A 114932-nucleotide genomic window follows, 5' to 3' on the forward strand; every position below is an offset into this window, starting at 1 on the left:
ACGCGTTAAAGCTGGCCTCTGAACTGCGTAATGAGTTCTGCATTCAGGTCACGGGCACCGTACGTGCGCGTGACGAAAAAAATATTAACCGCGATATGGCGACCGGCGAAATCGAAGTGCTGGCGTCCTCGCTGACTATTATCAACCGCGCAGATGTTCTGCCGCTTGACTCTAACCACGTCAACACCGAAGAAGCGCGTCTGAAATACCGCTACCTCGACCTGCGTCGCCCGGAAATGGCTCAGCGCCTGAAAACCCGCGCTAAAATCACCAGTCTGGTGCGTCGTTTTATGGACGACCACGGGTTCCTTGACATCGAAACTCCGATGCTGACCAAAGCCACGCCGGAAGGCGCGCGTGACTACCTGGTGCCTTCTCGTGTGCACAAAGGTAAATTCTACGCGCTGCCGCAATCCCCGCAGCTGTTCAAACAGTTGCTGATGATGTCCGGTTTTGACCGTTACTATCAGATCGTTAAATGCTTCCGTGACGAAGACCTGCGCGCTGATCGTCAGCCTGAATTTACCCAGATCGATGTGGAAACCTCTTTCATGACCGCGCCGCAAGTGCGTGAAGTGATGGAAGCGCTGGTGCGTCATCTGTGGCTGGAAGTGAAGGGCGTGGATCTGGGCGATTTCCCGGTAATGACCTTTGCAGAAGCAGAACGGCGTTATGGTTCTGATAAACCGGATCTGCGTAACCCGATGGAACTGACCGACGTTGCCGATCTGCTGAAATCCGTTGAATTTGCAGTATTTGCAGGTCCGGCGAACGATCCGAAAGGTCGCGTAGCGGCTCTGCGCGTTCCGGGCGGCGCATCGCTGACCCGTAAACAGATCGACGAATACGGTAACTTCGTTAAAATCTACGGCGCGAAAGGTCTGGCGTACATCAAAGTTAACGAACGCGCGAAAGGTCTGGAAGGTATCAACAGCCCGGTAGCGAAGTTCCTTAATGCAGAAATCATCGAAGCCATCCTGGATCGTACTGCCGCGCAAGATGGCGATATGATTTTCTTCGGTGCCGACAACAAGAAAATTGTTGCCGACGCGATGGGTGCACTGCGCCTGAAAGTGGGTAAAGACCTTGGTCTGACCGACGAAAGCAAATGGGCACCGCTGTGGGTTATCGACTTCCCGATGTTTGAAGACGACGGTGAAGGCGGCCTGACGGCAATGCACCATCCGTTCACCTCACCGAAAGACATGACTGCGGCAGAGCTGAAAGCTGCACCGGAAAATGCGGTGGCGAACGCTTACGATATGGTCATCAATGGTTACGAAGTGGGCGGTGGTTCTGTGCGTATCCATAATGGTGATATGCAGCAGACGGTGTTTGGTATTCTGGGTATCAACGAAGAGGAACAGCGCGAGAAATTCGGCTTCCTGCTCGACGCCCTGAAATACGGTACTCCGCCGCACGCAGGTCTGGCATTTGGTCTTGACCGTTTGACCATGCTGCTGACCGGCACCGACAATATCCGTGACGTTATCGCCTTCCCGAAAACCACGGCGGCAGCGTGTCTGATGACTGAAGCACCGAGCTTTGCTAACCCGACTGCACTGGCTGAGCTGAGCATTCAGGTTGTGAAGAAGGCTGAGAATAACTGATATGGCTTATAAGCGTCCCGTTTCGATCTTAGTGGTCATCTATGCACAAGATACGAAACGGGTGCTGATGTTGCAGCGGCGTGACGATCCCGATTTCTGGCAGTCGGTAACCGGCAGCGTGGAAGAGGGTGAAACCGCGCCGCAAGCTGCCATGCGCGAAGTAAAGGAAGAGGTCACCATCGATGTTGTCGCTGAACAACTGACCTTAATTGACTGTCAGCGCACGGTAGAATTTGAAATTTTTTCACATTTACGTCATCGCTATGCGCCGGGCGTGACGCGTAATACGGAATCATGGTTCTGTCTTGCGCTTCCGCACGAACGCCAGGTCGTCTTCACTGAACATCTGGCCTACAAGTGGCTTGATGCGCATGCTGCGGCGGCGCTCACTAAGTCCTGGAGCAACCGGCAGGCGATTGAACAGTTTGTAATTAACGCTGCCTGAACAGGCAGGGCTATCTGGAGATATTTTTATGGCAGGTCATAGTAAATGGGCCAACACCAGACATCGTAAAGCTGCGCAGGATGCTAAGCGCGGTAAAATCTTCACTAAAATCATTCGTGAGCTGGTAACCGCGGCTAAGCTGGGCGGTGGTGATCCGGACGCTAACCCGCGTTTGCGTGCAGCAATTGATAAAGCACTGTCTAACAACATGACCCGTGACACTCTGAACCGCGCAATTGCACGAGGTGTGGGTGGTGATGATGATGCAAACATGGAAACCATCATCTACGAAGGTTACGGTCCTGGCGGCACGGCAATCATGATTGAATGTCTGTCTGACAACCGCAACCGTACCGTTGCTGAAGTGCGTCATGCATTCAGCAAATGTGGCGGTAACCTCGGTACTGATGGTTCCGTAGCTTATCTGTTCAGCAAAAAAGGCGTGATCTCCTTCGAGAAAGGCGATGAAGACACCATCATGGAAGCAGCCCTGGAAGCCGGTGCTGAAGACGTTGTGACCTATGATGACGGCGCGATTGATGTCTACACTGCATGGGAAGAAATGGGCAAAGTACGCGACGCTCTGGAAGCGGCAGGTCTGAAAGCAGACAGCGCGGAAGTTTCCATGATCCCGTCCACCAAAGCTGATATGGATGCAGAAACCGCACCGAAACTGATGCGTCTGATCGATATGCTGGAAGATTGCGACGACGTGCAGGAAGTTTACCATAACGGTGAAATCTCTGATGAGGTTGCAGCGACTCTCTGATGAGGCCTGCTAAACAGCAAAACGGAGACGCGTGATGGCTATTATTCTCGGCATTGACCCGGGTTCGCGCGTGACCGGCTATGGCGTCATCCGCCAGGTAGGCAGGCAACTGTCCTACCTGGGTAGCGGATGCATACGCACCAAAGTGGATGATTTACCGTCTCGTCTGAAGCTCATCTATGCGGGCGTGACGGAAATCATCACCCAGTTCCAGCCTGATTATTTCGCCATTGAACAGGTCTTTATGGCGAAGAACGCTGACTCAGCCCTGAAACTGGGGCAGGCGCGCGGCGTGGCGATTGTGGCGGCGGTGAATCAGGAATTGCCGGTATTTGAATATGCGGCACGTCAGGTAAAGCAAACGGTGGTAGGTATTGGTAGTGCCGAAAAAAGCCAGGTGCAGCATATGGTCCGCACCTTGCTGAAACTGCCTGCTAATCCACAGGCGGATGCCGCCGATGCGCTGGCGATTGCCATCACCCACTGCCACGTTAGTCAGAATGCGATGCAAATGAGCGAATCGCGGCTGAACCTGGCGAGAGGGCGACTGCGTTAAGTTATACCGCCTCGGTCAGTTCAGGCTGAGGCGTTTCCACTCCCTCCGCATGAATCAACACTAAACCCGGATGATGCCACAAACTGGCTGGCGTGACGGTTTTACGCTCCCACGGAATAGAACCCAGGAACCAGAATTTCCAGAAAGTGAGTTTTGCATTCGGATTGCTGTTTAACAGTTCTCCAAACGTCTCTATTTCACCCACCGGAATACATAGCGCCTCTTTATAAATATCAAAAACAAATTTTGAACAGAACTGGCGCGAAGATTCGTATTTAAAACCGGTGTGGTAAAGTTTGCGTAGCCGGGAGGGAACCTGTTCAACAATTCGTTGTTTTTGTTGTTCTGTCAGCCCGGCGTCTAATCGCTTTATAGCATAGCGTTGATTAGAAGAACGTTTAATAAAACGAGATAGCGTGGTGATAGTTGAAAGGGGAACCCGGCTTTCTGCAACCAGGAAGTCTTCACCGTTATGACCGATAATGATACCGACGTGATTACTCCAGCAATTTGATGCAGCTGATATTTGGCCAAATAAGGCAGTACCTATACATGTAAAGACGATATCACCAATTTCATATTCAGCAGGGTAATTAATATTCATGTTGTCATTCCATTGAAATAGATATGAATATACGTAATAGCATAAAAAATTTATTTTTTCAGGAGGCGCAATGTATATTTTTATTACGCATTTCTTCACTGAATATGTAATATTTAAATATTTGCTTCCAATATAACCTGTAGAAAAAATTATACTGCGTCATTTTTCAGAACATCGGGACGCCTCGCAAGTTTTCTTCATCCTTCGCTGGATATCTATCCAGCATTTTTTTATCATACAGCATTATCTTTGATTCATTACGCAGGAGCGTCATGTGATAGGCAGACTCAGAGGCATCATCATTGAAAAACAACCCCCGCTGGTGTTAATTGAAGTGGGCGGCGTAGGCTATGAAGTGCATATGCCGATGACCTGTTTTTATGAACTCCCTGAAGCGGGTCAGGAAGCGATCGTTTTCACCCACTTTGTGGTGCGTGAAGACGCGCAACTGCTGTACGGTTTTAACAATAAACAAGAGCGCACGTTGTTCAAAGAGTTGATCAAAACCAACGGCGTCGGCCCGAAGTTGGCGCTGGCGATCCTCTCTGGAATGTCAGCGCAGCAGTTCGTTAATGCCGTTGAGCGTGAAGAAGTGGGGGCGCTGGTGAAACTGCCGGGTATTGGCAAAAAAACCGCCGAACGCTTGATTGTTGAAATGAAAGACCGATTTAAAGGTTTGCATGGCGATCTCTTTACGCCAGCTGCCGACCTGGTACTCACGTCACCTGCCAGCCCGGCGACCGACGATGCTGAACAGGAAGCTGTTGCCGCGCTGGTGGCGCTGGGCTATAAACCACAAGAAGCAAGCCGCATGGTGAGCAAAATCGCTCGCCCTGACGCCAGCAGTGAAACATTAATTCGCGAAGCCCTACGCGCCGCGTTATGAGGTAAAGGATGATTGAAGCAGACCGTCTGATTTCTGCCGGTACCACTTTGCCGGAAGATGTGGCAGATCGCGCCATTCGCCCTAAATTACTGGAAGAGTATGTTGGTCAACCGCAGGTTCGTTCACAGATGGAGATTTTCATCAAAGCAGCGAAACTGCGCGGCGATGCCCTCGATCATCTGTTGATTTTTGGTCCTCCGGGGTTGGGTAAAACTACGCTTGCTAACATTGTCGCCAATGAAATGGGCGTTAATTTACGCACGACTTCTGGTCCGGTGCTGGAAAAGGCGGGGGATCTGGCAGCGATGCTCACTAACCTTGAACCGCATGACGTGCTGTTTATTGATGAGATCCACCGTCTATCGCCAGTTGTTGAAGAAGTGCTGTACCCGGCAATGGAAGACTACCAACTGGATATTATGATTGGTGAAGGTCCGGCGGCACGCTCCATTAAAATTGATTTGCCGCCGTTTACCCTGATTGGTGCAACCACGCGCGCAGGTTCGCTGACATCACCGTTGCGCGATCGTTTTGGTATTGTGCAGCGTCTGGAGTTTTATCAGGTGCCGGATCTGCAATATATCGTCAGTCGCAGCGCACGCTTTATGGGGCTTGAGATGAGTGATGACGGCGCGCTGGAAGTTGCTCGTCGCGCTCGCGGTACGCCGCGCATTGCTAACCGTCTGCTGCGTCGAGTGCGTGATTTCGCCGAAGTGAAGCACGATGGCACCATCTCGGCTGATATCGCTGCTCAGGCGCTGGATATGCTGAATGTCGATGCCGAAGGTTTCGATTATATGGACCGCAAATTGTTGCTGGCGGTAATCGATAAGTTCTTTGGTGGGCCGGTAGGTCTGGATAACCTGGCGGCTGCCATTGGTGAAGAACGTGAAACCATTGAGGATGTGCTGGAACCTTATTTGATTCAGCAAGGCTTTTTGCAGCGTACACCGCGCGGGCGTATGGCGACAGTGCGGGCGTGGAACCACTTCGGCATCACGCCACCAGAAATGCCGTAAGTCGGATTGGTCGCTCGAGCAGCATCCGACACTGGCAGTGTGCCTGATGCGACGCTGTTCGCGTCTTATCAGGCCTACCAGAGATAGCGAACCGTAGGTGGGATAAGGCGCTCGCGCCGCATCCGACAAATGTGTTCAGCGACAGATTAGCTGGCCTGCTTTTTCATCATACTGATAATAAATAACAGTGCCGCACATAGCACTACCGACGGACCCGCCGGCGTATCGTAAAATGCGGAAAAGGTTAAACCGCCAGTTACTGCCACCATTCCCACCAAAACAGCGACACCGGCCATCTGTTCCGGCGTGCGGGCAAAGCGACGCGCTGTAGCAGCAGGAATAATCAGCAACGAAGTAATAATCAACGCGCCGACAAATTTCATCGCTACACCAATCGTCAATGCCGTCACCAGCATCAACAACAATTTCACGCGCTGTAATTTCACACCATCAACAAACGCCAGATCCGGGCTAATCGTCATTGACAGCAAATTGCGCCATTGCCAGAACAGAATCGCCACCACGATGACCACGCCAATCGCAATAGAGATGAGATCTTCTGGCGTCACTGCCAGCAAATCACCGAACAGGTAAGCCATCAAATCAACACGAATGTTAGACATCAGACTAACGACCACCAGGCCCAGCGACAGGGCACTGTGCGCCATAATCCCTAATAACGTGTCGATCGCCAGCTGTGGACGCTTCTCCAGCCATACCAGACCGCCCGCCAGCAGCAGCGTAACGGCAATCACCGCATAGAATGGATTCACGTCCAGCAACAAACCAAACGCGACGCCAAGTAATGAGGCATGAGCCAGCGTATCACCGAAATAAGACATACGACGCCAGACTACAAACGAACCCAGCGGACCCGCGGCACAGGCGAGCATGATCCCGGCTAACCAACCAGGAAATAATAATTCAATCATGAGCGATCATTTCCCCGACGCAAGACAATTCGTCCCTGTAAATCGTGACGATGATTATGATGATGGCGATAGATACCCAGTTGTTCAGCACCACGAGGACCAAACATAGAAATAAACTCCGGATGCAGGGAAACAACTTCCGGTGTGCCGGAACAACAAATGTGGTGATTCAGGCAAAGCACTTCATCGGTTTTTGCCATTACCAGATGCAGATCGTGAGATACCATTAAAACGCCACAATCCAGTTCGCGACGCAGTTGGTCAATAAGGTCATATAACGCCACCTGACCATTCACATCCACGCCCTGAGTGGGTTCATCCAGCACTAATAATTGCGGTCGATTTAACAATGCTCGCGCTAACAGTACACGCTGCGTTTCGCCACCCGAGAGCTTTTGCATCGGTGCGTTAATCAGGTGTCCGGCCTGGACACGTTTCAGTGCAGGCAAAATATCTTCTTTATGTGTGCCAGGTCGTAAGCGTAAAAAACGGTTTACGGTCAGTGGCAACGTGGTGTCGAGATACAGCTTCTGCGGTACATAGCCGATGCGTAGTTTTCCGTTGCGCTTGATAACCCCTTCATCGGGTGTTACCAGCCCGAGCACTACCCGTACCAGTGTCGACTTACCTGCGCCATTTGGCCCAAGTAAAGTCAAAATTTTTCCAGGTTTAAGTTCCAGCGACACATCAGAGAGGACGCGGCGTTGGCCAAAAGAAACCGAGACATTTTCCAGGGAAACCAGACTTGTCATGTTAATTTTAGTCTTGCAGTAGTCATGAAATGTTATAATATCACACTTCTCATATTCATTACGATGATTGGTCGCATTATGTTACATAAAAAAACGCTTCTTTTCGCAGCATTATCTGCCGCTCTCTGGGGCGGTGCAACACAGGCCGCAGATGCTGCCGTTGTCGCTTCGCTTAAACCCGTTGGGTTCATCGCTTCTGCCATTGCTGATGGGGTAACAGAAACGGAGGTGTTACTACCTGACGGCGCTTCAGAACATGATTATTCACTGCGTCCATCAGATGTAAAACGCTTACAGAACGCGGACTTAGTCGTTTGGGTTGGCCCGGAGATGGAAGCGTTCATGCAAAAACCGGTAAGTAAATTACCAGAAGCGAAACAGGTAACGATTGCGCAGCTAGAGAATGTGAAACCGCTGCTGATGAAAAGTATTCACGGCGATGATGATGATCACGACCACGCGGAAAAAAGTGACGAAGATCACCATCACGGCGATTTCAACATGCATCTTTGGCTTTCCCCAGAGATAGCGCGGGCTACAGCGGTTGCAATCCATGGAAAATTAGTGGAACTTATGCCGCAAAGTCGAGCCAAACTTGACGCCAACCTGAAGGATTTTGAGGCACAATTAGCCTCAACCGAAAAGCAGGTTGGTAACGAGCTCGCGCCGCTCAAGGGAAAAGGTTATTTCGTTTTTCACGATGCTTACGGCTATTTCGAAAAACAGTTCGGACTGACACCGCTTGGTCATTTTACCGTTAACCCTGAGATTCAACCTGGCGCGCAGCGTTTACATGAAATAAGAACACAGTTGGTTGAGCAAAAAGCAACCTGCGTTTTTGCTGAGCCACAGTTCAGGCCAGCGGTCGTTGAGAGCGTCGCACGAGGGACATCCGTTCGTATGGGAACGTTGGATCCCCTGGGGACGAATATCAAACTGGGTAAAACAAGCTATTCAGAATTCCTGAATCAATTAGCCAACCAGTATGCGAGCTGCCTGAAAGGAGATTAATGAGGAAGTGATTACGTGCAACAGATAGCCCGCTCTGTCGCCCTGGCGTTTAATAATTTACCGCGACCACACCGCGTTATGTTGGGGTCGCTCACCGTTCTTACTCTGGCCGTCGCTGTCTGGCGGCCCTATGTTTATCACCGCGATGCCACGCCAATTGTCAAAACCATTGAGCTGGAACAGAACGAAATTCGTTCGCTCTTACCTGAAGCCAGTGAGCCGATTGATCAAGCTGCACAAGAAGATGAAGCCATTCCCCAGGATGAACTGGATGACAAAATCGCCGGTGAAGCGGGCGTGCATGAATATGTTGTTTCCACTGGCGATACGCTAAGCAGCATTCTCAATCAGTATGGTATTGATATGGGTGATATCACCCAATTGGCTGCTGCCGACAAAGAATTGCGTAACCTGAAAATCGGTCAACAACTCTCCTGGACATTAACCGCGGACGGCGAACTGCAGCGCCTCACCTGGGAAGTGTCTCGTCGTGAAACCCGAACCTATGACCGTACTGCCGCTAACGGTTTTAAAATGACCAGCGAAATGCAGCAAGGAGAGTGGGTCAACAATCTGCTGAAAGGTACCGTCGGGGGAAGCTTTGTTGCCAGCGCCAGAAACGCCGGTTTAACCAGCGCCGAAGTGAGCGCAGTGATTAAAGCCATGCAGTGGCAAATGGATTTCCGCAAACTGAAAAAAGGCGATGAATTTGCGGTGTTAATGTCACGAGAAATGCTTGATGGTAAACGTGAGCAAAGCCAGCTGCTGGGCGTACGTTTGCGTTCAGAAGGTAAAGATTATTACGCAATCCGCGCTGAAGATGGCAAATTCTACGATCGTAACGGTACTGGTCTGGCGAAAGGATTCTTGCGATTCCCGACGGCGAAACAGTTCCGTATCTCGTCTAACTTTAACCCGCGTCGTACTAATCCGGTGACTGGTCGTGTTGCGCCACACAGAGGTGTTGATTTCGCCATGCCACAGGGTACGCCGGTGCTTTCAGTGGGTGACGGTGAAGTGGTGGTTGCCAAACGCAGTGGCGCAGCAGGTTATTATGTGGCTATTCGTCATGGTCGCAGCTACACCACGCGTTATATGCACTTGCGCAAGATTCTGGTGAAACCGGGACAGAAGGTGAAACGTGGCGACCGTATCGCGCTTTCCGGTAATACCGGACGTTCAACCGGGCCGCATCTGCACTATGAAGTATGGATAAACCAGCAGGCCGTAAACCCGCTGACGGCAAAACTGCCGCGTACCGAAGGGCTGACCGGCTCCGATCGTCGCGAATTCCTGGCACAGGCCAAAGAGATTGTGCCGCAGCTACGGTTTGATTAATTAACATCCATTCGCAGCCGGTACGCAGTCAGTACCGGCTTTTTTTATTTGGTGCGGGGCAAGTTGCGCCGCTACACTATCACCAGATTGATTTTTGCCTTATCCGAAACTGGAAAAGCATGGAAACGAAAAAAAATAATAGCGAATACATTCCTGAGTTTGATAAATCCTTTCGCCACCCGCGCTACTGGGGAGCATGGCTGGGCGTAGCGGCGATGGCGGGTATCGCTTTAACGCCGCCAAAGTTCCGTGATCCCATTCTGGCACGGCTGGGACGTTTTGCCGGACGACTGGGAAAAAGCTCACGCCGTCGAGCGTTAATCAATCTGTCGCTCTGCTTTCCAGAACGTAGTGAAGCTGAACGCGAAGCGATTGTTGATGAGATGTTTGCCACTGCGCCGCAAGCGATGGCAATGATGGCTGAGTTGGCAATACGCGGGCCGGAGAAAATTCAGCCGCGCGTTGACTGGCAAGGGCTGGAGATCATCGAAGAGATGCGGCGTAATAACGAGAAAGTGATCTTTCTGGTGCCGCACGGTTGGGCCGTCGATATTCCTGCCATGCTGATGGCCTCGCAAGGGCAGAAAATGGCAGCGATGTTCCATAATCAGGGCAACCCGGTTTTTGATTATGTCTGGAACACGGTGCGTCGTCGTTTTGGCGGTCGTCTGCATGCGAGAAATGATGGTATTAAACCATTCATCCAGTCGGTACGTCAGGGGTACTGGGGATATTATTTACCCGATCAGGATCATGGCCCAGAGCACAGCGAATTTGTTGATTTCTTTGCCACCTATAAAGCGACGTTGCCCGCGATTGGTCGTTTGATGAAAGTGTGCCGTGCGCGCGTTGTACCGCTGTTTCCGATTTATGATGGCAAAACGCATCGTTTGACGATTCAGGTGCGCCCACCGATGGATGATCTGTTAGAGGCGGATGATCAAACGATTGCGCGGCGGATGAATGAAGAAGTCGAGATTTTTGTTGGTCCGCGACCAGAACAATACACTTGGATATTAAAATTGCTGAAAACTCGCAAACCGGGCGAAATCCAACCGTATAAGCGCAAAGATCTTTATCCCATCAAATAAAAAAAGCCTCTCGCGAGGAGAGGCTTCCGCCGTGTGATAAGTTCAAGTTTGCTTCAGAAGATTCGAAATCTGTTGAACTATCATTGAACTGTAGGCCGGATGAGGCGTTTTCGCCGCATCCGGCAACGTACTTACTCTACCGTTAAAATACGCGTGGTATTAGTAGAACCCACGGTACTCATCACGTCGCCCTGGGTGACAATCACCAGGTCACCAGACATCAAGTAACCTTTATCGCGCAGCAGATTAACCGCTTCGCTGGCAGCTGCTACGCCGTCATTAGCGCTATCAAAGTGCACCGGCGTAACGCCGCGATAGAGAGCAGTCAGGTTCAGCGTACGTTCATGGCGTGACATGGCGAAAATTGGCAGACCAGAGCTGATACGGGAGGTCATCAGCGCCGTACGACCCGATTCGGTCATGGTGATGATCGCCGTAACGCCTTTCAGGTGGTTAGCCGCGTACATTGCTGACATGGCAATAGCTTCTTCCACATTGTCGAACTGCACGTCCAGACGGTGTTTAGAAACGTTGATGCTCGGGATTTTTTCCGCACCCAGGCAAACGCGCGCCATGGCTGCAACAGTTTCTGACGGGTATTGACCAGCAGCAGTTTCTGCCGACAGCATCACAGCGTCAGTACCATCCAGAACGGCGTTTGCTACGTCCATGACTTCTGCACGCGTCGGCATCGGGTTAGTAATCATTGACTCCATCATCTGGGTCGCCGTGATTACTGCGCGGTTAAGCTGACGCGCACGACGGATCAACGCCTTCTGAATGCCGACCAGTTCCGGATCGCCAATTTCCACACCGAGGTCGCCGCGAGCAACCATTACCACGTCAGAGGCGAGGATGATGTCATCCATTGCCTCCTGGCTGCAAACGGCTTCCGCACGTTCAACCTTGGCAACAATTTTCGCATCACATCCTGCATCACGTGCCAGGCGACGGGCATAGTTCAGATCTTCGCCGCAGCGTGGGAAGGAGACAGCAAGGTAATCTACGCCAATCAACGCCGCAGTCTTAATGTCTGCTTTGTCTTTTTCGGTCAGCGCTTCAGCTGACAAACCGCCGCCAAGTTTGTTGATACCTTTATTGTTGGAGAGGGGACCACCGACGGTCACTTCGGTGAACACTTTCATGCCCTGGACTTCCAGTACTTTTAACTGGACGCGACCATCGTCCAGCAGCAGGATGTCACCAGGCACAACGTCAGCAGGCAGGCCTTTGTAGTCGATACCGACTTTTTCTTTGTCGCCTTCACCTTTACCCAGGTTGGCGTCGAGCAGGAATTTATCCCCAATATTGAGGAAAACTTTGCCTTCTTTAAAGGTGGATACACGGATTTTGGGCCCCTGGAGGTCACCCAGAATAGCCACATGACGCCCCAGTTTTGCGGCAATCTCACGAACTTTATCCGCGCGCATTTTGTGATCTTCAGGCGAGCCGTGAGAAAAATTCATACGTACAACGTTGGCACCCGCCGCGATAACTTTTTCAAGGTTATTATCGCGATCTGTTGCCGGGCCTAACGTGGTAACGATTTTAGTTCTGCGAAGCCTTCTGGACATGTAATACTCCGTTGACTGAAACAACCAGGTGTTGCTTGAACATGAAATCCGAATGAAATAACGCCGCGATGGCGATAAATTAATCTCATTCGGATGTCGTATAAGATTAGGACAGTGACAGTCGTTTTTAGCGATCGTCACTTAAATTAAGTAACTGCTTATCAAAACGCGATTCCTTCAGCGCTTCCTTGACCCGCTTCAAGTTATCTCTGAATTTTGCACCGCGCCGCAAAGTAAATCCTGTCGCCAGCACATCTATCACGGTCAGCTGTGCAAGTCGAGAAACCATGGGCATATAAATGTCAGTATCTTCCGGTACGTCGAGGGTAATAGCCAGCGTTGCTTCCCGGGCGAGCGGGGTACCCGCAGAGGTGAGGGCAATTACCATAGCGTCGTTTTCGCGTGCCAGTTGCGCCAGCTCGACCAGATTTTTTGTTCTTCCAGTATGAGAAATCAGCACCACCACGTCTCCGTCGCTACAATTCATACAACTCATGCGTTGCAGCACAATATCATCGGAGTACACAACTGGAACATTAAAACGAAAGAACTTATTCATCGCATCGTGGGCAACGGCGGCTGAAGAGCCTAATCCGAAAAAGGCGATTTTTTTTGCCTGAGTGAGCAAGTCGACGGCGCGGTTGATGGCAGATTTATCCAGTGAATGACGGACATGATCGAGCGTTGCCATTGCGGACTCAAATATTTTCCCCGTGTATGATTCAACGCTGTCATCTTCATTGACGTTGCGATTAACATAGGGAGTGCCATTCGCCAGACTTTGTGCCAGATGAAGTTTAAAATCAGGAAAACCGCGCGTGTCCATGCTGCGACAGAAACGATTCACCGTCGGTTCGCTAACATTGGCTTCCAGCGCCAGAGCAGCAATACTCGAATGGATCGCGTTATCGGGCGAAGCCAGAATGACCTCGGCAACTTTGCGCTCTGATTTGCTCAAATGTTCCAGCTGAGACTGGATTTTTTCCAGCATATTCATGATGTAAAGAGACTCACGGGTAATGACGATTTCCGCACTGAAAGAAATCGAAATGCAGTTTTGCCAGATATTACGCCTGTGTGCTGTGTTAATGACAAAAGCAGATAAAAAAGTTGTTATTTTTTTTCATAACATGATCAGTGTCAGATTTTTACCCAATGGAAAACGATGATTTTTTTATCAGTTTTGCCGCACTTTGCGCGCTTTTACCGTAATCGCACGGGTGGATAAGCGTTTACAGTTTTCGCAAGCTCGTAAAAGCAGTACAGTGCACCGTAAGAAAATTACAAGTATACCCTGGCTTAAGTACCGGGATAGTTAACTTAAGGAGAATGACATGGCGGTAACGCAAACAGCCCAGGCCTGTGACCTGGTCATTTTCGGCGCGAAAGGCGACCTTGCGCGTCGTAAATTGCTGCCTTCCCTGTATCAACTGGAAAAAGCCGGTCAGCTCAACCCGGACACCCGGATTATCGGCGTAGGGCGTGCTGACTGGGATAAAGCGGCTTATACCAAAGTTGTCCGCGAGGCGCTCGAAACTTTCATGAAAGAAACCATTGATGAAGGTTTATGGGACACCCTGAGTGCACGTCTGGATTTTTGTAATCTCGATGTCAATGACACTGCTGCATTCAGCCGTCTCGGCGCGATGCTGGATCAAAAAAATCGTATCACCATTAACTATTTTGCCATGCCGCCCAGCACTTTTGGCGCAATTTGCAAAGGGCTTGGTGAGGCAAAACTGAATGCTAAACCGGCACGCGTAGTCATGGAGAAACCGCTGGGGACGTCGCTGGCGACCTCGCAGGAAATCAACGATCAGGTTGGCGAATACTTCGAGGAGTGCCAGGTTTACCGTATCGACCACTATCTTGGTAAAGAAACGGTGCTGAACCTGTTGGCGCTGCGTTTTGCTAACTCTCTGTTTGTGAACAACTGGGACAATCGCACCATTGATCATGTTGAGATTACCGTGGCAGAAGAAGTGGGGATCGAAGGGCGCTGGGGCTATTTTGATAAAGCCGGTCAGATGCGCGATATGATCCAAAACCACCTGCTGCAAATTCTTTGCATGATTGCGATGTCTCCGCCGTCTGACCTGAGTGCAGACAGCATCCGCGATGAAAAAGTCAAAGTACTGAAGTCTCTGCGCCGCATTGACCGCTCCAACGTGCGCGAAAAAACCGTACGCGGGCAATATACTGCGGGCTTCGCCCAGGGCAAAAAAGTGCCGGGATATCTGGAAGAAGAGGGCGCGAACAAGAGCAGCAATACAGAAACCTTCGTGGCGATCCGCGTCGACATTGATAACTGGCGCTGGGCCGGTGTGCCATTCTACCTGCGTACTGGTAAACGTCTGCCGACCAAATGTTCTGAAGTCGTGGTCTATTTCAAAACACCTGAACTGAATCTGTTTAAAGAGTCGTGGCAGGATCTGCCGCAGAATAAACTGACTATCCGTCTGCAACCTGATGAAGGCGTGGATATCCAGGTACTGAATAAAGTTCCTGGCCTTGACCACAAACATAACCTGCAAATCACCAAGCTGGATCTGAGCTATTCAGAAACCTTTAATCAAACGCATCTGGCAGATGCCTATGAACGTCTGCTGCTGGAAACCATGCGTGGTATTCAGGCACTGTTTGTACGTCGTGATGAAGTGGAAGAAGCCTGGAAATGGGTAGACTCCATTACTGAGGCGTGGGCGATGGACAATGATGCGCCGAAACCGTATCAGGCCGGAACCTGGGGACCCGTTGCCTCAGTGGCGATGATTACCCGGGATGGTCGTTCCTGGAATGAGTTTGAGTAATATCTGCGCTCATCCTTTATGGTTATTTTACCGGTAACATGATCTTGCACAGATTGTAGAACAATTTTTACACTTTCAGGCCTCGTGCGGATTCACCCACGAGGCTTTTTTTATTACACTGACTGAAACGTTTTTGCCCTATGAGCTCCGGTTACAGGCGTTTCAATCATAATTTCCATGTATGAAACGCGTTGTGAATCATCCTGCTCTGACAACTCAATTTCAGGAGCCTTTATGAATCCACAATTGTTACGCGTAACAAATCGAATCATTGAACGTTCGCGCGAGACTCGCTCTGCTTACCTCGCCCGGATAGAACAAGCGAAAACTTCGACCGTTCATCGTTCGCAGTTGGCATGCGGTAACCTGGCACACGGTTTCGCTGCCTGCCAGCCAGAAGACAAAGCCTCATTGAAAAGCATGTTGCGTAACAATATCGCCATCATCACCTCCTATAACGACATGCTCTCCGCGCACCAGCCTTATGAACACTATCCGGAAATCATTCGTAAAGCTCTGCATGAAGCGAATGCGGTTGGTCAGGTTGCGGGCGGTGTTCCGGCGATGTGTGATGGTGTCACCCAGGGGCAGGATGGAATGGAATTGTCGCTGTTAAGCCGCGAAGTGATTGCGATGTCTGCGGCGGTGGGGCTGTCCCATAACATGTTTGATGGTGCGCTGTTCCTCGGTGTGTGCGACAAGATTGTCCCGGGTCTGACGATGGCAGCCCTGTCGTTTGGGCATTTGCCTGCGGTGTTTGTGCCGTCTGGACCGATGGCAAGCGGTTTGCCAAATAAAGAAAAAGTGCGTATTCGCCAGCTTTATGCCGAAGGTAAAGTGGACCGCATGGCATTACTGGAGTCAGAAGCCGCGTCTTATCATGCGCCGGGAACATGTACTTTCTACGGTACTGCCAACACCAACCAGATGGTGGTGGAGTTTATGGGGATGCAGTTGCCAGGCTCTTCTTTTGTTCATCCGGATTCTCCGCTGCGCGATGCTTTGACCGCAGCCGCTGCGCGCCAGGTTACACGCATGACCGGTAATGGTAATGAATGGATGCCGATCGGTAAGATGATAGATGAGAAAGTGGTGGTGAACGGTATCGTTGCACTGCTGGCGACCGGTGGTTCCACTAACCACACCATGCACCTGGTGGCGATGGCACGCGCGGCCGGTATTCAGATTAACTGGGATGACTTCTCTGACCTTTCTGATGTTGTACCGCTGATGGCACGTCTCTACCCGAACGGTCCGGCTGATATTAACCACTTCCAGGCGGCAGGTGGCGTACCGGTTCTGGTGCGTGAACTGCTCAAAGCAGGCCTGCTGCATGAAGATGTCAATACGGTGGCTGGCTTTGGTCTGTCTCGTTATACCCTTGAACCATGGCTGAATAATGGTGAACTGGACTGGCGGGAAGGGGCGGAAAAATCACTCGACAGCAATGTGATCGCTTCCTTCGAACAACCTTTCTCTCATCATGGTGGGACAAAAGTGTTAAGCGGTAACCTGGGCCGTGCGGTTATGAAAACCTCTGCCGTGCCGGTAGAGAACCAGGTGATTGAAGCACCAGCGGTTGTTTTTGAAAGCCAGCATGACGTTATGCCGGCCTTTGAAGCGGGTTTGCTGGACCGCGATTGTGTCGTTGTTGTCCGTCATCAGGGGCCAAAAGCGAACGGAATGCCAGAATTACATAAACTCATGCCGCCACTTGGTGTATTATTGGACCGGTGTTTCAAAATTGCGTTAGTTACCGATGGACGACTCTCCGGCGCTTCAGGTAAAGTGCCGTCAGCTATCCACGTAACACCAGAAGCCTACGATGGCGGGCTGCTGGCAAAAGTGCGCGACGGGGACATCATTCGTGTGAATGGACAGACAGGCGAACTGACGCTGCTGGTAGACGAAGCGGAACTGGCTGCTCGTGAACCGCACATTCCTGACCTGAGCGCGTCACGCGTGGGAACAGGACGTGAATTATTCAGCGCCTTGCGTGAAAAACTGTCCGGTGCCGAACAGGGCGCAACCTGTATCACTTTTTAAGACGACAAATTTGTAATCAGGCGAGAGAAAACTCTGATGAAAAACTGGAAAACAAGTGCAGAATCAATCCTGACCACCGGCCCGGTAGTACCGGTTATCGTGGTAAAAAAACTGGAACACGCGGTGCCGATGGCAAAAGCGTTGGTTGCTGGTGGGGTGCGCGTTCTGGAAGTGACTCTGCGTACCGAGTGCGCAGTTGACGCTATCCGTGCTATCGCCAAAGAAGTGCCTGAAGCGATTGTGGGTGCCGGTACGGTGCTGAATCCACAGCAGCTGGCAGAAGTCACTGAAGCGGGTGCACAGTTTGCAATTAGCCCGGGTCTGACCGAGCCGCTGCTGAAAGCTGCTACCGAAGGGACTATTCCTCTGATTCCGGGGATCAGCACTGTTTCCGAACTGATGCTGGGTATGGACTACGGTTTGAAAGAGTTCAAATTCTTCCCGGCTGAAGCTAACGGCGGTGTGAAAGCCCTGCAGGCGATCGCGGGTCCGTTCTCCCAGGTCCGTTTCTGCCCAACAGGTGGTATTTCTCCGGCTAACTACCGTGACTACCTGGCGCTGAAAAGCGTGCTGTGCATCGGTGGTTCCTGGCTGGTTCCGGCAGATGCGCTGGAAGCGGGCGATTACGACCGCATTACTAAGCTGGCGCGTGAAGCTGTAGAAGGCGCTAAGCTGTAAAAGTCAAAATGCCCGATCGAGGATCGGGCATTTTGGTAGCGTTTTTTGCCGGGTTTAACCCTGTACTTTTACCTGTCCGGCGGCGTGCTTCGCGCGTTCAATGGCGTCAACAACACTCTCTGCAGTAGCCAGTGCTACCCCCAGACGACGGCTGCCATCAATTTCCGGCTTACCAAATAAACGAATCTGTAAATCTGCGCCTACGGCATTCTGCACATTATCAAACGTGACATTCTGACTGGTCAGTTGTGGCAGAATAACGGCAGAAGCTGCAGGACCATACTGACGGATCCCGCCAACCGGAAGTCCGAGAAAGGCTCGCACATGCAGGGCAAACTCCGAGAGATCCTGAGAAATTAGCGTCACCATCCCGGTGTCATGCGGGCGAGGGGAGACTTCACTGAAAATCACCTCATCACCACAGACAAACAGCTCGACACCAAACAGCCCATAACCGCCCAGTGCCAGCACCACTTTACGGGCAATCTCCTGCGCACGTTCAAGGGCAAGCGTGCTCATTTGTTGTGGTTGCCAGGATTCACGATAGTCGCCATCTTCCTGGCGATGACCTACCGGTGCACAGAAATGGACGCCATCCACCGCGCTGACGGTTAGCAGGGTAATTTCGAAATCAAACTTAACGACGCCTTCAACAATTACACGGCCCGCTCCGGCGCGACCGCCTTGCTGAGCGTACTCCCATGCCTGAGCAAGTTGCTCTGCAGAACGAATAAACGTCTGCCCTTTACCGGAAGAGCTCATCACCGGTTTAACAATGCAGGGATAGCCGATGTCAGCAACCGCCTCGCGGAAAAGGTTTTCGCTATCGGCAAAACGATAAGTGGAAGTGGGCAGCTGCAGCTCTTCTGCCGCCAGGCGACGGATACCCTCGCGATTCATCGTTAATTTCGTTGCGCGCGCGCAGGGGACAACATTCAGTCCTTCCTCTTCAAGTTGGATCAGCATATCGGTGGCAATAGCTTCGATCTCCGGCACGATATAATGTGGTTTTTCCAGTTCAACCACACGGCGTAATGCATCACCATCAAGCATATTAATGACATGGGAGCGATGCGCGACATGCATGGCTGGTGCGTCGGCATAGCGATCGACGGCAATCACCTCTACGCCGAGACGCTGACACTCGATTGCCACTTCTTTACCCAGTTCACCGGAGCCTAATAACATCACGCGAGTTGCTGCCGGACGCAGCGCAGTGCCTAATAACGTCATAACGAATATCCCCTGATTAATTCCGCGCGCAGTATAAACGAAAACGTTTGCGCGTGTCTTTATTGTTGATGTTGATTTCCCAACCGAGAAGAAATATACTGTATAAAATCACAGTTATTATGAGAGGCTGCAAATGGCGGTTGAAGTTAAATACGTAGTCATTCGTGAGGGCGAAGAGAAAATGTCGTTTACCAGCAAAAAGGAAGCCGATGCTTATGACAAAATGCTTGATACGGCGGATCTGCTTGACACCTGGCTGACAAATTCTCCAGTGCAAATGGAAGACGAGCAACGTGAAGCCCTTTCGCTATGGCTGGCAGAACAAAAAGATGTGCTGAGCACCATTCTGAAAACCGGCAAATTACCGTCCCCACAGGTCGTCGGTGCTGAATCCGAAGAGGAAGATGCCTCACACGCGGCCTGAAGCAACTTGCGCTCCTGACAATTTGTACCATGCTTTCTCCTGAATCATTGTGCTATGGAGAAAAACATGAAAAAAAGAGGGGCGTTTTTAGGGCTGTTGTTGGTTTCTGCCTGCGCATCAGTTTTCGCTGCCAATAATGAAACCAGCAAGTCGGTCACTTTCCCAAAGTGTGAAGGTCTGGATGCTGCCGGAATTGCCGCGAGCGTAAAACGTGATTACCAACAAAATCGCGTGGCGCGCTGGGCTGATGATCAAAAAATTGTCGGTCAGGCCGACCCCGTGGCATGGGTCAGTTTGCAGGACATTCAGGGGAAAGATGATAAATGGTCAGTACCGCTAACCGTGCGTGGTAAAAGTGCCGATATTCATTACCAGGTCAGCGTGGACTGCAAAGCGGGAATGGCGGAATATCAGCGGCGTTAATGGCTTCTGATAATTCGATTGACCGTCGGCGGATGCGGCGCGAGTGCCTTGTCCGCCCACAACACACCACAATCGTAGGCCTGAGAAGACGCAACAGCGTCGCATCGGGCAATCAGCATCAAACAGTGCCACTCAAAACGTCAAACTACTTTCACCTAAAATACCCTTATCACCTGATATACAGTAAACACCTTACCTGGCGCGAATTTCTTTGAATAACGGCCTACCGACTCGCTTATTTGCGCATCTTTTGTCTCGATATACATTTTCTGACATCCTCATCCGCTATGCTACAGGCACTAAAAATGGTTATTGAGGAGCAAATATGGCTAACTGGTTAAATCAACTGCAATCCTTGCTTGGGCAAAGCCGTTCTTCTGTCTCCTCGTCTGCGGATCAGGGATTGGGCAAACTTTTAGTGCCAGGCGCATTAGGCGGACTGGCTGGGCTGCTGGTCGCAAATAAATCAGCACGTAAACTTCTTACGAAATATGGCACCAACGCGTTACTGGTTGGCGGCGGAGCGGTCGCGGGTACGGTGCTGTGGAATAAATACAAAGATAAAATTCGCGCGGCGCATCAGGACGAACCGCAGTTTGGCGCGCAAAGTACGCCGCTGGATGAGCGTACGGAACGTTTGATCCTTGCGCTGGTCTTTGCCGCTAAAAGTGATGGCCATATTGATGCCAAAGAACGTGCGGCAATCGACCAGCAATTGCGAGAAGCCGGTGTGGAAGAGAAGGGGCGTGTACTCATTGAGCAGGCAATCGAACAACCGCTGGATCCACAACGTCTGGCTACCGGGGTCCGCAATGAAGAAGAGGCGCTGGAAATCTATTTCCTGAGCTGCGCGGCTATTGATATTGACCATTTTATGGAACGCAGTTACCTGAATGCACTGGGTGATGCGCTGAAAATCCCCCAGGATGTTCGTGAAGGCATTGAACGCGATCTCGAACAACAAAAACGCACTTTGGCGGAATAATTCCGCTCTCAGGATAGCCTGAAGTTGAGTATTTCGGGCTATCCAGAACCGCACAGCCATTTGAACAGGCTGATTTTCTCTGTCTGCATAACATTCGATATCCGCGCCATTACCTGTCATCATCTAAGCAATGACTACCCTGTTTCGCTTGCATCCCCGGTGAGTTTTGCCACCCTTATAAGATGTTTCAACCAGAAAGAACAATAACATGCTACCAAAAGCCGCCCGCATTCCCCACGCCATGACGCTTCATGGCGATACGCGCATCGATAATTACTACTGGCTGCGGGACGATACGCGTTCTCAGCCGAAAGTCCTGGACTATCTGCAACAAGAAAATAGTTACGGTCATCGGGTGATGGCCTCGCAACAAGCCTTGCAGGATCGCATCTTAAAGGAAATCATCGACCGCATTCCGCAAAGAGAAGTTTCTGCTCCCTACATCAAAAATGGCTACCGCTATCGGCATATTTATGAACCAGGCTGTGAATATGCTATCTACCAGCGTCAATCGGCATTCAGCGAAGAGTGGGATGAGTGGGAAACATTGCTCGATGCCAACAAGCGCGCGGCGCACAGTGAGTTTTATTCGATGGGCGGAATGGCGATTACGCCCGATAACACCATTATGGCACTGGCAGAAGATTTTCTTTCCCGACGCCAGTACGGCATTCGTTTTCGTAATCTGGAAACAGGTAACTGGTACCCGGAACTGCTGGATAACGTTGAACCCAGCTTTGTCTGGGCGAATGACTCCTGGACTTTCTACTATGTTCGCAAGCATCCGGTGACGCTGCTGCCTTATCAGGTCTGGCGTCACGCCATCGGTACGCCAGCATCGCAGGATAAACTGATCTACGAAGAAAAAGACGATACCTATTACGTCAGCCTGCATAAAACGACCTCGAAGCACTATGTAGTCATTCATCTGGCCAGCGCCACCACCAGTGAAGTTCGCCTGCTGGACGCGGAAATGGCCGATGCCGAGCCGTTTGTTTTTCTGCCGCGCCGCAAAGATCACGAATACAGCCTTGATCACTACCAGCATCGTTTTTATCTGCGTTCCAACCGCAACGGCAAAAACTTTGGCTTATACCGTACCCGTATGCGTGATGAGCAACAGTGGGAAGAGTTAATTCCGCCACGCGAAAACATCATGCTGGAAGGGTTTACGCTGTTTACCGACTGGCTGGTGGTTGAAGAGCGTCAGCGCGGGTTAACCAGTTTGCGGCAAATTAACCGCAAGTCCCGGGAAGTCATTGGCATTGCCTTTGATGATCCGGCCTATGTGACCTGGATTGCCTACAATCCAGAACCTGAAACCGCGCGATTGCGTTATGGTTATTCTTCCATGACCACACCAGATACTTTGTTTGAACTGGATATGGATACCGGTGAGCGTCGTGTATTAAAACAAACGGAAGTTCCTGGTTTTGATGCGGCGAATTACAGCAGTGAACACCTGTGGATAGTCGCCCGTGATGGCGTCGAAGTTCCGGTTTCGCTGGTCTATCATCGCAAACATTTTCGCAAAGGACACAACCCGCTGCTGGTGTATGGCTACGGTTCTTACGGCGCAAGTATTGATGCCGATTTCAGTTTTAGCCGCTTGAGTTTGTTAGATCGTGGCTTTGTCTACGCCATTGTCCATGTTCGCGGCGGTGGTGAGCTGGGGCAACAATGGTACGAAGACGGAAAATTCCTGAAGAAGAAAAATACGTTTAATGATTATCTTGATGCCTGCGATGCATTGTTAAAACTGGGCTATGGATCACCTTCGCTCTGTTATGCGATGGGCGGGAGTGCCGGGGGCATGTTGATGGGCGTTGCAATTAATCAACGCCCGGAATTATTCCACGGCGTTATCGCCCAGGTACCGTTTGTTGATGTTGTAACAACGATGCTTGATGAATCAATTCCTCTTACCACTGGTGAGTTTGAAGAGTGGGGGAATCCGCAGGATCCGCAATATTACGAGTACATGAAAAGCTACAGCCCGTATGACAACGTCACCGCACAGGCTTATCCGCATTTACTGGTAACGACCGGTTTACACGATTCTCAGGTGCAATATTGGGAACCGGCAAAATGGGTCGCTAAATTGCGCGAGCTGAAAACCGATAACCATCTTTTATTGCTCTGTACCGACATGGACTCAGGCCATGGCGGTAAATCTGGTCGCTTTAAATCGTACGAAGGTGTAGCGATGGAATATGCTTTTCTGGTCGCGCTGGCGCAGGGAACATTACCCGCTACGCCTGAGGATTAAGTATTTTCCAGATAATGTTTCAGTGTTAAACGCAGCTCCGGGCTCATGCTGTCCAGGTTATTAAACAACCAGCGCAGATAGCCCGGATCGCGTTCGGCAACGTCGGAAACCGCTTTGCCACGGTATTTGCCAAAGGTGAAGGTCGTCATCAACGACGGACGTCCGGTGATATCGGCCATCTGTTCTGCCGTCCAGCCGGAGGTGTTCATAATATCGATAAGCAACGCAGCGGTGATATAACAGTCATATAACGCGCGGTGATGATGCAGGCCCGGCGGCGTCTGTACATTGAGCTTCCGTGTTTTATATAACGCCATATTGCTGTACTTGATCCCTGGCCACAAACGACGGGCCAGTTTCATAGTGCAAATCCACTCACCGGGCATCTCAGGCAGTACGCGGCGGTCAAAGCTGGCGTTGTGCGCGACATACCATTCACTACCGTAATAGTGTGGGATCACATCTTCAATCCACGGTTTATCGGCGACCATGGCTTCGGTGATGCGATGAATCGCCATCGCTTGTGGACTAATAGGACGATCGGGGCGCACCAGGTGGCTCATGGGGTTGACGATTTTTCCGTCAATGACATCAACAGAGGCAATCTCAACGATCCCTCCCTGCAAACCGCAGGTTTCTGTATCGATAATGCGCAACATGGCATGCTCCAGGCCGAAAAAGCCTAGCGTAATGGAATGATATCGCCTTGCCAACCCTGTGATGAACGCTGACCGACTAACAATAATGAACCACGATCGGCGCGAACGATGAGACGACCATGTTCATCCCATAGTGCACTGTTACCACGGGCATTTGCCATCAGCACAGCAATCGAGTACTGATGTGAAAAAAATTGTAAGCGACGGGCCGACGCCAGCAGGTCGGGTTCTCCCAGACATTGCCCTGTCGTAAACAGTGAACAGGTCGGGTCCATATCCATACCTTCCGGTTGTTCATCGACCACCGTGATGGTTCTGGAACGACGGCCCAGACATGCACCATGACTCTGATGGTAGATCCCAGGCGTTTTACGCCACGGTGCGAACACCGCAATTCCACGAATAAAGCGATCGTTATATTCAACGGGAAGGCCGGCAATGATAGTCATTCGCCAGGTCGTTGCAGCATAACAAAGCGGGTCTAATAGCGAGAGATCGGGTGGGGCAGGAAGGGCACGTCGCGAATAATCACACCCCAGTAAAGAAAGCGATGGAAAAACTAACAGCTGACATTGTTGCCTGGCGGCGGCCCTCACAAACTCCAGATGATGAGCTACCTGTTCGGTGAGTGAGGTTTTACGAGGCTCATATTGCGCTGCTGCAACTTTCCAGAACGACATAATGACTTCCTTTTCAAAATGACTGCAAATTATGGGTGCGGTTTAGAAAATACTCATAATTTAGCAGGCGTTATGTAAGAAAGTGTAACTATGTATAAGTTTTATTTAAGTTTGGGCTCGTAAGGTAAACGTGACAGATTGACCGAAGCCAAACGGTGGGCGATAAGCCGCTCGCGAAACCAGCTGCGCAAATGTTCAGGCTGTTCACGTTCAACCGCTTCAGCGATCACCGGCATATTGTAGCGTTCTTTAAATGCCACCCCTGCCGCCGCCAAATCGACATTCACTTTATCCATTTCTGTTTGATCCAGTTTAGCCAGATTCTTCAGCATTCTTAATCTCCTCATCATTCGCGGGCAAAAGTTACTAAGAGTGAGCCTGGATGGCAAGCCGGAATTGATGATCCTCGACTCAGACATTAGACAAGGTTATGCTCTGTAAAAAAGTTATTACAAAAAGGAATAGATAATATGGCTTCAACTGCACGCTCCCTTCGCTACGCGCTGGCAATCCTGACCACTTCGTTGGTGACACCTTCCGTCTGGGCACATGCGCATTTAACGCATCAGTATCCTGCGGCAAATGCACAAGTGACAGCAGCTCCGCAGGCAATCACTTTAAACTTCTCGGAAGGCGTTGAAACAGGATTCAGTGGTGCAAAAATCACGGGGCCAAAAAACGAAAATATTAAAACATTACCGGCGAAGCGGAATGAGCAGGACCAAAAGCAACTGATTGTTCCACTGGCCGATTCGCTGAAACCCGGAACCTACACCGTTGACTGGCATGTTGTTTCGGTGGATGGGCATAAAACGAAAGGACATTACACCTTTAGCGTGAAATAAATCATGCTGGCGTTTACCTGGATCGCGCTGCGATTTATCCATTTCACCTCGCTGATGTTGGTCTTTGGCTTCGCAATGTACGGTGCCTGGCTGGCACCCTTAACGATTCGTCGCTTGCTGACGAAGCGTTTTCTGCGTTTACAACAGCACGCTGCCGTCTGGAGTTTGATCAGTACCACGGCAATGCTCGCCGTTCAGGGCGGGTTGATGGGAACGGGATGGTCAGATGTATTTTCGCCAAACATTTGGCAGGCTATTTTGCAAACGCAGTTTGGTGGCGTCTGGTTATGGCAAATTGTTCTCGCCCTCGTAACGTTGATCGTCGCCCTTATGCAACCGCGGAATATGCCACGTTTGCTGTTTATGCTCACTACCGCGCAATTTTTTCTGCTGGCGGGAGTCGGGCATGCGACGCTGAATGAAGGGGTAACGGCGAAAATCCATCAGACTAATCACGCGATTCACCTGATTTGTGCGGCGGCGTGGTTTGGGGGATTACTGCCGGTGCTCTGGTGTATGCAACTCATCAAAGGCCGTTGGCGATACCAGGCTATTCAGGCGCTGATGCGTTTTTCCTGGTGCGGGCATTTTGCGGTGATCGGCGTACTGGCAAGCGGCGTGCTTAATGCATTGTTGATTACCGGATTTCCCCCCACGCTTACGACTTACTGGGGCCAACTCTTATTGCTCAAAGCCATCCTGGTGATGATTATGGTGGTCATCGCGCTGGCTAATCGTTATGTTCTTGTACCGCGCATGAGGCAGGATGAAGATCGTGCGGCACCCTGGTTTGTGTGGATGACTAAACTCGAATGGGCGATAGGTGCGGTAGTGCTGGTGATCATCAGCCTGCTTGCGACTCTCGAACCTTTTTGATGGATTACGAAAATGATGAAAAAAAGTATTCTGGCGTTTCTGTTACTCACCAGTTCTGCAGCGGCGCTGGCTGCACCGCAGGTGATTACCGTCAGCCGTTTTGAAGTGGGTAAAGACAAATGGGCGTTTAATCGCGAAGAGGTGATGCTGACTTGCCGACCAGGTAATGCTTTGTATGTCATTAACCCAAGTACCCTCGTGCAGTATCCTTTAAACGATATCGCACAAAAGGAAGTTGCCAGTGGGAAGACTAAAGCCCAACCCATTTCGGTGATTCAGATTGATGATCCTAACAATCCCGGCGAAAAAATGAGTCTGGCACCGTTTATAGAACGAGCTGAAAAACTCTGTTAATTACCTAAAATAGCCTTTTGATTTCCAATAAAAAAACCGCCTCAGTTCTTTCACCAGAACGGGCGGTTTTTAACATTTAAGCTGATGACCACCGCGCTTTTTATTGACCATTTTGCACGCAAACTGGAAAACCTGGCGTCGTCATCTATTCTTAAAGGGCAAGGCAACTAAGCCTGCATTAATGCCAACTTTTAGCGCACGGCTCTCTCCCAAGAGCCATTTCCCTGGACCGAATACAGGAATCGTGTTCGGTCTCTTTTTATCTGTTAAAAGCCAGAAGCATTCCCTTCGCTGACTTTATAGTCAACCATAACACACACTCTACTGTCTGAGTCCAGCGTTTTTTAACATTCTTGTTAAGATTATGTGATCTTTAGCGCGGGAGGAAAATATTGATGAAACAGACTGCGCCCGTTTATCAGAGAATTGCGGGTCATCAATGGCGACATATCTGGCTTTCAGGCGATATACACGGTTGTCTTGAGCAGTTGCGCCGCAAATTATGGCATTGTCGTTTTGATCCGTGGCGAGATTTACTTATCTCAGTGGGAGACGTTATCGATCGTGGGCAGCAAAGTTTACGTTGTCTGCAGTTACTGGAACAACATTGGGTTCGTGCGGTAAGAGGCAATCATGAACAGATGGCGATGGATGCGCTGGCATCCCGGCAGATGTCGTTGTGGTTGATGAATGGCGGCGACTGGTTTATTGCGCTGGCAGATTATCAACAGAAACAAGCGAAAACGGCGCTGGAAAAATGTCAGTATTTGCCCTTTATTCTTGAAGTACACAGTCGCACCGGCAAACATGTTATTGCCCATGCCGATTATCCGGATGATGTTTATGAATGGCAAAAGGACGTTGATTTGCATCAGGTCTTGTGGAGCCGCTCGCGATTAGGTGAACGCCAAAAAGGGCAGGGAATTACAGGTGCTGATCATTTCTGGTTTGGTCATACACCGTTGCGCCATCGCGTGGATATTGGCAACCTGCATTATATTGATACAGGTGCTGTCTTTGGGGGCGAACTGACTGTTGTGCAATTGCAATAATTAAAAATCACCGTATTCCTGTGCAGGTCGCCAGAAACCATCTATAAAATCCTCAATCGGAAAACAACCGCCATGGCGGATCCGTTGATCGCTCATAGAATAAAGACACTGCTGTTCCGTGTTGTAGACATCCACAACAATATCTTCACAACCGCCATCCAGGTAGCAAACAAAAAGTACCAGCGCGAACATTTCATCCCCGAAGTGTGGTGCCGTACCGTTAAGTTTAGGTGAGATTTTACAACGGGGGAATAACCAGGACAAATAACCCGCCATGCCGACGGGTTCTTTTTGGATCAGGCAAGACGCATAATCCAGGCATCAGATTGTTGATCGTAACGGGTACGGTAAAGGACAGAGTGTTCGCCATTTAGCAGGGCAGGGATACTGGTTTCAGCATCCCAGGCATCCAGTTGCATACATAAATCGGGGTCTGATTTACAAGGAATGGTTAACGTTCGATCACCCGGCGATTCGCCGTGTAATTCGCCGTCGTCGATTTCAAAAGCGCCTATGCGCACACTGGTTTTCATCTTCGTGCTCTCCATTTAGCTGCCGATTGTGGTACGACCAGTCCGATCGCACCATTTTTCAGCCTAGTTGAGGCAGCCGAATGTGCCAGTCAAAAAGTGCGCTTTTTTTGTGCGCTGTCAGGCGTTACCGGTAAAAAGTTTCCCGTCTCGCACCAGTTCACGCGGGTAGCTGTTTTTCAGTCGCGAACCAATTCGTTTGGCTAAACCAATCGGCTGATGCTGGAAAGTAACCAATACATCATCCGCTACTGGCGCGGCTTGCGGGTAAACATCGCGGCCGCGATACCACTCTTCCGCTTCCTGCGGTGTCAGTTCAAAAGCGTTCACATTGTCGGGGGAGGCAAGGGCAATAACCGCTTCATGCTGCCAGCGATAACCTTTGTTATGCGTTTCGGCAAGTTTAATCCCCAACCGAGAAAATCGGACTTTACCGATCAGGGCTTCAATGCCTACCGGGAACAACCACAGTTCTTTGTCGCGTTGCCAGAGTCGCAGGTTTCCATCCCAGTTTAAGCCAACACCTGCAGCCGCCTGACGAATTTGACCGGCTTCGCGATCTTTCACCGGGCTAAACGGGAAATTGCCCACTTTGTATTTTGGGGCGGGTAAGACGGGGATCGCCTGAGTTTTACGCAGACGAGCAACGAAGAAGCCTTCGCAGTCGTAAATTTGTGGGAAAATATGCAAAAAGCCTTCTTCGGTCAGCGCCTTATTTGCACCAGGGAAGAGATCGCCAAGCGGTAAAAACTCTACTGCTTCGGGGTAAGTCTCTTTCAGCCACAGGCAAACGGCTTCGTTTTCTTCCCTGTTTAAGGTACAGGTCGAGTAAACCAGCGTACCGCCAGGGCGTAATGCATGAAAGGCGCTGTCGATTAGTTCCCGTTGGGTCGCTGCGATTTCCTGATTGCTTTCTGGTGACCAGTTTTTTAGCGCATCGGGATCTTTACGCACCACGCCTTCGCCGGAGCAGGGAGCGTCCAGCAAAATGGCATCGAACATTTCTGGCAATGCCGCACCAAACACGCGGCCATCAAAATGTGTGAGCGCAACATTACTGATGCCACAGCGGCTGATATTGGCATGTAACACTTTTACCCGACTGGCGGAAAACTCATTGGCAAGGATCGCCCCTTCGTTATTCATCCGCGCGGCAATTTGCGTCGTTTTGGAGCCGGGCGCGGCAGCGACATCCATCACCCGCTGTGGTGCATTACCGTCAGCAAACAAGGCGGCAACAGGCAACATTGAACTGGCTTCCTGAATATAAAACAGGCCGCTTAAATGCTCTGCGGTACTACCCAACGGCAATGCATCTTCATCGTCGCGTTCAATCCAGAAACCTTCTTCACACCACGGAATAGGCGTAAGCGTCCAGTTATAAGGGGCGGTTAATTGCAGGAAATCAGCAACGGAGATTTTCAGCGTATTAACGCGAATGCTGCGGCGCAACGGGCGCTGACAGGCGGCAAGAAAATCATCAAAAGAGAGCGTCGAAGGCATTGCTTCGCGCATTTGCGTCAAAAAGGCGTCCGGGAAATAAACGGTGTGTTGGGCCACGAGCATATACCACTGGCAAAAAAACAGGCGCGCAGTTTAGCATAAACGCTCCGGCGCAGACACGCCGGAGCAGTGGGCATTATTTGGGAAGCGCAGTTCCCCATTCACGCCACTCTTTCGGTTCACTTTCCTGCAACAGGAAGTGCTTGCCTTCCTGGGCTTTTGGTGCCAGTGGCGTACCCGGAGGCGTGGCGAAGGCGATGCCGCCACGGATAAATTGGTTAAAGGTGCCGGTTTTCACTACGCCGCCCGTCAGACCAAAGTCCAGACTGTAACCTGATGCCAACCAGAAGACGGAATTGTTGCGCACCAGGTGTTGATAGCGTTTACTGATGCGCATCGCAATCATCACGCGATCAGACAATGTCCCCAGCGTCATTCCGGTAACCGTACCTACTTCCAGACCACGGAACAGCACAGGCGTACCAATACCTAACGAACCGGCTTCCGGCGCTTCAACAATAATGCTTAAGCCATCCAGGTAACGCGAATCAGTAATGGTGGCTTCTTGCAACTCAAAGTCGCGGCGAGGATTACCCCGACCTGGTTCGACGTTGATATACGGCTGGAGGATAGTATCAAGATGCTCAACGCCCGCGGCTGAAATTTGCGGTGTGACCACTGAGAAGCGCGTACCACCGCGAGCAAAGGTCTGGACATATTCCGGGTAAAGTACCGCCTTTGCCTGTACTTCATTGCGAGCGGTAATCAGATCCAGCGTCTGGATTTGCCCGATATCAATACCGAGATAGCGAATTGGCATCCCGACCGCCAGTTTTCCGGCATCGAAAGCGTGAAGCGTAATCTGCCCGCCAACCGCACGGGCCGCTGTTTCGGAAGCATACAGAATACGTTTGTCGCCTTTACGCTGACTGGCGCTGGCACCGCTGAGGTTATCGAAGCTAATGGCTCCCTTTAATGCTCTGGAGAGCGGGGATGCCTGTACGGTCAGGCCACTACCATTCAGCTGAACTTTCGCCCCGCCTTCTGCCCAGAACACGCTATTGCTGGTCAGAAGGTTGCGATACTCCGGCTTAATATGTAGATCGATATCAAACGCGTTAGCTCGCGGACGCACGGTAATAACTTCACCAACTTCAAATTTACGGTACAGCACTACCGATCCTGCCTGCACATCCGGCAGCGTCTCTGCACTCAAACTTAGGGTTGTGGTGGGTAAATCGCTAAGGCTGTTCTCCAGCGCTTTTTCCAGATTGGCATACAGTGGATAGCTGGCTTTCATCTCGCCTTTATCGCCCGGCAGAATACGTATCCCGCCGTTAATCCATTCTGAGGCGCTGGCTCCGAGAAACTCAACGCCATCCAGCCCCACCTTCACGTCGACACGGCTGTTGACGACAAATTTGCTATCGCCTTTTACCAGTTCTCGATGCTGAGGCTCGATGGCGACGGTAAAGGTGACGCCTTTGCTGGTGAGTTTACGATCAATAACCTGGCCTACCTGCACGCCGTGAAGAATGAGCGGCTGACCAGCATCAATACCGTAACTTTCCGGTGCTGTCAGGGTCAGTGTCAGAACATCAGGTTCATGCAGCAGTGCTTTTTCGCCTGGCACAACAACGAACTCTTTGCGTGGCTCGCCATCGCCGGGCACCAACTCAAAGGTTTTTCCGGTCAGCAGGGCGCTGAGATTGGCATCGCTAAGGGATAATTTCGGGTTGCGTAATTCGATGCGGGTATTTTCACGAAGCAGGGTGACGACGCTGGGATCAACGGTCATTTCCCCAGTGACTTTACCACCAGGATTTAAATCCAGTTTAGTCAGCTGTCCGACTTCCAGCCCCTGATACATTAACGGCGTCGAGTCGGCGGTTAATCCGGCCCCACTCGGCAGTTCCAGTTTTATTATTACGCCACGCTGGCTGTGGGCGAGATCTTCATACAGACCAAAGGTATCTTCCGCCTCGGCAGGTTTCGACTCTTCAGGTGAATCGAAGGCAATCGCACCGTTAACCAGTGCCGCCAGACTTTCCAGTTTCACCTTCGCGCCACTGATACTGACGTTGGCATCAACGCCGGAAACGTTCCAGAAACGGCTACCTTTTTTCACCAGATCGGTAAAACGCCGCTCGATCAGGACATCAATCACCACGCCTTGCTTATTGGGATTGATGGCATAGTCGTAGACTTTACCCACCGGGATCTTGCGGAAATAGACCAATGAACCACTGCTCAGTGAACCGAGATCGGGGGCTTGCAGGTGGATCATCAGATCGCCATTGTCCAGCCGATATTTCGGTTGGGTGTCGAGTGCGACAAAGTGATCCTGCTCTTTACCTTTACCCGGCATCATGCCGATATAATTACCACCGACGAGGGCGTCCAGCCCGGAGACACCTGCCAACGAGGCCTTTGGCGTCACCAACCAGAACTGTGTCTCTTCGCGCAGCGCATCTTTCATATCGGACTTGATGCTGACCTTGACTTCAATCTTACGAAGATCGTCGCTGAGGCTGATATCCTGCACTGTTCCAACTTCAACGCCCTGATAACGAACAGGCGTACGGCCTGGAACAATACCATCCGCCGACATAAAGTCGATGGTGACAGTATTACCCCGGTCCTGATAACTGTCCCAAATCAGCCAACCAGCCATCATTAGCGCGATGAACGGCAGCAGCCAGAAAGGTGAGATACGGCGTTTATTTTTAATCTGCGCTTCAGTCGTCGAAGCGGGCGTTTCCTGACTCATGTGCATCCCAAAGTAAGCGGCTGTCCAGCCATTCCACAGCAAGAATAGTCAAAATTACCGCTGCGCCGAAATAAAACGCAGCCGGTCCCATAGTAAAAGCGAGGATCTGATCGCGATTAATCAGCGACATGGTTAAAGATATGACAAACAGGTCGAGCATCGACCAGCGACCAATCCAGGTCACCATCCGCAGTAACAGAATGCGTGTGCGTAAACCTTGCTGGCATTTAAAATGAATACTCAACAGTAAAGTGAACATGACGATCACTTTAGTAAACGGTACCAGAATACTGGCGATAAACACGATTCCCGCAACCGCAATGTTGCTACTTGCCAGCGACATAATTCCGGAAAGAATCGTATCTTCCTGCCGACCACCATTCAGATAAATGATAGAGATAGGCAACAGGTTGGCAGGTAACAACAAAACGATTGACGCTAACAGCGCCGCCCAGCATTTTTGCAGACTATGACGGCGACGCAGGCGTAGCGGGATATGGCAACGCGGGCAGCGACCACGCTGATCAGGATAGCCGGTAAAATGACACCCAAGACAGACACGGAGTTTCTCGTCCCTTCGCGTAGCGGGGCACTGCGGATAAAATCGCTCCCACAGTTCTTCGACATTAAGATGTGACAACGTCACCGTCGTTAAAATCACCAACGCCACAAAAGAGAACAAGCCGACACCCGCCTGGATATGGGCATAATCCTGTACCTTTATAGAAGCAACGCCAATGCCGACCAGGTAGATATCGAGCATTACCCACTCTTTCAGTCGCTCAAGCATCAGCAGTACCGGACGTAAATTCATTCCCAGTCGGTTACCAAACCATAAATAAGCTATGGAGGTCACCAGAATAAGGGGGGCACCAATAACGCAAAAAAAGACCATCGACCCCGTTATCGCATCGCCCTGTTTGGTCATTTGCCAGATGCCTTGCATAACGTTGGCGTCAATACGGATGCCTAACAGCCAGATATGCAACAGCGGTTCGCCCCAGGCAAACGGCATAAGCAACAGCATGGTGAAGGCCATTGCCGCCAGGCGCGTTAGCGACCAGTCGCGCCCGTCACGAATTTTTGCCTGACAGCGCGGACAATAGGCACTTTGATGAGAATTTATCTCGGGCAGGCTAAACAGCATGTCACATTGCGGGCAACGTTGGTAATCACCACGCGGCAGTTCCTCACCGATAGCCCTCACTGTTATCTTTTTTGTCGGCGTAATTTGTGGTGTGTTAAGAGCCATGACGTGCCAAATGTAATAAGAATTAACATTAATCTTAACCCATGATGGGAATGATCTTGAGCATTAACGCATTTAATGCTTATTTTAATAGGCTGGCAGTTCCTGGTAAGACAACCAAGTGATTATATAATGAACAAAACAGAATTTTACGCGGATTTAAATCGCGACTTTAACGCGCTGATGGCAGGAGAAACCAGTTTTCTGGCAACGCTTGCGAACACCAGTGCGTTGTTATATGAGCGTCTCACTGACGTAAACTGGGCAGGTTTTTATTTGCTTGACGACGATACACTGGTGCTCGGACCATTTCAGGGCAAAATTGCCTGTGTCCGGATACCCGTTGGGCGCGGCGTATGCGGCACTGCGGTTGCCCGCAATCAAGTGCAGCGTATCGAGGATGTTCACGCGTTTGACGGGCATATTGCCTGTGATGCGGCGAGTAATTCTGAAATTGTTCTGCCACTGGTGGTGAAAAATCAGATTATTGGTGTTCTCGACATCGACAGTACCGTCTTCGGTCGCTTTACAGACGAGGACGAGCAAGGCTTACGTCAGCTTGTGGCACAGCTTGAAAAGGTGCTTGCAACGACGGATTACAAAAAATTCTTTGCGAGCGTCGCAGGATAATCAACGGATAACGTAGCATTTACTGATAGCGTCATTATAATGACGCCTGTTCATGCCTGCGCTTGTTGGCTACGTCCGTTGTAATCAGGAAATTTCATGGAAAATCAACCTAAGTTGAATAGCAGTAAAGAAGTAATCGCGTTTCTGGCCGAACGTTTTCCCCACTGTTTCAGTGCGGAAGGTGAAGCGCGTCCGCTGAAAATCGGTATTTTTCAGGATTTGGTCGATCGTGTTGCCGGGGAAATGAACCTGAGCAAAACGCAATTGCGATCCGCTTTACGTCTCTACACTTCGAGCTGGCGTTACCTTTACGGTGTTAAACCCGGCGCAACGCGTGTCGATCTTGACGGCAACCCATGCGGTGAGCTGGACGAGCAACATGTCGAGCATGCTCGCAAGCAGCTTGAAGAAGCGAAAGCGCGTGTTCAGGCACAGCGTGCTGAACAGCAAGCGAAAAAACGCGAAGCTGCCGCAGCTGCTGGTGAGAAAGAAGACGCACCGCGCCGCGAACGCAAGCCACGTCCGACCACGCCACGCCGCAAAGAAGGCGCTGAACGTAAACCTCGTGCGCAAAAGCCGGTAGAGAAAGCGCCAAAAACAGTAAAAGCACCTCGCGAAGAACAGCACACCCCGGTTTCTGACATTTCAGCTCTGACTGTCGGACAAGCCCTGAAGGTGAAAGCGGGTCAAAACGCGATGGATGCCACCGTATTAGAAATCACCAAAGACGGCGTCCGCGTCCAGCTGAATTCGGGTATGTCTTTGATTGTGCGCGCAGAACACCTGGTGTTCTGAAACGGAGGCCGGGCCAGGCATGAACATGTTTTTTAGGCTTACCGCGTTAGCTGGCCTGCTTGCAATAGCAGGCCAGACCTTCGCTGTAGAAGATATCACGCGTGCTGATCAAATTCCGGTATTAAAGGAAGAGACGCAGCATGCGACGGTAAGTGAGCGCGTAACGTCGCGCTTCACCCGTTCTCATTATCGCCAGTTCGACCTCGATCAGGCATTTTCGGCCAAAATCTTTGACCGCTACCTGAATCTGCTCGATTACAGCCACAACGTGCTGTTGGCAAGCGATGTTGAACAGTTCGCGAAAAAGAAAACCGAGTTAGGCGATGAACTGCGTTCAGGCAAACTCGACGTTTTCTACGATCTCTACAATCTGGCGCAAAAGCGTCGTTTTGAACGTTACCAGTACGCTTTGTCGGTACTGGAAAAGCCGATGGATTTCACCGGCAACGACACTTATAACCTTGACCGCAGCAAAGCGCCCTGGCCGAAAAACGAGGCTGAGTTGAACGCGCTGTGGGACAGTAAAGTCAAATTCGACGAGTTAAGCCTGAAGCTGGCAGGAAAAACGGATAAAGAAATTCGTGAAACCCTGACTCGCCGCTACAAATTTGCCATTCGTCGTCTGGCGCAAACCAACAGCGAAGATGTTTTCTCGCTGGCAATGACGGCGTTTGCGCGTGAAATCGACCCGCATACCAACTATCTTTCCCCGCGAAATACCGAACAGTTCAACACTGAAATGAGTTTGTCGCTGGAAGGTATTGGCGCAGTGCTGCAAATGGATGATGACTACACCGTTATCAATTCGATGGTGGCAGGTGGCCCGGCAGCGAAGAGTAAAGCTATCAGCGTTGGTGACAAAATTGTCGGTGTTGGTCAAACAGGCAAGCCGATGGTTGACGTGATTGGCTGGCGTCTTGATGATGTGGTTGCCTTAATTAAAGGGCCGAAGGGCAGTAAAGTTCGTCTGGAAATTTTACCTGCTGGTAAAGGGACCAAGACCCGTACTGTAACGTTGACCCGTGAACGTATTCGTCTCGAAGACCGCGCGGTTAAAATGTCGGTGAAGACCGTCGGTAAAGAGAAAGTCGGCGTGCTGGATATTCCGGGCTTCTATGTGGGTTTGACAGATGATGTCAAAGTACAACTGCAGAAACTGGAAAAACAGAATGTCAGCAGCGTCATCATCGACCTGCGTAGCAATGGTGGTGGGGCGTTGACTGAAGCCGTATCGCTCTCCGGTCTGTTCATTCCATCCGGCCCGATTGTTCAGGTCCGCGATAACAACGGCAAGGTTCGTGAAGACAGCGACACCGACGGACAGGTCTTCTATAAAGGCCCGCTGGTGGTGCTGGTTGACCGCTTCAGTGCTTCGGCTTCAGAAATCTTTGCCGCGGCAATGCAGGATTACGGTCGTGCGCTGGTTGTGGGTGAACCGACATTTGGTAAAGGCACCGTTCAGCAGTACCGTTCATTGAACCGTATTTACGATCAGATGTTACGTCCTGAATGGCCAGCGCTGGGTTCTGTGCAGTACACGATCCAGAAATTCTATCGCGTTAACGGCGGCAGTACGCAACGTAAAGGCGTAACGCCAGACATCATCATGCCGACGGGTAATGAAGAAACGGAAACGGGTGAGAAATTCGAAGATAACGCGCTGCCGTGGGATAGCATTGATGCCGCGACTTATGTGAAATCAGGAGATTTAACGGCCTTTGAACCGGAGCTGCTGAAGGAACATAATGCGCGTATCGCGAAAGATCCTGAGTTCCAGAACATCATGAAGGATATCGCACGCTTCAACGCTATGAAGGACAAGCGCAATATCGTTTCTCTGAATTACGCTGTGCGTGAGAAAGAGAATAATGAAGATGATGCGACGCGTCTGGCGCGTTTGAACGAACGCTTTAAACGCGAAGGTAAACCGGAGTTGAAGAAACTGGATGATCTACCGAAAGATTACCAGGAGCCAGATCCTTATCTGGATGAGACGGTGAATATCGCACTCGATCTGGCGAAGCTTGAAAAAGCCAGACCCGCGGAACAACCCGCTCCCGTCAAGTAATATCAATCAGGCACAAGAAATTGTGCCTGATTTTTTAACAGCGGCAAGATGCCGTAAATCAGATGCTACAAAATGTAAAGTTGTGTCTTTCTGGTGACTTACGCACTATCCAGACTTGAAAATAGTCGCGTAACCCATACGATGTGGGTATCGCATATTGCGTTTTGTTAAACTGAGGTAAAAAGAAAATTATGATGCGAATCGCGCTCTTCCTGCTAACGAACCTGGCCGTAATGGTCGTTTTCGGGCTGGTACTGAGCCTGACAGGGATACAGTCGAGCAGCGTTCAGGGGCTGATGATCATGGCCTTGCTGTTCGGTTTTGGTGGTTCCTTCGTTTCGCTTCTGATGTCCAAATGGATGGCATTACGATCTGTTGGCGGGGAAGTGATCGAGCAACCGCGTAACGAAAGGGAACGTTGGCTGGTCAATACTGTAGCAACCCAGGCTCGTCAGGCGGGGATCGCTATGCCGCAAGTGGCTATCTACCATGCGCCGGACATCAATGCTTTTGCAACCGGTGCGCGCCGTGATGCTTCTCTGGTTGCTGTCAGCACTGGTTTGCTGCAGAACATGAGCCCGGATGAAGCCGAGGCGGTAATTGCTCACGAAATCAGCCACATCGCCAATGGTGATATGGTCACCATGACGCTGATTCAGGGCGTGGTGAACACCTTCGTTATCTTTATTTCCCGTATTCTGGCGCAACTTGCCGCGGGTTTTATGGGCGGAAATCGTGATGAAGGTGAAGAGAGCAACGGCAACCCGCTGATCTACTTTGCAGTTGCAACGGTTCTGGAACTGGTGTTTGGTATTCTGGCGAGCATTATCACCATGTGGTTCTCGCGTCATCGTGAATTCCACGCCGATGCGGGTTCAGCAAAACTGGTTGGTCGCGAGAAAATGATTGCTGCATTGCAGCGCCTGAAAACCAGCTATGAACCGCAAGAAGCAACCAGCATGATGGCTTTCTGCATTAACGGGAAGTCGAAATCGCTCAGTGAGTTGTTCATGACTCACCCGCCGCTGGATAAACGTATTGAAGCTCTGCGTACGGGTGAATACCTGAAGTAATATGAAGTAAATACTAAAAAGCGCGTCCTGAACGACGCGCTTTTTTTATGCCCTGGCTCGTGGCTGAGTGATACGTAAACCACTGACACAGGCAGCAATCACTGCCAGAATAGCCGCAGCCATCAGCGAGACGTGCGTACCATTATCACCAAACTGATTTAGCATCAGCGCCACCAGCGCCGCGCCACTACTCTGACCCAATAGACGAGCCGTCCCTAACATGCCACTGGCCCCACCGCTACGTTCGCGCGGAGCGGAGGTTATAATGGTGTGGTTATTGGGTGACTGGAATAAGCCAAATCCAGCGCCACATAAGATCATCGGCCAGATAATATTGATATCCGCAGGTGACGCTGGCAGCAGAACCAGGGAAAAAAGCCCCGCAGCCATGATGAATAACCCTAAAGCACCCAGCAATCCTGCATGTACGCGTTCAATCAAATAGCCTGCCAGTGGAGCCATCACCATTGTTGCTAACGGCCACGGTGTCAGAAGTAAACCTGTTTCGACTTCACTACGCCCGAGCACGGTTTGCAGGTAAAAGGGAAGGGAAACCATTGCCAGCATTTGTGCGCAGAAAGAGCAAACAGATGTGCAAATAGAAAGTGAAAACAGCGGGATACGCAGTAAATCCACCGGTAGCAGCGGTACGGGAAGAGAAAGCTGGCGGCGAATAAAGAAAATACCAACGACAACCATTACCACCAGTTCCGCACTAATCAATGTCAGCGATTGCCCCTGAGCGAAACCACTCAATGCAGTAATAAGCAGGCCGAAGGTTAACGCGTTCATCACGGCGCTGGGCAGGTCGAAACGGGGTTTACTGGCGCGAGAACCATTGGGTGGCAGAAAACGCATCGCCAGAAGCAGGGCGATAATACCCAACGGTACGTTGATTAAAAATAACCATTTCCAGGATGCGATGGAGAGGATTGCTGCAGCAATTGTCGGCCCGGCAGCAGAAGAGACGGCAACAATAAACGAGTTTATGCCCATCCCTCTACCCAGAAAACGTTGTGGATAGATCAGGCGGATAAGTGCGGTATTAACGCTCATCAACGCTGCACCGCCGAAACCTTGTATGACACGCGCAAGGGTGAGCATTTGCAGCGAATCAGAAAGGGCGCAGAACAGTGAAGACAACAGAAAAACGACCAGACCGCATTTATAAATACGTCGATAGCCAAACATATCGCCCAGAAACGAAAACGAGAGCAGGGAGATGACAATGGCGATTTGATAGGCGTTCACTACCCAGATGGAACTGGCCGGCGTGGCATGAAGGTCCGTAGCGATTGTTGGCAAGGCGACGTTGGCGATTGCGCCGTCAAGGACAGCCATCGAAATACCAATCACAATGGTTAATATCGCACCGTATCGCTGGGGCAATGGCAGGCCGTCGGCCTGAACTTTTGGCATAGGAATTTTATATCTTTGGTGAATAATCAACAGGGGTATGATTCTAGCACTGATATTCACGGTGGATGTCGCAGAATTGTAACTAACCGGCAAAAGATGGATTGCGACCACCCAGGTGCGAAATTATAATAAAAAACAGTTCTGATTTTTATAAAACACTCGCAATGAGGTGATAAATGGCTAACGCAGATCTGGATAAACAGCCTGATTCTGTATCTTCCGTGCTAAAAGTTTTTGGCATTTTGCAGGCGCTGGGTGAAGAGCGCGAAATAGGGATAACCGAGTTGTCGCAGCGCGTCATGATGTCAAAAAGCACCGTTTATCGCTTTTTACAGACCATGAAAACCTTAGGTTATGTGGCGCAGGAAGGGGAGTCGGAGAAATATTCGCTGACCCTGAAATTGTTTGAACTGGGCGCTCGCGCGTTGCAAAACGTCGATTTAATTCGTAGCGCAGATATCCAGATGCGTGAGATCTCCCGCCTGACCAAAGAAACTATCCACCTCGGCGCACTGGACGAAGACAGTATTGTTTACATCCACAAAATTGACTCAATGTACAATTTGCGCATGTATTCACGGATTGGGCGTCGTAATCCGCTGTACAGCACCGCGATTGGTAAGGTACTGCTGGCATGGCGCGATCGCGATGAAGTGATGCAAATTCTTGAGGGCGTGGAGTATAAACGCAGTACCGAGCGGACCATCACCAGTACAGAAGCGTTATTACCCGTTCTGGACCAGGTGCGCGAGCAGGGGTATGGCGAAGATAATGAAGAGCAGGAAGAAGGGCTGCGATGCATTGCGGTTCCGGTATTTGATCGCTTTGGCGTGGTCATTGCCGGTTTGAGCATCTCCTTCCCGACGTTGCGTTTCTCTGAAGAGCGTTTACAGGAATATGTCGCAATGTTGCATACCGCGGCGCGCAAAATTTCTGCCCAAATGGGTTATCACGACTATCCGTTCTGATGAGAGTAAGAACCTGTCTGAATATCAAACAGACAGGTTCTTTATTTAGCATGAGAAAAATAAAGTTGAAGGTGGCGTTATATTAAACGCACTTGCGATAAGAATATTTTACTCATGAGTGAGAATCTGGTTATTTATTACCCTTAACCATTATCGACCACAATATTGCTTTTACGTAACAACGGGCAATCTGTTATCCCCAGAAAACCACTTTTAGTGTGCAGGTATTGTACCGTGCTGGTGCCTCTGGCGGTCAGATAGGTACATTGCAAACCTAATCCCGCGGCATTCTCTTTGCTTCCAATCAAAACGCCATATCCGCTGAGTAATAATCCTATCCATACCAGTGCTATCAGCATAACTGTGCGAATGATGAATCGCATTACAACCTCTTCTCTTTTTATGTTCGCTTAATCGTAGCGGCAATATGCGCTGAAGCAAGCGACTCATTCTGAAAAAGCACGAATATCGACATAGTTAGGCGCTGTTTAACTAACGCATGCTAGTTTAATGACATAAGGTAGGTGAAACGGAGATTGGAGTGAAAAAGTTTCGATGGGTCGTTCTGGTTGTCGTGGTGTTGGCTTGCTTGCTGCTTTGGGCGCAGGTATTCAACATGATGTGCGATCAGGATGTACAATTTTTCAGCGGAATTTGTGCCATTAACCAGTTTATCCCGTGGTGATATCATTTTTTCAGCACTAGATTTTCTTCCTCTCCAGCAGTGGTAGAATAGCGCCTCTACTCAGAGGTGGTGAAATGAACGAAGTTGTAAATTCAGGCGTGATGAACATTGCGTCTTTGGTTGTATCGGTGGTGGTTCTTTTTATCGGGCTTATCTTGTGGTTTTTTATCAATCGTGCCAGTTCACGGACTAACGAACAGATTGAACTGCTTGAGGCGTTGCTGGATCAGCAAAAACGTCAAAATGCTCTGTTACGTCGTTTGTGCGAAGCAAACGAACCTGAGAAAGCAGATAAAAAGACCGTTGAGAGTCAAAAATCGGTTGAAGACGAAGATATTATTCGTCTGGTCGCCGAACGATAATCCTTCCTCAATCTTGAGTAACCCCGTCGTTGAAGGGTTACTCAATTCATCCTGATTATACGCACTGTCATGGTGCAACTGCTTCAAATTAAAACTCTGGTCTGACTTCAAATAATTATCATATTATTTATTTGCGTAACGGGATATCAGAAAAAGATATTTAGTCCATTAATTTATTAGGATGTTTACATCGGATTTGTGATTAAGCGTGGTATTATTTATTAGCGAAACGTTTCTCTCTTGATTTTTTTGCGCATTCATCAATTTTTCTTATTTTAAATTTACAATACCATTGGGGATTGACTTCTCTTTGGGGTAATTGGTGGCCGTTAACTGACTGTTTTATGAGAAAAAGTGATATAACTTTTTATTCATTGCATAGCAGAAAATGTGATATTGCACGCACTATGTAATAACTTCTCCCACTGGCCTGGAACAACTGAACTTATTGAACTATGTTAGAAAATACGTCAGTTTAAGTATCTGCCTGAACTGGCAAGGTTAAGCACAATGATATATCGGCGCGTATTCCGTTGCATAAGTGTGCAAAAAAAGTGGAAGACGTATCGAGATTTGTGCGTCTGATCGAGACATGTTTAAAAATGGCTTGCCATAATTAACGTTGTATGTGATAACAGATTTCGGGTTAAACGAGGTACAGTTCTGTTTATGTGTGGCATTTTCAGTAAAGAAGTCCTGAGTAAACACGTTGACGTTGAATACCGCTTCTCTGCCGAGCCTTATATTGGTGCCTCATGCAGTAATGTGTCAGTTTTATCTATGTTATGCCTGCGGGCGAAGAAAACAATCTAAGGAATTTTTCAAATGGCAAAGATTAAAGGTCAGGTTAAGTGGTTCAACGAGTCTAAAGGTTTTGGCTTCATTACTCCGGCTGATGGCAGCAAAGACGTGTTCGTACACTTCTCCGCTATCCAGGGTAATGGCTTCAAAACTCTGGCTGAAGGTCAGAACGTTGAGTTCGAAATTCAGGACGGCCAGAAAGGTCCGGCAGCTGTTAACGTAACAGCTATCTGATCGAATCCACTGATCTGAAGTGTGAATACGCTTCAATCTCGCTATAAAGCCTCGCCGAATGCGAGGCTTTTTACTTTGCTTTATCTTCGCTCCTGGCGTTCGGATATTTGCCCGCCGCGTGATTCGCGTTACACTTGCGGCCTTTAGTATCCTGCCGGAGTTGTCATGTCGTTTTCCTGTCCACTTTGCCATCAGCCTCTTTCGCGTGAAAAAAACAGCTATATCTGTCCCCAGCGACATCAGTTTGATATGGCGAAAGAAGGGTATGTCAATCTGCTGCCCGTTCAGCATAAACGGTCTCGTGATCCGGGCGACAGCGCGGAAATGATGCAAGCACGCCGCGCATTCTTAGATGCCGGACATTATCAGCTGCTGCGTGATGCAATTGTCGCCCAACTGCGGGAACGGCTTGATGAAAAGGCCACAGCGGTGCTGGATATTGGCTGTGGTGAAGGGTATTACACACACGCATTTGCTGATGCGCTGCCCGAAATCACCACGTTTGGCCTGGATGTCTCGAAGGTAGCGATAAAAGCGGCGGCGAAACGCTATCCGCAGGTCACTTTTTGTGTTGCTTCCAGCCACCGTTTGCCGTTTTCCGATACCAGTATGGACGCCATAATACGTATTTACGCGCCGTGTAAAGCAGAAGAATTAGCGCGAGTAGTGAAGCCTGGCGGTTGGGTGATTACTGCCACGCCGGGACCGCGACATTTGATGGAGCTGAAGGGGCTGATTTACAATGAAGTACATCTTCATGCACCACATGCAGAACAACTGGAAGGTTTTACATTACAGCAGAGTGATGAGTTGTGTTATCCGATGCGTCTTCGCGGTGATGAAGCCGTCGCATTATTGCAGATGACGCCGTTTGCCTGGCGTGCGAAGCCAGAAGTCTGGCAAACACTGGCAGCAAAAGAAGTGTTCGACTGCCAGACGGACTTTAATATTCACCTCTGGCAGCGTTCTTATTAACCGTGGAAGTGCGTCCAGAGGATCTGGACGCCGATGCCGATCAGCACCAGCCCGCCGAGAATTTCCGCTTTTTTCCCAATAATTGAGCCGATAAAGCGACCAACCATCATCCCTGATGTCGACATAATCAAGGTTGCACAACCAATGGCCAATGCGGTCGCGATAATGTTGACCTGAAGGAAAGCAAGACCAACACCCACAGCCATGGCATCCAGGCTGGTGGCAATCGCGGTGGTTACCAGTAGCCAGAAACCGTGCCGACGGCGCGGCTCTTCATCTTCATCATCTGCGCCACGAAAACCCTCAATAATCATTCGCCCGCCGAGGAATATCAGCAGCACAAACGCAATCCAGTGATTCCATTCAAGGACAAACCGGCTGGCTAACATGCCCATTCCCCAGCCGATCAGCGGTGTCAGGGTTTCGACGGCACCAAAAATAAGGCCGGTTCGCAATGCTTCAGAAAATTTCGGTTTATGGAGGGTGGCACCTTTACCGATTGATGCAGCAAATGCATCCATCGACATACCAAACGCAAGAAGAACAGTAGCAGTGATATTCATGACAACGTCCTGACCGGGGTATCCATAAAACACATCATCGCCCCCAGCAAACATGCATACATGAACAACAAACCGCGATGGTTTTCGCGTTCATGCAGGCATAGCGATTGATGTGCATATGGTCTCGCCTGACTGAAAGTGTTCAGTCCGTACGTGCCACGTTTTGCAACGAGTATGTTGACACGTACATTTCCGGAATCTGGAAATCGGCTACTCCCCAAATGAGGGCGCAACCTTAACATATTTTGAGAATATAAAACAACTGTTGGAATATATTATTTCATCACTTTATTGATAACGATTTTCATTTAGATTTATATATCAATGAAACGTTAAAATAAATAACAAATAAGGGAAGAGGTAATATAGCCTAAGCTATGTCTGATTATTAAAAATACACTAAACATAGCTTTGGCTAAATTCATAACCTATTGAGTTGAAACGAGAAGCTTATAAATTTTTTCCAGATCGTCGATATTTCGAACGCGGATTAACAGCCGACGCTGTTCTAATTGCATCACCAACACGCCATCTTCCGACAAGTTCATCGCTTTGATTCGGCTATATTCAATCCAGACATTGGCGAAGAAAAAACCTTTTTGTTTAAAGATGATCTTCGGAACGCGGATCCAGAATATATAAAAACCCATCAGAGCCAGTGCACTTAATAACCATGTTGTTATTAGCGCGCCATGATTCGTGACGTTGTTATAGATAAGAATGACAATCAATCCGACGAAGATAACGCTATCGATGCGACCACGCCGGAGCAAAGGAATTGCCAGCAGAGTGGGGCCGTTACGGCGGGGCATGATGAACTGATCGTAGATCGCGAAGGCCAGGAGTGCGGCGATGAAAAGAATCAGTACCAGGTCCGTGATTGTCATTAATCCTCCAGATAAAAAAACGGGGCCAAAAGGCCCCGGTAGTGTACAACAGTCTTACAGTCCCAGCAGGCCGCAAGCGTAACCAGCGATACCGATGACGAAGAAGCCAACGATGATCCACAGCGGGTTAACTTTTTTGCGCAGCAGCCACATACAAGCAAAGGTCAGCAGCAGTGGTACCAGGCCTGGCATTAACTGGTCCAGAATAGTCTGGACAGTGGTAACGTGTTCTTTGCCCGTCTGGTCAGTAATGCGAGAGACAACCAGCGGGATGTTGACATGCGTCCACTTATTAACTAATGCCCCCATGACAAACAGGCCGAGGATAGACGCCCCTTCCGTCAGTTTTTGCAGGAAACCACCACCCATATCTTTAACGATATCGATACCTTTGGAGTAACCATACGCTACGCCGTAGTAACGGGTTGCCAGACGCACCAGGTTAAACAAGATGAAGAACAGCAGCGGACCTAACAGGCTGCCGCTCATTGCGATACCGGCACCCAGCGCTGCAAATACCGGACGTACGGTTCCCCAGAAGATCGGGTCGCCTACGCCAGCCAGCGGCCCCATCAAACCGACTTTGATACCGTTGATAGCACCGTCATCGATCTCTGCGCCATTAGCACGCTGTTCTTCCAGCGCCAGGGTTACGCCGAGAATCGGCGCAGCCACGAACGGCTGGGTGTTAAAGAACTCCAGGTGACGGCGAATAGCTTGTTTACGAGCTTCGTTGTTCTCAGGGTAGAGTCGACGAATTGCCGGTACCATAGAGAAGCAGAAACCCAGTGCCTGCATACGTTCGAAGTTCCATGAACCCTGGAAGAGGTTAGAACGCAGGAAGACGCCACGAATATCACTTTGAGTGAGTTTTTTCTCGGTGGTAGTTTGAGTTGTATCAACCATTTCGCTCACCTGTTAGTCCAGTTCGTTATCGAGATCGTTGTTACCAGCAGCCTGAGCAGGCGCACCGGCTACGCGGTTGTATTTCGGGCTAAGTTGGATGTAGAGCACTGCCATAACAGTACCAATCACACCCAGAGCAACCAGGTTAAAGTTGGTGAATGCTGCGGTTACGAAGCCGAGGTAGAAGAACGGCATCAGGTAGCCAGCACGCATCATGTTGATAACCATCGCATAACCAACCACTACGATCATGCCACCGGCGATATTCAGACCATTGGTCACCACTTCCGGAATCGCATTCAGCATGTTCTGGACTTCGCTGGTACCAACAGACAGCGCAACGATGACGGCCGGAATAGCCACACGCATTGCTTGCAGGAACAGAGAAGAAACGTGGATCCAGGAAATCGCTGTCAGGTTGCCGTTATCAGCAGCCTTATCCGCAGCGTGCTGGAAAGCAACGGTGATAGTACGAACGATGATGGTCAGTACCTGGCCCGCAGCGGCCAGAGGGATTGCCAGTGCGATACCTGCACCAATGCTCTGATGACCTGCGATAACCAGAATAGTAGAAATGATGGAAGCCAGAGCGGCGTCAGGCGCAACTGCAGCACCGATGTTCATCCAGCCCAGCGCGATCATTTCCAGCGTACCACCGATAATAATACCGGTTTTCATATCGCCAAGAACGATACCCACCAGGGTACACGCGATTAGCGGACGGTGAAACTGAAATTCATCGAGGATTGATCCCATACCTGCGATACAGGCTACGATAAATACCAGCACAATTTGAAGAGTGGTAATCTCCATTGTACTTCTCCTGTTTACGTAAGACTTAAGTGTGAAAACTGAGTGATAATCAACACAATACGTTACTTATCGATTTTGCTGATCAGATCCATCATTTTCAGTTTCGGATCGGTGGAAACCTTACGGACTTCCAGCTCAATACCGCGCGCATTCAGTTTCTTGAACGCCTCGATATCTTTTTCATCAACCGAAACCGCGTTATTCACCTGGGTTTTACCCTGACGGAATGCCATACCACCGACGTTAACAGAGGTGATTTTCACGCCGCCTTCAACGAGACGCTCTACATCTGTTGGGTTGGTAAATAACAGCATTACGCGTTCGCCAGCATATTTCGGGTTGTTGTAGACGCGAATCATTTTGGCAACATCAACTACGTGTGCTGTTACGCCCGGAGGTGCAACCTGGGTGAGCAGTGTCTTACGAACGGTATCCGCAGCCACTTCATCACTAACAACAATAATACGGGAGACATTGGTTTCTTTGGTCCAGCGGGTGGCGACCTGACCGTGAATCAGACGGTCGTCGATACGCGCAAGGCCAATAACCATGTAGTCGTTTGGTCCCATTGGTTTTGCCGGAGTTGGAGCCGCTTTTGGTGCTGCGGCAGCGGGTGCTGGCGCGGCTTTTTCAACCGGTTTGGCTTTCAGAGCTTTCACGCCTTCACGGCCTGTTTCTACTGCCAGCGCAACCAGTTCATCAAAGCTTGGGTCATCATCACGGGCCATTAACGTTTCCACGAGCATTGGAATGTTAACGCCTGCAATGACTTCATAATGCTCTTTGTCGACGACAATGCGGCTGGCAGCATTGAACGGGCTGCCTCCCCATGTATCAACGAGAAACAGCACGCCTTTAGTGGTGTCGAGTTTTGCCAACTGAGCGTTGTACTTTTCAATCAGCGTTTCGGCATTTTCACCTGGAACGAAATCGATCCAGCCGACGTTTTCCTGCTCGCCTAACAGCATTTCTGCGGTTTTAAGCAACTGCTCTGCAGCCCAACCATGTGTGCCTATAACAATAGCAATGGTCACTTGCTACCTCCTTTATTATCGTTAACACCTCAACGTGCCAGATGTATTTTTGAATCGTCGTCCACAATCGAATCGATTCAGATAAGGGCTACAACCAAAAACCCCTGCGTTTCGCGATTTATTTTAGATATCGAAAAAATTATTTTATGTGATGAAGATCCGTAATTTAACTTTCGATTAGCAGAAATTTCGAAAGGTAAAATATCCTTGTCACATTCGTTTGCAAAGGAAGGTAAATCTTTGCCAAATCAGATGTGTCTCTGATATGTTTAACTCCCGTTTAACAACCATGGAGTATAGGGCGGTAGCCCGCAGTATGGATCGTCACCGACGTCATTTCAGCATCAGGCCTTTTAACGCCTGCCTTTCTGGCACTTTATGCCGCACCTTTCGTTTGCATTTTGTCGTTACGCCTGCATTATTTCTGGCGTCGAATAGCTATTCCTTAAGCAGGAGCTTGTCATGGAATTCTTAATGGACCCCTCAATTTGGGCGGGGCTACTCACGCTTGTTGTCCTCGAAATTGTGCTGGGTATCGATAACCTGGTCTTCATCGCCATTCTTGCTGACAAACTGCCGCCAAAACAACGCGATAAAGCGCGTTTGCTGGGATTATCACTGGCGCTGATTATGCGTCTGGGGCTGCTGTCGCTGATTTCATGGATGGTCACGCTGACCAAACCGCTATTTACCGTCATGGATTTCTCCTTCTCCGGACGCGACCTGATTATGTTGTTCGGGGGGATATTCTTGCTGTTCAAAGCAACAACCGAACTGCATGAACGACTGGAAAACCGCGATCATGATTCCGGTCACGGTAAAGGCTACGCCAGTTTCTGGGTGGTCGTCACACAGATTGTCATCCTTGACGCCGTCTTCTCGTTGGATGCGGTAATTACGGCAGTAGGGATGGTTAACCATCTGCCAGTGATGATGGCGGCGGTAGTGATTGCGATGGCGGTTATGCTGCTGGCATCGAAACCGCTGACGCGATTTGTTAACCAGCATCCAACGGTGGTGGTGCTCTGTCTGAGCTTCCTGTTAATGATAGGTCTGAGTCTGGTGGCAGAAGGTTTCGGTTTCCACATTCCGAAAGGTTACCTGTATGCCGCGATTGGCTTCTCGATCATCATCGAAGTGTTTAACCAAATTGCGCGTCGCAACTTTATTCGTCACCAGTCGACTTTGCCGCTGCGAGCGCGTACTGCCGATGCCATCCTGCGTTTGATGGGCGGGAAACGTCAGGCCAATGTTCAGCACGATGCCGATAACCCGATACCGATGCCGATCCCGGAAGGTGCGTTTGCCGAAGAAGAACGTTACATGATTAACGGTGTATTGACGCTGGCGTCGCGTTCTCTGCGCGGGATCATGACGCCGCGCGGTGAAATAAGCTGGGTTGACGCTAATCTCGGGGTCGATGAAATCCGTGAGCAACTGCTCTCTTCACCGCACAGTCTGTTCCCGGTATGTCGCGGTGAACTGGATGAAATCATCGGTATCGTACGTGCTAAAGAACTGCTGGTGGCGCTGGAAGAGGGCGTTGATGTGGCGGCGATTGCTTCGGCGTCTCCGGCGATTATCGTCCCGGAAACCCTCGATCCGATCAACCTGCTGGGCGTACTGCGTCGTGCTCGCGGGAGCTTTGTTATCGTGACCAACGAGTTTGGTGTGGTACAAGGTCTAGTCACGCCGCTGGATGTGCTGGAAGCCATTGCGGGTGAATTCCCGGACGCTGACGAAACGCCGGAAATCATTACCGACGGTGACGGCTGGCTGGTAAAAGGCGGTACAGATTTGCATGCCTTGCAGCAGGCGCTTGATGTTGAGCACCTTGCCGATGACGATGATATCGCGACGGTCGCGGGCCTCGTGATCTCGGCAAATGGTCACATTCCCCGTGTGGGCGATGTGATTGATGTAGGGCCACTGCATATCACCATCATTGAAGCCAATGATTATCGTGTTGATCTGGTTCGCATTGTTAAAGAGCAACCGGCGCACGATGAAGATGAGTAAGCGTTAACGTAACGGCATAACGGGCGTGATATGTCCATTATGCCGGGCGGGCGGCGGTTGGCTGCCCGCCAGCCATTTGGGAAAATCACGTAGCGGCATCGGCTGTGCGTACAAATACCCTTGCAAAATATGCACGCCATGACGGCGCAAATACTTCGCCTGTTCTTGTGTTTCCACCCCCTCCGCCACCAGTTCAATATTCAGTCTTTGCGCCAGTGCGATGATGATATCGGTCACCGTCGAGTTAACCGCGTCAGAACCTATAGCTGCGGTAAATGACTTATCAATTTTCAGCACGTCAGGACGTAATGTTTCAAGCCAGGAAAACGAACTGTTGCCGGTGCCGAAGTCATCAATCGCCAGTTTGACGTTTTTACGATGCAGCTCGCGGGCAATCCGATAATCAACATCCAGTAAGGCATCGCGTTCGGTGATTTCGAGGATCAGTTGCTGAATCGGGTGAGCGCTAAACCAGTACTGATTGAGATCTTTTATCAGCACACCACGGCGAAAATGACTGGGTGCGACGTTAATGCCAACATGAAACTGACTACTCATTGGGAAAACATGCCGCTGACGGATGGTTTCTGCCATCACATAGCGGGTCAGTGGCACAATTAAATGATGTTCTTCCGCGATAGGAATAAACACATCCGGTGAAATCCAGCCCTGACGTGGATTGTTCCAGCGCAGCAAAATCTCTACACCAATACATTGCTGGCTGCGCGCATTAAGCAAAGGCTGGCAGAACAATTCGAACTCATGTTGCGCCAGGCCCAGATTGATTTCGCGGGAAAAACTCATCCGGTAAGCGGTCGCCAGCCAGGCGATATAGCCCACCAGTAAACTTAGCAGCACCGCCAGCGGTAATTGTGTTGGAAGATAGTGCCATGCCAGCGCCGTAGCCCCCGGACCATTAACGTTAATGGTAAAAGGAAAGCGTTGCGAAGAAACCTGGTAGTTTTCATTGTTTTCAGGTTGCGGAAGGGAATCTACCAGCCCATTACCATAGAGCAAATGCCGATTGTCCACCGTCAGGCTGGCGCTACTGATTTGCGGCAGTTGTGGCTCAAGCAGCATTGCCGCCAGTAAGTCGATGTTAATCATCTCCATGACCCCAGCTTTGTTACTGCCCGCTGCTGGCGTCCATTGAATCAAAACCGGACTGCCTTTAATCAGGGCATGGTCGGTCGTCAGGCGTAAAAGTGGTTGCGGTGCAGGAAGTTCAGCCAGAATGTCCACGACGGGCACATTGCGATAACCAAAAATGCTGGAGCAATAAAGTGTGCCGTCTTGCACCAGGCCAATGGATCGCACAGTTTGGAGTTTTGCCGCCTGTTTACGTAATGGCAAATGGGCGACAGAGCAGGGCAGACCAATTAGCGGAAGTAAGACTTCGCTACCTGCCTGTAGGGGAAGCAGTACTTTATCTAATTCCTCTACAGCGTGATTGGCGAATTGTACTACCCGTTGTTGATTTAAGTTACGCTGTGAAATAAATCGCACGCTCAGGGTCGAAGCGAGCGTAACGAGTGCGCAAATCGTACAAACAATCATTCGATTACGGCGATAGGTTTTAATGATCCGTTGTGCTTTTTGCATGCGGGCCACCCTGTAAGCGTATGGCGACAAACGCCTGACGCAACAGTGGAAGTGTAGTGGGGAATATTACAGCAGACGAGAAAGCGGGGATAAATTCGCCCATCCGTTGCAGATGGGCGAGTAAGAAGTATTAGTCACACTGGACTTTGATTGCCAGACCACCGCGTGAGGTTTCGCGGTATTTGGCGTTCATGTCCTTACCGGTTTCGTACATCGTTTCGATGACCTTATCCAGCGAGACGCGCGGTGCGCTGGTGCGGCGCAGAGCCATCCGTGCGGCGTTAATCGCCTTCACAGAGGCAATAGCATTACGCTCAATGCACGGCACCTGAACCTGCCCTGCAACCGGGTCGCAGGTCAGACCGAGGTTGTGCTCCATGCCAATTTCCGCCGCCACACAAACCTGTTCCGGGCTACCGCCCAACAGCTCGGCAAGGCCCGCAGCAGCCATTGAACAGGCAACACCCACTTCGCCCTGGCAACCGACTTCCGCACCGGAAATAGAGGCGTTCATTTTATACAGTGCACCAATCGCGCCCGCTGCCATAAAGTAACGGGTATAGATGTCCGGGCTAACCGATTCAATAAAGTGGTCATAATAAGCCAGCACTGCCGGAACAATGCCACAAGCACCGTTGGTTGGCGCAGTTACCACACGACCACCGGCGGCGTTTTCTTCGTTAACTGCCAGCGCAAACATGTTTACCCAGTCAATGACATTCATCGGATCGTTAGACAGTTTATCGCTGGAAACTAACATCCGGCGCAGGGCCGACGCACGACGCGGCACGCGCAGCGGGCCTGGCAGTACGCCTTCGGTGTTCATCCCGCGATCGATACATGCCTGCATGGTTTGCCAGACATGCGCGAAATACTCGTCGATCTCTTTCTTGCTGTGCAGCGCCAGTTCATTCTGCATAGCGAGACCAGAAAGCGAATAGCCGGTTTCATTACAGTACGCGAGCAGTTCGGTGGCAGATTTGAACGGATACGGCACGCTCACTTCGTTGGCGGCATCCTGACCAAAGTGTTCTTCATCGACGATAAAACCGCCGCCGATGGAATAATAAGTTTTGCTGTAGACGACTTCATCGCCATTATAAGCGTGGATTTGCATACCGTTTTCATGCAGCGGCAGGTTACCGTTATGAAAACGCATCCCGTTGTCGCGCGGGAAATCCACTTCATGCCGTCCCTGTGCCAGCAGCAGACGTTCGCGCTCTTCTACGTCGCGAATAAAACCGGGAATACTGTCGATATCCACGGTGGCAGGTTCGTTACCTGCAAGACCCATAATAATGGCGATATCGGTGTGGTGGCCTTTACCCGTCAGCGACAGTGAACCATAAACGTCCACGGCAACGCGAGTAACGCTATCCAGTAAGCCTTTTTCGACCAGATCATCGACGAACTGTTTACCCGCCTTCATAGGCCCTACGGTATGGGAAGATGAGGGACCAATCCCCACCTTAAACATGTCGAATAGACTAATCACGATAATACTCCTGACAAGGTGACTGGACTTCCAGTAACGAACGAATAACAGCGCATAGTGTAAGAGGGAACGCGGCGACTGGCTTAACTATTCACATGAATTAAACTAATCAAAAACCGCGATTTAGCTAATATTGCGATGATTGTCTCAAGTAGTGTTTTGTAGATGTAAAGATAAGTATAGTCAGGGTTTCACACCAATTTGCAGCGCCAGTTCACGAATTATGCCTGCGGTCATTCCCCATACAAAATACTGTTCGTACCAGGACAGCCATACCCGATGTGAATCGCCACGGCGGTAGATATCTAAAGGATGATAACGACCCAGATGTAATGCCTGGGCGAGCGGCATTTCAAAGACGGCGGAGACTTCATCTTCACTGGCGCGATACGGCAGATCGGGCGGGATAATGCCGACCACTGGGGTTACCTGATAGCCAGTGACGCTATCGACGGGCGGCAGCACGCCAATAACTTCAACGGCAGAAGGCGGTATAGCGACCTCTTCTTCAGCTTCGCGCAGCGCGGCGGCGATAACGGATGTGTCCGTGTCATCGACTGCACCTCCAGGGAATGCCACTTGTCCGGCGTGTTTACGCAGATGAATCGAACGCTGAGTCAGCAACAACCCCGGTTGCGGTCGACGGACGATGGGGATTAACACGGCAGCCTGACGATGATTTAGGGTTTCCCGGTTAATTTGCGGGCGCAAAAGTTGAAAGCGCGATAAAAAATCATCAAGCGTCAGGCTACGGTATTCCACGTCTTACTTCTCCAGTTGGCGTAATATCTTATTAACTTTATCAAAAGTTTCCTGATATTCCGCTTCTTCCTGGCTATCGGCGACAATTCCACCCCCCGCAGAGCAGTAAATTTGTCCGTTAATGGCAGTCAGCGTGCGGATAGTAATGCTGGTGTCCATGTTGCCGCAAAAGCTCAAATAGCCAATGCTGCCGCACCAGGCATTGCGTCGCTGCGGTTCCAGTTCGTCGATAATTTCCATAGCCCGTACTTTCGGAGCCCCAGTTATTGAGCCACCAGGAAAAGCCGCGCGCAGCAGATCGCTGGCGTGTAACTGTTCTGGTAGTTGCGCCGTTATGGTGCTGACCAGATGATGCACGGCAGGGAAGGGTTCGACCACGAACAGCTCTGGTACTTTTACCGAACCTGCTACGGCAACACGACCGATATCATTACGCATTAAATCGACAATCATCAGATTTTCGGCACGATCTTTCGCTGAGTTCGCCAGTTTCTCTGCTTGTTTGCTATCTTCCTGAGGATCGGGCAGGCGTGGTAGCGTGCCTTTAATCGGGCGGGTCTGGATTTCACTATTATCACAAAGGATAAACCGCTCTGGCGAAAGGCTTAAAATCGTGCCTTGTTCAAGACGTAAAAAAGCGCTAAATGGCGCGCGGTTGGCCTGATTAAGCTGAAGGAATGCCTGCCATTCATCGCCAGAATAGGTCGCATGAAAACGCTGGGCGAGATTCACCTGATAGCAATCACCGCTGTGCAGATATTCCTGTACCTGGCGAAATTTTTCGCCGTACAGTTCGCGGGTCATATTGGATTGCCAGTCGGAAGTGAGCGTGAAATCTTCCTGCGGCGAGAATTGCTGGCTTTCCAGCCAGGCCCGACGAGCATTGACATCATTATGACTCAGCAAAGAAACTGTTTGACGCTGGTGGTCAACAACCAGCGCCCAGTCGTAGATACCCACTGCCATATCCGGCAGAACGATATCTTGCTGCGCAATTTCTGGCAGTGACTCAAAACGGCGGCCCAGATCGTAGCCAAACAACCCCAGCGCGCCGCCCTGAAATGGCAAATCTTCGTTATGCGCTGGGCGAATGTCTGCGCGATCCAGCACCTGCTGGAGCACCTGTAGCGGGTCATCAGTGGTCGTTGTGCGTTTTTCGCTTTCACTAACAACGGTTTCTTTACCGAAAGTGGTTAAAGTGCAAAGCGGCTCGGCGACCACAATATCAAAGCGGCTATACGGATGATCGGCATAGCCGGAGTGTAAAAGCATCGCCCACGGCAGGTGGCTTAAGCGTGAGAAATAAAATTCAGCGGCGTCCTGACGCCAGGGTAAAGTAATCACAGCGGGAGATAACGTCTTCATCAGTCCTGACTCTACTGGCTATGTGCCGGGTAGCATGAAATAATTAGCGCCAACAATTTAGCAGGAGTTAACAATGTTTGCAGGTTTACCTTCACTCACCCATGAACAGCAGCAAAAAGCTGTCGAGCGGATCCAGGAACTGATGGCTCAAGGGATGAGCAGCGGCCAGGCAATCGCGTTGGTGGCAGAAGAGCTGCGTGCCAACCATTCCGGCGAGCGAATCGTGGCGCGTTTTGAGGATGAAGACGAGTAACACACTAACCCGTATCGCTTTCGTTATAGAAGCCGATGGTTATTTGATTGTGAGAAAAAGGACGCTTTTCATATGTGATTAAAAGCGTCCTGACCCATTTATGCTGATGTAAATTTAACTTAGACCAGTGCTTTTAGTTCTTCCTGCATATATGTTGAAAAGTATTCAGGATTTTTAATCACAATGCGTTCACCAGACTCCATTTTTTTTGCCCATCCAACCATTTTTTCCGTGAACCCCGGGTTCCAGCCTTCCTGGTCAGCTCGCGCCGTAATATCAGCGGCACTCGCGGGTACTCCCAGTTCTTTCAAATATTTAAAGATTCCCTTCGCCGTGCTTTCATTCATCGAACTTGGTGTTGGTGCTGATACATCCATGGCACCAATGAAATCCAGGGCTTTATCTATTACAGCAGGCATATTCTTATCCTTAAAATTAACCATGTTATCGATAAGGCTATATATGACCTTAATTTGCATCTAATATCAAAGGGATTATAACGATATGGCACGAGTTAACCTGTTGACATTCAGGTGTTTTAAAGGTAGCAGCTCATGGTGTGTTATCCAGTAAGAGGGAGAAAATTAACGGTCAGTTCTCACGCTATAACCAGATTGTTCAGCTAAGAAAGAAAACCAGAGTTGCTAATCAGAGGGCGAACACAACGGCATGGTTATGTTTATTTATATAGCCAGTTTTATAGATGAAATTGAAATTATAAAAATAAATAATGAATTAGCAGGAGCATCAACAGTAATAACTTAATCTCTGGTCGATTTATGCAAAACCGACCAGTATTATCGATAAATTATCGTCTGACTTATTATGCTTCGATAAAGCTTACACTGCAGCCACAATCTTAATTTCAACTTTATACTTCGGGTTCATCAAACCCGCTTGTACCGTGCAGCGCACCGGCGCATGACCAGCGACAACCCAGGCATCCCACGCTTTATTCATCGCCGCGAAGTCGTTTTTATCAGCCAGGAAAATGGTGGCATCCAGAATGCTCGATTTATTGCTGCCCTGTTTTTCCAGCACGGCGTCAATCTGCGCCAGCGTGTTGGCGGTTTGCTCAAAAGCATCGGCGTCGAGGTTTTCCGGTACACCAGTGTAGTATAGCGTGTTGTTGTGGATCACCACATCAGACCAGCGGGCTTCAGCATCGATACGAACGATAGTCATCATTTTGTCCTCATTATCCTTCCATTTTCGTGCTGCAAAGACTGCCACAATGTGAGGTCGCCGTCACCACTTCAACTGGCGAAAGCGCCCTCATCCTGACATAATCCCTGTTCAAATCAACAGGGGGTAGTGTGACGGACGATTTTGCACCAGACGGTCAGCTGGCGAAAGCGATACCAGGCTTTAAGCCGCGAGAACCACAGCGACAGATGGCGGTAGCCGTCACCCAGGCGATAGAAAAAGGCCAGCCGCTGGTGGTGGAAGCCGGAACCGGTACGGGCAAAACCTACGCTTACCTGGCCCCTGCGCTGCGGGCGAAAAAGAAAGTCATTATCTCGACCGGTTCAAAAGCGTTGCAGGATCAGCTCTACAGCCGCGATTTGCCAACGGTCTCAAAGGCATTGAAATACACGGGCAACGTGGCGTTGCTGAAAGGGCGCTCAAACTACCTCTGCCTCGAACGTCTCGAACAGCAGGCGCTGGCGGGGGGCGATCTGCCGGTACAAATCTTAAGCGATGTGATCCTGCTGCGCTCCTGGTCTAATCAAACAGTCGATGGTGATATCAGCACCTGCGTCAGCGTGGCGGAAGATTCACAGGCGTGGCCGCTGGTCACCAGCACCAACGATAACTGCCTTGGCAGCGACTGCCCGATGTATAAAGATTGCTTTGTGGTCAAAGCACGCAAAAAAGCGATGGACGCCGATGTGGTGGTGGTAAACCATCATCTCTTTCTGGCGGATATGGTGGTGAAAGAGAGTGGATTTGGCGAACTGATCCCGGAAGCTGACGTCATGATCTTCGACGAAGCCCACCAACTGCCCGACATTGCCAGCCAGTATTTTGGTCAGTCACTCTCCAGTCGACAACTGCTCGACCTGGCAAAAGACATCACCATCGCCTATCGCACCGAATTAAAAGATACTCAGCAGTTACAAAAGTGCGCCGACCGCCTTGCCCAGAGCGCGCAGGATTTTCGTCTGCAACTCGGTGAGCCTGGTTATCGTGGCAACCTGCGCGAACTGTTAGCTAATCCGCAAATTCAACGGGCGTTTTTACTGCTCGATGACACCCTGGAACTTTGTTATGACGTGGCGAAACTGTCGCTGGGGCGTTCCGCCTTGCTGGATGCGGCATTTGAGCGCGCCACGTTGTATCGTACGCGGCTGAAACGGCTAAAAGAGATCAATCAGCCGGGCTACAGCTACTGGTACGAATGCACTTCGCGCCATTTTACTCTGGCACTCACGCCGCTCAGCGTGGCGGATAAATTCAAAGAGTTAATGGCGCAAAAACCCGGTAGCTGGATCTTTACCTCAGCAACGCTGTCGGTGAACGACGATCTGCATCATTTCACCTCGCGGCTTGGCATTGAACAGGCAGAGTCGTTGCTGTTACCCAGCCCCTTTGATTACAGCCGCCAGGCGTTACTCTGTGTGCCGCGCAACCTGCCGCAAACCAATCAACCGGGTTCCGCACGGCAACTGGCGGCAATGCTGCGACCGATCATCGAAGCTAACAACGGTCGTTGTTTTATGCTTTGTACCTCGCACGCCATGATGCGCGATCTGGCCGAGCAGTTCCGCGCTACCATGACGCTTCCCGTTTTGTTGCAGGGGGAAACCAGCAAAGGGCAACTGTTGCAGCAATTTGTCAGCGCCGGTAACGCGCTTCTTGTGGCAACCAGCAGTTTCTGGGAAGGGGTGGACGTGCGTGGCGATACATTGTCATTGGTGATTATCGACAAATTGCCGTTTACCTCGCCGGATGATCCACTATTAAAAGCACGCATGGAAGATTGCCGTTTGCGCGGTGGTGATCCGTTCGATGAAGTACAACTGCCGGATGCGGTCATTACTCTCAAGCAGGGGGTAGGGCGATTGATTCGCGACGCCGACGATCGCGGCGTGTTAGTGATTTGCGATAATCGGCTGGTGATGCGCCCTTACGGCGCGACGTTTCTCGCCAGTCTGCCGCCAGCGCCGCGCACCCGTGACATTGCCCGTGCGGTTCGTTTCCTTGCGATACCATCCTCCAGGTAATTTGTGATGGAGTATGGTATGATGCGCGCCTTTTTATTGATCTAAGCACGAAGACCCATGCGAATTCTGGCTATCGATACCGCGACAGAGGCCTGCTCTGTCGCCCTGTGGAACGACGGTACTGTCAACGCTCATTTTGAGCTTTGCCCTCGTGAACATACTCAACGAATCTTACCGATGGTGCAGGATATCCTGACCACCAGTGGAACTTCCCTGACGGACATAAATGCTCTGGCTTACGGGCGCGGCCCCGGTAGCTTTACTGGCGTGCGCATTGGTATTGGCATCGCGCAAGGGCTGGCGCTTGGCGCGGATCTGCCGATGATTGGCGTTTCCACGCTCATGACCATGGCGCAAGGGGCGTGGCGCAAAAACGGCGCAACCCGCGTGCTGGCAGCCATTGACGCGCGAATGGGGGAAGTTTACTGGGCCGAATATCAGCGCGATGAAAACGGCGTCTGGCACGGCGAAGAAACAGAAGCCGTACTCAAACCTGAACTCGTTCATGAACGGATGCAACAGCTTTCCGGCGAATGGGTGACGGTAGGGACGGGCTGGCAAGCCTGGCCGGATCTCGGTAAAGAGAGCGGTTTGGCCCTGTGCGATGGCGAAGTGTTACTGCCCGCTGCAGAAGATATGCTGCCGATTGCGTGTCAGATGTTTGCCGAGGGTAAAACGGTGGCGGTGGAACATGCCGAACCGGTTTATTTACGTAACAACGTCGCATGGAAGAAACTTCCGGGCAAAGAATGAATCTTAAGAGTATGCCCTGAGAAAAAAGGAGTCGCATCATGGCGGTTCAAAAGAATGTTATCAAAGGCATACTGGCAGGTACGTTTGCGCTAATGCTGAGCGGTTGTGTCACTGTGCCGGACGCCATTAAAGGCAGCAGTCCCACGCCGCAACAAGATTTAGTTCGGGTGATGAGTGCGCCGCAGCTGTACGTTGGTCAGGAGGCTTGCTTTGGCGGCAAAGTGGTTGCGGTACAAAACCAGCAAGGGAAAACCCGCCTGGAAATTGCCACCGTACCACTGGACAGCGGAGCCAGACCGACGCTGGGAGAACCTTCTCGCGGCCGCATTTATGCCGATGTGAATGGTTTTCTTGATCCGGTCGATTTCCGTGGGCAGCTGGTGACAGTTGTCGGGCCAATCACCGGTACGGTTGACGGAAAAATCGGCAACACGCCCTATAAATTTATGGTGATGCAGGCAACAGGTTACAAACGTTGGCATTTAACCCAGCAGGTGATTATGCCGCCTCAGCCGATTGATCCATGGTTTTATGGCGGTCGTGGCTGGCCCTATGGCTACGGCGGATGGGGCTGGTATAATCCCGGCCCCGCGAGAGTACAAACAGTTGTAACTGAATAATTGCTTGTTTTTAAAGAAAAAGAAACAGCGGCTGGTCCGCTGTTTCTGCATTCTTACGGTAAAGATAAAAATAAATAGTGACGCGCTTCGCAACCTTTTCGTTGGGTAATTATCAAGCTGGTATGATGAGTTAATATTATGTTAACAACATGTATATCATTTGGGGTTGCGATGACGACGAACACGCATTTTAGAGGTGAAGAATTGAAGAAGGTTTGGCTTAACCGTTATCCCGCGGACGTTCCGACGGAGATCAACCCTGACCGTTATCAATCTCTGGTAGATATGTTTGAGCAGTCGGTCGCGCGCTACGCCGATCAACCCGCGTTTGTGAATATGGGGGAGGTGATGACCTTCCGCAAACTGGAAGAACGCAGTCGCGCGTTTGCCGCTTATTTGCAACAAGGGTTGGGACTGAAGAAAGGCGATCGCGTTGCGTTGATGATGCCTAATTTATTGCAATATCCGGTGGCGCTGTTTGGCATTTTGCGTGCCGGGATGATTGTCGTAAACGTTAACCCGTTGTATACCCCGCGTGAACTTGAGCATCAGCTTAACGATAGCGGCGCATCGGCGATTGTTATCGTGTCTAACTTTGCCCACACTCTGGAAAAAGTGGTTGATAAAACCGCCGTTCAGCACGTAATTCTGACCCGTATGGGCGATCAGCTATCTACGGCAAAAGGCACGGTAGTCAATTTCGTTGTTAAATACATCAAGCGTCTGGTGCCGAAATACCATCTGCCAGATGCCATTTCATTTCGTAGCGCCCTGCACAACGGCTACCGGATGCAGTACGTCAAACCCGAACTGGTGCCGGAAGATTTAGCTTTCCTGCAATACACCGGCGGTACCACTGGTGTGGCGAAAGGCGCGATGCTGACTCACCGCAATATGCTGGCGAACCTGGAACAGGTTAACGCGACCTATGGTCCGCTGTTGCATCCGGGCAAAGAGCTGGTGGTGACGGCGCTGCCGCTGTATCACATTTTTGCACTGACCATTAACTGCCTGCTGTTTATCGAACTGGGGGGGCAGAACCTGCTTATCACTAACCCGCGCGATATTCCAGGGTTGGTAAAAGAGTTAGCGAAATATCCGTTTACCGCTATCACTGGCGTTAACACCTTGTTCAATGCGTTGCTGAACAATAAAGAGTTCCAGCAGCTGGATTTCTCCAGTCTGCATCTTTCCGCAGGCGGAGGGATGCCTGTTCAGCAAGTGGTGGCAGAACGTTGGGTGAAACTGACTGGACAGTATCTGCTGGAAGGTTATGGCCTGACCGAGTGTGCGCCGCTGGTGAGCGTTAACCCGTATGATATTGATTATCATAGTGGTAGCATCGGTTTGCCGGTGCCGTCGACGGAAGCCAAACTGGTGGATGACGACGACAACGAAGTACCACCGGGTCAACCAGGTGAGCTTTGTGTCAAAGGACCGCAGGTGATGCTGGGTTACTGGCAGCGTCCGGATGCTACCGATGAAATCATCAAAAATGGCTGGTTACACACCGGCGACATCGCGGTGATGGATGAAGAAGGATTCCTGCGCATTGTCGATCGTAAAAAAGACATGATTCTGGTTTCCGGTTTTAACGTCTATCCCAACGAGATTGAAGATGTCGTCATGCAGCATCCTGGCGTACAGGAAGTCGCGGCTGTTGGCGTACCTTCCGGCTCCAGTGGTGAAGCGGTGAAAATCTTCGTAGTGAAAAAAGATCCATCGCTTACCGAAGAGTCACTGGTGACCTTTTGCCGCCGTCAGCTCACGGGCTACAAAGTACCGAAGCTGGTGGAGTTTCGTGATGAGTTACCGAAATCTAACGTCGGAAAAATTTTGCGACGAGAATTACGTGACGAAGCGCGCGGCAAAGTGGACAATAAAGCCTGAGCGTTAAGTCAGTCGTCAGACGCCGGTTAATCCGGCGTTTTTTTTGACGCCCACTAAAGAGAATACAATTTGAATTACCAAATGATTACCACGGACGATGCGCTGGCTTCTTTGTGTGAAGCCGTCCGTGCCTTTCCGGCGATAGCCCTGGATACTGAATTTGTTCGTACGCGCACCTATTACCCGCAACTGGGTCTAATTCAACTTTTTGATGGTGAGCATCTGGCGCTAATTGATCCTCTCGGGATCTCCGACTGGTCACCACTGAAGGCGATCCTGCGCGATCCGTCCATCACAAAATTTCTCCATGCGGGCAGTGAAGATCTGGAAGTGTTCCTCAATGTCTTTGGCGAATTACCACAACCCTTGATTGACACGCAAATCCTTGCTGCCTTCTGCGGACGCCCGATGTCATGGGGTTTCGCTTCCATGGTGGAAGAGTATTCCGGCGTTACGCTGGACAAGAGTGAATCGCGCACCGACTGGCTGGCCAGACCGCTGACCGAACGTCAGTGTGAATACGCAGCGGCGGATGTCTGGTATCTGTTACCGATCACCGCAAAACTTATGGTAGAAACGGAGGCCTCCGGCTGGCTACCTGCGGCGCTGGATGAATGCCGCCTGATGCAAATGCGTCGTCAGGAAGTCGTTGCGCCGGAAGATGCCTGGCGTGATATCACCAATGCCTGGCAGTTACGCACACGCCAACTGGCCTGTCTGCAACTGTTAGCCGATTGGCGACTGCGCAAGGCTCGGGAGCGCGATCTGGCAGTGAACTTTGTCGTGCGTGAAGAGCATTTGTGGTCTGTAGCGCGTTATATGCCGGGAAGTTTAGGCGAACTGGACAGCCTGGGTTTATCCGGTAGCGAAATCCGCTTTCACGGTAAAACGCTGCTGGCGCTGGTGGAAAAAGCGCAGACATTGCCGGAAGAGGCCTTACCGCAGCCGATGCTTAACCTGATGGACATGCCGGGTTATCGTAAAGCGTTTAAAGCGATTAAGTCGCTGATTACTGACGTGAGCGAAACGCACAAGATCAGCGCCGAATTGCTGGCATCGCGTCGGCAAATCAACCAACTGCTGAACTGGCACTGGAAACTGAAACCGCAGAACAATTTGCCGGAGCTGATTTCCGGCTGGCGTGGTGAGCTGATGGCGGAAGCATTACACAATTTATTGCAGGAATATCCGCAGTAAAATCTTCCGAAGCCGGACTGAGCGCGCCCAGTCCGGCTTCGGCAAACTACAAATCCAACACCAGGCGTTTACCCTTCGCGCGCGAACAACAGATCAACATACTTTGCTGGCTGGCACGCTCTTCATCGCTAAAATACTGATCCCGATGGTCAGCTTCACCTTCCAGTATTGCCGTTTCGCAGGTTCCGCATACCCCTTCACGACATAAACATTCCACTTTCGCTGCTTTATTATTTTCAATAACCTGCAAAATAGTCATCTCTTCCGGCACCACAAACTCTTTACCGGAACGGGCAAGCACCAGGGTAAATGCATCGCCGGTTTTGTCTTCGATAGCAAATTGCTCAAAGTGCAGCGTATCGGCGGCGATGTCCAGACGCGCAGCTTCACTTCTTACCGCTTCATTTAGCGCCTCGGGGCCACAGGTATAAACATGTGTGCCAGGTTCGATATCCGCCAATAATCGCGCTAATTCCAGTCGTGTTCCGGTTGATGAATGATGCAAATGGACTTTCTCAGCCTGCGGATGCTGGACTAGCTCATCACGAAATGCGCAACTTTCTGGATTTCGCGAGCAGTAATGTAACTGCCAGTCGACGTCGCTGTATTGCAACTCTGCCAGGTGCGACAGGAAAGGGGTGATACCAATGCCTCCCGCGATAAACAGATGCTTTCTGGCCGAGGGAATTAGCGCAAACAGGTTATTAGGCGTTGAAATCGTTAACCGATCGCCCACTTTTACCTGCTGATGCAAAAAGCGGGAACCTCCGCGCGAGTTTTCCTCCAGCCGAACGGCAATCTGATAACAAGAGGTGTCATGCGGCGAACTCAGTAGTGAATACGCATTGCTGTACTCGTTATCACCATCGCTCATCTGCACAATGACGTGACTTCCTCCGGTAAACGCAGGTAATGGTTTGCCATCGGTTGCCACCAGCGTGAAGCGTTTCACCTGTTCGGTAAGCGGTTCCACCTGACTCACCTGTACTTCAAACATTTGATAGTCTGACATTGCTGTACTCCATCAAAAATCAGCCCAGCGGCGGAAAATACCGCCGCCGATGTCATTAGTCCTTAAACACCTGCGCCAGCAGATTATGGAAATGGGCGATACCATGTTCGGAAATTCCGCTACCGCTACTGTCGGCCATGATGCGCCCCTGACCACGATAGCCACGCGATTTCAGCCCTTTCTGTACGCTTTCAACCAGACGTAAATCTTCCGGACGGAACACATCGCGATACCACTCAATCAGCGATTTTTGATCGTCGGTTAACTCTTCATTGGTGAAGTAAATATCGTAGTTTTGCAGGGTAGTTTCAGAATCCACCGGGAATTCATAAATGACCGTCATCATCCCTTTGATTGGGGTGACGTTCAGCATCGTGCACGGCCACAGCCAGAAACCGTGGAATGCCGCATCCGTGCCCTCTTCGAATTTGAAAGACTGTTCGGACGGTTTGGCGAAACCGTACTGCAGCGTCCAGTTACCGTGCATGGTGTGCCAGTAACGATCAACCTGTACGGAGTCGGAGAAACCTGGATGCGCCGGACCACAGTGATAGCACTCGAGATAGTTATCGACAATGTTCTTCCAGTTGGCAGGCGTGCGGGTGGTAAAGCGGGCCGCCAGTTTCAGGTCGTGGACTTCCGGGCAGGCTTCCAGCACTTTCGCCCCCAGACCGGGTAACTGATCTTCTACGCTGGTGGCGTTAGGGTCCATGTTGATGAAGACGAATCCGGCATATTCTTCCAGACGCACCGGAACCAGTTGCGCTTTGTCGCTATCGAAATTGGCGACGTTTTCGCAGTTACGTGCATGGGCCAGGTTGCCATCGAGTTTGAATGCCCAGGCGTGATACGGGCAGGTAATCACATTTTTCGCTTTTCCTTCACCGCTCAACAACTGATGACCACGGTGCGGACACACGTTATAGAACGCGCGCAAAACCTTATCACGACCGCGTACCAGCACAATGCTTTCGCCAATGATCTCACGCGTCACATAATCATTGGCATTCGCCAGTTCGCTGCTGTGAGCGACGCAAATCCAGCTTTTGGCGAAGACGTTCTCTTTTTCGTGTTCAAAGGCGTTCTGATCGGTATAAAAACGGGCAGGAATGGTCCACGCCTCCTGCGGGTTAGCGCAAAAATTTTCGGGTAGTATAAAGTCAGGGCTCAGATTGCTCATAGGGATACCTTTATCGTTAGGATGACGGCGCTCAGTTGTCGCCTTTGAATACGGTTCCCGCAGGGAGCACTGGTGTTTTTTCCAGGGCTTCAACCGGTGTCTGCGGGAGGTAATGTTCAACTTGATGAGCCGGAATGTCGGCGTAATCCTGTTTCAGCCAGCGAATAAATCCGCCGACTTTTACCAGTAAAATGACGAGGAAGGGAAGGGCTGTGAGCACGACGGTGGTTTTCATCGTTTCCAGCGACGCGCCAGTGAAAAGAATTGAAAGCGGGATCAGGGTAATTACCACGCACCAGAAAAGACGCAGCCCACGGTCAGGATCGTCACCTTCCTGGAGATTACGCGTACTGGTTGCCGCCATGGTGTAGGCCACTGCATCCATATGCGAGGCAAGGAAAATAATCATCACGCCCAGGTATGCGGCGAGGAACAATTTACCGGCTGGCAACGACATCAGAACTTGCTGCACAGCTGTCTCGCCGCCCAGTGTTTCCAGCACCTGTGGGACGTTGATTACGCCATTGATAAACTGGTGAATGGCATAGCTTTCCATTACGCCGAAGAAGAACCAGCAACCGACGGTGCTGCCGAGGATCAGTCCCCAGATAACTTCTTTAATCTTACGACCGCGGGAAACGCGGGTGACAAACATTGCTACGCCAGGGGTGTATGAGATCCACCACAGCCAGTAGAAAACGGTCCAGTTGCGGGTAAATGAACCATCGCCAAGCGGATCGGTGAATAAGCTCATTTGCAGGAAGTTTTGCGTGGTCAGGCCGATGGCATTGATGATGCTGTTGGTAATAAATTCGGTTGGGCCGACAATCAGCACCAGTAATGGCAGCAGGAACGCGCCCCAGCCAACCATTTTGCTCAGACGTTGCAAACCGTTGTTGATACCAATCCACGAGCTTAGGCAAAAAATGCCGCCGGAAAGCAGGATCACAAATGCCTGCACGGTGAAATTATCGGGTAAACCGGTCAGCGCGGAAAGCCCACGGGTAAAGGTTGCTGCGGTGACAACAAGGGAAATGGTCAGTGCGCCGACAGTGGCGATCAGGAACATCAAATCGACCAGTTTTCCCCACGGGCCTTGCGGGCGAACGCCGGTAATCGCGGCAATAATGCCGGAAAGACTCAGACCTTTGTTTTTCCGCACATGAAAGTGATAAGCCATGATTAATGAGGCCAGCGTATAAGTTGCCCAGGCGCTGATGCCCCAGTGGAAGAAGGAGTAAGGGACGCTAAATTCGAGTGCCTGTTGTGAACGCGGTGCGATATTTAATCCAGGTGTTTGATAATAATAGGCCCATTCAGCAACCCCCCAATAAAGCGTAGAAGAACCTAAACCGGCACAAATAAACATAAACAGCCAGGAGAGCGTGCTGTATTCCGGTTTTCCTTCGCCAAGACGAATATTGCCGTATTTACTGGTGGCTAAATAAATCACCAGTCCCATTGCCATCAAAACCAATACCTGTACGGCGGAACCTAACGTACGCGTAACAAAAGTGTATATAGCGTTGGCCGCGTCGGCCGATTGTTGTGGGAAAAGGCTTAATGCAGCTGCGATGAAAAGAATGGCCACCAGACTGATGCTTATCAGCGGCACATCTTTTTTCTTAACATTGCTCATCATGAGTCATCTCCTGGGCATAAAAGCCCGTCTCTGGCTTTTGCCAGTTGTAATTATTTGCAGGGTAATGAGTTGTATGTCGTGATTAACAAATTGATTATTTGCATGTTACATAAATTAAACAATTAAGAATACGGAAAGCCATAAAACACGAAACGGAAACAATAAAAGGTGAAATGACGCAGGTTATTTACTGCAAAGAACGAATAAAAAAACCGCGTCAGTGACGCGGTTCAAATAAACTGGTTTGACCTAACGCAAAATAATTTTGCAAATCGCGTCGGCAACCTGTGGCGTGGTGGCACTGCCTTTCATATCAGGTGTTTTCGGCCCGTGAGCAATCACTTCTTCAATCGCGGCCAGAATACCGTTATGCGCTTGCTGGAAACGCTCATCGCCATTGCCGAGAAAATCGAGCATCATTGCACCGGCCCAAATTGTGGCGATAGGGTTAGCAATATTTTTCCCGTAGATATCCGGCGCGGAACCGTGGACAGGCTCGAAGAGCGACGGGAAAGTGCGTTCCGGATTCAGGTTGGCGGATGGGGCAATGCCAATGGTACCGGTGCAGGCCGGGCCAAGATCGGAAAGGATATCGCCAAACAAATTGGACGCCACCACCACATCGAAGCGTTCCGGCTGCATCACAAAACGCGCGCAGAGAATATCAATATGCTGCTTGTCCCAGCAGATCTCCGGGTAATTCTCGGCCATTGCTTCCACTCGCTCATCCCAGTACGGCATGCTGATGGCTAAACCGTTCGATTTAGTGGCAGAAGTTAGCGTCTTACGTGGGCGGCTTTGTGCAAGTTCAAAGGCATAACGCAAAATGCGATCGACACCACGACGCGTAAATACCGATTCCTGAATGACGACTTCATGCTCTGTACCTTCATTCACTCTACCGCCGAGCGAGGAATATTCGCCTTCGGTGTTTTCCCTGACCACGTAAAAATCGATGTCGCCAGGCTGTTTTCCCGCCAGCGGGCAGGGAACGCCAGGAAAGAGACGAACCGGGCGCAGGTTGACGTACTGGTCGAACTCACGACGAAATTTCAGCAGCGAACCCCACAACGAAATATGGTCCGGAACGGTATCCGGCCAGCCGACGGCACCAAAATAGATGGCGTCGAAACGGCTAAGTTGCTCATGCCAGTCGTCCGGCATCATTTTACCGTGATGGCTGTAATACTCGCAGCTCGCCCACTCCATTTGCTCAAAACTCAAGGCGAAGCCCCAGCGCTCAGCGGCAGCCTGTAACACGCGAATCCCTTCAGGAAGGACTTCTTTGCCAATCCCGTCTCCCGGGATCGCAGCAATACACATCGTTTTCATCATTGGGTTCTCACTTCCTGACCATCAAAATTGACAATACCCTCATCCTATAATTGACTGAAAAGGAATTAATCCCCGTAACTGGTGAAACATAAAACACGAATCATGAACAATTTACCGCTGCTGAACGATTTGCGCGTCTTTATGCTGGTGGCTCGCCGGGCTGGTTTTGCCGCCGTGGCAGAAGAATTGGGCGTTTCACCGGCGTTCGTCAGCAAGCGCATCGCCTTGCTGGAGCAAACGCTAAACGTGGTGTTGTTACACCGCACCACCCGCCGCGTCACCATTACCGAAGAAGGAGAGCGGATTTATGAATGGGCGCAGCGGATTTTGCAGGATGTCGGTCAGATGATGGACGAACTTTCTGACGTGCGTCAGGTGCCACAGGGGATGCTGCGTATTATCAGCAGCTTTGGTTTTGGACGACAGGTGGTGGCCCCGGCGTTATCAGCGCTGGCGAAGGCGTATCCGCAACTGGAATTACGTTTTGATGTGGAAGACCGGTTGGTCGATTTGGTCAATGAAGGTGTCGATCTCGATATTCGCATTGGCGATGATATCGCCCCTAATTTAATCGCCCGCAAACTGGCGACCAATTATCGCATTCTCTGCGCGTCGCCGGAATTTATTGCGCAACATGGCGCGCCGAAACATTTAACCGATCTTTCTGCATTGCCGTGCCTGGTCATTAAAGAGCGCGATCATCCTTTTGGTGTCTGGCAATTACGCAATAAAGAAGGCCACCATGCGATTAAAGTCACCGGCCCACTGTCGTCTAATCATGGAGAAATTGTCCATCAGTGGTGTCTCGATGGGCAGGGGATTGCTCTGCGCTCCTGGTGGGATGTTAGCGAAAACATTGCCAGTGGTCATTTAGTACAAGTGCTACCGGAATATTACCAGCCAGCGAACGTCTGGGCCGTTTATGTTTCAAGGCTGGCGACGTCAGCGAAAGTGCGGATAACGGTAGAATTTTTACGCCAGTATTTTGCCGAGCACTACCCGAATTTTTCACTGGAGCATGCCTGATTAATGATTCAATTATCGGGTTGATATCAGGTTAAAACCTGATTTTCTCCTTTCTAAGCCGCTACAGATTGGTTAGCATATTCACCTTTAATCGCGCATGATCGAAAGATAATTAAAGAGGTTAATGTGTTCGCTGAATACGGGGTTCTGAATTACTGGACCTATCTGGTTGGGGCCATTTTTATTGTGTTGGTGCCAGGGCCAAATACCCTGTTTGTACTCAAAAATAGCGTCAGTAGCGGTATGAAAGGCGGTTATCTTGCGGCCTGCGGTGTATTTATTGGCGATGCGGTATTGATGTTTCTGGCATGGGCTGGAGTGGCGACATTAATTAAGACCACCCCGATATTATTCAACATTGTACGTTATCTTGGTGCGTTTTATTTGCTCTATCTGGGGAGTAAAATTCTCTACGCGACCCTGAAGGGTAAAAATAGCGAGGTCAAATCCGATGAGCCTCAATACGGTGCCATTTTTAAACGCGCGTTAATTTTGAGCCTGACTAATCCGAAAGCCATTTTGTTCTATGTGTCGTTTTTCGTACAGTTTATCGATGTTAATGCCCCACATACGGGAATTTCATTCTTTATTCTGGCGACGACGCTGGAACTGGTGAGTTTCTGCTATTTGAGCTTCCTGATTATTTCTGGTGCTTTTGTCACACAGTACATACGTACCAAAAAGAAACTGGCTAAAGTGGGCAACTCACTGATTGGTTTGATGTTCGTGGGTTTCGCCGCCCGACTGGCGACGCTGCAATCCTGATGCTTTCAGCCCGCGTTGTCGCGGGCTTCCCATCTGTAATCCTCCCTGATTCTTCTCTGATACGGTGCTAAAAAGTAACCAATAAATGGTATTTAAAATGCAAATTATCAGGCGTACCCTGAAACGGCTGGAATAAACCGTTTTCAGCGCATTCACCGAAGGAGGGAAAAGGATGCTGCAAATCCCACAGAATTATATTCATACGCGCTCAACGCCTTTCTGGAATAAACAAACTGCGCCTGCCGGAATATTCGAACGTCATCTTGATAAAGGAACGCGCCCGGGGGTTTACCCACGCCTTTCCGTTATGCATGGGGCGGTCAAATATCTCGGCTACGCTGATGAACACAGTGCAGAGCCTGATCAAGTGATCCTTATCGAAGCGGGGCAGTTTGCGGTGTTCCCTCCAGAAAAGTGGCACAACATTGAAGCCATGACTGACGATACTTATTTCAACATTGACTTCTTCGTTGCTCCTGAAGTCCTGATGGAAGGCGCGCAACAACGGAAAGTCATTCATAACGGGAAATGAATCATGGGCAAAGCAACGTATACCGTGACCGTCACCAATAACAGCAATGGCGTTTCTGTCGATTATGAAACAGAGACGCCGATGACTTTGCTGGTACCAGAAGTGGCGGCTGAAGTGATAAAAGATCTGGTGAATACCGTGCGTTCTTATGACACGGAAAACGAACATGATGTTTGTGGTTGGTAATTATCACTGATCGTTGATGGCGCAATTTCTGCGCCATCGCAAAAAATTCCTCCGTGATGCTCGTCACAAATCTTGCCCTCCCGATGTTGTGCTATGCTTTTTATCAGCGACTAACCCGCTAATGCAAAACAGATAAGTGAGGAAACAATGGGCATTCTGTCATGGATTATTTTTGGGCTTATTGCCGGTATTCTGGCGAAGTGGATCATGCCAGGTAAAGATGGTGGCGGATTCTTTATGACTATCCTGCTGGGGATAGTCGGTGCCGTAGTCGGCGGATGGATCAGCACGCTGTTTGGCTTTGGTAAAGTCGATGGCTTCAATTTTGGCAGCTTCGTGGTTGCCGTTATTGGCGCGATTGTCGTGCTGTTTATCTACAGAAAGATTAAAAGTTAACGCGTAAATTGCACAAAGGCTGCACACAGGCAGCCTTTGCTATTTTCTAGATGTGACGTTACCACCATCCCAGCTCAGTGCCGAGTACGACAATAATCGCCACACCCATCATAATAATCGTTGTTTTTTTCATCTTTATGCTCCCGGGGCAGCATAGCCGCCAATAAAAAACCATGCTAAAAATACGACCGCTGTAATAAAGATTACAACCGGAAAAATAATACCGATTCGCATGTTATCACCAATCAAAAGGATGTGAATACGCCTCAGGAATGTAGCGCTGGATGCGCGACAAAAGGTGTTTTCTGTTTGTGTTTTTTCTCCTGATACATCGCGATATCGGCAGCATGCAGGGCACTGTCTGCATCGGTCGTTTCAGGATCGACTTCTACTATGCCAAGACTGGCACCGGGATAATACAAATCAACATCAGCTAAGTGATATTCTCCACGTATTTGCTGTTGAATACGTTCTCGCAGCGACGAAATATCCGCATTCTCGTTGTTCAGTGAAACAACCAAAAACTCATCACCGCCGAGACGACCAATAACTTCGCCATTTTGCTGGAGCGTATTAAGGCGCTCGCCAACCTGAATGAGAAACAGATCGCCACTATTATGACCAAAACGATCATTGATTAATTTGAAGTTATCCAGATCGATAAACGCGATCATTATCTTATGGTTAAGATGCCGGGCGAGAGAAAACAGCGTCGTCAGATTTTCAAAAATCGCCCGCCGATTCGGTAGCCCGGTTAACGAGTCGGTATACGATTGCGCAATCAGCGCAGCATTAGCTTCGCGCAGCTGTTCAACCAGTGCCTCTTTTTGAATATATTGTGCAATCAGTCCGGCGAATAACTGCAAAACCTGTTCCGCGCGTTCACTCCACTGGCGCTTCTCACTGCTGGCGGCGCAAAGCGTGCCATAGAATGATCCATCCGGTAAGTGAATTGGCGTGCTCAGAAATGTGGTGATGCCAAGATTGCGTGCCGCAATACAGTCGCCCCAACGGTCGGGGACTTCATCGCTGAAAAAGCAGTTTTCATCAATGGCGCGTTTGCATAACGAGTAATCCCACGAGACGGTAAAATTCTCCGGGATGTGCATTTTCTGGCTATTACGGGCAAACATTATATGCTGCAGGCGCGCTTCGACATCCACTTTGGTCAGGTAGGTTGACTCCATATCAGTGACCATTTCCAGCATCTCCAGAAGCTGTCGAACCAGACTTTCCAGTGACTGTTCTTTGGCAAGGGATTGCGAGACGCGGGCGATAATCTGATCTGACACGAAACAACTCCAGGATACGGCGGGTAAATGCTGATTATTTAATCTTTGCAGGCATGATAAAACATCATCAACAAAGATGAAACAAGGCGTAATATGTTTTGAGTGAATGTAATAAAAATAGTGCTGCAAAACAAAACGATACCGCGATACTCTAAGTCTGGATAAATATGTGAGATCAATAAATGAAAATTATCAGTTTTGTTCTGCCTTGCTTGCTGGTCCTGGCTGGTTGTTCAACCCCTTCTCAACCAGAAGCACCTAAACCGCCGCAGATTGGTATGGCAAATCCGGCGTCGGTCTATTGCCAGCAGAAGGGCGGGACGCTCATTCCAGTGCAGACAGCGCAAGGGGTCAGCAACAATTGCAAATTACCGGGCGGTGAAACGATTGATGAATGGGCATTGTGGCGACGGGACCATCCGGCTGGTGAAAAATAACCGCCGGATGCTGTACTAAAATCACAAGCTACGTAGCCAGTCGGCCAGCACCAGCGCATGGTTCTGCGTGGTGTTTTTTGCTGAGTAGAGCAGGGTCAGCGGCTGTTTTTTGGCGATGTTCGCCAGCCGCTTTCCTTCTTGCTCGTGTTGCGCCAGTTCTGCAAGATATTGCTCGCGAAAGGTTGCAAAATCGACGACTTCGCCGTGAAAGGCTTTGCGCAGTTCCGTTGACGGCGTGATTTCTTTATCCCACTCATCAAGGGCTAAATCGGTTTTTTTGATACCGCGCGGCCAGAGGCGGTCGACCAGTACGCGATAACCATCGCTCTGTTCAGCCGGATCATAAACGCGTTTGCACTGAATATTCATCGTGTTTGTTCTCCCTTTCACGCATGATTTGTCACGTCACTATAGCACCGGATATTAGCGAATTTCTTTGTCTCTCCCGGCGCAAAGTCCGAAAATCGCCATCAGTAGTGAAAGTATTGCAACACCCATCAGTGGTACGGACCAGTCACCGTTAGCATCGTGTATTTTACCCATCAGCGGCGGCCCACAGGCTGCCAGCAAATACCCGACGGATTGTGCCATCCCCGAGAGTGCCGCCGCCTGATGCGCAGAACTTGCCCGCAGACCAATGAACGTCAACCCCAGTATCATTGTTGCGCCGGAACCAAAACCGAAAAGCAGAGTCCAGGTGATCGCGTGTGCTGGCATAAAGTAGAGCCCAACCGCACCCACTGCGCACATCAAGGCAACGAACGCTGCAATACCACGCTGATCTTTCACATGATGTAAGAAAAGTGGGATCAGCAAACCGGGAGCTGCTGTGGCTAGTTGCAGCAAACCATGCAGTGAACCCGCCTGTGCTTCGCTATAGCCGTGACTGATGAGGATCGCCGGAAGCCAGCCAATAATCACGTAATAGACGAGTGAGTTGATCCCAAGAAACAATGTTACCTGCCAGGCAAGCGGCGAACGCCAGATACCCCGAGTATGTAAGGCGCGTGAGGTACTCAAATTTGCATGTTGTTGACTTCGCCACTGTGGCAGCCATAAAAAAAGAGCCAGCAGAGGAAAACACATCAGCATGAGCAACGCGCCTTGCCAGCCAAAACCGTTCAAAGCCAGCGGCACTACCATCGCCGATCCCAGTGCCGCTGCAGCTCCCATTGTCAGGGAATATGCGCCGGTAAGTCTGGCGACGGAATGAGGGAAATCGCGTTTAATTAATCCTGGCAGTAAGACATTACCTAATGCAATCCCACCGCCAATGACCGCTGTACCGCCAAATAATAAGTAAGGCGAAGGGAGAGAGCGAATTGCGATACCTGCACAGATCAAAAGTAACGCGGCAAACAGGCTACGTTCCATACCAAAACGTCGCGCCACCGGGGCGGCCAAAGGTGAGATTAGCGCAAAGGCCAATAATGGCAGGGTGGTCAATAAGCCGGTTTGCGCTGTCGTCAGCGAGTAAGCGGAACGAATCGTATCCAGTAACGGTGCTGCGCCGGTAAAGGTGACGCGTAATGTGGTGGCAATCATCAGAATGCCAGCGATAAGGACAATCCTGTTTTTGCTGCTTAATGAAGTTGAACAGGTCATATGCTTCTCATTGTTACAAACGAGGCTGTACCTTACCGTTTTTATTGTTATGTTGAATCAAGCTAAAATGACAAAATATCGCTAAATTCGGACAAAATGATGCACAGGTTGAATCTCAATGGCTATGAACCCGACCGACACCATGAGGCCGCGGTCGCATTTTGTATTCACGCCGGAACGGATGAGTTAACCAGTCCTGTACATCAGCACCGCAAAGGACAGTTGATACTGGCGCTACATGGTGCAATTACCTGTACGGTGGAAAATGCTTTGTGGATGGTGCCGCCACAATATGCGGTTTGGATACCGGGAGGGGTGGAACATAGCAATCAAGTGACAGCTAACGCTGAACTCTGTTTTCTGTTTATCGAACCCAGCGCAGTGACAATGCCGACAACCTGTTGCACATTGAAAATATCGCCCTTATGCCGGGAATTAATTTTAACCCTGGCAAACAGGACGACGACTCAGCGTGCTGAGCCGATGACCCGCAGATTAATTCAGGTCCTGTTTGATGAACTCCCTCAGCAGCCACAACAACAGCTGCACCTACCCGTTTCTTCTCATCCCAAAATCCGCGCGATGGTGGAGATGATGGCGAAAGAGCCCGTCGAGTGGGGGTCATTGGGGCAATGGGCTGGCTTTTTTGCGATGAGTGAACGCAATCTTGCCCGGCTGATAGTGAAAGAGACGGGGTTGAGTTTTCGCCAGTGGCGTCAGCAGTTACAGCTGATTATGGCGCTTCAGGGATTAGTGAAAGGCGATACTGTACAGAAAGTTGCTCATACGCTGGGGTATGATTCAACAACGGCCTTTATTACTATGTTTAAGAAAGGCCTGGGGCAAACGCCAGGCCGATATATTGCGGGATTAACTACTGTTTCCCCACAATCAGCGAAACCAGACCCGCGGCAATAAGCGGGCCAACCGGTACGCCGCGAAACAGCGCCACGCCTAAAACAGTGCCCACCAGCAACCCGGCGACCAGTTGCGGCTGGCTGCCCATTAACGTCACGCCGCGCCCTCCCAGCCAGGAGACAATAACGCCGACTGCAATTGCCACCAGCGATTTCCAGTTCAGAAACGAGTGAATCAGGGTTGAGGGCGGTAGCGTCCCGCTGGCGATGGGAGCCATAACACCAATCGTCAGAATGATTATCCCGATACTTAGCCCCTGTTTTTCAATCCACGGGAAAAAGGTGCTTAACGGTGTGACGCGGACAATGATTAACACCAGAATTGAAACGGCGACAGTGGTGTTATGACTGATAAAGCCCAGCGCAGCTAACCCGAGCAGGATCAGCAAAGTGACATCAAACATCGTGGTTTCCTTGCCAAAGAATAATAAGCCTGCTTACTTTACGCTTGCTGCAGGAAGGAAGTAGAAAATCTTTACGTTTTTTGCATAAAAAATCAGGCGAACTGTCATCAAACTGCCATTTGTGCACGTTAACAATAACGTGAAAACAGCTATCTCCCGGGGGCATACTATGAACGATCAAATGTTCGTCGAGACACTGATTATCACGTCATCGTTTTTTGCCATTGCTGTTGTGCTGGTTTTGTCCGTTCTGCTTATTGAACGGACAGGCTAGTTACGCAGTGCGGCGGAAATTGACCAGTTCTGGTTGCGCAATACGCAAATAATCCGCAGTTTTCAAAATAACGGATTTATCCAGCATGCCTGCATTGAAGGCGATTTCATCAAATCGTTCGAAGAGTAGGGGGTCGGCAACCAGTTTGAGTTTTGGATGGAAGCTGAAAGGGGGGATCGCGCCGAAGACACAGCCTGTGAGTTCATCGACTTCCGCTGGGCTGGCCAACGAAGCGCGTAATCCGCCTATATGGCTGGCGAGTTGGCTCAGATCGGCCTGTTGATCGGCAGCGAGGATCGCCAGAACATGTTGATTTACGCCATTGCCTTTGACTTTACATACCAGTGCCTTAGCCCCCTGGCCTAAAGCGGTGCCACGAATTTCTGACACCGCTTCACATTTACCTACCGCTTCATGGGTAACGACGCGGAAGTTAGCACCTTCTTGCGATAATAAAGCGATTAACCGCTGATGCGTCACGCTTCCTTTAGCCATTTCAGTCATTTCATGCTCCTGAGATTACAAGCAAACAACTACAGAAGGTTATCATGAACGGCTGTTTTTGTTCTGCTTATTGACATATAAACGCTCATCGGAAGCTTTATACGCATCATGTAACGTATCGTTTTCTTTCATCGCGTAAATACCGGAAGAGAAGCCGATCTCTTTCTGCGGCGCGATATGTTGCAGACGTTTTTCGATACGTTCAGGCAGTTGTGCTGCAATTTGCGGTGTCGAATCGACAAGAATGATGCAGAATTCATCGCCACCGAGTCGGATGGCATAATCACTTTTACGAATCGATTGTTTAATCGCCTGCGCTAATAACGTAATCGCTAAATCCCCCTCCTGATGACCAAGGGTGTCATTTATTTGCTTTAACTTGTCCATGTCAATTGCAATAAACATCACCGAAGAACCGGATTGCACCAGTTTCTGCAACCGCTGCTCCAGTTCAGGGGTTAAAATTTTGCGATTATAGAGTCCAGTCATCGCATCACTAATATTTTCTCGCGACACATTTTGGTATAAACGGAAGTGCATCCGCACCATATTCAGCAAAATTAACGCCGTCAAAATCCAGAACAGAACGCTTTTCCACGAAGACGTGATAAAGTAAAGAATATCAATGGATAACGAGACACGAATGCCGCCCGGTAAGTCATGGACGTAACTGACATACTGGAACAGATTATCTTCGCTCTGGTTGATGATAATGTCGCGCCCCGAATCGGTATCAGTTAGCGTGACATTGAGAAAACGCCAGAGGAGAGGGCGGTCATGAGTGTAAAAGATATTCCGCAGATTGTTTTTGTTAATATCCAGCAGCACAATCCCTTTTAGCTGCCCTGCGACATATACCGGCGTCAGCAAACTCATCACGTTCTGTTTAGTACGCTGATCCTGGTAAATGCTCGATAATACGGTACGCCCGGTAAATACCTTTTCAATATCTTTGCGATCGATGCCAATACTTCCTGACTGCAGGAAGGACCAGTTATTCATCGCAAAGTACTCAACATTAACCGGCTCATAAAAATAGACATAGCGGTCATTGAGATCGAGATAATAGTGAAATTTCTCTTCGGCCATCCCAAGACCTGAACCGTAATCATCCTGGTGGCGGTTGCCTTCCACTGCCTGATCAAAAGCGGGTAATAGTGCAGCAGCTTCCACAATTGTGTCGCAGTCAGTGGATGCGGTTTGTAGTGTGCCGCGTAAGCCAGGGTATTTATGGGCAGTCAGGTTTAAGCCATGGGTATTATTGGCAGACTCAAAAGCCTCGCAGATGGCTCGCCGCTGTTCTGGCGACACTTCCGACTGCTCAGCAGCGAGAGCGCGCATCACATGCGCGGCAATACTCTGATTCTGATACTTATCATAAAGAAAGGAGGAGTCTGCTCTCTGCACGATATAGCGCAGATAGGCACTCATTGCTCTGTCACTGGCGACAAGTTCAAAAATAAGGAAGGAAGATGTCAGCACAATGACACTTGCGGCGATAAAATGCCGGAGCATTCTATGGTGCAATTTCATGATAAATGGCACTCCTTCGGTTAGTGAAACGAGAAAACCAGATAAAGTTCGATTGCGGCCTGGCACAGGGGCGCTAATTATACTCATCTCTGCGCCGCTGGGGAGGGGAAATTTAGGGGTAATAGTAATAAATTGTATGCAAAAGCCACGCAAAAAGCATGGCTCTGAATATTTTTGCACTTAAATATGATGAATAATCACTTTGTTGCCCCCCTCGCTTTTCGCTTCGCGTAAGGCTTTATCTGCTTCCGTCATGACAAGCGAGATATTATGCGTGTCACCCGTTGAAAAAACCGTGCCAATACTGATGGTCATTTGTTCAGGAACATCATATCTGTTACTAAAGCCGGTCAGGAGTTCGACATTTTTACGCATACGTTCCGCAATGATTTTTGCCTGGGCACTATTGAGTTCGGTAAATAGCAAGCCAAACACCTCACCCTCCAGTCGCGCTAAAATATCATCGGGGCGGATGCTTTGCTGGATAATATCGACAATTGATACCAGCACTTTATCACCCACACGATGTCCCCATTGGGCATTGATGCGTTTGAACTGATTAATATCAACCAGCATGACACAAAAGTCCTTAACAACAGGTCGCGACAATAATGACTCTACGCTGTTGAAAAAGTAGCGCCGATTATAAATATTGGTCAGCACATCATGAACTGCCAGTTTGCTGGAGAGTTGCAGTTCCTGAAAAATGTTATAAATCAGAAAAGACACAACAAACAGTTTACTGGAAACTTCAATCCCGCGACTGATATACCAGATGGTGTAATTATACTCATCCAGAGTCAGTAGAAGTAAGTTGCAGCATAGCGATGCCAGACATAATAATGCTATTAACGGCCATAGTTCGCTGGCTAATCGTGTACGCATGATAATAAAGAACAGTAAAAATGCCCACAAACAAACCAATATTTTTGTATAGTTGATTCCCCAGGTCGCAGTATGGTTGTCCGGACAGTAATCGACGACATACAAAGAATAGTCAGCGTTATAACTACTCAGATTGTGTGCCAGAAGGGGAAAAACTAAAAAAGGAATCAGCGCCAGCAACAGAATGCCAGTTTTTTTCTTATTGTTGTCAAGGATGTTGTCTTTCCCATAACAAAAGAGCGCCAGCGAGGTTAAACAAATGAAACTGAGTTGGCGGAAAATATAGAAAATAGAAACATCATTCGACTTTGTCTGGATCAGTGTACTGCCGTTGATTGGTTTATGGATAATTACAATGGTTTCAACTAAATAGATAAGGCCACTTAAAAATGCAAGGCTTAAAATGAGTGTTGGTAAAATTTGTTTGTTAGTGAAATATTTCATTAACATGAAAAGAAAAATGACGGCGTTAAGGAAAAACAAAGCCACAACAACCATCAGGTAATTCATCTGTGGGATGAGTTTTACATTCGTGTTTTCGTTATATAAGGTAGTAATGCAAAATAAAATTAACGTCAGCAATAAGCTGAAAATAAAAAAGCCTTGAGCTTTTAATTTTTGTGTACCCATAGAAACCATAAAAAGGAGAGCAATGTGAGTGCTGGATTTTATTGATGGCAGAGATATATAGTTTTGACCAAGATCAATTTTCGTTGACGATAAAAAATAATTAAAGAATAACCCCAGGGAAATACGTGTTGACCGAATCATTTTTCCGAATGATTGTTTTCTGGAACTAAATTGTGTAAAGGTTATGCTGTCATATTTAAAGCGATTGTAAGCTAATGTATGTAATAAATGAGATAATTTACAGTGAGCTAAAAATCAGCCAGGCGATAATGACCCGGCTGACAGTTTTAGTCTTTAGCTGTTGCATTTTGTTTATGAAACAGTTCACGGAACACCGGATAAATATCATCCTGGTCGCGGATATGCTGCATCGCAAAGTTGTCGAAAGTAGATTGCAGATGCTCATATTCTCGCCACAGTGTCTGATGCGCGCGACGTGTAATTTCGATATAGCTGTAATAACGAACAACGGGTAATATTTTTTTCGCCAGAATTTCATGGCAAAGCGGAGAGTCATCGGCCCAGTTATCGCCGTCCGATGCTTGGGCTGCGTAAATATTCCACTGTGCCGGGTTATAACGCTCTTTCACTACCTCATCCATCAGTTTCAGGGCGCTGGAAACAATGGTGCCGCCAGTTTCCTGCGAGTAGAAAAACTCATGTTCATCGACTTCTTTCGCCTGGGTATGATGGCGGATGTATACGACTTCCACGTTCTTATACGTTCTGCTGAGGAACAGATACAGCAGAATATAAAAACGCTTAGCCATATCTTTAGTGGACTGATCCATTGAACCCGAAACGTCCATCAGGCAAAACATCACTGCCTGGCTGGAGGGATCGGGCCGCTTCTCGTAGTTCTTGTAACGTAAATCGAAGGTGTCAATGAAAGGGACGCGTTCAATTTTGGCACGTAATTCTGCAATTTCTTTGCGCAGACGTTCCTCTTCCAGCAGTTGCGCAGGTTCACTGTTGCTGATGATGGCCAAATGCTCTTCCAGCGCATGAAGTTCCCGCCGCTTGCCCGCCGTCATGGCTGTGCGTCGTGCCAGTGAGTTCTGCAATGAACGCACAACGCTGATATTGGCCGGAACGCCGTTAGCGGTATAACCCGCACGATGCGTTTTATATTCGGTCAGCTGGCGTTGTTGGTTTTGTTTCAGATTCGGTAAGGCCAGATCTTCAAAGAGCAGATCAAGATACTCATCTTTCGAAATCTGAAAGACAAATTCATCCTGACCTTCACCATCCTGGCTGGCCTGGCCCTGACCACTGCCGGAACCTCCGCCGCCACCCTGGGGACGTTCAATTCGGTCGTTCTGGACGAAATGGTCATTGCCCGGATGCACGCGGTGGCGCAGACCGCCACGCCCCTGATGAAACATCGGTTCGCTAATATCTTCCGTGGGAATGGATACGGACTCGCCGCTGTCGACGTCAGTCACCGAACGCTTATTAATGGCCTCGGAGATCGACTGTTTAATTTGCGCTTTATAACGGCGTAAAAAACGCTGGCGATTCACCATGCTTTTGTTTTTGCCGTTCAGACGCCGGTCAATAAACCAGGTCATATGCCCCCCGTACTACATTTGCCAACGGTATGCTACGCCTGTGTTGCCGCTTCTCTGGCCCACGGTTCGCTGTCGTTGTAGGCCCGGTAGCATGTGTACCGGGCCAGGGTTGTTAAGACGATTTACGTACGCGCAAATACCATTCGCACAGTAAACGCACCTGTTTACGGGTGTAGCCTTTTTCCATCATACGGTCGACAAAGTCGTCATGTTTCTTCTGCTCGTCGGTTGACGTTTTGGCGTTAAACGAAATAACCGGCAACAGCTCCTCGGTATTGGAGAACATTTTCTTCTCAATAACCGTGCGCAGTTTTTCATAGCTGGTCCAGTTCGGATTGCGTCCGCTGTTATTCGCTCTGGCGCGCAGTACGAAGTTAACAATCTCGTTGCGGAAATCTTTTGGATTACTGATCCCCGCCGGTTTCTCGATTTTCTCCAGCTCGGCGTTAAGAGACTCGCGGTCAAACAACTGCCCGGTATCCGGATCGCGATACTCCTGATCCTGAATCCAGAAATCCGCGTAGGTAACATAACGGTCGAAAATGTTTTGCCCATATTCGGAATAGGATTCAAGATAGGCCGTCTGGATCTCTTTGCCGATAAACTCGGCATATTTCGGGATCAGATAACCTTTCAGGAACTCCAGATAGCGTTCTGCCTGCTCTTGCGGGAACTGCTCGCGCTCGATCTGCTGTTCCAGGACGTAGAACAGATGGACCGGGTTTGCCGCCACTTCTACATGATCGAAGTTGAACACGCGGGAGAGGATCTTAAACGCAAAACGCGTCGACAGACCGTTCATCCCTTCATCGACACCGGCGTAGTCACGATATTCCTGATACGACTTGGCTTTGGGATCAGTGTCTTTCAAACTTTCACCATCATAAACCCGCATCTTTGAATAAATGCTGGAGTTTTCTGGCTCTTTCAGACGCGAAAGAATAGAAAAACGTGACAGCGTTTCCAGCGTGCCAGGGGCGCAGGGGGCGTGAGTCAATTCACTGTGATTAAGCAATTTCTCGTAGATTTTGATCTCTTCGGAAATGCGCAAGCAATACGGCACCTTCACGATGTAAACACGGTCGAGGAAGGCTTCGTTGTTTTTGTTATTACGGAAAGTGACCCATTCGGATTCGTTCGAGTGGGCGAGAATAATCCCGTTGAACGGCAGGGCGGAGATACCTTCCGTCCCGTTGTAGTTACCTTCCTGAGTGGCGGTTAGCAAGGGATGCAGCACTTTAATCGGTGCTTTAAACATCTCAACGAATTCCATGATCCCCTGGTTGGCGCGGCACAGCGCACCGGAATAGCCGTAGGCGTCCGGGTCATTCTGCGCGTAGTGTTCGAGTTTACGAATATCGACTTTCCCAACCAGCGCGGAGATATCCTGGTTGTTCTCATCACCGGGTTCCGTTTTGGCGATAGCAATTTGTTGCAGAATTGACGGCCAGACCTTCACTACCCGGAACTTAGTGATATCGCCACCAAATTCATGCAGGCGTTTTGCCGCCCACGGCGACATGATGGTGCCGAGATAACGGCGAGGAATGCCATACTCTTTTTCCAGAATCTGAGCATCTTCCTGCGGATTGAAAAGACAGAACGGATGATCGTTGACCGGGCTACGCTCACCGTTGGCGCTCAATACATAAATCGGTACGAGCTGCATTAATGATTTCAGTCGCTCAGCAAGCGATGATTTACCCCCACCCACAGGCCCCAGCAGATACAGGATTTGTTTCTTCTCTTCCAGCCCCTGAGCCGCGTGTTTCAGATAAGAGACAATCTGTTCAATCGCGTCTTCCATGCCGTAAAACTCTTCAAACGCCGGATAACGTGCAATGACCCGGTTAGAAAAGAGTCGAGAAAGTCTGGGTTCCTGGGCTGTATCGACCATGACAGGCTCACCAATAGCCATCAATAGCCGCTCAGCCGCGTTGGCATAAGCACTGCGATCTTGCCGACAAGTGGTAAGAAACTCCTGCAGTGTGAACTCTTCGTCCTTGGCAGCTTCATATCGCTGGCGATAGTGATCGAATATATTCATGGTATGCCGTCCTTTCGTTTTTTAGCACAGGTTAAGAGCCGTTCATATGAATAGTAGAGGCTCCCGGAAGAGGTAAACTGAACGACGTCTCTTGCTAAAACACAGCAACTCTCATGCCATTTTATTGACGATGAGAACAACGTGCCCGGTGATACACCTTCAAAATTAAGCGTAGATGGCAAATGGAAAACTTGCCTGCACGGCTTTCTTAATTTCAATGGCATATCAACAACTCATCCATAAATTTTGCATAATTAATGTAAACAATAGGGTCGCCGGTAACGCTAAATTCATTTGGCTGTAAGCGTGGTGTCATCTGCGTCAGGAAAATTAAACAGTTACTTTAAAAAATGAAAACGTAAAAAGGTTGGGTTTCGATGTATTGACGGGTAAACTTTGTCGCCCGCTAAACATTTGTTTAAGGAATGATTAATTGTGACCAAACTCAAACTTCTGGCACTTGGAGTGCTTATCGCAACGTCTGCAGGCGTAGCGCACGCTGAAGGTAAATTTTCCCTGGGCGCAGGCGTAGGTGTCGTTGAACACCCATATAAAGATTACGATACCGATGTTTACCCAGTACCGGTAATCAACTATGAAGGCGATAACTTCTGGTTCCGTGGCTTAGGTGGTGGTTACTACCTGTGGAATGACGCAACGGACAAACTTTCAATTACCGCTTACTGGTCGCCGCTTTACTTCAAAGCTAAAGACAGTGGCGATCACCAAATGCGTCACCTGGATGACCGTAAGAGCACCATGATGGCTGGTCTGTCTTATGCTCACTTTACCCAGTACGGTTACCTGCGTACCACCCTGGCTGGCGATACCCTGGATAACAGCAACGGCATTGTCTGGGATATGGCCTGGTTGTATCGTTACACCAACGGTGGCCTGACCGTGACTCCGGGTATTGGTGTGCAGTGGAACAGCGAAAACCAGAACGAATACTATTATGGCGTATCGCGCAAAGAGTCCGCTCGCAGCGGTCTGCGTGGCTATAACCCGAACGACAGCTGGAGCCCTTACCTGGAGCTGAGCGCCAGCTACAACTTCCTCGGCGACTGGAGTGTTTACGGTACCGCGCGCTACACCCGTCTGTCTGATGAAGTTACTGACAGCCCAATGGTGGATAAATCCTGGACTGGCCTGATTTCTACCGGGATCACCTACAAATTCTGATAATGCATCTTTCCAGGGCATTTTGTGCATAAAAACAGGGCGTCATGCCCTGTTTTGCATTACGGTGGTGCAATACCTGGGAGGAAACAATGCAACAAAAAATGATTCAATTTAGTGGCGATGTCTCACTGCCAGCCATAGGGCAGGGAACATGGTATATGGGCGAAGATGCCAGTCAGCGTAAAACAGAAGTTGCTGCACTACGCGCGGGCATTGAACTCGGTTTAACCCTCATTGATACCGCCGAAATGTATGCCGATGGCGGTGCCGAAAAAGTGGTTGGGGAAGCATTAATCGGTCTGCGTGATAACGTCTTTCTCGTCTCTAAAGTCTATCCGTGGAATGCTGGCGGGCAAAAAGCGATAAATGCATGCGAAGCCAGTTTACGCCGTCTCAATTCTGATTATCTCGATCTCTACTTATTACACTGGTCTGGCAGTTTCGCTTTTGAAGAGACTGTCGCAGCGATGGAAAAATTGATCGCCCAGGGAAAAATCCGCCGCTGGGGCGTTTCTAACCTTGATTATGCCGATATGCAGGAACTCTGGCAGCTGCCGGGGGGGAATCAGTGTGCCACTAATCAGGTGCTTTACCATCTCGGTTCACGAGGGATTGAGTACGATCTACTTCCCTGGTGCCAGAAACAGCAGATGCCGGTGATGGCTTACAGTCCGTTAGCCCAGGCCGGGCGGTTGCGCAATGGGCTGTTAAAAAACGCGGTAGTCAACGAAATTGCACATGCTCACAATATCAGCGCGGCACAAGTATTGTTGGCGTGGGTGATCAGTCATCAGGGTGTGATGGCGATTCCAAAAGCGGCCACGATTGCCCATGTCCAACAAAATGCGGCTGTGCTTGAGGTCGAACTTTCATCAGCGGAATTAGCTATGCTGGATAAGGCATATCCGGCACCAAAAGGAAAAACTGCGCTGGATATGGTGTGATGTTGATACGTGCCGGATGCATCGCACCCGGCACACAACACTAACGCAAATTAACGTTTCGCAACGCGAATGGATTGCGCCAGATGTGCAGGTTTCTCTTTGGTGACTTTTTGCGTTTCTGAGGCGTAAGCTGTTTCTACACAAACAAAGGTCTTGTAGCCATCATCCGGCATATCGCCCATGCTAACTGAAAGCGCCGGTCCTGGGTTCCAGCCTACAACGTTCAGATGATGCTGGTGGCCTACGGCGATAATACGATTCAGCGCTTCGTCATTAATCACGCTGCAATCTTGCGGATTCAGATACACGCGATCGGTACGGTCAGGGAAGGTCTGAATACCGTCGGTCAGTACATCTTCTTTCGCGTCATTCACTTTATCAATGAAGCGATCGCCCAGTCCACTGACGCTTACCTTAGTGATATCACCCACGTTAAAGTAGGTATGCAGAGCAGAGGTAGTTTCAAATTCGCCGTGTGCTTCAAGATCGATTTCACAGGTTTTACCCACGTGGAAATGCGCTAACAGCGTAAAGTCGTGCGGCCAGAATTTTTTCGTCTCTTCGCTTTGTGTCAATTCAAAAGTCAGCGCTACGCCATCAGCATCTTCACGATGTGATTTCAGCGTCCACGGCAGGTTGCGGGCAAAACCGTGCGCAGGCAGACCTTGTTGTGCAGCCGGACCAAACCACGGCCAGCAAACCGGTACGCCACCGCGAATAGCGACGCCATTTTTGAACGGTGTGTTATTGCTCAACCACAGAACTTCTTCTTCACCCGCAGGTTTCCATGAGAGAAGGTGTGCGCCCTGTAATGCAAAAGAGGCTTTTACCTGGGGATGATCGACCACAATGAGGTCCAGTTCATCCAGTTTACGACGGGAGAGGACAGGGGAGATTTGTTCGATGACCGGAAGGGCAAAAATTTTCTTAATCATGACGCAGTCCTTTAACTTCATTTTATCAGGTAAAAAAAAGAGCGACCGAAGTCGCTCTTTTTAGATCACAGTGTCATCTCAACTTATTTGGAGATGTGAGCGATCAGGTCCAGAACTTTGTTGGAGTAACCGGTTTCGTTGTCGTACCAGGATACCAGTTTCACGAAGTTGTCGTTCAGAGCGATACCAGCTTTAGCATCGAACACGGAAGTGCAAACTTCGCCGTTGAAATCGGTAGATACTACGTCATCTTCGGTGTAGCCCAGAACGCCTTTCATTTCGCCTTCAGCAGCAGCTTTAACGGCAGCTTTGATCTGCTCGTAAGTTGCAGCTTTTTCCAGACGAACGGTCAGGTCAACTACGGATACGTTCGGGGTCGGAACGCGGAACGCCATACCAGTCAGTTTGCCATTCAGTTCTGGCAGTACTTTACCTACAGCTTTAGCAGCACCGGTAGAGGACGGGATGATGTTCTGGGAAGCACCGCGGCCGCCGCGCCAGTCTTTGTGAGACGGGCCATCAACGGTTTTCTGAGTAGCGGTAGTAGCGTGAACGGTGGTCATCAGACCTTCGATGATGCCGAAGTTATCGTTGATAACTTTAGCCAGCGGAGCCAGGCAGTTGGTGGTGCAGGAAGCGTTGGAAACGATGTCCTGGCCAGCATATTTGTCGAAGTTAGCGCCTTTAACGAACATCGGAGTGTTGTCTTTAGACGGACCAGTCATAACCACTTTCTTCGCACCAGCGGTGATGTGTTTACGAGCAGTTTCGTCAGTCAGGAACAGACCAGTTGCTTCAGCGACAACGTCAACACCAACTTCGTCCCATTTCAGGTTAGCCGGATCACGTTCAGCGGTAACACGGATTTTTTTACCGTTAACGATCAGATGACCGTCTTTCACTTCAACGGTACCGTCGAAACGGCCGTGAGTGGAGTCATATTTCAGCATGTATGCCATGTAATCAGCGTCTAACAGGTCGTTGATTGCAACGATCTCGATGTCAGAACGTTTCTGAGCAGCACGGAAAACAATGCGACCGATACGGCCAAAACCGTTGATACCTACTTTGATAGTCATATATTCCACCAGCTATTTGTTAGTGAATAAAAGGTTGCCTGTAAAATTACAAAAACCTTACGCAGCGTCAAGCGGAATCGTGTCAATCATTGCGACAAATCAATCCTGTGCCTAAGCATTACGCGACTGACTCGCCTCACTCTTCCTTTGGGCTTGAGACCACATGGGGTCGGCGTCCCGAATTTTAAAGGGCAATTACGATAAAAATGTGATTTTCATCACGATTTAGGTGCAGCCATTTCGTCGAGATCAAGTTTAGGACAAATTTTTGCCAGTTGGTGTTAATGTTTTGTTAGAATCAGTCACGTAATGTGAGCACGATTAAAGTGAGATGTGAGCAAATGGCTAATAAACCTTCGGCAGAAGAACTGAAAAAAAATTTGTCCGAGATTCAGTTCTACGTGACGCAGAATCATGGGACAGAGCCGCCATTTACGGGTCGTTTACTGCATAACAAGCGTGACGGCGTATATCACTGTTTGATCTGCGATGCCCCGCTGTTTCATTCCCAAACCAAGTATGATTCCGGCTGTGGCTGGCCCAGTTTCTACGAACCGGTGAGTGAAGAATCCATTCGTTATATCAAAGACTTGTCACATGGGATGCAGCGCATAGAAATTCGTTGCGGTAACTGTGATGCCCATCTGGGGCATGTCTTCCCCGACGGGCCGCAGCCAACGGGTGAACGTTATTGTGTTAACTCAGCCTCTTTACGCTTTACCGATGGCGAAAACGGCGAAGAAATCAACGGTTGAAAAAACGATTCAGCAACTTATTCCACAGGAGCGGAAAAATTATGAATCTTGATGACATTATCAACAGCATGACGCCTGAGGTATACCAGCGTTTGTCGACAGCCGTTGAACTGGGGAAATGGCCTGATGGCGTTACGTTGACCGAGGAACAAAAAGAGAACTGCCTGCAACTGGTGATGCTGTGGCAAGCCCGCCATAATACCGAAGCACAGCATATGACAATTGACACAAATGGTCAGATGGTCATGAAGAGCAAACAACAGTTAAAAGAAGATTTTGGTATCTCAGCAAAGCCTATTGCCATGTTTAAGTAAGTGGTTTGTCCCCTTTTTGCCGCGGTTATAAAGGGGATAGCCAACAATAACCCCACGACTCATCTCAATTATCTCGTCACGACCAGGCAAAGCCCCAGTCCGGTCTCTTGCAGTCGCGTTCACGCCTGAATGACTTCTCCTGAACTTAAGTCTCAGACCTATTTGGCCGGTAATCCCTCTCAAATTTGCTCATTTTGCGTTCCGCCTTCCATCAACCTGTAACAGATCCAGCCATTTTCTGCGTAATTGTGATCTGAGTTGTAAAACGCAGATCATTATCTGTGTTTTACAGATTTTATGTTGACCTCAAAAATCATGTGGGTAAGTATGATGACCATCTAAGCAAAACAAAACACAGAGGATGACGCAATGAAAGCACTGGCTCGGTTTGGCAAAGCCTTTGGCGGCTACAAGATGATCGATGTCCCACAACCCATTTGTGGCCCGGAAGATGTCGTGATTGAAATTAAAGCCGCGGCAATCTGCGGCGCAGACATGAAGCACTACAATGTCGATAGCGGTTCTGATGAGTTTAACTCTATCCGCGGCCATGAGTTCGCAGGTTGTATTGCGCAGGTTGGTGAAAAAGTCAAAGACTGGAAAGTGGGGCAACGCGTCGTGTCAGATAACAGCGGTCACGTCTGCGGCGTTTGTCCGGCCTGTGAACAAGGTGATTTTCTGTGTTGTACAGAAAAAGTAAACCTTGGTCTGGATAACAATACCTGGGGCGGTGGTTTTTCCAAATATTGTCTGGTTCCTGGTGAAATTCTCAAAATTCATCGTCATGCGTTGTGGGAAATCCCTGATGGTGTTGATTATGAGGACGCAGCCGTACTTGACCCTATCTGTAATGCCTACAAATCCATCGCGCAGCAATCGAAATTCCTCCCTGGTCAGGATGTGGTCGTCATCGGTACTGGCCCACTCGGGCTGTTCTCCGTACAAATGGCGCGGATTATGGGGGCGGTAAATATCGTCGTCGTTGGTCTACAAGAAGATGTGGCGGTCCGCTTCCCGGTTGCAAAAGAACTGGGTGCGACGGCAGTAGTAAATGGTTCTACCGAAGATGTGGTGGCGCGCTGCCAGCAAATTTGTGGCAAAGACAATCTGGGACTGGTGATTGAATGCTCCGGTGCCAATATCGCATTGAAACAAGCCATCGAAATGCTCCGCCCGAATGGGGAAGTAGTACGCGTTGGAATGGGCTTCAAACCTCTTGATTTCTCGATTAATGACATTACCGCCTGGAACAAAAGCATCATTGGGCATATGGCCTATGACTCCACCTCATGGCGTAACGCTCTCCGGCTATTAGCCAGCGGCGCTATCAAAGTCAAACCGATGATCACGCATCGTATCGGCCTGTCGCAATGGCGCGAAGGGTTTGATGCGATGGTCGATAAAACCGCAATCAAAGTGATCATGACTTACGACTTTGATGATTAACTACTCTCCTGAAGGAACGTTATCGCATGGAACAGATAACAAAACCGCATTGTGGTGCTCGGCTGGATCGCTTACCGGATTGCCGCTGGCATTCGTCAATGTTTGCTATCGTCGCGTTTGGCTTGCTTGTCTGCTGGAGTAATGCCGTTGGTGGCTTGATCCTCGCGCAGCTGAAAGCGTTGGGCTGGACAGATAATTCCACCACTGCCACATTCTCAGCAATCACGACCGCCGGAATGTTTCTCGGTGCGCTGGTTGGCGGCATCATCGGTGACAAAACCGGTCGCAGAAATGCGTTCATCCTCTATGAGGCCATTCATATTGCCTCGATGGTGGTCGGTGCTTTTTCACCGAATATGGATTTCCTTATTGCCTGCCGTTTTGTGATGGGCGTTGGGCTGGGAGCTTTACTGGTGACGCTGTTTGCTGGTTTCACCGAATATATGCCCGGTAGAAATCGCGGAACGTGGTCCAGTCGGGTTTCTTTTATTGGCAACTGGTCATATCCGCTCTGTTCATTGATTGCGATGGGACTCACGCCGCTGATTAGTGCAGAGTGGAACTGGCGAGTACAACTGCTTATCCCTGCAATATTGTCGCTTATCGCTACGGCGCTGGCCTGGCGCTACTTTCCTGAATCCCCGCGCTGGCTGGAATCGCGCGGACGGTATCAGGAAGCCGAGAAAGTCATGCGGAGTATAGAAGAAGGCATCATACGCCAGACGGGTAAACCTTTGCCGCCCGTGGTTATTGCTGATGACGGTAAAGCGCCACAAGCGGTGCCGTATTCAGCCTTACTGACAGGAGTATTACTGAAACGCGTGATATTAGGCTCTTGTGTGCTGATTGCCATGAACGTTGTGCAGTACACACTAATTAACTGGTTGCCAACAATATTCATGACCCAGGGGATTAATTTAAAAGACTCGATTGTTTTAAATACCATGAGTATGTTTGGTGCGCCATTTGGTATTTTTATTGCCATGCTGGTGATGGATAAAATTCCGCGTAAAACAATGGGTGTGGGGCTATTAATCCTGATTGCGGTGCTCGGATATATCTATTCACTGCAAACCAGTATGTTGCTCATAACGCTGATTGGTTTCTTCCTGATTACTTTCGTCTATATGTACGTTTGCTATGCCTCGGCAGTGTATGTCCCTGAAATCTGGCCGACAGAGGCCAAATTACGTGGCTCCGGTCTGGCGAATGCGGTAGGGCGAATCAGTGGTATTGCCGCACCTTATGCCGTTGCAGTGCTGCTCAGTAGTTATGGCGTAACGGGAGTCTTTATTCTTCTGGGGGCTGTTTCAATTATTGTCGCAATTGCTATCGCCACCATTGGAATTGAAACGAAAGGTGTCTCCGTTGAAAGTTTAAGTATTGATGCAGTAGTCAATAAATAATACTGGTGGATTCAAAATGAAAAATTCAAAAGCAATATTGCAGGTGCCGGGCACAATGAAAATTATTTCAGCAGAAATACCTGTGCCTAAAGAAGATGAAGTTTTGATTAAAGTGGAATATGTCGGTATTTGTGGTTCAGATGTACATGGTTTCGAATCAGGCCCGTTTATTCCGCCTAAAGACCCAAATCAAGAAATTGGCCTGGGTCATGAATGCGCCGGGACGGTTGTGGCTGTGGGAAGCCGTGTGCGCAAATTTAAAGCGGGGGATCGGGTAAATATCGAACCTGGCGTTCCTTGCGGTCACTGTCGTTACTGTCTGGAAGGCAAATATAACATCTGCCCGGACGTTGATTTTATGGCGACACAACCTAACTACCGCGGCGCATTAACGCACTATCTGTGTCATCCGGAGAGCTTTACTTACAAACTGCCCGACAATATGGACACGATGGAAGGGGCGCTGGTGGAGCCTGCCGCAGTCGGGATGCATGCCGCGATGCTGGCAGATGTTAAACCGGGTAAGAAGATAATTATTCTGGGAGCGGGTTGTATTGGTTTGATGACGTTGCAAGCGTGCAAATGCCTGGGAGCTACGGATATTGCCGTCGTTGATGTGCTGGAAAAACGTCTGACAATGGCGGAACAGCTCGGCGCGACAGTGGTTATTAACGGCGCAAAAGAAGACACTATTGCACGCTGTCAGCAATTTACCGAAGAAATGGGCGCAGATATTGTTTTCGAAACAGCGGGTTCTGCGGTCACCGTTAAACAGGCACCTTATCTGGTAATGCGCGGCGGTAAAATTATGATTGTTGGTACTGTACCGGGCGATTCGGCAATCAATTTCCTCAAAATCAATCGCGAAGTCACTATCCAGACAGTATTCCGCTATGCCAATCGTTATCCGGTCACGATTGAAGCTATTTCCTCAGGGCGATTAGATGTGAAATCGATGGTGACACATATTTACGATTATCAGGATGTACAACAGGCATTTGAAGAGTCGGTTAACAACAAACGCGACATTATTAAAGGCGTTATTAAAATTAGCGATTAATTAATACGGGAGAACAGAATATGCTCGCAGATATCAGATATTGGGAAAACGATGCCACAAATAAACATTATGCAATTGCCCATTTTAACGTATGGAATGCAGAAATGTTGATGGGCGTTATCGACGCAGCCGAAGAAGCGAAATCACCGGTTATTATTTCTTTTGGTACAGGTTTTGTCGGGAACACCTCATTTGAAGATTTCTCTCACATGATGGTATCAATGGCAAAAAAAGCAACGGTGCCGGTAATAACTCATTGGGATCATGGTCGGAGTATGGAAATTATTCATAACGCCTGGACTCATGGTATGAATTCATTAATGCGTGATGCTTCCGCATTTGATTTCGAAGAAAATATTCGTTTAACCAAAGAGGCTGTTGATTTCTTCCATCCGCTGGGTATTCCGGTAGAGGCGGAATTAGGGCATGTCGGTAATGAAACCGTTTATGAGGAAGCGCTGGCGGGCTATCACTATACCGATCCTGACCAGGCGGCTGAATTTGTTGAACGTACGGGCTGTGACTCATTGGCTGTCGCCATCGGCAACCAGCATGGGGTTTATACGTCAGAGCCACAATTGAACTTTGAGGTCGTCAAAGGCGTACGCGATGCTGTTTCTGTTCCGCTGGTTTTGCACGGCGCATCGGGGATCAGTGATGCCGACATTAAAACTGCAATTTCGTTGGGTATTGCGAAAATCAACATTCATACGGAGCTCTGTCAGGCCGCAATGGTAGCAGTGAAAGAAAACCAGGATCAGCCTTTCCTGCATTTAGAACGTGAAGTACGTAAAGCTGTAAAAGAACGGGCATTGGAAAAAATTAAACTGTTCGGTTCTGATGGCAAAGCGGAATAATGATATGGATAATCTCGACGTTATTTGTATAGGTGCCGCTATTGTTGATATTCCATTGCAACCGGTCAGTAAAAATATCTTTGATGTGGATTCTTATCCTCTTGAAAGAATCGCAATGACCACCGGGGGTGATGCAATAAATGAAGCAACAATTATTTCTCGTCTGGGCCATCGCACAGCATTAATGAGTCGTATTGGTAAAGATGCCGCCGGGCAATTTATTCTCGACCATTGCCGCAAAGAGAATATTGATATTCAAAGCCTGAAGCAGGACGTCAACATAGATACCTCTATTAACGTTGGACTGGTGACGGAGGATGGCGAGCGGACGTTTGTCACAAACCGTAACGGCAGTCTGTGGAAATTGAATATTGACGATGTTGATTTTGCGCGGTTTTCCCAGGCGAAATTATTATCACTGGCCAGTATTTTCAACAGTCCACTATTGGATGGTAAAGCGCTAACAGAAATTTTTACGCAAGCTAAAGCCCGGCAGATGATTATCTGTGCCGATATGATCAAACCGCGGTTGAATGAAACGCTGGATGATATTTGCGAAGCATTGAGTTATGTCGATTATCTGTTTCCTAATTTTGCCGAGGCAAAATTACTCACCGGGAAAGAGACACTGGATGAAATTGCTGACTGCTTTCTTGCGTGCGGCGTAAAAACGGTGGTGATTAAAACGGGTAAAGACGGCTGCTTTATCAAGCGTGGTGACATGACGATGAAGGTGCCGGCGGTCGCAGGAATAACCGCCATCGACACCATTGGCGCGGGCGATAACTTTGCTTCAGGTTTTATTGCGGCACTGTTAGAAGGCAAAAATCTGCGTGAATGCGCACGCTTTGCCAATGCAACGGCGGCTATCTCGGTTCTAAGCGTCGGTGCCACCACCGGCGTAAAAAACAGAAAGCTGGTCGAACAATTGCTGGAAGAATACGAAGGATAATGAAGGCAAATGAAAAAGATACCTTTAGGCACAACGGATATTACGCTTTCGCGAATGGGGTTGGGGACATGGGCCATTGGCGGCGGTCCTGCATGGAATGGCGATCTCGATCGGCAAATATGTATTGATACGATTCTTGAAGCCCATCGTTGTGGCATTAATCTGATTGATACTGCGCCAGGATATAACTTTGGCAATAGTGAAGTTATCGTCGGTCAGGCGTTAAAAAAACTGCCCCGTGAACAGGTTGTAGTAGAAACCAAATGCGGCATTGTCTGGGAACGAAAAGGGAGTTTATTCAACAAAGTTGGCGATCGGCAGTTGTATAAAAACCTTTCCCCGGAATCTATCCGCGAAGAGGTAGAAGCCAGCTTGCAACGTCTGGGTATTGATTACATCGATATCTACATGACGCACTGGCAGTCGGTGCCGCCATTTTTTACGCCGATAGCTGAAACTGTCGCAGTGCTCAATGAGTTAAAGGCCGAAGGAAAAATTCGCGCTATAGGCGCTGCTAACGTCGATGCTGACCATATCCGCGAGTATCTGCAATATGGTGAACTGGATATTATTCAGGCGAAATACAGTATCCTCGACCGGGCATTGGAAAGCGAACTGCTGCCGCTATGTCGTGATAATGGCATTGTGGTACAGGTTTATTCCCCGCTAGAGCAGGGATTGTTGACCGGTACCATCACTCGTGATTACGTTCCGGGTGGCGCTCGGGCAAATAAAGTCTGGTTCCAGCGTGAAAACATGCTGAAAGTGATTGATATGCTTGAACAGTGGCAGCCACTCTGTGCTCGTTATCAGTGCACAATTCCCACTCTGGCACTGGCGTGGATATTAAAACAGAGTGATTTAATCTCCATTCTTAGTGGGGCTACTGCACCGGAACAGGTACGCGAAAATGTCGCGGCATTGAATATCAACTTATCGGATGCAGACGCAACATTGATGAGGGAAATGGCAGAGGCCCTGGAGCGTTAAATACTCAACACGATTCACCTCTGTTTCTGTGAAAACTGTGATGAAAATCTGTGATTCAAACAGGTTATTTTGAAAGTAAACATCGGTTATGCGATAATCGCGCTAATGTGATGTAAAAAGATACAGGGGTGTAATCGTGGCGGCAAAAGACAGGATTCAGGCAATTAAGCAAATGGTTGCCAACGATAAAAAGGTGACAGTCTCAAATTTGAGTGGGATTTTTCAGGTAACCGAAGAAACCATTCGCCGCGATCTTGAGAAGCTGGAAGATGAAGGCTTTTTGACCAGAACCTATGGTGGTGCTGTTTTAAATACAGCGATGTTGACGGAGAATATCCATTTTTATAAGCGCGCTTCATCGTTTTATGAAGAGAAGCAGCTTATTGCACGCAAGGCACTACCCTTTATCGACAATAAAACCACCATGGCAGCCGATTCCAGTAGTACCGTAATGGAATTGCTCAAATTGTTACAGGACCGTAGTGACCTGACGTTGCTAACCAACTCGGCGGAAGCGATTCATGTTCTGGCTCAGTCAGAAATTAAAGTCGTTTCAACGGGGGGGGAACTAAACAAAAATACACTTTCCCTGCAAGGAAGAATTACTAAAGAGATCATCAGCCGCTACCATGTCGATATCATGGTAATGAGTTGTAAAGGTCTTGATATTAACAGCGGCGCGCTGGACTCTAACGAAGCGGAAGCTGAAATCAAAAAGACAATGATCCGTCAGGCGACAGAAGTTGCGTTATTGGTTGATCACTCTAAGTTTGATCGCAAAGCTTTTGTCCAGTTAGCTGACTTTAGTCATATTAATTACATAATAACTGATAAATCACCGGGTGCAGAGTGGATAGCATTTTGCAAAGACAATAATATCCAGCTGGTGTGGTAATTTAAGCACACGTTGTCAATATTATTTGTTCCTGCGCCTGGAAATAAAATGATGATAAAGATGCGGCAAGTGAATTTGCCGCAATTGCTACCTTTTTAGCAAATCCGAGGCACCTAATGGAACAATATGATCAAATTGGCGCAAGACTGGACCGCTTGCCTTTGGCCCGGTTTCATTATCGTATATTTGGTATTATAAGCTTTAGTCTGTTATTAACGGGTTTTTTGAGTTATTCAGGCAATGTTGTTTTAGCAAAGCTGGTAAGCAATGGATGGTCAAATAATCTCCTCAATGCCGCCTTTACCTCGGCATTAATGTTTGGTTATTTCATCGGCTCTCTTACCGGTGGGTTTATTGGTGACTACTTTGGGCGGCGCAGGGCGTTTCGCATAAATCTTCTCATCGTCGGTATTGCGGCAACAGGGGCCGCTTTTGTCCCTGATATGTACTGGCTCATCTTCTTTCGCTTCCTGATGGGAACAGGAATGGGGGCGCTGATTATGGTTGGCTATGCCTCATTTACGGAGTTTATCCCCGCGACGGTGCGTGGAAAATGGTCCGCGCGGCTCTCATTTGTCGGTAACTGGTCGCCCATGTTGTCTGCGGCGATAGGCGTGGTGGTTATCGCTTTTTTTAGTTGGCGGATAATGTTTCTGCTGGGTGGTATTGGCATACTGTTAGCCTGGTTTCTCTCAGGTAAATACTTTATTGAGTCGCCTCGATGGTTGGCGGGGAAAGGGCAAATCGCAGGTGCAGAAAGCCAACTTCGTGAAGTAGAGCAGCAAATTGAAAGAGAGAAGAGTATTCGTTTACCCCCGCTTACTTTGAACCAGAGCAACAGCAAGGTTAAGGTAATCAAGGGTACCTTCTGGCTCCTGTTTAAAGGGGAAATGTTACGACGTACATTAGTCGCGATTACTGTTTTAATTGCAATGAACATTTCGCTTTATACCATCACCGTATGGATACCGACCATATTTGTTAACTCCGGCATTGATGTTGATAAATCAATATTAATGACCGCTGTTATTATGATTGGCGCTCCGGTAGGGATATTTATTGCGGCATTAATTATTGATCATTTTCCTCGTCGATTATTTGGCTCTGCCTTACTTATTATTATTGCTGTGTTAGGCTATATCTATTCAATTCAGACTACAGAGTGGGCGATTTTAATCTATGGCCTGGTGATGATCTTCTTTTTATACATGTATGTGTGCTTCGCGTCGGCGGTTTATATCCCGGAACTTTGGCCAACGCATTTACGCCTGCGTGGTTCGGGTTTCGTTAATGCCGTCGGACGGATCGTCGCAGTCTTCACGCCCTATGGCGTTGCGGCACTATTAACGCATTATGGGTCAATCACGGTGTTTATGGTGCTTGGTGTCATGTTAGTGCTCTGTGCGCTGGTTCTCTCCATTTTTGGCATCGAAACGCGGAAGGTGTCGCTGGAAGAGATTTCTGAGGTGAATTAAATCTTTCGTTGATGGCATCAATTGCCAGATGTACCACTGACGTGTTTTATTTGGCCTACAATGGCAGTACAGAATTGTAGGCCAGCGTAAAATTACTCCTGCGTTTCTTCCCAGTCTGCCAGCGTATATAGCGTTGCCCCAGCTGCTGACATCTCCATAAACGCGTGCGCACTGTCCTGTGGCTGGATATTTACGCCACGACAACCATCGGTAATCACGTTCACCTTATAGCCTAACTGTAACGCGTCCAGCACGGTAAACTTCACGCAATAGTCAGTAGCCAGACCCATAACGATCAATTCATTGATTACATGAGCGCGCAACCAGTCATCGAGCGCAGTTTTCTGCCGACGGCCGTTATCAAAAAAGGCACTGTAACTGTCAACTAAAGGATTTTCGCCTTTATGGAACACCGCTGCGATCGCTTTTTGGTTCAGTAACGGATGTAATTGTGCGCCTTCACTGTTCTGCACACAGTGATCTGGCCAGAAGGTTTGTGGCAAACCGTCGAGTTGGCCCGGCGTATAAGGCTCTACACCGTGCTGACTGGCAAAACTGCCGTGATTCGCCGGGTGCCAGTCCTGACTGGCGATAACCGCTTCACCGCGCGACTGGCACCAGTCAATCAGGCGGTTAGCGACATCCACCGTACTGTCACCTTCCGGCACGGCGAGCGCGCCACCAGCACAGAAATCATTTTGTAAATCGACCAGTAACAGGGCGCGAGGGGGCATTGCAGTCTCCTTAATCATCCGGCGTCAGTTCGCCGCGCAGGTTTTGGCTCATGGCCTTGCGAATGGTTTCAGTATCCAGTTCCTGGCTAAGCAGGTAATGCAGTTTGGTTAGTGTGGCTTCTACAGTCATATCTGCACCGCCAATAACGCCGGCATGGGCGAGGGCGTTACCGGTGGCATAACCACCCATATTCACTTTACCGGACATACATTGTGTCAGGTTGACTACCACAATACCGCGATCGCTGGCTTCTTGTAATTCTTGCAGGAAGGCTTTGTTTTGTGGCGCATTACCCACGCCATATGAGCGCAGAATCAATGCTTTCACCGGTTGGCGCAGAAAATTGCGCACGACGTCAGCAGAAATCCCTGGATAAATCGTCACTACGCCAATCGGTTGTGGGGTGATTGGATGAACGATCAATTCCCCTTCACCGTGCGGGGCGGGTGGTGTATTCAAACGACGAATATGGATACCTGCTTCCAGTAACGGAGGAAGGTTTGGAGAGGCAAACGCATCAAAACCATCGGCATGGGCTTTGGTGGTACGGTTGCCACGATAAAGTCGATTATTAAAAAAGAGAGTTACTTCGTTGATAGGATAATTCGCCGCAACGTACAACGCATTCAGCAGATTAATTTGTCCGTCAGAGCGTAACTCAGCTAGCGGGATTTGTGACCCTGTCACAATGACCGGTTTACCGAGATTCTCGAGCATGAACGACAGTGCAGAGGCGGTATACGCCATCGTGTCTGTACCGTGCAGAATGACAAAACCATCATAGTCGTCATAGTGCGCTTTAATATCTTCAGCAATATGCTGCCAGTCTTCTGGCGTCATATCAGAAGAATCCATCAATGGCGTATATTCATGAATGGTGAAATCTGGCATCTCCGGGCGATGGAATTCCGGCATCAGCGCCAGTTGGCGTTGTAGATGACCTGACACCGGAATATAACCCTGCTCGGAACGCTGCATCCCGATGGTCCCGCCCGTGTAGGCGACGTAAATTGATTTCTTTTGCATGATATTGATATGAATGATATCGAAAGAGCAAAAGTATATACGTGAGGCAGGGGGAGCGCACCTGATACTATGCGGATAAGGAAATATGGGGCGAGACAGCGGGAAGAGGATTCGTCGAGGTAAAAAAAATGTGGCCGACGATCTGTCGGCCACTTAGTACATGACTTAACGCACGTTGGCGCAGGTCAGGCAAAACGCATAACGGTTTTGTGGGTCGTTAAACGCGGCCAGCTTGTCGCTTTCACTTTTAACGGTAGAGGCTACCGAGGCCAGCGGTGCAGGTAACATGGCCTGGAACGCATCTGGCAACATTGCGCGGACAGAACCAGACATGTTGTCCATCACTTTGTCGAAGAAGGTCGGTTCATCAACGTAGTATTCCAGATGCCACTGTTTCACTTTTGCCAGCTCTGCTGCTTTGGCGACCGCATCATCGAAATCCCCGAGACTATCGACCAGCCCGTTAGCTTTTGCATCCTGACCGGTCCAGACGTGGCCCTGGGCGATTTTATCAATCTGCTCCGGCGTTGAATGACGCGCATCAGCAACCAGCGTGATAAAGCGTTTATAGCCATTCTCAATGCTTAACTGCATCATCTGCTGCGCTTCCGGCGGCAGTGCCCTGGTGATAGAAACATCCGCCAGCGGTGAAGTTGAGACACCATCAGTATGAACACCAATCGAATCCAGACTATTTTCTACGGTGGTGATCACGCCGAAGATACCGATAGAACCGGTCAGGGTGCTGGGGTTAGCCACAATGTAATTAGCTGGTGTGGAAATCCAGTAACCACCAGATGCCGCCATACCGCCCATCGACACAACCACAGGCTTACCCGCTGCCCGGGCTGCTGCCAGTTCAGCGCGAATCACTTCAGACGCAGTAACGCTGCCGCCGGGACTATTAACACGCAGAACAATCGCTTTCACTTTCGGGTCAAGGCGAGCGTCGCGGATTTGTGCCGCAGTGGTATCACCGCCAACATTCCCCTGAGTTTCCTCGCCATCCATAATTGCGCCATTAGCGAAGACGACTCCGATGCTGTCACCGGTATCTGCCGGCGTTTTCAATGCGTAATCGTAATAACTGATGGCGCGATAATTTTTATCAGTCTTGCTCCAGCCGAACTCTTTGGTCAGAGCTTTTTCGATTTCGGCACTCGATGCCAGTGCATCGACCAGCTTGTTTTCCAGCGCATATTTCGCGGTATCGCCACCGGTTTTGGTTAAACCCTCAAGCAACCCTTGCGCGCCAGGGAATACCTGCTGAGCAGGGATCTGCCGGTTAGCGGCAACAGTATTCAGATAGTTTTGCCACAGCTCACCAATCCAGCGGCTGTCAGCTTCGCGGGCTGCCGGTGACATATCATCACGAATAAACGGTTCAACGGCAGATTTATACGTACCCACGCGGAACACATGGGTGGAAACTTTCAGCTTATCCAGTAACGATTTGTAGTACAGACCGTTGGTGGCAAAACCGTGCAGATCAACCACGCCTTGCGGAGACAGCCAAATTTTATTGGCGAAACTGGCGAGATAATATTGCCCCTGGCTGTAGTTCTCGCCAACGGCATAAACCGGTTTCCCGCTGTCACGAAACTCTTTCAGGGCTTTGCCGATGTACTGCATAGACGGCTGGTCGCCGCCTGCGAAGTTTTTCAGATCCATCACGATACCGGTGATATTGCGGTCGTCCTTCGCCTGGCGAATGGTGTTGACGATATCAAACAGTGAGTTTTCCTGCAGACGATCGGAACTGGCACCAAGCAGCTGGCGGCTTAATTTACTAAACCGCTGAGAACTGTCGGGTTTATCGACGATCACACCAGAAATGTCCAGCAGCAGTGCGCCACGACTGGCCGTTTCTTTCGAATCACCACCACTGACCTGCATCCAGATCCCCACACCAACCAGCACGAGAAAAATAAAGAACAGGTTAAGTACCATTTCACGGACGAAATTCAGCAGACGCCACGTCCATTTAAAAAATCCGGCAATAAATCGCCAAAGGGTTCGCATGTATTCTCCCAACTTAAGGTCACACCTGTCTCAGGCGCAATAGATGTGGTTATCGTAATGACCCAACCGGCACTTGTCAGCAGGAATTGCGGACTGGGCTGTAACAAAATCCACTCTCGTGTTAATTTTGTGAATAAATATCATGACAGGAGTTAATCAAATGGATGCACTCGAACTATTGATCAATCGCCGTAGCGCCTCCCGCCTGGCTGAACCCGCGCCAACGGGTGAACAACTGCAAAACATCCTGCGTGCGGGTATGCGTGCGCCGGACCATAAGTCCATGCAACCGTGGCATTTCTTTGTGATTGAAGGGGAAGGGCGCGAGCGTTTCAGCGCCGTACTGGAGCAGGGGGCGATTGCTGCCGGTAGTGATAACAAAGCCATCGACAAAGCGCGTAATGCGCCGTTCCGCGCACCGCTCATCATAACGGTGGTGGCAAAATGCGAAGAGAATCATAAAGTCCCGCGCTGGGAACAGGAAATGTCTGCGGGATGCGCGGTCATGGCGATGCAAATGGCAGCAGTTGCCCAGGGGTTTGGCGGCATCTGGCGCAGTGGTGCATTAACTGAAAGTCCGGTAGTGCGTGAAGCATTCGGTTGCCGTGAGCAGGATAAAATTGTCGGTTTTCTCTACCTCGGTACGCCGCAGTTGAAAGCATCTACGTCGATAAACGTCCCGGACCCGACGCCGTTTGTGACTTATTTCTGATAATTGTCGCGAAACTGTCTGGATTGTGAGCAAAGGCGCAGGAATTCAGACACTCTCACTTATCACTTCATGGAATGAGGGTTACCATACCCGGATTGCATTGACAGGAGATGTCCATGAGCGAGAACTCGATTCGTTTGACCCAATACAGCCACGGCGCTGGTTGCGGCTGTAAAATTTCCCCAAAAGTGTTGGAAACCATCCTGCACAGTGAGCAGGCGAAGTTTGTTGATCCGAATTTGCTTGTGGGTAATGAAACCCGCGACGATGCGGCGGTGTACGATCTGGGCAATGGCACCAGCGTTATCAGTACCACCGACTTCTTTATGCCGATCGTTGATAATCCTTTCGATTTTGGCCGCATTGCGGCGACTAACGCCATCAGCGATATCTTCGCAATGGGCGGCAAACCGATTATGGCGATTGCGATCCTCGGCTGGCCGATTAACAAACTTTCCCCGGAAATTGCTCGCGAAGTGACCGAAGGTGGACGCTATGCATGCCGTCAGGCGGGTATTGTGCTGGCTGGTGGTCACTCCATCGATGCGCCGGAGCCGATTTTTGGTCTGGCGGTAACGGGGATCGTACCGACCGAGCGGGTGAAGAAAAACAGTACCGCACAAGCCGGATGCAAACTGTTCCTGACGAAGCCGCTGGGGATTGGCGTTCTTACCACGGCTGAGAAAAAATCACTGCTTAAACCAGAACATCAGGGACTGGCGACGGAAGTGATGTGCCGGATGAACATCGCAGGCGCGTCCTTTGCCAACATCGAAGGCGTAAAAGCGATGACCGACGTTACGGGTTTTGGTTTGCTGGGGCATTTAAGCGAAATGTGTCAGGGCGCAGGTGTGCAGGCGCGCGTCGACTATGACGCGATCCCGAAATTGCCTGGGGTTGAAGAGTACATTAAGTTGGGCGCAGTGCCTGGCGGCACCGAACGTAACTTTGCCAGCTACGGTCATCTGATGGGTGAAATGCCGCGTGAAGTGCGCGATCTGCTGTGCGATCCGCAAACTTCTGGCGGTTTGCTGCTGGCGGTCATTCCGGAAGCAGAAAATGAGGTCAAAGCTACAGCCGCCGAGTTTGGCATTGAACTGACGGCGATTGGCGAACTGGTGCCAGCGCGCGGCGGTCGTGCCATGGTTGAGATCCGTTAATTCAATGCGGTTGTTTATTGCCGAAAAACCGAGTCTGGCGCGCGCCATTGCTGATGTCCTGCCTAAACCGCACCGGAAAGGCGATGGCTTTATCGAGTGCGGTAATGGTCAGGTGGTGACCTGGTGTATCGGTCACCTGCTTGAGCAGGCGCAGCCAGACGCCTACGACAGCCGCTATGCGCGCTGGAATCTTGCGGATTTGCCAATTGTCCCGGAAAAGTGGCAATTACAGCCCCGACCCTCCGTGACTAAACAACTTAATGTCATCAAACGCTTCCTGCATGAAGCCAGCGAAATCGTTCACGCCGGAGACCCGGATCGCGAAGGGCAACTGCTGGTGGATGAAGTGCTGGACTACCTGCAACTGGCACCGGAAAAGCGCCAGCAGGTACAGCGTTGTTTGATAAACGACCTGAACCCGCAGGCGGTTGAGCGGGCGATCGATCGTCTTCGCTCCAATAGCGAGTTTGTACCGCTGTGCGTTTCTGCACTGGCGCGAGCCCGAGCTGACTGGCTGTACGGCATCAATATGACCCGCGCTTACACCATTCTCGGTCGCAATGCCGGTTATCAGGGCGTACTTTCCGTGGGACGCGTGCAGACGCCCGTACTCGGACTGGTGGTGCGCCGCGACGAAGAGATTGAAAACTTCGTGGCGAAAGATTTCTTTGAAGTCAAAGCACATATCGTGACACCTGCCGATGAGCGGTTTACCGCTATCTGGCAACCGAGCGAAGCGTGTGAACCGTACCAGGATGAAGAAGGGCGCTTGTTACATCGTCCACTGGCGGAGCATGTGGTTAACCGTATTAGTGGTCAACCAGCTATTGTCACCAGCTATAACGATAAACGGGAATCAGAATCCGCGCCGCTTCCTTTTTCGCTTTCGGCGTTGCAGATTGAAGCGGCTAAACGTTTTGGTCTGAGCGCGCAGAACGTGCTTGATATCTGCCAGAAGCTGTACGAAACGCACAAGCTAATCACTTATCCGCGTTCCGATTGCCGCTATTTGCCAGAAGAACATTTTGCCGGACGCCACGCAGTGATGAATGCCATCAGCGTTCATGCACCGGATCTGTTGCCGCAGCCAGTGGTCGATCCAGATATACGCAACCGCTGTTGGGATGACAAAAAGGTCGATGCGCACCACGCCATCATTCCGACCGCACGGAGTTCTGCGATCAACCTGACGGAGAACGAAGCGAAGGTCTATAACCTGATTGCCCGTCAGTACTTGATGCAGTTCTGCCCGGATGCGGTGTTCCGCAAGTGTGTTATCGAACTGGACATTGCCAAAGGCAAATTTGTCGCTAAAGCCCGTTTTCTTGCTGAAGCAGGCTGGCGCACGCTGTTAGGCAGCAAAGAACGCGATGAAGAAAACGACGGCACGCCGCTGCCTGTGGTGGCGAAAGGCGATGAATTGTTGTGCGAAAAAGGTGAAGTGGTAGAGCGGCAAACCCAGCCGCCGCGCCATTTTACCGATGCAACACTGCTTTCGGCGATGACCGGGATCGCACGCTTTGTGCAGGACAAAGATCTGAAAAAGATCCTTCGTGCGACCGATGGTCTGGGGACAGAAGCAACCCGTGCCGGGATTATTGAACTGTTGTTCAAGCGTGGTTTCCTGACCAAAAAAGGGCGCTATATCCACTCCACCGACGCCGGAAAAGCGCTATTCCATTCGCTGCCAGAGATGGCGACGCGACCGGACATGACCGCGCACTGGGAATCGGTGCTGACGCAAATCAGCGAAAAGCAGTGTCGCTATCAGGACTTTATGCAGCCGCTGGTGGGGACATTGTACCAGTTGATTGATCAGGCAAAGCGCACGTCGGTAAGGCAGTTTCGGGGAATAATGGCTCCCGGCGGTGGAGAAGGGAAGAAAAAGGATTCGACACGCAAGAGAGCGCCGAAAAAAAGCCCGCCATCAGAAGAGGCGGGCAATGGAGTGATAATATAAAGGTTCTTTCAACCATCTGATACTGAAGATTTTTATGGCCGGATAAGGCGTTTGCGCTGTATCCGGCACAATTGTCTTAAATCACGCCCTGGCTTAACATCGCATCGGCAACCTTCACAAAACCGGCAATATTCGCGCCCTGTACGTAGTTGGTTTGCTCACCTTCACCACCATGCTCAACACAGGCATGGTGGATATCCAGCATGATGTGATGCAAACGTGCGTCAACTTTCTCGGCTTTCCAGCCCAGGCGCGCAGCGTTTTGCGCCATTTCCAGGCCCGATGTTGCTACACCGCCAGCATTAGCCGCTTTACCCGGTGCAAACAGTACGCCTGCCTGTTGGAACAGTTCAGTCGCTTCGATGGTGGTCGGCATATTTGCCCCTTCGGCGACGGCTTTAACGCCATTGGCGATAAGCTGATGCGCGGCGTCAACATCCAGTTCGTTCTGGGTGGCGCAAGGCAGGGCGATATCAACCGGTACAGACCACGGCTGTTGGCCTTCGAGATAGACCAGACCAAATTCTTTGGCGTAATCTGCCACTCGACCATCGCGGCTGGCTTTGATTTCGATAAGACGTGCCAGTTTCTCTTTCGTGAATCCGCTTTCATCAACTACAGTGCCACTGGAGTCTGACGCAGTGATCACACGAGCACCAAATTCCATCGCTTTTTCGATAGCGTACTGGGCGACGTTGCCGGAGCCAGAAACGGAAACGCGCATCCCTTCAAAACCCATACCGTGGCGTTTTAGCATTGCTTCTGTGAAATAAACCAGACCGTAGCCGGTAGCTTCCGGGCGAATAAGACTGCCGCCAAATGAAAGGCCCTTACCGGTGAAGACGCAGGCGGTATTGTTGGAGAGCTTTTTCATCATCCCCGCCATAAAGCCGACTTCACGACCACCAACGCCGATATCACCTGCCGGAACGTCGGTATCCGCGCCCAGGTGGCGATACAGTTCAGTCATCAGCGCCTGGCAAAAACGCATCACTTCACCTTCGCTTTTTCCTTTCGGATCGAAATCGCTGCCGCCTTTACCACCGCCCATCGGCAGAGTAGTCAGGGCATTTTTGAAGGTTTGTTCGAAGCCGAGGAATTTGAGAATGGAAAGGTTAACTGACGGATGGAAGCGCATACCGCCTTTGTACGGGCCGATGGCAGAGCTGAACTGCACACGCCATGCACGGTTGACCTGTACCTGGTTGCGATCATCAACCCATACCACGCGAAACTGGATCACGCGCTCCGGTTCAACCAGACGCTCCAGTAATGACATCTGGCGATATTTTGGATTTTGTTCAAGAAAAGGCCAGAGTGTGGTCATTACTTCACGAACGGCTTGCGCGAACTCGGTTTGATTCGGGTCGCGCTTTTGGACATGGTTGAGGAATGACTCCAGAGAATATGTCTGATCCATAGATATAAAACCCTTATATATTAATACGATTGTGCTTATGTTGTTTATGTCATGTGCTTTTGCAGTTTTCGACTATACCATCAAGAATGTGACGGTAAGCAAGAAAAAAATGACCCAGGAAAGCAAATTAATAACGAGAGTAATCTCATAACCAAATGCGATAACTCAGACGCTAAAGTTATGCCGCCCGGCTACCGTTATTAGTAGCAGAGACAATAACGTTAAGGAGTTCCCTGTGAGTCGAGCATTGTTCGCCGTAGTATTAGCATTTCCATTAATTGCACTGGCTAACCCGCATTATCATCCGGACGTGGAGGTAAACGTACCGCCAGAAGTGTTCAGTTCAGGCGGGCAGTCAGCGCAGCCCTGTACTCAGTGCTGCGTTTATCAGGATCAAAATTATTCTGAAGGGGCGGTAATTAAAGCCGAAGGAATACTGCTGCAATGCCAGCGTGATGACAAAACCCTTAGCACTAATCCGCTGGTCTGGCGGCGCGTAAAGCCATAAACGCCTCTAATAGTGGAATGTCAGCAGGGGCCAGCGGATATTGCAGCGCCTCTTCAGGTGAGCACCAGACCAGCGCCTGATGTTCATGTGCCTGTAACGTCCCGTGGAAGTCGGGTACGTGCCAGGCATGAAGATGGATAATCCGCCCCGAAACTTCTCGCTGATGGCTGGCAACATATTCACCCACAGCTGCTTCGATGCCCAGTTCTTCGCGTAACTCACGCACCAGCGCCTGCCGCTGGCTTTCATCCGGCTCGACTTTACCACCGGCAAACTCCCATAATCCCGCCTGATCGCTATGGGCGGGGCGTTGCGCGAGTAAAATTTTGCCATCACGTTCGATGATGGCGGCAACAACTTCAATCATTTTCATAAATTACACACGGGCAGATAAGCGAAAAATGCCATAATATCCGCACTGTTGCTCAATCAGAAAGGCTTTATATTTAAGGAGTGCCTGTGCTAGACCGCCATCTTCATCCCCGGATTAAACCGTTGTTGCATCAGTGCGTGCGGGTTCTTGATAAACCGGGCATTACGCCAGATGGTTTAACATTAGTGGGATTTGCCATCGGCGTGCTGGCACTGCCTTTTCTGGCGCTGGGCTGGTATCTGGCGGCGCTAGTCGCCATTTTGTTGAACAGGCTGCTTGATGGTCTGGACGGTGCGCTGGCGCGGCGCAGAGGGCTTACCGACGCGGGCGGCTTTCTCGATATTTCTCTCGATTTTCTCTTTTACGCGCTGGTGCCGTTTGGTTTTATTCTTGCTGCACCGGAGCAAAATGCGCTGGCAGGCGGCTGGCTGCTGTTTGCGTTTATCGGCACGGGCAGCAGTTTTCTCGCTTTTGCTGCGCTGGCGGCGAAACATCAGATTGATAATCCTGGTTATGCGCATAAATCGTTTTATTATCTGGGCGGGTTAACCGAAGGCAGCGAGACGATTTTGCTGTTTGTTCTGAGTTGCCTCTTTCCGGCCTGTTTTCCGTGGTTTGCGTGGGTATTTGGTGCGTTGTGCTGGATGACGACCTTTACGCGGGTGTGGAGTGGGTATCTGACGCTGAAGTCGCTCCAGCGTCAGTAATTGCAATGTTATTTGCTGCTGTCCGGGCCGCGTTCACCGGTTGCTACCGGATTTTTTGGATCGCTGCTCCATTCGTACCAGCCGCCGTCGTAAACGGAGACGTTATTCCAGCCCATTGCGCGTGCGTACATAAAGGTTTCGGACGCGCGCCAGCCGGTGCCGCAGTAGAATGAAACTTGCTGATCTGGCTTGATATTCCATGCTTTCCACATAGCGGTAATATCATCGGCGCTACGCATGGTGCCATCCGGGTTATGGAAATCTTCCATATGCGTCGAGTCGCTACCAGCGTGTCCCCAACGTGCTCCGGCTATTTCACCTTTTGGTTTAATATAGCTGTAACCACTGGTCGTACCGATAAACTCCGGCCACGAACGAATACTCACCAGCGATGCATCCTGGCGATGCAGCAGTCCACGCGCTTGTTCCATATCAAGCATCAGTTGCGGTTGTGCCGGGATCTTCACGCCGAAATCCGGTTCCGCTTTCACTTTCGGTGGCGTACCGCGCTCAACGGGCAGACCCGCGTCGGACCAGGTTTGCCAGCCTCCGTCCAGCAGGCGCACATCTTTCACGCCGGCATAAAGCATAATTTGCGCCACACGCGCTGCAGCGTATACGTCACGCCCGTACAGAATGACCGTGGTGTCATGGCGAATGCCGTGTTTTGCCAGCATCGCTTTCAGTTGTTCATCAGAAACTTTGTTCCACAGCGGTTCGCTTTCCACTTCGTTGGTGTCGATGTAGTCAGCGCCGGGAATATGGCTGATAAGGTAAAGCTTAGGAGCGCCCCAGGCCGCTTCAATGACTTTCCAGTCACCGGCAGGTTTCGCCGTAACCTCTTTACCTTGTTGCAGGTCATGCAGCCATTGCGGATAAACCAGCTGCTCAAAGTGCGGCAGTTTTTGCAGACGGGAAGGTTCGCTTAGCGCGTCACTCAGGATGGAGATATGCGTAAAACCTGCTTTTTGCAGACGCGTTTTGACGGCATCGACATCTTTGTCATTACCGTACAGCGCCACCGGGGCATCGGCTTTCAGGTTATGTTGCTTGATCCACTCGTTGAGCTGTTCGGTGCTCATTTTGTCGAGCCAGCTAGCAGAGAGGTTTAAGGCGGCAGGTTCATGACCGGAAGGGCCATTTAAGGTTTGTGGCCAGCCGTTATAAAACGCGCTGGGGCGAGTATCAATCGCTTTGCCATTTTGTTGTTGAAGCTGGTCAAGTGTAAGAGGCTTCGCCAGTTCAGCGGCCCACGAAGAAGCGCAAGCCAGCCCTAAAGCCATTGCCAGCGCGGTCATTTGAGAAACACGTTTCATCGAAAATCCCGACATTGTATTTTTGAGAGCGCCATTCTGAACTGACGCATTGAGAAAAACTTTGCGTTATCGCAGTTTGTTGTAATTTTCTGACCACTGCGCCATATCCAGAACGGGGCTATCAGCAGGAACATCCTGGAGATCGTGCGTTACCTGAACGACTGGGATCGCCTGGGCGCGAACTTCGCTGAACACCCACTGGCGAAAATTATCGCGCAGAGCTACATCAAGACGGCTGAATGGCTCATCCAGTAGCAACGCTTTTGGCTGAGCGAGAAGGGCGCGTACTAGAGCAACGCGCGCTCGCTGACCGCCAGACAAAGTGGCAGGATCCTGATGGAACATACCGCCAAGCCCCGCACGCTCCAGCGCATCATTTACCGCATCGCGCCTTGCAACACCTTTGAGTGCCGCTGGCAGAGCCAGCAGTAAATTTTGCCCGACGCTGAATTGGTCAAATAACAGTGCATCCTGGAAAAGAATGCCAATCTGACGCTGTGCGGTGGGTAGCATGTCAATCCGTTGCTCATTGAGCCATAGCTCACCTGTACAAGAAAACTGTCCGGCCAGCGCACCAATCATCCATGAAAACAGTGTAGATTTTCCACAGCCAGACGGCCCCATTAACGTGACAATGTCACCTTTATCCACCGTAAAGTTAACGTTTGTCAGCAAGCGGCTTTCTGGTAAACGTAGCGAAACATTTTTCACGCAGAGCATTAGCGGAGTCCTTGTCTGACATAACCTACCCATTTTGCGACTAACGCGGTCAGGGCAAAAATAATAAGCGGCAACAGTAGTTGCCATAAAGCCTGGGCGGCGAGAATGCCGTTGCTGCCGCCGCTGCTTAATGCCACCGCTTCAGTGGTGAGCGTCGGAAAACGCCCCGCGCCCAGCCACAGCGTCGGCATATACTGCGCAATACTGACTGAAAATCCCACCGCGAAGGCAATCAACGCAGGGCGCAACATGAGTGGGCATTTTACGTAAAAGAAGATTTTGGCCCGCGACCAGCCCAGTGTTTGCGCAATCAAAATTAACCGTGAATCAATGCGCTGCCAGGCGGGTTGCAGGATAAACAGCATCCACGGCATTACCCACAGCAGATGCCCCCAGACCACCGCCGTCCAGCTTCCATCCAGGTTCAGCCATAGCGCCAGCGTGTACTGGCCCGCCACCAGCGGCAGAGCGGGTAATAAAATAGGCAACCATAGCCACAATTGGCGACGCTGTGGCCCCCATTCCAGCCACAGCAGTAACAGGAGCAAAGCGATGAATGTCGCCACCGGCCCCATTGTCAGGCTGTTGATGAGCGCTTCACTATTGATCGTCGACTGATCCGCGAGGATCGCCAGCAGAACCACACACAGCACACCGGTTAAGGGTAAAAAACTCGCCAGCGTATTGCCTGGCAATAAAGGCGTGGCAGGCTTACGAATGCCATCTACGCGGGGAATAGTACGCCGCCAGCCACGCCATAGCAGATAGTCCAGCAAAACGTAGGCGGCGAGTAACAGCATCAGCAGCAGGCTGGCGAGTGCGCCTTTCGTTTGTTGATCGGCGTCGCCCTGAGTTAACCACTGCCAGCTAATTACTGCCAGCGTCGGGGGATTACCTGGCCCAAGAATAATCGCCACATCCACGACCGACAGCGACCAGGCCACAATCGCCAGCATCGCCATTGCCAGCGCAGGCGCGACGGAGGGCAACAGCAGCCAGTTCAGGCATTGCCAGCGGCTGTAGCCCAGCGAATCCAGCACAATGAGTTGCTGCAACAGCCGTTTTTCGCTCAATACTGCCGCTAAGATCCACAGCAGAAATGCGCTTTCTTTCACCGCCAGGGTGAGGCCCAGCCCAATACCCAATTTGTCCATTGGCGGAGTGAAATACGGGAAATAGTCATAAAGCAGCCCTCCGTCAGCAAAGAGCAGAAGGGCGCTGGTGGCAAAAGCCACATGGGGAATGGCGAGCAGCCACGGCAGCCGGGCGCACATACGCTGCCATTTCGGCCCTGGCCACAGCGCCACAATCACCAGCAAGGCAATCAACAACGCCCCGACCGCCGCAATGGTTGTCGACACCAGCGTCGCCAGTAATGCCTGCGGTAACTGTGGATCGGCAAATAACGCCTGCCAGTGTGTCAACGACAAAGCAGGCGATATCAGCGTGAGAGTTGCCGGGATCAGCGGTGCATAAATCACCGCCATCATCGCCCACAGCAAAAAGATTAATGCGTACCGTAACGGTGTAGCCATTCTTGTTCCAGCGCATTTACCCAACCTGCGTGCGGTTCAGCCAGTACCGGCGGCAGATCCTGCGGCATTCTCGATTGCAATGTTTCGCGCTGCCCGTCAGGCAGTTTTTGCGGATCGAGAACAGAAGGATCGCCCCAGACAGCGGGATCTGCTTTACGCAGTTGCGCATCGGGTGAGAGCAAGAAATTGGCAACTACCTTCGCCGCAGCACTGGCATTCGCGTTGGCAGGAATGGTGACGAAATGGACGTTGCCAATCATCCCCTCGCGAAAACCAAAACTGTAACTGCTTGCAGGCAAATCGCCGCTGGCGATTTTTTGCTGCGCATGTGCAGGGTTAAAGGTCAGCGACAGGCGCAATGTGTTAGCTTTCAGCAGAGCATCCATCCGCGCGGGCGAAGGCGGGAAATCCTTTCCTTCGCGCCACAAATACGGATGCAGTGCATCAAGATATTGCCACAAGGGCGCAGTGACGCGGGCGAAAGTCGCATCGTCCGGCGCTTCTTTTAATGCTGTGGGATCTGGCGTTAGCATAATCAGCAACTGTTCAAGAAACGCCGTGCCGGTAAAGTCCGGTGGGCGCGGATAGGTAACCGTGCCGGGATTGGCTTTAGCAAACTCCAGTAAGGCTTGCGGCGTTTGTGGTGGCTGCGGCGTAACATCGCGGCGGGCGATAAACGTCAATTGCGCGCCGCCCCAGGGTGATTCTGCCCCTTCTGTAGGCACTGAAAAATCTTCCCGCACCGGCAGCTGTGTGTCGACATAGCGCCAGTTGGGCAGGGTCTCCGCCCAGTCAGTTTGCAGTAAATTAGCCTCTTTTAAGGTGCGGAAGTTTTCGCCGTTCACCCAGAGCAGATCCACCGAACCGCCTGTTTTGCGCCCGGCAGCAGCTTCGGTCTGAATGCGCTTCACCGCGTCTGCGGCATCCGCCAGACGAACAATCTTCAGGTTTATAGCGTAATAGGTTTTCATCTCGCCGCTAACCCAGTCGAGATAGCGGTTAATTGCGGTATCGCCGCCCCAGGCGTTAAACCAGACGGTTTGTCCTTTGGCCTCATTTTTTATTTCCTGCCAGTCACTGGCATGTGTTGCCAAAGAAAACAGCGATAACAATCCCAGCAACCACCCACAATGGCGCATCATCTCTCCTTAAGAACGTTTGTCAGGAATACGGCACAGCCCCTGAGCGGGAATGTCCATGGCAGAATTAAAACGGGCTGACAGATTTTGCAGGCCGATCAATGCCGTCAGTTCGGTGAGTGCCTGAGCGTCAAAATGGGTAGCCAGTCGGGTACGCAGGGCATCATCGACCGTTGGCGGTGTGACGCTTGCGGCTTCGGCGTACTCCAGCGCCAGCCGTTCTTCATCGCTAAAGAGCGGGCTTTGCCGCCAGTCAGCCACTGCCAGCAGTTTATCGGTGCTGCCGGTACGCTCGGCGACTTTCATACTGGTGATATCCACGCAAAACTCACACAGGCACATTTGCGCAATGCGCGCGCTGACAAGCGATCGCACTACCGGATCGAGCGGTGAGCGTTTGCGCTCCAGCCAGCCGACAAACATCGACACCAGATAAAAGATAAACGGGATCCGCCCCCACCAGCGAATCGGGCTTAGCACCTCGCCGTAATGGCGACGATGCAGCCACGCCTGCGGACGTAAAATGAAAGGAATTTTGCTAAGCGGCGGTAAACCCATCAGGCATTCCTCTTCTGGCGCTCAAGCCATATTTTCTTCGCCATAAAAATCACCACGGTCAGGGCAAACAGAATAAACAGTCCGGTGACAAACCAGAAGGTACCGCCTGTTAACATGCTGCCCGCCCAGGAATAAACAATAGTCGCCGGTAACTGACCAAGCCCGGTGGCGATAAAAAACGAGCGAAAACGTATTGAAGTCAAACCGGCAGCATAGCTTACGGGATCAAAAGGCACAAAAGGCAATAATCGGCATACCAGAATGGTGTGTTTACCATAGCGGGTAAAAAAGCCGTCCATACTATTGAGTACCGTTTTACCCGTTAACTTTTCCACCACTTCGCGGCCCATCACTCTGGCGATAAAAAAGCACAGCGCCGCGCCGGCCATCGAACTGGTCCACGACAGCAAGCCGCCCCAGAGCGCGCCAAACAGCGACGCATTGGCAAAGGTGATCAAAAACGCAGGTAGCGGTGCAGCAATGGCCTGTAAAATCATCAACAAGAACGAGACAACTGCCGCTAGTGCGCCGTAAGACTGAATAAAGCGTTCTATACCCTGTTGGTCCACGGCGGCAAACGCCGCAACGCTGCGATTGATAAACTCATGGACGCCGGGAAGCAGCGCCCATGCCAGCAGCACAGCGAACAACAGGATGATGAGGGTTATACGGTAGTACCAGATTTTACGCGATTGCATCTTCATCATCCGTTATCCTGCTTTATTCGGTGATTTTAAAGGTAACCGTTGCCAGCGTGTTATCCGCCGGGAGAACTGAGGCATTACCTTTGAATTTCACTTCGCCGCGTTTTTCCACCGCACCATAAGTGTATGTTGCATTGCTGACGATGCCGACCGGGCAGCTATCCAGACACACCAGGCAACCCGTTTTCTTCTCTTCTGCTGCCGTTAAATTACCGCCAAAGCGCATGTCCAGTTTCTTGCCATTACTGTCAACAATCACTTCATCGAAGGAATACGCTTTTGCCGCCCCTTGCCAGTTGACCGAAATATCCAGTTTGCTGCCTGTGACATGAGTCGTTTCTTTATTATCCATCGTCATGTTTTCGCCCGGCGTACCACCTGCCTCTTTCAGGGCTTCATAAAATGCTTTCGGGGTCGCATAACCCATAAACAGCGATTTATGTCCGTTGGAGCCATCTTTAAACACAATACCGTGACGAGTGTCGTCGGTGAGGAAACGACCATT

Annotated in this window: 120 protein-coding genes (2 of these 120 running past the window's edge); 64 read left to right on the plus strand and 56 right to left on the minus strand. The window is 50.1% G+C overall.

The annotated features are described in order from the left end of the window. The 4 genes in view from aspS to ruvC are tightly spaced (at most 34 nt apart) and all read left to right on the plus strand, a layout consistent with a single transcriptional unit that may run on beyond the window. Nucleotides 1-1610, plus strand: the 3' portion of a protein-coding gene (gene aspS / locus ACJHX7_RS03380; RefSeq protein ID WP_001258662.1) for an aspartate--tRNA ligase. The gene continues 163 nt to the left of window position 1, outside the view; the window shows 1610 of its 1773 coding nt (coding positions 164-1773); the start codon falls outside the window, past its left edge; it ends in the stop codon at nt 1608-1610. Then, nucleotides 1603-2055 (plus strand): dihydroneopterin triphosphate diphosphatase, encoded by a 453-nt coding sequence (gene nudB, locus ACJHX7_RS03385; protein ID WP_077248299.1) that lies wholly within the window; start codon nt 1603-1605, stop codon nt 2053-2055. Before aspS ends, nudB begins: the two co-directional genes overlap by 8 nt. A gap of 28 nt (nt 2056-2083) precedes the next feature. Further along, a complete protein-coding gene (locus ACJHX7_RS03390) occupies nt 2084-2824 on the plus strand; it encodes a YebC/PmpR family DNA-binding transcriptional regulator (RefSeq protein WP_000907234.1) in 741 nt (246 codons plus the stop codon). Between the two features lie 34 nt (nt 2825-2858). Beyond that, a complete protein-coding gene (ruvC, locus tag ACJHX7_RS03395) occupies nt 2859-3380 on the plus strand; it encodes a crossover junction endodeoxyribonuclease RuvC (protein ID WP_001295503.1) in 522 nt (173 codons plus the stop codon). Between the two features lies 1 nt (nt 3381). Here ruvC and ACJHX7_RS03400 read toward each other — a convergent pair whose 3' ends face one another. Continuing rightward, the gene (locus tag ACJHX7_RS03400; RefSeq protein ID WP_001024944.1) at nt 3382-3984 is read right to left on the minus strand and encodes a YebB family permuted papain-like enzyme; all 603 of its coding nucleotides are present in this window, start codon (nt 3982-3984) and stop codon (nt 3382-3384) included. Between the two features lie 70 nt (nt 3985-4054). Between ACJHX7_RS03400 and yobI the strand changes: the two genes are divergently transcribed. The 3 genes from yobI to ruvB all read left to right on the plus strand — a co-directional run bounded on the left by yobI (nt 4055) and on the right by ruvB (nt 5889). Beyond that, the gene (gene yobI / locus ACJHX7_RS03405; RefSeq protein ID WP_001386853.1) at nt 4055-4120 is read left to right on the plus strand and encodes a stress response small protein YobI; all 66 of its coding nucleotides are present in this window, start codon (nt 4055-4057) and stop codon (nt 4118-4120) included. Nucleotides 4121-4258: 138 nt separating this feature from the next. Beyond that, nucleotides 4259-4870: a Holliday junction branch migration protein RuvA gene (gene ruvA, locus ACJHX7_RS03410; protein ID WP_000580323.1), complete on the plus strand. Its 612-nt coding sequence runs from the start codon at nt 4259-4261 to the stop codon at nt 4868-4870. An 8-nt stretch (nt 4871-4878) separates the two neighbouring features. Further along, nucleotides 4879-5889, plus strand: a complete 1011-nt coding sequence (gene ruvB, locus ACJHX7_RS03415) for a Holliday junction branch migration DNA helicase RuvB (RefSeq protein WP_000568522.1) — start codon at nt 4879-4881, stop codon at nt 5887-5889. A gap of 146 nt (nt 5890-6035) precedes the next feature. Here ruvB and znuB read toward each other — a convergent pair whose 3' ends face one another. Both znuB and znuC read right to left on the minus strand, forming a co-directional pair. Then, the gene (gene znuB, locus ACJHX7_RS03420) at nt 6036-6821 is read right to left on the minus strand and encodes a zinc ABC transporter permease subunit ZnuB (protein ID WP_000571478.1); all 786 of its coding nucleotides are present in this window, start codon (nt 6819-6821) and stop codon (nt 6036-6038) included. After that, nucleotides 6818-7573: a zinc ABC transporter ATP-binding protein ZnuC gene (znuC, locus tag ACJHX7_RS03425; RefSeq protein ID WP_000202996.1), complete on the minus strand. Its 756-nt coding sequence runs from the start codon at nt 7571-7573 to the stop codon at nt 6818-6820. The genes znuB and znuC overlap by 4 nt, the downstream gene beginning before the upstream one ends. A 78-nt stretch (nt 7574-7651) precedes the next feature. Here znuC and znuA point away from each other — a divergent pair, with 78 nt between their 5' ends. The 3 genes from znuA (at nt 7652) to lpxM (ending at nt 11013) form a co-directional block, all read left to right on the plus strand. Beyond that, entirely contained in the window at nt 7652-8584 is a 933-nt protein-coding gene (znuA, locus tag ACJHX7_RS03430; protein WP_011076428.1) for a zinc ABC transporter substrate-binding protein ZnuA, read from the plus strand. Between the two features lie 15 nt (nt 8585-8599). Next, complete coding sequence (mepM, locus tag ACJHX7_RS03435; protein ID WP_001184045.1) at nt 8600-9922, plus strand: murein DD-endopeptidase MepM; 1323 nt, start codon at nt 8600-8602, stop codon at nt 9920-9922. Between the two features lie 119 nt (nt 9923-10041). Next, complete coding sequence (gene lpxM / locus ACJHX7_RS03440) at nt 10042-11013, plus strand: lauroyl-Kdo(2)-lipid IV(A) myristoyltransferase (RefSeq protein ID WP_094029617.1); 972 nt, start codon at nt 10042-10044, stop codon at nt 11011-11013. Nucleotides 11014-11144: 131 nt separating this feature from the next. On the opposite strand, the gene pyk is transcribed toward lpxM, so the two are convergent. Next, nucleotides 11145-12587 carry a pyruvate kinase gene (pyk, locus tag ACJHX7_RS03445; RefSeq protein ID WP_000091149.1) on the minus strand — a complete coding sequence of 481 codons (1443 nt, stop codon included), beginning with the start codon at nt 12585-12587 and terminating at the stop codon, nt 11145-11147. 127 nt (nt 12588-12714) lie between these two features. After that, nucleotides 12715-13584 carry a DNA-binding transcriptional regulator HexR gene (hexR, locus tag ACJHX7_RS03450; RefSeq protein WP_001056694.1) on the minus strand — a complete coding sequence of 290 codons (870 nt, stop codon included), beginning with the start codon at nt 13582-13584 and terminating at the stop codon, nt 12715-12717. A gap of 337 nt (nt 13585-13921) precedes the next feature. On the opposite strand from hexR, the gene zwf reads away from it, so the two are divergent. The 3 genes from zwf (at nt 13922) to kdgA (ending at nt 18121) form a co-directional block, all read left to right on the plus strand. After that, entirely contained in the window at nt 13922-15397 is a 1476-nt protein-coding gene (gene zwf, locus ACJHX7_RS03455) for a glucose-6-phosphate dehydrogenase (RefSeq protein WP_000301727.1), read from the plus strand. A 234-nt stretch (nt 15398-15631) separates the two neighbouring features. After that, entirely contained in the window at nt 15632-17443 is a 1812-nt protein-coding gene (gene edd / locus ACJHX7_RS03460) for a phosphogluconate dehydratase (protein WP_001069467.1), read from the plus strand. Between the two features lie 36 nt (nt 17444-17479). After that, a complete protein-coding gene (gene kdgA, locus ACJHX7_RS03465) occupies nt 17480-18121 on the plus strand; it encodes a bifunctional 4-hydroxy-2-oxoglutarate aldolase/2-dehydro-3-deoxy-phosphogluconate aldolase (RefSeq protein ID WP_000800512.1) in 642 nt (213 codons plus the stop codon). A 54-nt stretch (nt 18122-18175) separates the two neighbouring features. Here kdgA and purT read toward each other — a convergent pair whose 3' ends face one another. Further along, entirely contained in the window at nt 18176-19354 is a 1179-nt protein-coding gene (purT, locus tag ACJHX7_RS03470; protein WP_410231527.1) for a formate-dependent phosphoribosylglycinamide formyltransferase, read from the minus strand. 133 nt (nt 19355-19487) lie between these two features. Here purT and yebG point away from each other — a divergent pair, with 133 nt between their 5' ends. The 4 genes from yebG to ptrB all read left to right on the plus strand — a co-directional run bounded on the left by yebG (nt 19488) and on the right by ptrB (nt 23455). Beyond that, on the plus strand, nt 19488-19778 hold the full coding sequence (yebG, locus tag ACJHX7_RS03475) for a DNA damage-inducible protein YebG (protein ID WP_000257738.1): 291 nt from the start codon (nt 19488-19490) through the stop codon (nt 19776-19778). Nucleotides 19779-19844: 66 nt separating this feature from the next. Beyond that, a complete protein-coding gene (yebF, locus tag ACJHX7_RS03480) occupies nt 19845-20201 on the plus strand; it encodes a protein YebF (RefSeq protein WP_001295500.1) in 357 nt (118 codons plus the stop codon). A 325-nt stretch (nt 20202-20526) separates the two neighbouring features. After that, complete coding sequence (locus tag ACJHX7_RS03485) at nt 20527-21186, plus strand: tellurite resistance TerB family protein (RefSeq protein ID WP_094029618.1); 660 nt, start codon at nt 20527-20529, stop codon at nt 21184-21186. A 208-nt stretch (nt 21187-21394) separates the two neighbouring features. Further along, entirely contained in the window at nt 21395-23455 is a 2061-nt protein-coding gene (gene ptrB, locus ACJHX7_RS03490; RefSeq protein ID WP_094029619.1) for an oligopeptidase B, read from the plus strand. Here the strand turns inward: ptrB and exoX are convergent. The 3 genes from exoX to holE all read right to left on the minus strand — a co-directional run bounded on the left by exoX (nt 23452) and on the right by holE (nt 25126). After that, complete coding sequence (gene exoX, locus ACJHX7_RS03495; protein ID WP_000944256.1) at nt 23452-24114, minus strand: exodeoxyribonuclease X; 663 nt, start codon at nt 24112-24114, stop codon at nt 23452-23454. The two genes, ptrB and exoX, sit on opposite strands and share 4 nt — an antisense overlap. 23 nt (nt 24115-24137) lie before the next feature. Then, the gene (gene yobB / locus ACJHX7_RS03500; RefSeq protein WP_000011651.1) at nt 24138-24794 is read right to left on the minus strand and encodes a carbon-nitrogen hydrolase family protein YobB; all 657 of its coding nucleotides are present in this window, start codon (nt 24792-24794) and stop codon (nt 24138-24140) included. Between the two features lie 101 nt (nt 24795-24895). After that, nucleotides 24896-25126 carry a DNA polymerase III subunit theta gene (gene holE / locus ACJHX7_RS03505; RefSeq protein ID WP_000916763.1) on the minus strand — a complete coding sequence of 77 codons (231 nt, stop codon included), beginning with the start codon at nt 25124-25126 and terminating at the stop codon, nt 24896-24898. Between the two features lie 138 nt (nt 25127-25264). Here holE and yobA point away from each other — a divergent pair, with 138 nt between their 5' ends. From yobA to pphA, 4 genes are all read left to right on the plus strand, one after another. Beyond that, nucleotides 25265-25639: a CopC domain-containing protein YobA gene (gene yobA / locus ACJHX7_RS03510; RefSeq protein ID WP_000168747.1), complete on the plus strand. Its 375-nt coding sequence runs from the start codon at nt 25265-25267 to the stop codon at nt 25637-25639. Between the two features lie 3 nt (nt 25640-25642). Next, nucleotides 25643-26515, plus strand: a complete 873-nt coding sequence (gene copD / locus ACJHX7_RS03515) for a copper homeostasis membrane protein CopD (protein ID WP_094029620.1) — start codon at nt 25643-25645, stop codon at nt 26513-26515. 12 nt (nt 26516-26527) lie between these two features. Continuing rightward, complete coding sequence (locus tag ACJHX7_RS03520) at nt 26528-26869, plus strand: YebY family protein (RefSeq protein WP_000976472.1); 342 nt, start codon at nt 26528-26530, stop codon at nt 26867-26869. 395 nt (nt 26870-27264) lie between these two features. Beyond that, the gene (gene pphA / locus ACJHX7_RS03525) at nt 27265-27921 is read left to right on the plus strand and encodes a protein-serine/threonine phosphatase (RefSeq protein WP_000814509.1); all 657 of its coding nucleotides are present in this window, start codon (nt 27265-27267) and stop codon (nt 27919-27921) included. Here pphA and ACJHX7_RS03530 read toward each other — a convergent pair whose 3' ends face one another. The 5 genes from ACJHX7_RS03530 to yebS all read right to left on the minus strand — a co-directional run bounded on the left by ACJHX7_RS03530 (nt 27922) and on the right by yebS (nt 33976). After that, nucleotides 27922-28113, minus strand: a complete 192-nt coding sequence (locus ACJHX7_RS03530; RefSeq protein WP_001296140.1) for a YebW family protein — start codon at nt 28111-28113, stop codon at nt 27922-27924. 104 nt (nt 28114-28217) lie between these two features. Further along, nucleotides 28218-28454: a YebV family protein gene (locus ACJHX7_RS03535; protein WP_001295499.1), complete on the minus strand. Its 237-nt coding sequence runs from the start codon at nt 28452-28454 to the stop codon at nt 28218-28220. A 117-nt stretch (nt 28455-28571) separates the two neighbouring features. Beyond that, the gene (rsmF, locus tag ACJHX7_RS03540) at nt 28572-30011 is read right to left on the minus strand and encodes a 16S rRNA (cytosine(1407)-C(5))-methyltransferase RsmF (protein ID WP_032171865.1); all 1440 of its coding nucleotides are present in this window, start codon (nt 30009-30011) and stop codon (nt 28572-28574) included. 79 nt (nt 30012-30090) lie between these two features. Then, nucleotides 30091-32724, minus strand: coding sequence for a lipid-binding membrane homeostasis protein YebT (gene yebT / locus ACJHX7_RS03545; RefSeq protein ID WP_094029621.1), 2634 nt, complete (start codon nt 32722-32724; stop codon nt 30091-30093). Beyond that, nucleotides 32693-33976: a membrane integrity lipid transport subunit YebS gene (gene yebS, locus ACJHX7_RS03550; RefSeq protein ID WP_094029622.1), complete on the minus strand. Its 1284-nt coding sequence runs from the start codon at nt 33974-33976 to the stop codon at nt 32693-32695. Before yebS ends, yebT begins: the two co-directional genes overlap by 32 nt. Before the next feature lie 129 nt (nt 33977-34105). Between yebS and msrC the strand changes: the two genes are divergently transcribed. From msrC to htpX, 4 genes are all read left to right on the plus strand, one after another. Next, on the plus strand, nt 34106-34603 hold the full coding sequence (gene msrC, locus ACJHX7_RS03555; RefSeq protein WP_094029623.1) for an L-methionine (R)-S-oxide reductase: 498 nt from the start codon (nt 34106-34108) through the stop codon (nt 34601-34603). A gap of 96 nt (nt 34604-34699) precedes the next feature. Further along, entirely contained in the window at nt 34700-35398 is a 699-nt protein-coding gene (proQ, locus tag ACJHX7_RS03560) for an RNA chaperone ProQ (RefSeq protein WP_000431370.1), read from the plus strand. A gap of 19 nt (nt 35399-35417) precedes the next feature. Then, on the plus strand, nt 35418-37466 hold the full coding sequence (gene prc, locus ACJHX7_RS03565; RefSeq protein ID WP_001055782.1) for a carboxy terminal-processing peptidase: 2049 nt from the start codon (nt 35418-35420) through the stop codon (nt 37464-37466). 191 nt (nt 37467-37657) lie between these two features. Further along, nucleotides 37658-38539, plus strand: coding sequence for a protease HtpX (gene htpX, locus ACJHX7_RS03570; RefSeq protein WP_000984517.1), 882 nt, complete (start codon nt 37658-37660; stop codon nt 38537-38539). Nucleotides 38540-38584: 45 nt separating this feature from the next. Here htpX and ACJHX7_RS03575 read toward each other — a convergent pair whose 3' ends face one another. Next, nucleotides 38585-39958 (minus strand): MFS transporter, encoded by a 1374-nt coding sequence (locus ACJHX7_RS03575; RefSeq protein WP_001330271.1) that lies wholly within the window; start codon nt 39956-39958, stop codon nt 38585-38587. Nucleotides 39959-40134: 176 nt separating this feature from the next. On the opposite strand from ACJHX7_RS03575, the gene kdgR reads away from it, so the two are divergent. Further along, a complete protein-coding gene (gene kdgR / locus ACJHX7_RS03580) occupies nt 40135-40926 on the plus strand; it encodes a DNA-binding transcriptional regulator KdgR (RefSeq protein ID WP_001262188.1) in 792 nt (263 codons plus the stop codon). Between the two features lie 143 nt (nt 40927-41069). Here the strand turns inward: kdgR and ACJHX7_RS03585 are convergent, their stop codons facing one another. Next, nucleotides 41070-41309: a YobH family protein gene (locus tag ACJHX7_RS03585; RefSeq protein WP_001211011.1), complete on the minus strand. Its 240-nt coding sequence runs from the start codon at nt 41307-41309 to the stop codon at nt 41070-41072. A gap of 158 nt (nt 41310-41467) precedes the next feature. Between ACJHX7_RS03585 and mgrB the strand changes: the two genes are divergently transcribed. From mgrB to rlmA, 5 genes are all read left to right on the plus strand, one after another. Next, nucleotides 41468-41611, plus strand: a complete 144-nt coding sequence (mgrB, locus tag ACJHX7_RS03590; protein WP_000714550.1) for a PhoP/PhoQ regulator MgrB — start codon at nt 41468-41470, stop codon at nt 41609-41611. Between the two features lie 74 nt (nt 41612-41685). Next, entirely contained in the window at nt 41686-41973 is a 288-nt protein-coding gene (locus tag ACJHX7_RS03595) for a YebO family protein (protein WP_001006855.1), read from the plus strand. Nucleotides 41974-42642: 669 nt separating this feature from the next. Beyond that, on the plus strand, nt 42643-42786 hold the full coding sequence (locus tag ACJHX7_RS03600) for a DUF2627 domain-containing protein (protein WP_001295496.1): 144 nt from the start codon (nt 42643-42645) through the stop codon (nt 42784-42786). 12 nt (nt 42787-42798) lie between these two features. Continuing rightward, entirely contained in the window at nt 42799-43008 is a 210-nt protein-coding gene (gene cspE, locus ACJHX7_RS03605; RefSeq protein WP_001062678.1) for a transcription antiterminator/RNA stability regulator CspE, read from the plus strand. A gap of 165 nt (nt 43009-43173) precedes the next feature. After that, nucleotides 43174-43983: a 23S rRNA (guanine(745)-N(1))-methyltransferase gene (gene rlmA / locus ACJHX7_RS03610; RefSeq protein WP_032171411.1), complete on the plus strand. Its 810-nt coding sequence runs from the start codon at nt 43174-43176 to the stop codon at nt 43981-43983. On the opposite strand, the gene mntP is transcribed toward rlmA, so the two are convergent. From mntP to manX, 5 genes are all read right to left on the minus strand, one after another. Continuing rightward, nucleotides 43980-44546, minus strand: coding sequence for a manganese efflux pump MntP (gene mntP, locus ACJHX7_RS03615; protein WP_122992228.1), 567 nt, complete (start codon nt 44544-44546; stop codon nt 43980-43982). The two genes, rlmA and mntP, sit on opposite strands and share 4 nt — an antisense overlap. 428 nt (nt 44547-44974) lie before the next feature. Beyond that, nucleotides 44975-45433, minus strand: coding sequence for a DUF986 family protein (locus ACJHX7_RS03620; protein ID WP_000156255.1), 459 nt, complete (start codon nt 45431-45433; stop codon nt 44975-44977). A 54-nt stretch (nt 45434-45487) separates the two neighbouring features. After that, entirely contained in the window at nt 45488-46339 is an 852-nt protein-coding gene (manZ, locus tag ACJHX7_RS03625; RefSeq protein WP_000228655.1) for a PTS mannose transporter subunit IID, read from the minus strand. Between the two features lie 12 nt (nt 46340-46351). Continuing rightward, nucleotides 46352-47152, minus strand: a complete 801-nt coding sequence (gene manY, locus ACJHX7_RS03630; protein ID WP_000406926.1) for a PTS mannose transporter subunit IIC — start codon at nt 47150-47152, stop codon at nt 46352-46354. Nucleotides 47153-47214: 62 nt separating this feature from the next. After that, nucleotides 47215-48186, minus strand: a complete 972-nt coding sequence (gene manX / locus ACJHX7_RS03635) for a PTS mannose transporter subunit IIAB (protein ID WP_000150543.1) — start codon at nt 48184-48186, stop codon at nt 47215-47217. Between the two features lie 316 nt (nt 48187-48502). Between manX and ACJHX7_RS03640 the strand changes: the two genes are divergently transcribed. Continuing rightward, the gene (locus ACJHX7_RS03640; protein WP_001327808.1) at nt 48503-48661 is read left to right on the plus strand and encodes a protein YoaL; all 159 of its coding nucleotides are present in this window, start codon (nt 48503-48505) and stop codon (nt 48659-48661) included. Next, complete coding sequence (gene yoaE, locus ACJHX7_RS03645) at nt 48649-50205, plus strand: CNNM family cation transport protein YoaE (protein ID WP_000394971.1); 1557 nt, start codon at nt 48649-48651, stop codon at nt 50203-50205. Before ACJHX7_RS03640 ends, yoaE begins: the two co-directional genes overlap by 13 nt. 3 nt (nt 50206-50208) lie before the next feature. Here the strand turns inward: yoaE and ACJHX7_RS03650 are convergent, their stop codons facing one another. The 4 genes from ACJHX7_RS03650 to pabB form a co-directional block, all read right to left on the minus strand. Next, nucleotides 50209-51807: an EAL domain-containing protein gene (locus ACJHX7_RS03650; protein WP_085446684.1), complete on the minus strand. Its 1599-nt coding sequence runs from the start codon at nt 51805-51807 to the stop codon at nt 50209-50211. Between the two features lie 130 nt (nt 51808-51937). Then, on the minus strand, nt 51938-53302 hold the full coding sequence (sdaA, locus tag ACJHX7_RS03655) for an L-serine ammonia-lyase (RefSeq protein WP_000624298.1): 1365 nt from the start codon (nt 53300-53302) through the stop codon (nt 51938-51940). A 183-nt stretch (nt 53303-53485) separates the two neighbouring features. Continuing rightward, nucleotides 53486-54064 carry a CoA pyrophosphatase gene (locus tag ACJHX7_RS03660; RefSeq protein WP_000456733.1) on the minus strand — a complete coding sequence of 193 codons (579 nt, stop codon included), beginning with the start codon at nt 54062-54064 and terminating at the stop codon, nt 53486-53488. A 3-nt stretch (nt 54065-54067) separates the two neighbouring features. Further along, on the minus strand, nt 54068-55429 hold the full coding sequence (pabB, locus tag ACJHX7_RS03665) for an aminodeoxychorismate synthase component 1 (protein ID WP_094029626.1): 1362 nt from the start codon (nt 55427-55429) through the stop codon (nt 54068-54070). 73 nt (nt 55430-55502) lie between these two features. Here pabB and ACJHX7_RS03670 point away from each other — a divergent pair, with 73 nt between their 5' ends. After that, the gene (locus ACJHX7_RS03670; RefSeq protein WP_000457334.1) at nt 55503-55682 is read left to right on the plus strand and encodes a YoaH family protein; all 180 of its coding nucleotides are present in this window, start codon (nt 55503-55505) and stop codon (nt 55680-55682) included. A gap of 119 nt (nt 55683-55801) precedes the next feature. Here the strand turns inward: ACJHX7_RS03670 and ACJHX7_RS03675 are convergent, their stop codons facing one another. Together ACJHX7_RS03675 and ACJHX7_RS03680 are read right to left on the minus strand one after the other, a co-directional pair. Next, nucleotides 55802-56101: a DUF1889 family protein gene (locus ACJHX7_RS03675; RefSeq protein ID WP_001111989.1), complete on the minus strand. Its 300-nt coding sequence runs from the start codon at nt 56099-56101 to the stop codon at nt 55802-55804. Nucleotides 56102-56522: 421 nt separating this feature from the next. Beyond that, on the minus strand, nt 56523-56867 hold the full coding sequence (locus tag ACJHX7_RS03680) for a RidA family protein (protein WP_001295493.1): 345 nt from the start codon (nt 56865-56867) through the stop codon (nt 56523-56525). Nucleotides 56868-56998: 131 nt separating this feature from the next. On the opposite strand from ACJHX7_RS03680, the gene ACJHX7_RS03685 reads away from it, so the two are divergent. The 5 genes from ACJHX7_RS03685 to rnd all read left to right on the plus strand — a co-directional run bounded on the left by ACJHX7_RS03685 (nt 56999) and on the right by rnd (nt 63369). Continuing rightward, nucleotides 56999-58909, plus strand: coding sequence for an ATP-dependent DNA helicase (locus ACJHX7_RS03685; RefSeq protein ID WP_000128847.1), 1911 nt, complete (start codon nt 56999-57001; stop codon nt 58907-58909). Nucleotides 58910-58966: 57 nt separating this feature from the next. Then, nucleotides 58967-59662: a tRNA (adenosine(37)-N6)-threonylcarbamoyltransferase complex dimerization subunit type 1 TsaB gene (gene tsaB, locus ACJHX7_RS03690; RefSeq protein ID WP_089583504.1), complete on the plus strand. Its 696-nt coding sequence runs from the start codon at nt 58967-58969 to the stop codon at nt 59660-59662. A 38-nt stretch (nt 59663-59700) separates the two neighbouring features. Beyond that, nucleotides 59701-60282: a Slp family lipoprotein YeaY gene (gene yeaY / locus ACJHX7_RS03695; RefSeq protein ID WP_410231528.1), complete on the plus strand. Its 582-nt coding sequence runs from the start codon at nt 59701-59703 to the stop codon at nt 60280-60282. Between the two features lie 204 nt (nt 60283-60486). Beyond that, nucleotides 60487-62172, plus strand: a complete 1686-nt coding sequence (fadD, locus tag ACJHX7_RS03700; RefSeq protein WP_000758422.1) for a long-chain-fatty-acid--CoA ligase FadD — start codon at nt 60487-60489, stop codon at nt 62170-62172. Nucleotides 62173-62253: 81 nt separating this feature from the next. Continuing rightward, nucleotides 62254-63369 (plus strand): ribonuclease D, encoded by a 1116-nt coding sequence (gene rnd, locus ACJHX7_RS03705; protein ID WP_001306170.1) that lies wholly within the window; start codon nt 62254-62256, stop codon nt 63367-63369. Between the two features lie 46 nt (nt 63370-63415). Here the strand turns inward: rnd and yeaX are convergent, their stop codons facing one another. The 4 genes from yeaX to dmlA form a co-directional block, all read right to left on the minus strand. Further along, entirely contained in the window at nt 63416-64381 is a 966-nt protein-coding gene (gene yeaX / locus ACJHX7_RS03710; protein WP_094029627.1) for a carnitine monooxygenase reductase subunit YeaX, read from the minus strand. Nucleotides 64382-64436: 55 nt separating this feature from the next. Next, a complete protein-coding gene (gene yeaW, locus ACJHX7_RS03715) occupies nt 64437-65561 on the minus strand; it encodes a carnitine monooxygenase, oxygenase subunit YeaW (protein ID WP_032171399.1) in 1125 nt (374 codons plus the stop codon). A gap of 31 nt (nt 65562-65592) precedes the next feature. Then, entirely contained in the window at nt 65593-67203 is a 1611-nt protein-coding gene (yeaV, locus tag ACJHX7_RS03720; protein ID WP_032171397.1) for a BCCT family transporter YeaV, read from the minus strand. 249 nt (nt 67204-67452) lie between these two features. Beyond that, nucleotides 67453-68538 (minus strand): multifunctional D-malate/3-isopropylmalate/tartarate dehydrogenase, encoded by a 1086-nt coding sequence (gene dmlA / locus ACJHX7_RS03725; RefSeq protein ID WP_032171396.1) that lies wholly within the window; start codon nt 68536-68538, stop codon nt 67453-67455. Between the two features lie 102 nt (nt 68539-68640). Between dmlA and dmlR the strand changes: the two genes are divergently transcribed. From dmlR to ACJHX7_RS03750, 5 genes are all read left to right on the plus strand, one after another. Next, nucleotides 68641-69564 carry a DNA-binding transcriptional regulator DmlR gene (gene dmlR / locus ACJHX7_RS03730; RefSeq protein ID WP_001061578.1) on the plus strand — a complete coding sequence of 308 codons (924 nt, stop codon included), beginning with the start codon at nt 68641-68643 and terminating at the stop codon, nt 69562-69564. Nucleotides 69565-69690: 126 nt separating this feature from the next. After that, entirely contained in the window at nt 69691-70329 is a 639-nt protein-coding gene (gene leuE, locus ACJHX7_RS03735) for a leucine efflux protein LeuE (protein ID WP_032171394.1), read from the plus strand. Nucleotides 70330-70501: 172 nt separating this feature from the next. Continuing rightward, nucleotides 70502-70861: a DUF1971 domain-containing protein YeaR gene (yeaR, locus tag ACJHX7_RS03740; RefSeq protein ID WP_000939317.1), complete on the plus strand. Its 360-nt coding sequence runs from the start codon at nt 70502-70504 to the stop codon at nt 70859-70861. Between the two features lie 3 nt (nt 70862-70864). Continuing rightward, the gene (locus tag ACJHX7_RS03745) at nt 70865-71047 is read left to right on the plus strand and encodes a DUF1869 domain-containing protein (protein ID WP_000513737.1); all 183 of its coding nucleotides are present in this window, start codon (nt 70865-70867) and stop codon (nt 71045-71047) included. Nucleotides 71048-71194: 147 nt separating this feature from the next. Beyond that, entirely contained in the window at nt 71195-71443 is a 249-nt protein-coding gene (locus ACJHX7_RS03750) for a GlsB/YeaQ/YmgE family stress response membrane protein (RefSeq protein ID WP_000512153.1), read from the plus strand. Between the two features lie 58 nt (nt 71444-71501). On the opposite strand, the gene yoaJ is transcribed toward ACJHX7_RS03750, so the two are convergent. The 3 genes from yoaJ to dgcP are packed head-to-tail and all read right to left on the minus strand — an operon-like array spanning nt 71502 to nt 72735. Beyond that, the gene (yoaJ, locus tag ACJHX7_RS03755; protein ID WP_001386836.1) at nt 71502-71576 is read right to left on the minus strand and encodes a protein YoaJ; all 75 of its coding nucleotides are present in this window, start codon (nt 71574-71576) and stop codon (nt 71502-71504) included. 2 nt (nt 71577-71578) lie between these two features. After that, nucleotides 71579-71677, minus strand: a complete 99-nt coding sequence (locus ACJHX7_RS03760) for a YoaK family small membrane protein (RefSeq protein WP_001219350.1) — start codon at nt 71675-71677, stop codon at nt 71579-71581. A gap of 32 nt (nt 71678-71709) precedes the next feature. Beyond that, nucleotides 71710-72735, minus strand: a complete 1026-nt coding sequence (gene dgcP, locus ACJHX7_RS03765; RefSeq protein WP_001361425.1) for a diguanylate cyclase DgcP — start codon at nt 72733-72735, stop codon at nt 71710-71712. Nucleotides 72736-72917: 182 nt separating this feature from the next. Between dgcP and yoaF the strand changes: the two genes are divergently transcribed. After that, complete coding sequence (gene yoaF / locus ACJHX7_RS03770) at nt 72918-73172, plus strand: DUF333 domain-containing lipoprotein YoaF (RefSeq protein ID WP_000691930.1); 255 nt, start codon at nt 72918-72920, stop codon at nt 73170-73172. A 21-nt stretch (nt 73173-73193) separates the two neighbouring features. Here yoaF and ACJHX7_RS03775 read toward each other — a convergent pair whose 3' ends face one another. Together ACJHX7_RS03775 and nimT are read right to left on the minus strand one after the other, a co-directional pair. After that, nucleotides 73194-73541, minus strand: coding sequence for a DUF488 domain-containing protein (locus ACJHX7_RS03775; RefSeq protein WP_001317878.1), 348 nt, complete (start codon nt 73539-73541; stop codon nt 73194-73196). A gap of 54 nt (nt 73542-73595) precedes the next feature. Beyond that, a complete protein-coding gene (nimT, locus tag ACJHX7_RS03780) occupies nt 73596-74777 on the minus strand; it encodes a 2-nitroimidazole transporter (RefSeq protein WP_094029628.1) in 1182 nt (393 codons plus the stop codon). 96 nt (nt 74778-74873) lie between these two features. Between nimT and nimR the strand changes: the two genes are divergently transcribed. Then, on the plus strand, nt 74874-75695 hold the full coding sequence (gene nimR, locus ACJHX7_RS03785; RefSeq protein ID WP_000972241.1) for a DNA-binding transcriptional regulator NimR: 822 nt from the start codon (nt 74874-74876) through the stop codon (nt 75693-75695). Here the strand turns inward: nimR and ACJHX7_RS03790 are convergent. After that, entirely contained in the window at nt 75652-76098 is a 447-nt protein-coding gene (locus tag ACJHX7_RS03790) for a DUF441 domain-containing protein (RefSeq protein ID WP_000460707.1), read from the minus strand. The genes nimR and ACJHX7_RS03790 overlap by 44 nt on opposite strands. A 169-nt stretch (nt 76099-76267) precedes the next feature. On the opposite strand from ACJHX7_RS03790, the gene yoaI reads away from it, so the two are divergent. Further along, nucleotides 76268-76372: a small membrane protein YoaI gene (yoaI, locus tag ACJHX7_RS03795; RefSeq protein WP_000999630.1), complete on the plus strand. Its 105-nt coding sequence runs from the start codon at nt 76268-76270 to the stop codon at nt 76370-76372. Here yoaI and yeaK read toward each other — a convergent pair whose 3' ends face one another. The 5 genes from yeaK to yeaG all read right to left on the minus strand — a co-directional run bounded on the left by yeaK (nt 76373) and on the right by yeaG (nt 83542). Beyond that, nucleotides 76373-76876, minus strand: a complete 504-nt coding sequence (gene yeaK / locus ACJHX7_RS03800) for a mischarged aminoacyl-tRNA deacylase (RefSeq protein ID WP_000138051.1) — start codon at nt 76874-76876, stop codon at nt 76373-76375. Between the two features lie 42 nt (nt 76877-76918). After that, nucleotides 76919-78409 carry a diguanylate cyclase DgcJ gene (gene dgcJ / locus ACJHX7_RS03805; RefSeq protein WP_000766137.1) on the minus strand — a complete coding sequence of 497 codons (1491 nt, stop codon included), beginning with the start codon at nt 78407-78409 and terminating at the stop codon, nt 76919-76921. A gap of 180 nt (nt 78410-78589) precedes the next feature. After that, on the minus strand, nt 78590-80065 hold the full coding sequence (locus tag ACJHX7_RS03810; RefSeq protein ID WP_000621393.1) for a GGDEF domain-containing protein: 1476 nt from the start codon (nt 80063-80065) through the stop codon (nt 78590-78592). Between the two features lie 146 nt (nt 80066-80211). Beyond that, entirely contained in the window at nt 80212-81495 is a 1284-nt protein-coding gene (locus ACJHX7_RS03815) for a YeaH/YhbH family protein (protein ID WP_000219675.1), read from the minus strand. A gap of 112 nt (nt 81496-81607) precedes the next feature. Then, a complete protein-coding gene (gene yeaG / locus ACJHX7_RS03820) occupies nt 81608-83542 on the minus strand; it encodes a protein kinase YeaG (protein WP_001019882.1) in 1935 nt (644 codons plus the stop codon). 435 nt (nt 83543-83977) lie between these two features. On the opposite strand from yeaG, the gene mipA reads away from it, so the two are divergent. Together mipA and yeaE are read left to right on the plus strand one after the other, a co-directional pair. Beyond that, complete coding sequence (gene mipA / locus ACJHX7_RS03825; protein ID WP_000163771.1) at nt 83978-84724, plus strand: scaffolding protein MipA; 747 nt, start codon at nt 83978-83980, stop codon at nt 84722-84724. An 89-nt stretch (nt 84725-84813) separates the two neighbouring features. Continuing rightward, nucleotides 84814-85668, plus strand: a complete 855-nt coding sequence (yeaE, locus tag ACJHX7_RS03830) for a methylglyoxal reductase YeaE (protein WP_022645784.1) — start codon at nt 84814-84816, stop codon at nt 85666-85668. 50 nt (nt 85669-85718) lie between these two features. On the opposite strand, the gene ACJHX7_RS03835 is transcribed toward yeaE, so the two are convergent. Both ACJHX7_RS03835 and gapA read right to left on the minus strand, forming a co-directional pair. Further along, the gene (locus ACJHX7_RS03835) at nt 85719-86603 is read right to left on the minus strand and encodes a D-hexose-6-phosphate mutarotase (RefSeq protein WP_001317874.1); all 885 of its coding nucleotides are present in this window, start codon (nt 86601-86603) and stop codon (nt 85719-85721) included. A gap of 83 nt (nt 86604-86686) precedes the next feature. Further along, nucleotides 86687-87682, minus strand: a complete 996-nt coding sequence (gapA, locus tag ACJHX7_RS03840) for a glyceraldehyde-3-phosphate dehydrogenase (protein WP_000153502.1) — start codon at nt 87680-87682, stop codon at nt 86687-86689. Nucleotides 87683-88023: 341 nt separating this feature from the next. Between gapA and msrB the strand changes: the two genes are divergently transcribed. The 10 genes from msrB (at nt 88024) to ACJHX7_RS03890 (ending at nt 97832) form a co-directional block, all read left to right on the plus strand. Next, a complete protein-coding gene (gene msrB, locus ACJHX7_RS03845) occupies nt 88024-88437 on the plus strand; it encodes a peptide-methionine (R)-S-oxide reductase MsrB (RefSeq protein WP_134805030.1) in 414 nt (137 codons plus the stop codon). A gap of 41 nt (nt 88438-88478) precedes the next feature. Continuing rightward, a complete protein-coding gene (locus tag ACJHX7_RS03850; protein WP_001046792.1) occupies nt 88479-88751 on the plus strand; it encodes a YeaC family protein in 273 nt (90 codons plus the stop codon). Nucleotides 88752-89120: 369 nt separating this feature from the next. After that, the gene (locus ACJHX7_RS03855; RefSeq protein WP_094029629.1) at nt 89121-90197 is read left to right on the plus strand and encodes a zinc-binding dehydrogenase; all 1077 of its coding nucleotides are present in this window, start codon (nt 89121-89123) and stop codon (nt 90195-90197) included. A 26-nt stretch (nt 90198-90223) separates the two neighbouring features. After that, nucleotides 90224-91603 (plus strand): MFS transporter, encoded by a 1380-nt coding sequence (locus ACJHX7_RS03860; RefSeq protein ID WP_094029630.1) that lies wholly within the window; start codon nt 90224-90226, stop codon nt 91601-91603. Nucleotides 91604-91619: 16 nt separating this feature from the next. Beyond that, nucleotides 91620-92663: an NAD(P)-dependent alcohol dehydrogenase gene (locus tag ACJHX7_RS03865; RefSeq protein WP_000798097.1), complete on the plus strand. Its 1044-nt coding sequence runs from the start codon at nt 91620-91622 to the stop codon at nt 92661-92663. Between the two features lie 20 nt (nt 92664-92683). Beyond that, on the plus strand, nt 92684-93520 hold the full coding sequence (locus ACJHX7_RS03870; RefSeq protein ID WP_000878881.1) for a ketose-bisphosphate aldolase: 837 nt from the start codon (nt 92684-92686) through the stop codon (nt 93518-93520). 4 nt (nt 93521-93524) lie between these two features. Next, nucleotides 93525-94472 (plus strand): sugar kinase, encoded by a 948-nt coding sequence (locus ACJHX7_RS03875; protein WP_001361429.1) that lies wholly within the window; start codon nt 93525-93527, stop codon nt 94470-94472. A gap of 9 nt (nt 94473-94481) precedes the next feature. Continuing rightward, complete coding sequence (gene ydjG / locus ACJHX7_RS03880) at nt 94482-95462, plus strand: NADH-dependent methylglyoxal reductase (RefSeq protein ID WP_000723719.1); 981 nt, start codon at nt 94482-94484, stop codon at nt 95460-95462. A 136-nt stretch (nt 95463-95598) separates the two neighbouring features. Continuing rightward, entirely contained in the window at nt 95599-96357 is a 759-nt protein-coding gene (locus ACJHX7_RS03885) for a DeoR/GlpR family DNA-binding transcription regulator (RefSeq protein WP_000719088.1), read from the plus strand. A gap of 116 nt (nt 96358-96473) precedes the next feature. Then, nucleotides 96474-97832 (plus strand): MFS transporter, encoded by a 1359-nt coding sequence (locus ACJHX7_RS03890; protein ID WP_000438822.1) that lies wholly within the window; start codon nt 96474-96476, stop codon nt 97830-97832. Between the two features lie 92 nt (nt 97833-97924). On the opposite strand, the gene pncA is transcribed toward ACJHX7_RS03890, so the two are convergent. The 3 genes from pncA to sppA all read right to left on the minus strand — a co-directional run bounded on the left by pncA (nt 97925) and on the right by sppA (nt 101615). Next, nucleotides 97925-98566, minus strand: a complete 642-nt coding sequence (gene pncA, locus ACJHX7_RS03895) for a bifunctional nicotinamidase/pyrazinamidase (protein WP_001135072.1) — start codon at nt 98564-98566, stop codon at nt 97925-97927. Nucleotides 98567-98576: 10 nt separating this feature from the next. Then, entirely contained in the window at nt 98577-99593 is a 1017-nt protein-coding gene (gene ansA / locus ACJHX7_RS03900; protein ID WP_001170162.1) for an asparaginase, read from the minus strand. Between the two features lie 165 nt (nt 99594-99758). Then, nucleotides 99759-101615: a signal peptide peptidase SppA gene (sppA, locus tag ACJHX7_RS03905; protein ID WP_001259824.1), complete on the minus strand. Its 1857-nt coding sequence runs from the start codon at nt 101613-101615 to the stop codon at nt 99759-99761. Between the two features lie 160 nt (nt 101616-101775). On the opposite strand from sppA, the gene ACJHX7_RS03910 reads away from it, so the two are divergent. From ACJHX7_RS03910 to topB, 3 genes are all read left to right on the plus strand, one after another. Next, nucleotides 101776-102327 (plus strand): NAD(P)H nitroreductase, encoded by a 552-nt coding sequence (locus ACJHX7_RS03910; RefSeq protein ID WP_000339292.1) that lies wholly within the window; start codon nt 101776-101778, stop codon nt 102325-102327. A 116-nt stretch (nt 102328-102443) separates the two neighbouring features. Then, nucleotides 102444-103487: a selenide, water dikinase SelD gene (selD, locus tag ACJHX7_RS03915; protein ID WP_088170224.1), complete on the plus strand. Its 1044-nt coding sequence runs from the start codon at nt 102444-102446 to the stop codon at nt 103485-103487. Nucleotides 103488-103491: 4 nt separating this feature from the next. Then, a complete protein-coding gene (gene topB, locus ACJHX7_RS03920) occupies nt 103492-105447 on the plus strand; it encodes a DNA topoisomerase III (protein WP_032171379.1) in 1956 nt (651 codons plus the stop codon). 76 nt (nt 105448-105523) lie between these two features. On the opposite strand, the gene gdhA is transcribed toward topB, so the two are convergent. Next, a complete protein-coding gene (gene gdhA, locus ACJHX7_RS03925) occupies nt 105524-106867 on the minus strand; it encodes an NADP-specific glutamate dehydrogenase (protein ID WP_000373044.1) in 1344 nt (447 codons plus the stop codon). Between the two features lie 235 nt (nt 106868-107102). Here gdhA and ACJHX7_RS03930 point away from each other — a divergent pair, with 235 nt between their 5' ends. Then, nucleotides 107103-107375, plus strand: coding sequence for a YnjH family protein (locus tag ACJHX7_RS03930; protein ID WP_000085229.1), 273 nt, complete (start codon nt 107103-107105; stop codon nt 107373-107375). Here ACJHX7_RS03930 and nudG read toward each other — a convergent pair. Further along, a complete protein-coding gene (nudG, locus tag ACJHX7_RS03935) occupies nt 107341-107748 on the minus strand; it encodes a CTP pyrophosphohydrolase (RefSeq protein WP_000781866.1) in 408 nt (135 codons plus the stop codon). The genes ACJHX7_RS03930 and nudG overlap by 35 nt on opposite strands. Nucleotides 107749-107834: 86 nt before the next feature. On the opposite strand from nudG, the gene ACJHX7_RS03940 reads away from it, so the two are divergent. Continuing rightward, on the plus strand, nt 107835-108455 hold the full coding sequence (locus ACJHX7_RS03940; protein WP_001296118.1) for a CDP-alcohol phosphatidyltransferase family protein: 621 nt from the start codon (nt 107835-107837) through the stop codon (nt 108453-108455). An 8-nt stretch (nt 108456-108463) separates the two neighbouring features. On the opposite strand, the gene ynjE is transcribed toward ACJHX7_RS03940, so the two are convergent. From ynjE to ydjY, 7 genes are all read right to left on the minus strand, one after another. After that, nucleotides 108464-109771: a thiosulfate sulfurtransferase YnjE gene (ynjE, locus tag ACJHX7_RS03945; RefSeq protein WP_001361433.1), complete on the minus strand. Its 1308-nt coding sequence runs from the start codon at nt 109769-109771 to the stop codon at nt 108464-108466. 66 nt (nt 109772-109837) lie between these two features. Next, nucleotides 109838-110491, minus strand: a complete 654-nt coding sequence (locus ACJHX7_RS03950) for an ATP-binding cassette domain-containing protein (protein ID WP_001361434.1) — start codon at nt 110489-110491, stop codon at nt 109838-109840. Continuing rightward, nucleotides 110491-112026 carry an ABC transporter permease gene (locus ACJHX7_RS03955; protein WP_088170226.1) on the minus strand — a complete coding sequence of 512 codons (1536 nt, stop codon included), beginning with the start codon at nt 112024-112026 and terminating at the stop codon, nt 110491-110493. Before ACJHX7_RS03955 ends, ACJHX7_RS03950 begins: the two co-directional genes overlap by 1 nt. After that, entirely contained in the window at nt 111999-113165 is a 1167-nt protein-coding gene (locus tag ACJHX7_RS03960) for an ABC transporter substrate-binding protein (protein ID WP_094029632.1), read from the minus strand. Before ACJHX7_RS03960 ends, ACJHX7_RS03955 begins: the two co-directional genes overlap by 28 nt. A 9-nt stretch (nt 113166-113174) precedes the next feature. Continuing rightward, nucleotides 113175-113723 (minus strand): carboxymuconolactone decarboxylase family protein, encoded by a 549-nt coding sequence (locus ACJHX7_RS03965; protein WP_000524083.1) that lies wholly within the window; start codon nt 113721-113723, stop codon nt 113175-113177. Further along, entirely contained in the window at nt 113723-114430 is a 708-nt protein-coding gene (locus ACJHX7_RS03970; protein ID WP_000977156.1) for a TVP38/TMEM64 family protein, read from the minus strand. The genes ACJHX7_RS03965 and ACJHX7_RS03970 overlap by 1 nt, the downstream gene beginning before the upstream one ends. Nucleotides 114431-114443: 13 nt before the next feature. After that, nucleotides 114444-114932, minus strand: partial view of a lipoprotein YdjY gene (gene ydjY, locus ACJHX7_RS03975; protein ID WP_000939207.1) — the 3' portion only. 189 nt of this gene lie beyond the right edge of the window; 489 of the gene's 678 nt are visible here — the last part of the coding sequence; its start codon lies beyond the right edge, outside the window; its stop codon occupies nt 114444-114446.

It is taken from the genome of Escherichia sp. WS1451, from assembly GCF_046487365.1.
Lineage (GTDB): Bacteria > Pseudomonadota > Gammaproteobacteria > Enterobacterales > Enterobacteriaceae > Escherichia > Escherichia coli.

Coding starts and splice junctions, on each gene's coding strand:
- ACJHX7_RS03390 (WP_000907234.1), top strand. CDS start 2,084: ATGGCAGGTCATAGTAAATGGGCCAACACCAGACATCGTAAAGCTGCG.
- ruvC (WP_001295503.1), top strand. CDS start 2,859: ATGGCTATTATTCTCGGCATTGACCCGGGTTCGCGCGTGACCGGCTAT.
- ACJHX7_RS03400 (WP_001024944.1), bottom strand. CDS start 3,984: ATGAATATTAATTACCCTGCTGAATATGAAATTGGTGATATCGTCTTT.
- ruvB (WP_000568522.1), top strand. CDS start 4,879: ATGATTGAAGCAGACCGTCTGATTTCTGCCGGTACCACTTTGCCGGAA.
- znuB (WP_000571478.1), bottom strand. CDS start 6,821: ATGATTGAATTATTATTTCCTGGTTGGTTAGCCGGGATCATGCTCGCC.
- znuC (WP_000202996.1), bottom strand. CDS start 7,573: ATGACAAGTCTGGTTTCCCTGGAAAATGTCTCGGTTTCTTTTGGCCAA.
- znuA (WP_011076428.1), top strand. CDS start 7,652: ATGTTACATAAAAAAACGCTTCTTTTCGCAGCATTATCTGCCGCTCTC.
- lpxM (WP_094029617.1), top strand. CDS start 10,042: ATGGAAACGAAAAAAAATAATAGCGAATACATTCCTGAGTTTGATAAA.
- pyk (WP_000091149.1), bottom strand. CDS start 12,587: ATGTCCAGAAGGCTTCGCAGAACTAAAATCGTTACCACGTTAGGCCCG.
- hexR (WP_001056694.1), bottom strand. CDS start 13,584: ATGAATATGCTGGAAAAAATCCAGTCTCAGCTGGAACATTTGAGCAAA.
- zwf (WP_000301727.1), top strand. CDS start 13,922: ATGGCGGTAACGCAAACAGCCCAGGCCTGTGACCTGGTCATTTTCGGC.
- edd (WP_001069467.1), top strand. CDS start 15,632: ATGAATCCACAATTGTTACGCGTAACAAATCGAATCATTGAACGTTCG.
- kdgA (WP_000800512.1), top strand. CDS start 17,480: ATGAAAAACTGGAAAACAAGTGCAGAATCAATCCTGACCACCGGCCCG.
- purT (WP_410231527.1), bottom strand. CDS start 19,354: ATGACGTTATTAGGCACTGCGCTGCGTCCGGCAGCAACTCGCGTGATG.
- yebG (WP_000257738.1), top strand. CDS start 19,488: ATGGCGGTTGAAGTTAAATACGTAGTCATTCGTGAGGGCGAAGAGAAA.
- yebF (WP_001295500.1), top strand. CDS start 19,845: ATGAAAAAAAGAGGGGCGTTTTTAGGGCTGTTGTTGGTTTCTGCCTGC.
- ACJHX7_RS03485 (WP_094029618.1), top strand. CDS start 20,527: ATGGCTAACTGGTTAAATCAACTGCAATCCTTGCTTGGGCAAAGCCGT.
- ptrB (WP_094029619.1), top strand. CDS start 21,395: ATGCTACCAAAAGCCGCCCGCATTCCCCACGCCATGACGCTTCATGGC.
- exoX (WP_000944256.1), bottom strand. CDS start 24,114: ATGTTGCGCATTATCGATACAGAAACCTGCGGTTTGCAGGGAGGGATC.
- yobB (WP_000011651.1), bottom strand. CDS start 24,794: ATGTCGTTCTGGAAAGTTGCAGCAGCGCAATATGAGCCTCGTAAAACC.
- holE (WP_000916763.1), bottom strand. CDS start 25,126: ATGCTGAAGAATCTGGCTAAACTGGATCAAACAGAAATGGATAAAGTG.
- yobA (WP_000168747.1), top strand. CDS start 25,265: ATGGCTTCAACTGCACGCTCCCTTCGCTACGCGCTGGCAATCCTGACC.
- copD (WP_094029620.1), top strand. CDS start 25,643: ATGCTGGCGTTTACCTGGATCGCGCTGCGATTTATCCATTTCACCTCG.
- ACJHX7_RS03520 (WP_000976472.1), top strand. CDS start 26,528: ATGATGAAAAAAAGTATTCTGGCGTTTCTGTTACTCACCAGTTCTGCA.
- pphA (WP_000814509.1), top strand. CDS start 27,265: ATGAAACAGACTGCGCCCGTTTATCAGAGAATTGCGGGTCATCAATGG.
- ACJHX7_RS03530 (WP_001296140.1), bottom strand. CDS start 28,113: ATGTTCGCGCTGGTACTTTTTGTTTGCTACCTGGATGGCGGTTGTGAA.
- ACJHX7_RS03535 (WP_001295499.1), bottom strand. CDS start 28,454: ATGAAAACCAGTGTGCGCATAGGCGCTTTTGAAATCGACGACGGCGAA.
- yebT (WP_094029621.1), bottom strand. CDS start 32,724: ATGAGTCAGGAAACGCCCGCTTCGACGACTGAAGCGCAGATTAAAAAT.
- yebS (WP_094029622.1), bottom strand. CDS start 33,976: ATGGCTCTTAACACACCACAAATTACGCCGACAAAAAAGATAACAGTG.
- msrC (WP_094029623.1), top strand. CDS start 34,106: ATGAACAAAACAGAATTTTACGCGGATTTAAATCGCGACTTTAACGCG.
- proQ (WP_000431370.1), top strand. CDS start 34,700: ATGGAAAATCAACCTAAGTTGAATAGCAGTAAAGAAGTAATCGCGTTT.
- prc (WP_001055782.1), top strand. CDS start 35,418: ATGAACATGTTTTTTAGGCTTACCGCGTTAGCTGGCCTGCTTGCAATA.
- htpX (WP_000984517.1), top strand. CDS start 37,658: ATGATGCGAATCGCGCTCTTCCTGCTAACGAACCTGGCCGTAATGGTC.
- ACJHX7_RS03575 (WP_001330271.1), bottom strand. CDS start 39,958: ATGCCAAAAGTTCAGGCCGACGGCCTGCCATTGCCCCAGCGATACGGT.
- kdgR (WP_001262188.1), top strand. CDS start 40,135: ATGGCTAACGCAGATCTGGATAAACAGCCTGATTCTGTATCTTCCGTG.
- ACJHX7_RS03585 (WP_001211011.1), bottom strand. CDS start 41,309: ATGCGATTCATCATTCGCACAGTTATGCTGATAGCACTGGTATGGATA.
- ACJHX7_RS03595 (WP_001006855.1), top strand. CDS start 41,686: ATGAACGAAGTTGTAAATTCAGGCGTGATGAACATTGCGTCTTTGGTT.
- ACJHX7_RS03600 (WP_001295496.1), top strand. CDS start 42,643: ATGTGTGGCATTTTCAGTAAAGAAGTCCTGAGTAAACACGTTGACGTT.
- cspE (WP_001062678.1), top strand. CDS start 42,799: ATGGCAAAGATTAAAGGTCAGGTTAAGTGGTTCAACGAGTCTAAAGGT.
- rlmA (WP_032171411.1), top strand. CDS start 43,174: ATGTCGTTTTCCTGTCCACTTTGCCATCAGCCTCTTTCGCGTGAAAAA.
- mntP (WP_122992228.1), bottom strand. CDS start 44,546: ATGAATATCACTGCTACTGTTCTTCTTGCGTTTGGTATGTCGATGGAT.
- ACJHX7_RS03620 (WP_000156255.1), bottom strand. CDS start 45,433: ATGACAATCACGGACCTGGTACTGATTCTTTTCATCGCCGCACTCCTG.
- manZ (WP_000228655.1), bottom strand. CDS start 46,339: ATGGTTGATACAACTCAAACTACCACCGAGAAAAAACTCACTCAAAGT.
- manY (WP_000406926.1), bottom strand. CDS start 47,152: ATGGAGATTACCACTCTTCAAATTGTGCTGGTATTTATCGTAGCCTGT.
- ACJHX7_RS03640 (WP_001327808.1), top strand. CDS start 48,503: ATGGATCGTCACCGACGTCATTTCAGCATCAGGCCTTTTAACGCCTGC.
- yoaE (WP_000394971.1), top strand. CDS start 48,649: ATGGAATTCTTAATGGACCCCTCAATTTGGGCGGGGCTACTCACGCTT.
- ACJHX7_RS03650 (WP_085446684.1), bottom strand. CDS start 51,807: ATGCAAAAAGCACAACGGATCATTAAAACCTATCGCCGTAATCGAATG.
- pabB (WP_094029626.1), bottom strand. CDS start 55,429: ATGAAGACGTTATCTCCCGCTGTGATTACTTTACCCTGGCGTCAGGAC.
- ACJHX7_RS03670 (WP_000457334.1), top strand. CDS start 55,503: ATGTTTGCAGGTTTACCTTCACTCACCCATGAACAGCAGCAAAAAGCT.
- ACJHX7_RS03675 (WP_001111989.1), bottom strand. CDS start 56,101: ATGCCTGCTGTAATAGATAAAGCCCTGGATTTCATTGGTGCCATGGAT.
- ACJHX7_RS03680 (WP_001295493.1), bottom strand. CDS start 56,867: ATGACTATCGTTCGTATCGATGCTGAAGCCCGCTGGTCTGATGTGGTG.
- tsaB (WP_089583504.1), top strand. CDS start 58,967: ATGCGAATTCTGGCTATCGATACCGCGACAGAGGCCTGCTCTGTCGCC.
- yeaY (WP_410231528.1), top strand. CDS start 59,701: ATGGCGGTTCAAAAGAATGTTATCAAAGGCATACTGGCAGGTACGTTT.
- rnd (WP_001306170.1), top strand. CDS start 62,254: ATGATTACCACGGACGATGCGCTGGCTTCTTTGTGTGAAGCCGTCCGT.
- yeaX (WP_094029627.1), bottom strand. CDS start 64,381: ATGTCAGACTATCAAATGTTTGAAGTACAGGTGAGTCAGGTGGAACCG.
- yeaW (WP_032171399.1), bottom strand. CDS start 65,561: ATGAGCAATCTGAGCCCTGACTTTATACTACCCGAAAATTTTTGCGCT.
- yeaV (WP_032171397.1), bottom strand. CDS start 67,203: ATGATGAGCAATGTTAAGAAAAAAGATGTGCCGCTGATAAGCATCAGT.
- dmlA (WP_032171396.1), bottom strand. CDS start 68,538: ATGATGAAAACGATGTGTATTGCTGCGATCCCGGGAGACGGGATTGGC.
- dmlR (WP_001061578.1), top strand. CDS start 68,641: ATGAACAATTTACCGCTGCTGAACGATTTGCGCGTCTTTATGCTGGTG.
- yeaR (WP_000939317.1), top strand. CDS start 70,502: ATGCTGCAAATCCCACAGAATTATATTCATACGCGCTCAACGCCTTTC.
- ACJHX7_RS03745 (WP_000513737.1), top strand. CDS start 70,865: ATGGGCAAAGCAACGTATACCGTGACCGTCACCAATAACAGCAATGGC.
- ACJHX7_RS03750 (WP_000512153.1), top strand. CDS start 71,195: ATGGGCATTCTGTCATGGATTATTTTTGGGCTTATTGCCGGTATTCTG.
- ACJHX7_RS03760 (WP_001219350.1), bottom strand. CDS start 71,677: ATGCGAATCGGTATTATTTTTCCGGTTGTAATCTTTATTACAGCGGTC.
- yoaF (WP_000691930.1), top strand. CDS start 72,918: ATGAAAATTATCAGTTTTGTTCTGCCTTGCTTGCTGGTCCTGGCTGGT.
- ACJHX7_RS03775 (WP_001317878.1), bottom strand. CDS start 73,541: ATGAATATTCAGTGCAAACGCGTTTATGATCCGGCTGAACAGAGCGAT.
- nimT (WP_094029628.1), bottom strand. CDS start 74,777: ATGACCTGTTCAACTTCATTAAGCAGCAAAAACAGGATTGTCCTTATC.
- nimR (WP_000972241.1), top strand. CDS start 74,874: ATGATGCACAGGTTGAATCTCAATGGCTATGAACCCGACCGACACCAT.
- ACJHX7_RS03790 (WP_000460707.1), bottom strand. CDS start 76,098: ATGTTTGATGTCACTTTGCTGATCCTGCTCGGGTTAGCTGCGCTGGGC.
- yoaI (WP_000999630.1), top strand. CDS start 76,268: ATGAACGATCAAATGTTCGTCGAGACACTGATTATCACGTCATCGTTT.
- yeaK (WP_000138051.1), bottom strand. CDS start 76,876: ATGACTGAAATGGCTAAAGGAAGCGTGACGCATCAGCGGTTAATCGCT.
- dgcJ (WP_000766137.1), bottom strand. CDS start 78,409: ATGAAATTGCACCATAGAATGCTCCGGCATTTTATCGCCGCAAGTGTC.
- ACJHX7_RS03810 (WP_000621393.1), bottom strand. CDS start 80,065: ATGATTCGGTCAACACGTATTTCCCTGGGGTTATTCTTTAATTATTTT.
- ACJHX7_RS03815 (WP_000219675.1), bottom strand. CDS start 81,495: ATGACCTGGTTTATTGACCGGCGTCTGAACGGCAAAAACAAAAGCATG.
- yeaG (WP_001019882.1), bottom strand. CDS start 83,542: ATGAATATATTCGATCACTATCGCCAGCGATATGAAGCTGCCAAGGAC.
- yeaE (WP_022645784.1), top strand. CDS start 84,814: ATGCAACAAAAAATGATTCAATTTAGTGGCGATGTCTCACTGCCAGCC.
- ACJHX7_RS03835 (WP_001317874.1), bottom strand. CDS start 86,603: ATGATTAAGAAAATTTTTGCCCTTCCGGTCATCGAACAAATCTCCCCT.
- gapA (WP_000153502.1), bottom strand. CDS start 87,682: ATGACTATCAAAGTAGGTATCAACGGTTTTGGCCGTATCGGTCGCATT.
- msrB (WP_134805030.1), top strand. CDS start 88,024: ATGGCTAATAAACCTTCGGCAGAAGAACTGAAAAAAAATTTGTCCGAG.
- ACJHX7_RS03850 (WP_001046792.1), top strand. CDS start 88,479: ATGAATCTTGATGACATTATCAACAGCATGACGCCTGAGGTATACCAG.
- ACJHX7_RS03855 (WP_094029629.1), top strand. CDS start 89,121: ATGAAAGCACTGGCTCGGTTTGGCAAAGCCTTTGGCGGCTACAAGATG.
- ACJHX7_RS03860 (WP_094029630.1), top strand. CDS start 90,224: ATGGAACAGATAACAAAACCGCATTGTGGTGCTCGGCTGGATCGCTTA.
- ACJHX7_RS03865 (WP_000798097.1), top strand. CDS start 91,620: ATGAAAAATTCAAAAGCAATATTGCAGGTGCCGGGCACAATGAAAATT.
- ACJHX7_RS03870 (WP_000878881.1), top strand. CDS start 92,684: ATGCTCGCAGATATCAGATATTGGGAAAACGATGCCACAAATAAACAT.
- ACJHX7_RS03875 (WP_001361429.1), top strand. CDS start 93,525: ATGGATAATCTCGACGTTATTTGTATAGGTGCCGCTATTGTTGATATT.
- ydjG (WP_000723719.1), top strand. CDS start 94,482: ATGAAAAAGATACCTTTAGGCACAACGGATATTACGCTTTCGCGAATG.
- ACJHX7_RS03890 (WP_000438822.1), top strand. CDS start 96,474: ATGGAACAATATGATCAAATTGGCGCAAGACTGGACCGCTTGCCTTTG.
- pncA (WP_001135072.1), bottom strand. CDS start 98,566: ATGCCCCCTCGCGCCCTGTTACTGGTCGATTTACAAAATGATTTCTGT.
- ansA (WP_001170162.1), bottom strand. CDS start 99,593: ATGCAAAAGAAATCAATTTACGTCGCCTACACGGGCGGGACCATCGGG.
- sppA (WP_001259824.1), bottom strand. CDS start 101,615: ATGCGAACCCTTTGGCGATTTATTGCCGGATTTTTTAAATGGACGTGG.
- ACJHX7_RS03910 (WP_000339292.1), top strand. CDS start 101,776: ATGGATGCACTCGAACTATTGATCAATCGCCGTAGCGCCTCCCGCCTG.
- selD (WP_088170224.1), top strand. CDS start 102,444: ATGAGCGAGAACTCGATTCGTTTGACCCAATACAGCCACGGCGCTGGT.
- topB (WP_032171379.1), top strand. CDS start 103,492: ATGCGGTTGTTTATTGCCGAAAAACCGAGTCTGGCGCGCGCCATTGCT.
- gdhA (WP_000373044.1), bottom strand. CDS start 106,867: ATGGATCAGACATATTCTCTGGAGTCATTCCTCAACCATGTCCAAAAG.
- nudG (WP_000781866.1), bottom strand. CDS start 107,748: ATGAAAATGATTGAAGTTGTTGCCGCCATCATCGAACGTGATGGCAAA.
- ynjE (WP_001361433.1), bottom strand. CDS start 109,771: ATGAAACGTGTTTCTCAAATGACCGCGCTGGCAATGGCTTTAGGGCTG.
- ACJHX7_RS03950 (WP_001361434.1), bottom strand. CDS start 110,491: ATGCTCTGCGTGAAAAATGTTTCGCTACGTTTACCAGAAAGCCGCTTG.
- ACJHX7_RS03955 (WP_088170226.1), bottom strand. CDS start 112,026: ATGGCTACACCGTTACGGTACGCATTAATCTTTTTGCTGTGGGCGATG.
- ACJHX7_RS03960 (WP_094029632.1), bottom strand. CDS start 113,165: ATGCGCCATTGTGGGTGGTTGCTGGGATTGTTATCGCTGTTTTCTTTG.
- ACJHX7_RS03965 (WP_000524083.1), bottom strand. CDS start 113,723: ATGGGTTTACCGCCGCTTAGCAAAATTCCTTTCATTTTACGTCCGCAG.
- ACJHX7_RS03970 (WP_000977156.1), bottom strand. CDS start 114,430: ATGATGAAGATGCAATCGCGTAAAATCTGGTACTACCGTATAACCCTC.